At 61.9% G+C, this 115,343-nt stretch carries 95 protein-coding genes and 2 tRNA genes (2 of these 97 running past the window's edge); 46 read left to right on the forward strand and 51 right to left on the reverse strand.

Features of this window, described 5'->3' with window-relative positions:
* From AC1D10_RS10660 to AC1D10_RS10690, 7 genes are all read right to left on the reverse strand, one after another.
* Positions 1–322 carry the beginning of a substrate-binding domain-containing protein gene (locus AC1D10_RS10660; RefSeq protein ID WP_477271347.1) on the reverse strand. It extends 626 nt beyond the left edge of the window, so 322 of the gene's 948 nt are visible here — the first part of the coding sequence; its start codon is at positions 320–322; its stop codon lies beyond the left edge, outside the window.
* 83 nt (positions 323–405) lie between these two features.
* Positions 406–1,401, reverse strand: coding sequence for an ABC transporter permease (locus AC1D10_RS10665; RefSeq protein WP_436251445.1), 996 nt, complete (start codon positions 1,399–1,401; stop codon positions 406–408).
* On the reverse strand, positions 1,389–2,231 hold the full coding sequence (locus AC1D10_RS10670; protein ID WP_477271350.1) for a Cof-type HAD-IIB family hydrolase: 843 nt from the start codon (positions 2,229–2,231) through the stop codon (positions 1,389–1,391). The genes AC1D10_RS10665 and AC1D10_RS10670 overlap by 13 nt, the downstream gene beginning before the upstream one ends.
* A gap of 8 nt (positions 2,232–2,239) precedes the next feature.
* Positions 2,240–3,709 (reverse strand): aldehyde dehydrogenase family protein, encoded by a 1,470-nt coding sequence (locus tag AC1D10_RS10675; RefSeq protein WP_477271352.1) that lies wholly within the window; start codon positions 3,707–3,709, stop codon positions 2,240–2,242.
* Between the two features lie 8 nt (positions 3,710–3,717).
* Positions 3,718–5,211 (reverse strand): sugar ABC transporter ATP-binding protein, encoded by a 1,494-nt coding sequence (locus AC1D10_RS10680; RefSeq protein ID WP_477271354.1) that lies wholly within the window; start codon positions 5,209–5,211, stop codon positions 3,718–3,720.
* Between the two features lie 51 nt (positions 5,212–5,262).
* A complete protein-coding gene (locus AC1D10_RS10685) occupies positions 5,263–6,093 on the reverse strand; it encodes a 3-ketoacyl-ACP reductase (RefSeq protein WP_477271356.1) in 831 nt (276 codons plus the stop codon).
* On the reverse strand, positions 6,093–7,310 hold the full coding sequence (locus AC1D10_RS10690; protein ID WP_477271358.1) for a CaiB/BaiF CoA transferase family protein: 1,218 nt from the start codon (positions 7,308–7,310) through the stop codon (positions 6,093–6,095). Before AC1D10_RS10690 ends, AC1D10_RS10685 begins: the two co-directional genes overlap by 1 nt.
* Here AC1D10_RS10690 and AC1D10_RS10695 point away from each other — a divergent pair.
* Positions 7,297–8,511, forward strand: a complete 1,215-nt coding sequence (locus AC1D10_RS10695) for a LacI family DNA-binding transcriptional regulator (RefSeq protein WP_477271360.1) — start codon at positions 7,297–7,299, stop codon at positions 8,509–8,511. The two genes, AC1D10_RS10690 and AC1D10_RS10695, sit on opposite strands and share 14 nt — an antisense overlap.
* A gap of 209 nt (positions 8,512–8,720) precedes the next feature.
* Here the strand turns inward: AC1D10_RS10695 and AC1D10_RS10700 are convergent, their stop codons facing one another.
* Positions 8,721–9,689: a LysR family transcriptional regulator gene (locus tag AC1D10_RS10700; RefSeq protein ID WP_477271362.1), complete on the reverse strand. Its 969-nt coding sequence runs from the start codon at positions 9,687–9,689 to the stop codon at positions 8,721–8,723.
* Positions 9,690–9,820: 131 nt separating this feature from the next.
* Between AC1D10_RS10700 and AC1D10_RS10705 the strand changes: the two genes are divergently transcribed.
* The 8 genes from AC1D10_RS10705 (at position 9,821) to AC1D10_RS10740 (ending at position 18,903) form a co-directional block, all read left to right on the forward strand.
* Positions 9,821–11,254, forward strand: coding sequence for an amidase (locus tag AC1D10_RS10705; RefSeq protein WP_477271364.1), 1,434 nt, complete (start codon positions 9,821–9,823; stop codon positions 11,252–11,254).
* Between the two features lie 54 nt (positions 11,255–11,308).
* Positions 11,309–12,607 carry an ABC transporter substrate-binding protein gene (locus tag AC1D10_RS10710; RefSeq protein WP_477271366.1) on the forward strand — a complete coding sequence of 433 codons (1,299 nt, stop codon included), beginning with the start codon at positions 11,309–11,311 and terminating at the stop codon, positions 12,605–12,607.
* A gap of 68 nt (positions 12,608–12,675) precedes the next feature.
* Positions 12,676–13,494 (forward strand): ABC transporter ATP-binding protein, encoded by an 819-nt coding sequence (locus AC1D10_RS10715; protein WP_477271368.1) that lies wholly within the window; start codon positions 12,676–12,678, stop codon positions 13,492–13,494.
* Complete coding sequence (locus AC1D10_RS10720; protein ID WP_477271370.1) at positions 13,491–14,213, forward strand: ABC transporter ATP-binding protein; 723 nt, start codon at positions 13,491–13,493, stop codon at positions 14,211–14,213. The genes AC1D10_RS10715 and AC1D10_RS10720 overlap by 4 nt, the downstream gene beginning before the upstream one ends.
* A 4-nt stretch (positions 14,214–14,217) precedes the next feature.
* Positions 14,218–15,105 (forward strand): branched-chain amino acid ABC transporter permease, encoded by an 888-nt coding sequence (locus AC1D10_RS10725; protein ID WP_477271372.1) that lies wholly within the window; start codon positions 14,218–14,220, stop codon positions 15,103–15,105.
* A 26-nt stretch (positions 15,106–15,131) separates the two neighbouring features.
* The gene (locus AC1D10_RS10730) at positions 15,132–16,199 is read left to right on the forward strand and encodes a branched-chain amino acid ABC transporter permease (RefSeq protein ID WP_477271374.1); all 1,068 of its coding nucleotides are present in this window, start codon (positions 15,132–15,134) and stop codon (positions 16,197–16,199) included.
* A gap of 11 nt (positions 16,200–16,210) precedes the next feature.
* A complete protein-coding gene (locus AC1D10_RS10735) occupies positions 16,211–17,794 on the forward strand; it encodes a GMC family oxidoreductase (protein WP_477271376.1) in 1,584 nt (527 codons plus the stop codon).
* 8 nt (positions 17,795–17,802) lie between these two features.
* Positions 17,803–18,903, forward strand: a complete 1,101-nt coding sequence (locus AC1D10_RS10740; RefSeq protein ID WP_477271378.1) for a class II histone deacetylase — start codon at positions 17,803–17,805, stop codon at positions 18,901–18,903.
* Between the two features lie 180 nt (positions 18,904–19,083).
* Here AC1D10_RS10740 and AC1D10_RS10745 read toward each other — a convergent pair whose 3' ends face one another.
* The 4 genes from AC1D10_RS10745 to AC1D10_RS10760 form a co-directional block, all read right to left on the reverse strand.
* A complete protein-coding gene (locus tag AC1D10_RS10745; protein ID WP_477271380.1) occupies positions 19,084–19,230 on the reverse strand; it encodes a hypothetical protein in 147 nt (48 codons plus the stop codon).
* A 94-nt stretch (positions 19,231–19,324) separates the two neighbouring features.
* Entirely contained in the window at positions 19,325–20,572 is a 1,248-nt protein-coding gene (locus AC1D10_RS10750; RefSeq protein ID WP_477271382.1) for an integrase, read from the reverse strand.
* Positions 20,573–20,805: 233 nt separating this feature from the next.
* Positions 20,806–20,882 (reverse strand) — tRNA-His (locus AC1D10_RS10755).
* A gap of 347 nt (positions 20,883–21,229) precedes the next feature.
* Positions 21,230–21,688, reverse strand: a complete 459-nt coding sequence (locus AC1D10_RS10760) for a phasin (protein ID WP_477271384.1) — start codon at positions 21,686–21,688, stop codon at positions 21,230–21,232.
* 249 nt (positions 21,689–21,937) lie between these two features.
* On the opposite strand from AC1D10_RS10760, the gene AC1D10_RS10765 reads away from it, so the two are divergent.
* Positions 21,938–25,816 carry a PAS domain S-box protein gene (locus tag AC1D10_RS10765; protein WP_477271386.1) on the forward strand — a complete coding sequence of 1,293 codons (3,879 nt, stop codon included), beginning with the start codon at positions 21,938–21,940 and terminating at the stop codon, positions 25,814–25,816.
* Between the two features lie 367 nt (positions 25,817–26,183).
* On the opposite strand, the gene AC1D10_RS10770 is transcribed toward AC1D10_RS10765, so the two are convergent.
* Positions 26,184–28,142 (reverse strand): acetoacetate--CoA ligase, encoded by a 1,959-nt coding sequence (locus AC1D10_RS10770; protein WP_477271388.1) that lies wholly within the window; start codon positions 28,140–28,142, stop codon positions 26,184–26,186.
* Between the two features lie 200 nt (positions 28,143–28,342).
* Here AC1D10_RS10770 and AC1D10_RS10775 point away from each other — a divergent pair, with 200 nt between their 5' ends.
* A complete protein-coding gene (locus tag AC1D10_RS10775; RefSeq protein WP_477271390.1) occupies positions 28,343–30,196 on the forward strand; it encodes an AsmA family protein in 1,854 nt (617 codons plus the stop codon).
* 76 nt (positions 30,197–30,272) lie between these two features.
* Here AC1D10_RS10775 and AC1D10_RS10780 read toward each other — a convergent pair whose 3' ends face one another.
* From AC1D10_RS10780 to AC1D10_RS10805, 6 genes are all read right to left on the reverse strand, one after another.
* Entirely contained in the window at positions 30,273–31,091 is an 819-nt protein-coding gene (locus AC1D10_RS10780) for an ABC transporter permease (RefSeq protein WP_477271392.1), read from the reverse strand.
* Positions 31,088–32,059: an ABC transporter permease subunit gene (locus tag AC1D10_RS10785; protein WP_477271394.1), complete on the reverse strand. Its 972-nt coding sequence runs from the start codon at positions 32,057–32,059 to the stop codon at positions 31,088–31,090. The genes AC1D10_RS10780 and AC1D10_RS10785 overlap by 4 nt, the downstream gene beginning before the upstream one ends.
* Before the next feature lie 9 nt (positions 32,060–32,068).
* Positions 32,069–33,208 (reverse strand): ABC transporter ATP-binding protein, encoded by a 1,140-nt coding sequence (locus tag AC1D10_RS10790; protein WP_477271396.1) that lies wholly within the window; start codon positions 33,206–33,208, stop codon positions 32,069–32,071.
* A gap of 81 nt (positions 33,209–33,289) precedes the next feature.
* Complete coding sequence (locus AC1D10_RS10795; protein WP_477271398.1) at positions 33,290–34,387, reverse strand: polyamine ABC transporter substrate-binding protein; 1,098 nt, start codon at positions 34,385–34,387, stop codon at positions 33,290–33,292.
* Between the two features lie 350 nt (positions 34,388–34,737).
* Entirely contained in the window at positions 34,738–35,691 is a 954-nt protein-coding gene (locus tag AC1D10_RS10800) for a DMT family transporter (RefSeq protein WP_477271400.1), read from the reverse strand.
* A gap of 150 nt (positions 35,692–35,841) precedes the next feature.
* On the reverse strand, positions 35,842–37,284 hold the full coding sequence (locus AC1D10_RS10805) for a helix-turn-helix domain-containing protein (RefSeq protein ID WP_477271402.1): 1,443 nt from the start codon (positions 37,282–37,284) through the stop codon (positions 35,842–35,844).
* Between the two features lie 236 nt (positions 37,285–37,520).
* On the opposite strand from AC1D10_RS10805, the gene aceA reads away from it, so the two are divergent.
* The 3 genes from aceA (at position 37,521) to AC1D10_RS10820 (ending at position 39,798) form a co-directional block, all read left to right on the forward strand.
* The gene (gene aceA, locus AC1D10_RS10810; protein WP_477271404.1) at positions 37,521–38,810 is read left to right on the forward strand and encodes an isocitrate lyase; all 1,290 of its coding nucleotides are present in this window, start codon (positions 37,521–37,523) and stop codon (positions 38,808–38,810) included.
* Between the two features lie 58 nt (positions 38,811–38,868).
* Complete coding sequence (locus AC1D10_RS10815) at positions 38,869–39,114, forward strand: SMc00767 family acetate metabolism repressor (RefSeq protein WP_477271406.1); 246 nt, start codon at positions 38,869–38,871, stop codon at positions 39,112–39,114.
* Between the two features lie 276 nt (positions 39,115–39,390).
* Complete coding sequence (locus tag AC1D10_RS10820) at positions 39,391–39,798, forward strand: response regulator (protein ID WP_477271408.1); 408 nt, start codon at positions 39,391–39,393, stop codon at positions 39,796–39,798.
* Positions 39,799–39,827: 29 nt separating this feature from the next.
* Here AC1D10_RS10820 and AC1D10_RS10825 read toward each other — a convergent pair whose 3' ends face one another.
* The gene (locus AC1D10_RS10825) at positions 39,828–40,544 is read right to left on the reverse strand and encodes an HAD family hydrolase (protein ID WP_477271410.1); all 717 of its coding nucleotides are present in this window, start codon (positions 40,542–40,544) and stop codon (positions 39,828–39,830) included.
* Between the two features lie 162 nt (positions 40,545–40,706).
* Between AC1D10_RS10825 and AC1D10_RS10830 the strand changes: the two genes are divergently transcribed.
* The 3 genes from AC1D10_RS10830 to AC1D10_RS10840 all read left to right on the forward strand — a co-directional run bounded on the left by AC1D10_RS10830 (position 40,707) and on the right by AC1D10_RS10840 (position 44,781).
* Positions 40,707–42,143 carry a glutamine synthetase family protein gene (locus AC1D10_RS10830; protein WP_477271412.1) on the forward strand — a complete coding sequence of 479 codons (1,437 nt, stop codon included), beginning with the start codon at positions 40,707–40,709 and terminating at the stop codon, positions 42,141–42,143.
* A 113-nt stretch (positions 42,144–42,256) separates the two neighbouring features.
* On the forward strand, positions 42,257–43,543 hold the full coding sequence (locus tag AC1D10_RS10835; RefSeq protein ID WP_477271414.1) for an NAD(P)/FAD-dependent oxidoreductase: 1,287 nt from the start codon (positions 42,257–42,259) through the stop codon (positions 43,541–43,543).
* A 419-nt stretch (positions 43,544–43,962) separates the two neighbouring features.
* Complete coding sequence (locus AC1D10_RS10840) at positions 43,963–44,781, forward strand: SH3 domain-containing protein (protein WP_477271416.1); 819 nt, start codon at positions 43,963–43,965, stop codon at positions 44,779–44,781.
* Between the two features lie 107 nt (positions 44,782–44,888).
* Here AC1D10_RS10840 and AC1D10_RS10845 read toward each other — a convergent pair whose 3' ends face one another.
* The gene (locus AC1D10_RS10845) at positions 44,889–45,635 is read right to left on the reverse strand and encodes an SDR family oxidoreductase (protein ID WP_477271418.1); all 747 of its coding nucleotides are present in this window, start codon (positions 45,633–45,635) and stop codon (positions 44,889–44,891) included.
* Positions 45,636–45,943: 308 nt separating this feature from the next.
* On the opposite strand from AC1D10_RS10845, the gene zwf reads away from it, so the two are divergent.
* The 3 genes from zwf (at position 45,944) to edd (ending at position 50,008) form a co-directional block, all read left to right on the forward strand.
* Positions 45,944–47,413 (forward strand): glucose-6-phosphate dehydrogenase, encoded by a 1,470-nt coding sequence (zwf, locus tag AC1D10_RS10850; RefSeq protein ID WP_477271420.1) that lies wholly within the window; start codon positions 45,944–45,946, stop codon positions 47,411–47,413.
* Positions 47,395–48,111 (forward strand): 6-phosphogluconolactonase, encoded by a 717-nt coding sequence (pgl, locus tag AC1D10_RS10855; RefSeq protein ID WP_477271422.1) that lies wholly within the window; start codon positions 47,395–47,397, stop codon positions 48,109–48,111. Before zwf ends, pgl begins: the two co-directional genes overlap by 19 nt.
* A 73-nt stretch (positions 48,112–48,184) precedes the next feature.
* On the forward strand, positions 48,185–50,008 hold the full coding sequence (gene edd, locus AC1D10_RS10860) for a phosphogluconate dehydratase (protein WP_477271424.1): 1,824 nt from the start codon (positions 48,185–48,187) through the stop codon (positions 50,006–50,008).
* Between the two features lie 69 nt (positions 50,009–50,077).
* On the opposite strand, the gene AC1D10_RS10865 is transcribed toward edd, so the two are convergent.
* The 4 genes from AC1D10_RS10865 to AC1D10_RS10880 all read right to left on the reverse strand — a co-directional run bounded on the left by AC1D10_RS10865 (position 50,078) and on the right by AC1D10_RS10880 (position 56,699).
* Complete coding sequence (locus AC1D10_RS10865; protein ID WP_477271426.1) at positions 50,078–51,736, reverse strand: vWA domain-containing protein; 1,659 nt, start codon at positions 51,734–51,736, stop codon at positions 50,078–50,080.
* A 124-nt stretch (positions 51,737–51,860) separates the two neighbouring features.
* The gene (locus AC1D10_RS10870; RefSeq protein WP_013530232.1) at positions 51,861–52,823 is read right to left on the reverse strand and encodes a GlxA family transcriptional regulator; all 963 of its coding nucleotides are present in this window, start codon (positions 52,821–52,823) and stop codon (positions 51,861–51,863) included.
* 56 nt (positions 52,824–52,879) lie between these two features.
* The gene (gene folD / locus AC1D10_RS10875) at positions 52,880–53,779 is read right to left on the reverse strand and encodes a bifunctional methylenetetrahydrofolate dehydrogenase/methenyltetrahydrofolate cyclohydrolase FolD (protein ID WP_477271428.1); all 900 of its coding nucleotides are present in this window, start codon (positions 53,777–53,779) and stop codon (positions 52,880–52,882) included.
* Positions 53,780–54,029: 250 nt separating this feature from the next.
* On the reverse strand, positions 54,030–56,699 hold the full coding sequence (locus AC1D10_RS10880; RefSeq protein WP_477271429.1) for a GumC family protein: 2,670 nt from the start codon (positions 56,697–56,699) through the stop codon (positions 54,030–54,032).
* A 199-nt stretch (positions 56,700–56,898) separates the two neighbouring features.
* Between AC1D10_RS10880 and AC1D10_RS10885 the strand changes: the two genes are divergently transcribed.
* A complete protein-coding gene (locus tag AC1D10_RS10885; protein WP_477271431.1) occupies positions 56,899–58,194 on the forward strand; it encodes a lipopolysaccharide biosynthesis protein in 1,296 nt (431 codons plus the stop codon).
* A 23-nt stretch (positions 58,195–58,217) separates the two neighbouring features.
* Here AC1D10_RS10885 and AC1D10_RS10890 read toward each other — a convergent pair whose 3' ends face one another.
* Genes AC1D10_RS10890 through AC1D10_RS10900 form a run of 3 tightly spaced genes read right to left on the reverse strand, consistent with a single transcriptional unit; the run spans position 58,218 to position 61,101 of the window.
* Complete coding sequence (locus AC1D10_RS10890) at positions 58,218–59,141, reverse strand: DUF6492 family protein (RefSeq protein WP_477271433.1); 924 nt, start codon at positions 59,139–59,141, stop codon at positions 58,218–58,220.
* Positions 59,138–59,932, reverse strand: coding sequence for a WecB/TagA/CpsF family glycosyltransferase (locus AC1D10_RS10895; protein ID WP_477271435.1), 795 nt, complete (start codon positions 59,930–59,932; stop codon positions 59,138–59,140). Before AC1D10_RS10895 ends, AC1D10_RS10890 begins: the two co-directional genes overlap by 4 nt.
* Complete coding sequence (locus AC1D10_RS10900) at positions 59,929–61,101, reverse strand: glycosyltransferase family 4 protein (RefSeq protein ID WP_477271437.1); 1,173 nt, start codon at positions 61,099–61,101, stop codon at positions 59,929–59,931. Before AC1D10_RS10900 ends, AC1D10_RS10895 begins: the two co-directional genes overlap by 4 nt.
* 172 nt (positions 61,102–61,273) lie before the next feature.
* On the opposite strand from AC1D10_RS10900, the gene AC1D10_RS10905 reads away from it, so the two are divergent.
* The 3 genes from AC1D10_RS10905 (at position 61,274) to proC (ending at position 64,516) form a co-directional block, all read left to right on the forward strand.
* Positions 61,274–62,272, forward strand: coding sequence for a glycosyltransferase family 2 protein (locus AC1D10_RS10905; protein ID WP_477271439.1), 999 nt, complete (start codon positions 61,274–61,276; stop codon positions 62,270–62,272).
* Positions 62,241–63,569, forward strand: coding sequence for an O-antigen ligase family protein (locus tag AC1D10_RS10910; protein ID WP_477271441.1), 1,329 nt, complete (start codon positions 62,241–62,243; stop codon positions 63,567–63,569). Before AC1D10_RS10905 ends, AC1D10_RS10910 begins: the two co-directional genes overlap by 32 nt.
* Before the next feature lie 131 nt (positions 63,570–63,700).
* Positions 63,701–64,516, forward strand: coding sequence for a pyrroline-5-carboxylate reductase (proC, locus tag AC1D10_RS10915; RefSeq protein WP_477271443.1), 816 nt, complete (start codon positions 63,701–63,703; stop codon positions 64,514–64,516).
* A 4-nt stretch (positions 64,517–64,520) separates the two neighbouring features.
* On the opposite strand, the gene AC1D10_RS10920 is transcribed toward proC, so the two are convergent.
* From AC1D10_RS10920 to metH, 3 genes are all read right to left on the reverse strand, one after another.
* Entirely contained in the window at positions 64,521–65,837 is a 1,317-nt protein-coding gene (locus AC1D10_RS10920; RefSeq protein ID WP_477271445.1) for an NAD(P)H-dependent oxidoreductase, read from the reverse strand.
* Between the two features lie 152 nt (positions 65,838–65,989).
* Positions 65,990–67,384, reverse strand: coding sequence for a multicopper oxidase family protein (locus AC1D10_RS10925; protein WP_477271448.1), 1,395 nt, complete (start codon positions 67,382–67,384; stop codon positions 65,990–65,992).
* Positions 67,385–67,562: 178 nt separating this feature from the next.
* Positions 67,563–71,372, reverse strand: a complete 3,810-nt coding sequence (metH, locus tag AC1D10_RS10930) for a methionine synthase (protein ID WP_477271450.1) — start codon at positions 71,370–71,372, stop codon at positions 67,563–67,565.
* Positions 71,373–71,650: 278 nt separating this feature from the next.
* Here metH and AC1D10_RS10935 point away from each other — a divergent pair, with 278 nt between their 5' ends.
* Positions 71,651–72,424, forward strand: a complete 774-nt coding sequence (locus AC1D10_RS10935) for an SDR family NAD(P)-dependent oxidoreductase (RefSeq protein WP_477271453.1) — start codon at positions 71,651–71,653, stop codon at positions 72,422–72,424.
* 166 nt (positions 72,425–72,590) lie between these two features.
* Here the strand turns inward: AC1D10_RS10935 and AC1D10_RS10940 are convergent, their stop codons facing one another.
* The 11 genes from AC1D10_RS10940 to AC1D10_RS10990 form a co-directional block, all read right to left on the reverse strand.
* Complete coding sequence (locus AC1D10_RS10940; protein ID WP_477271455.1) at positions 72,591–74,462, reverse strand: D-apionate lactonase family protein; 1,872 nt, start codon at positions 74,460–74,462, stop codon at positions 72,591–72,593.
* Entirely contained in the window at positions 74,459–74,833 is a 375-nt protein-coding gene (locus AC1D10_RS10945; protein ID WP_477271457.1) for a putative quinol monooxygenase, read from the reverse strand. Before AC1D10_RS10945 ends, AC1D10_RS10940 begins: the two co-directional genes overlap by 4 nt.
* Positions 74,830–75,909 (reverse strand): Gfo/Idh/MocA family protein, encoded by a 1,080-nt coding sequence (locus tag AC1D10_RS10950; RefSeq protein WP_477271459.1) that lies wholly within the window; start codon positions 75,907–75,909, stop codon positions 74,830–74,832. Before AC1D10_RS10950 ends, AC1D10_RS10945 begins: the two co-directional genes overlap by 4 nt.
* 3 nt (positions 75,910–75,912) lie before the next feature.
* Complete coding sequence (locus AC1D10_RS10955; protein ID WP_477271461.1) at positions 75,913–76,767, reverse strand: fumarylacetoacetate hydrolase family protein; 855 nt, start codon at positions 76,765–76,767, stop codon at positions 75,913–75,915.
* The gene (locus AC1D10_RS10960; RefSeq protein ID WP_477271463.1) at positions 76,768–77,784 is read right to left on the reverse strand and encodes a zinc-binding alcohol dehydrogenase family protein; all 1,017 of its coding nucleotides are present in this window, start codon (positions 77,782–77,784) and stop codon (positions 76,768–76,770) included. It lies immediately after the preceding gene.
* Between the two features lie 4 nt (positions 77,785–77,788).
* Complete coding sequence (locus AC1D10_RS10965; RefSeq protein ID WP_477271465.1) at positions 77,789–78,604, reverse strand: MBL fold metallo-hydrolase; 816 nt, start codon at positions 78,602–78,604, stop codon at positions 77,789–77,791.
* Between the two features lie 2 nt (positions 78,605–78,606).
* On the reverse strand, positions 78,607–79,803 hold the full coding sequence (locus AC1D10_RS10970) for a cytochrome P450 (protein WP_477271467.1): 1,197 nt from the start codon (positions 79,801–79,803) through the stop codon (positions 78,607–78,609).
* Between the two features lie 129 nt (positions 79,804–79,932).
* Positions 79,933–80,952, reverse strand: a complete 1,020-nt coding sequence (locus AC1D10_RS10975) for a substrate-binding domain-containing protein (protein ID WP_184872170.1) — start codon at positions 80,950–80,952, stop codon at positions 79,933–79,935.
* An 86-nt stretch (positions 80,953–81,038) separates the two neighbouring features.
* On the reverse strand, positions 81,039–82,055 hold the full coding sequence (locus AC1D10_RS10980; RefSeq protein ID WP_379093582.1) for an ABC transporter permease: 1,017 nt from the start codon (positions 82,053–82,055) through the stop codon (positions 81,039–81,041).
* On the reverse strand, positions 82,052–83,584 hold the full coding sequence (locus tag AC1D10_RS10985) for a sugar ABC transporter ATP-binding protein (protein WP_477271470.1): 1,533 nt from the start codon (positions 83,582–83,584) through the stop codon (positions 82,052–82,054). Before AC1D10_RS10985 ends, AC1D10_RS10980 begins: the two co-directional genes overlap by 4 nt.
* A gap of 4 nt (positions 83,585–83,588) precedes the next feature.
* Positions 83,589–84,527 (reverse strand): ketopantoate reductase family protein, encoded by a 939-nt coding sequence (locus AC1D10_RS10990; RefSeq protein WP_477271472.1) that lies wholly within the window; start codon positions 84,525–84,527, stop codon positions 83,589–83,591.
* Between the two features lie 201 nt (positions 84,528–84,728).
* On the opposite strand from AC1D10_RS10990, the gene AC1D10_RS10995 reads away from it, so the two are divergent.
* From AC1D10_RS10995 to otnC, 3 genes are read left to right on the forward strand one after another with little or no spacing between them, the layout of a single operon-like run.
* Entirely contained in the window at positions 84,729–85,451 is a 723-nt protein-coding gene (locus AC1D10_RS10995) for an FCD domain-containing protein (RefSeq protein ID WP_477271474.1), read from the forward strand.
* Positions 85,448–86,701 (forward strand): 3-oxo-tetronate kinase, encoded by a 1,254-nt coding sequence (otnK, locus tag AC1D10_RS11000; RefSeq protein WP_477271476.1) that lies wholly within the window; start codon positions 85,448–85,450, stop codon positions 86,699–86,701. Before AC1D10_RS10995 ends, otnK begins: the two co-directional genes overlap by 4 nt.
* Entirely contained in the window at positions 86,698–87,336 is a 639-nt protein-coding gene (gene otnC, locus AC1D10_RS11005) for a 3-oxo-tetronate 4-phosphate decarboxylase (RefSeq protein WP_477271478.1), read from the forward strand. The genes otnK and otnC overlap by 4 nt, the downstream gene beginning before the upstream one ends.
* 85 nt (positions 87,337–87,421) lie before the next feature.
* Here the strand turns inward: otnC and AC1D10_RS11010 are convergent, their stop codons facing one another.
* On the reverse strand, positions 87,422–88,828 hold the full coding sequence (locus AC1D10_RS11010) for a pyridoxal phosphate-dependent decarboxylase family protein (protein ID WP_477272080.1): 1,407 nt from the start codon (positions 88,826–88,828) through the stop codon (positions 87,422–87,424).
* Positions 88,829–89,094: 266 nt separating this feature from the next.
* Here AC1D10_RS11010 and AC1D10_RS11015 point away from each other — a divergent pair, with 266 nt between their 5' ends.
* Positions 89,095–90,129 carry a LysR family transcriptional regulator gene (locus AC1D10_RS11015; protein WP_477271480.1) on the forward strand — a complete coding sequence of 345 codons (1,035 nt, stop codon included), beginning with the start codon at positions 89,095–89,097 and terminating at the stop codon, positions 90,127–90,129.
* A 106-nt stretch (positions 90,130–90,235) separates the two neighbouring features.
* On the opposite strand, the gene AC1D10_RS11020 is transcribed toward AC1D10_RS11015, so the two are convergent.
* The 3 genes from AC1D10_RS11020 to AC1D10_RS11030 form a co-directional block, all read right to left on the reverse strand.
* Positions 90,236–90,529, reverse strand: coding sequence for a GYD domain-containing protein (locus tag AC1D10_RS11020; protein ID WP_477271482.1), 294 nt, complete (start codon positions 90,527–90,529; stop codon positions 90,236–90,238).
* Positions 90,530–90,775: 246 nt separating this feature from the next.
* The gene (locus tag AC1D10_RS11025) at positions 90,776–92,998 is read right to left on the reverse strand and encodes an alpha/beta fold hydrolase (protein WP_477271484.1); all 2,223 of its coding nucleotides are present in this window, start codon (positions 92,996–92,998) and stop codon (positions 90,776–90,778) included.
* Between the two features lie 1,460 nt (positions 92,999–94,458).
* Positions 94,459–94,533: transfer RNA gene (locus tag AC1D10_RS11030), tRNA-Thr, on the reverse strand.
* 510 nt (positions 94,534–95,043) lie between these two features.
* Here AC1D10_RS11030 and AC1D10_RS11035 point away from each other — a divergent pair.
* The 4 genes from AC1D10_RS11035 to AC1D10_RS11050 all read left to right on the forward strand — a co-directional run bounded on the left by AC1D10_RS11035 (position 95,044) and on the right by AC1D10_RS11050 (position 97,021).
* Positions 95,044–95,310: a hypothetical protein gene (locus tag AC1D10_RS11035; protein WP_477271486.1), complete on the forward strand. Its 267-nt coding sequence runs from the start codon at positions 95,044–95,046 to the stop codon at positions 95,308–95,310.
* Positions 95,311–95,334: 24 nt separating this feature from the next.
* Positions 95,335–95,508, forward strand: a complete 174-nt coding sequence (locus AC1D10_RS11040) for a hypothetical protein (RefSeq protein WP_477271488.1) — start codon at positions 95,335–95,337, stop codon at positions 95,506–95,508.
* Between the two features lie 60 nt (positions 95,509–95,568).
* Positions 95,569–96,504 carry a DUF72 domain-containing protein gene (locus AC1D10_RS11045; RefSeq protein WP_477271490.1) on the forward strand — a complete coding sequence of 312 codons (936 nt, stop codon included), beginning with the start codon at positions 95,569–95,571 and terminating at the stop codon, positions 96,502–96,504.
* A gap of 265 nt (positions 96,505–96,769) precedes the next feature.
* A complete protein-coding gene (locus AC1D10_RS11050) occupies positions 96,770–97,021 on the forward strand; it encodes a hypothetical protein (protein WP_477271492.1) in 252 nt (83 codons plus the stop codon).
* 4 nt (positions 97,022–97,025) lie between these two features.
* On the opposite strand, the gene AC1D10_RS11055 is transcribed toward AC1D10_RS11050, so the two are convergent.
* Positions 97,026–97,247: a DUF768 domain-containing protein gene (locus tag AC1D10_RS11055; protein WP_477271494.1), complete on the reverse strand. Its 222-nt coding sequence runs from the start codon at positions 97,245–97,247 to the stop codon at positions 97,026–97,028.
* A gap of 483 nt (positions 97,248–97,730) precedes the next feature.
* Here AC1D10_RS11055 and AC1D10_RS11060 point away from each other — a divergent pair, with 483 nt between their 5' ends.
* A complete protein-coding gene (locus tag AC1D10_RS11060) occupies positions 97,731–98,063 on the forward strand; it encodes a hypothetical protein (RefSeq protein WP_477271496.1) in 333 nt (110 codons plus the stop codon).
* A gap of 50 nt (positions 98,064–98,113) precedes the next feature.
* On the opposite strand, the gene AC1D10_RS11065 is transcribed toward AC1D10_RS11060, so the two are convergent.
* The 3 genes from AC1D10_RS11065 to AC1D10_RS11075 form a co-directional block, all read right to left on the reverse strand.
* Complete coding sequence (locus AC1D10_RS11065) at positions 98,114–98,281, reverse strand: hypothetical protein (RefSeq protein WP_477271498.1); 168 nt, start codon at positions 98,279–98,281, stop codon at positions 98,114–98,116.
* Between the two features lie 1,010 nt (positions 98,282–99,291).
* Positions 99,292–100,092: a COG4705 family protein gene (locus AC1D10_RS11070; protein ID WP_477271500.1), complete on the reverse strand. Its 801-nt coding sequence runs from the start codon at positions 100,090–100,092 to the stop codon at positions 99,292–99,294.
* 30 nt (positions 100,093–100,122) lie between these two features.
* On the reverse strand, positions 100,123–100,377 hold the full coding sequence (locus AC1D10_RS11075) for a hypothetical protein (RefSeq protein ID WP_477271502.1): 255 nt from the start codon (positions 100,375–100,377) through the stop codon (positions 100,123–100,125).
* Between the two features lie 285 nt (positions 100,378–100,662).
* Here AC1D10_RS11075 and AC1D10_RS11080 point away from each other — a divergent pair, with 285 nt between their 5' ends.
* The 5 genes from AC1D10_RS11080 (at position 100,663) to AC1D10_RS11100 (ending at position 105,847) form a co-directional block, all read left to right on the forward strand.
* Positions 100,663–101,289: a BA14K family protein gene (locus AC1D10_RS11080; RefSeq protein ID WP_477271504.1), complete on the forward strand. Its 627-nt coding sequence runs from the start codon at positions 100,663–100,665 to the stop codon at positions 101,287–101,289.
* 310 nt (positions 101,290–101,599) lie between these two features.
* Positions 101,600–103,111 (forward strand): sensor histidine kinase, encoded by a 1,512-nt coding sequence (locus AC1D10_RS11085; protein WP_477271507.1) that lies wholly within the window; start codon positions 101,600–101,602, stop codon positions 103,109–103,111.
* Positions 103,108–103,554 carry a response regulator gene (locus AC1D10_RS11090; RefSeq protein WP_477271509.1) on the forward strand — a complete coding sequence of 149 codons (447 nt, stop codon included), beginning with the start codon at positions 103,108–103,110 and terminating at the stop codon, positions 103,552–103,554. Before AC1D10_RS11085 ends, AC1D10_RS11090 begins: the two co-directional genes overlap by 4 nt.
* A 5-nt stretch (positions 103,555–103,559) precedes the next feature.
* Positions 103,560–104,597, forward strand: a complete 1,038-nt coding sequence (locus AC1D10_RS11095) for a sensor histidine kinase (RefSeq protein ID WP_477271511.1) — start codon at positions 103,560–103,562, stop codon at positions 104,595–104,597.
* 98 nt (positions 104,598–104,695) lie between these two features.
* The gene (locus AC1D10_RS11100; protein WP_477271512.1) at positions 104,696–105,847 is read left to right on the forward strand and encodes a sugar ABC transporter substrate-binding protein; all 1,152 of its coding nucleotides are present in this window, start codon (positions 104,696–104,698) and stop codon (positions 105,845–105,847) included.
* Positions 105,848–105,982: 135 nt separating this feature from the next.
* Here AC1D10_RS11100 and AC1D10_RS11105 read toward each other — a convergent pair whose 3' ends face one another.
* Positions 105,983–106,846: a PRC-barrel domain-containing protein gene (locus tag AC1D10_RS11105; RefSeq protein ID WP_477271513.1), complete on the reverse strand. Its 864-nt coding sequence runs from the start codon at positions 106,844–106,846 to the stop codon at positions 105,983–105,985.
* Positions 106,847–107,199: 353 nt separating this feature from the next.
* On the opposite strand from AC1D10_RS11105, the gene AC1D10_RS11110 reads away from it, so the two are divergent.
* From AC1D10_RS11110 to AC1D10_RS11140, 7 genes are all read left to right on the forward strand, one after another.
* The gene (locus AC1D10_RS11110) at positions 107,200–107,451 is read left to right on the forward strand and encodes a GlsB/YeaQ/YmgE family stress response membrane protein (RefSeq protein WP_477272082.1); all 252 of its coding nucleotides are present in this window, start codon (positions 107,200–107,202) and stop codon (positions 107,449–107,451) included.
* Positions 107,452–107,615: 164 nt separating this feature from the next.
* Entirely contained in the window at positions 107,616–108,257 is a 642-nt protein-coding gene (locus tag AC1D10_RS11115; protein WP_477271514.1) for a LolA family protein, read from the forward strand.
* Positions 108,258–109,528: 1,271 nt separating this feature from the next.
* Positions 109,529–109,792 (forward strand): YMGG-like glycine zipper-containing protein, encoded by a 264-nt coding sequence (locus AC1D10_RS11120; RefSeq protein WP_477271515.1) that lies wholly within the window; start codon positions 109,529–109,531, stop codon positions 109,790–109,792.
* A 302-nt stretch (positions 109,793–110,094) separates the two neighbouring features.
* Positions 110,095–110,802, forward strand: a complete 708-nt coding sequence (locus AC1D10_RS11125) for a phosphatase PAP2 family protein (RefSeq protein WP_477271517.1) — start codon at positions 110,095–110,097, stop codon at positions 110,800–110,802.
* Between the two features lie 228 nt (positions 110,803–111,030).
* Complete coding sequence (locus tag AC1D10_RS11130) at positions 111,031–111,195, forward strand: hypothetical protein (RefSeq protein WP_477271519.1); 165 nt, start codon at positions 111,031–111,033, stop codon at positions 111,193–111,195.
* A gap of 114 nt (positions 111,196–111,309) precedes the next feature.
* Positions 111,310–112,380 carry a YihY/virulence factor BrkB family protein gene (locus tag AC1D10_RS11135; protein ID WP_477271521.1) on the forward strand — a complete coding sequence of 357 codons (1,071 nt, stop codon included), beginning with the start codon at positions 111,310–111,312 and terminating at the stop codon, positions 112,378–112,380.
* Positions 112,381–112,539: 159 nt separating this feature from the next.
* On the forward strand, positions 112,540–115,343 hold the 5' portion of the coding sequence (locus AC1D10_RS11140) for a GAF domain-containing hybrid sensor histidine kinase/response regulator (protein ID WP_477272084.1). Its footprint extends 1,264 nt past the window's final position; 2,804 of the gene's 4,068 nt are visible here — the first part of the coding sequence; its start codon is at positions 112,540–112,542; its stop codon lies off the right edge, out of view.

Consider the following 115,343-nt stretch of genomic DNA (forward strand, 5'->3'; position numbering starts at 1 on the left):
CGACCGGCGTCAGTGCCTGCTCCGTCAGCGGAGAGATCATCAGTACTTTGATGCCTTGCGCGATCAGGCTTTCGACGTCTGCCACCTGCTTGGAAGCATCGTTGTTGCCGTCAGTCACGATAAGATCGACATCCGGATAATGCTCGGCCGCGTACTTCTTGTTGCCCTCAACCATGGCGACGCGCCAAGGATGGTTCATGGTGCCTTGGCTGAAGCCGATCTTGATCTTGTCCTGAGCCAAGACCGCACCCGGCATCATGACGCCCAGTACCAGGGTGGCGGCAAGGGCAGTGGTGCGTAGGAAATGTCTGCGACTGGTCATTTTTTCACTCCTCCATTGTTTTTCATTTCAGGCTCCAAAGCGCGATGGCCTGCCCGTCTGGTAAGTGCCGCCGCGCATGGATGTCAGGACCGTCTTTTGTGACGGTAGACCTCGAACATCACTGCAGCGATGATGATGGCGCCCTTCACGATCTGCTGCGTGAATGGCGATATACCTAGCAAATTCAATATATTAGCCATGACGGCAATGATTGCGGCGCCGATCACGGTGCCGATGACGCCACCTTCGCCGCCAAACAGGCTGGTGCCGCCGATGACGACGATCGAGATGGCCTCGAGTTCGAGATTGGTGCCAGCGGTGGGCTCACCAACGGTCAGCCGCGAGACAAAAACCAGGGCGGTCAGCGCCGACAGCACTCCTGAGATGGCGTAGACCGACATCAGCACGCGCGGCACGTTGATGCCGGCAAGCCGCGCCGCCTCGGTGTTTGAACCGACCGCGTAGATCTGGCGACCGAAAGGCGTGTGTCGCAGGACGACGAAAGCCGCGGCGGCTATGGCAACGAAGATCCAGATCGGTACGGGAATGCCGAAGAGAAAACCGCTGCCCAGATAGGAGAAAGCATCCGAAGCATCGCCAAGCGTCTTCGGCTCGCCGTTGGCGATGGTCATGGCAATGCCGCGCCCCATCACCAGCGTGCCGAGGGTCATGATGAAGGGCGGCATGCCGAAGAAAACGACGCCAGCTCCGTTGATGGCGCCGAACACGGCTCCCATCCCCAGCGCCGCGATCATCGCCAACGGGATTGGAACGCCAGATGAGAGCATCAGCGCTGTGGCAACCGCGACGACGCCGACGATGGATCCAACGGAGAGATCGATGCCGCGTGTCAGTATGACGAAGGTCATGCCGACGCTGACGATGCCAAACAGCGCCACCTGGCGGCCGACATTCAACATGTTGCCGGTCTGGATGAAGCTCGGCGACAGATACACCGCGAAAGCGCACAACACGATCAGGACCCAGAGCAGGCCAAGGCTTTGCGCCCAGCCTCGCAACCGACCCACCGACCCCGGCCGGATCGACGCCAATCCTTGTCCCGTTGTCATCTCAGCCATTCCTTCCTCCCGTCTGCCATTGCGAGGGTCGATTGCCGTTGCAGCAGCCAGGCCACCGCATCGGCCAGCCCGCCCTCGTCGCAGGACGGTCCAACGAAATGCGCGAGCCGCTTGGCTTCCGGGACCGCGTTTTCGACCGTGACCGCCGTTCCGGCCCAGGCCAGCATCTCGAGATCATTCTCGGCGTCGCCGGCGGCGGCGCAGTCCTGCGCGGCCATTCCGAGCTCAGCCGCAACGGTCGCGATGGCGGTCTTTTTGGAGATGCCGAGCGGACCGATCTCGAGCAGACGTGGATGCGATCCCGATACCGACAGGCACCCGGCAAGCTGCACGCGGAGAGCTCCAAAGGCTTCACGGTCTGTGGGCTGCGCGGCGACACACATGATCTTGCCCGGTTCCCCCGGCAGGTCTTCCAGCGCCTTCGCCACGATCAAAGGCGCGTTGGTCACGCCGGCTTCGCGTACGATGATCGGGTCTTCGGCAAGTGCGTAAATGGCGTGGCCGGTAAACCACATTGGCCGAACGCCCGCCGCTTGCGCCGTGGCCATGGTCTGAAGCGCATCGGTGCGGCCAATCCGCTGCTCGGACAGCGCAACGCCGGTCGAGACATTACCGATCCAGCCACCGTTGAAGCAGATAGCGAGGCCCGCAATCCCAAGGTTCTCCGCATAGGGCTTTAGCCCGAGCGGTGAGCGCGCCGTTGCCAGAACAATCATGATGCCGGCCGCTCGTGCCACGTGCAGAGCGTCGGCGACACGCTGCGGAAGCACATGGTCGTGCGTCAGCAAGGTGCGGTCGACATCGGTGACGATAAGGCGCGGAATGGTCATGACCCGCCTCAGACCGGAAACACCGGAGCGCGCGCCCCGGTCTGAATGAGAAGCGTCTTGAGTTGGGTGAACTCTTCAAAGCCGGCCTGGCCCATCTCGTAGCCGAAACCCGATCCCTTCACCCCGGTGAGCGGCAGCTGCGGGGCGCCGTCGATGATTGTGTTGGCCTGCACCCAGCCGCTTTTCAACCGCTTGGCGACGGTCAGGACCGTGTCGATATTCTTCGACCAGATGTAGTTGGACAGGCCATAGGCAGTGTCATTGGCCAACCGCACCGCGTCATCCACCGTATCGAACCGTGTGATGCTGAGCACCGGGCCGAAGATCTCTTCGCGGAAGATGGTCATATGCGGCTCGACCCGGTCGAAAATGGTCGCTTCGTGAAAATGACCGACCGCTCCTGCCGCTACATCGCCGCCGAGTACCAGTTGGGCACCTTCCTCGATCCCGCTTTTGACAAAGCCGGTCACCTTGGCCAGATGATTGTGGTCGATCAGCGCGCCGACATCCGTGTCGTCGTCGAACGGATCGCCGACCTTCATCTTGCGGGAGCGCGCCACCACCTTGGCGATGAAATCGTCAGCGATGGACGACTGTACGAACAGCCGTGACCCCGAAACGCAGCACTCGCCATTGTTGAAGAACACGCCCATCAACGAGCCATCCGCCGCGGCTTCCAGATCCGCATCGGCAAAGACGATATTGGCCGACTTGCCGCCCAGTTCGACCGAGGATTTGACCAGATGACGGGACGTGTTGCCGACGACACGGCTGCCGGTGCGCGTCGAACCGGTGAAGGAAACGAAGTCGATGCCCGGATGCCCGGTCAGGTGGTCGCCGGCGGTGGCGCCATAGCCGCTAACGACATTGAAGGCGCCAGCCGGCACGCCCGCTTCCGCCGCAAGCGCGGCGATCTCGAAGGCTGAGCCTGACGTGAACTCCGATGGCTTCAGCACCACAGTGCAGCCGGCAGCGAGAGCAAACGGGACTTTCTGCGACAGGATCAGCGCCGGGAAATTCCATGGCGTGACCAGCGCCACGACGCCCACTGCTTCGCGGCTGATCAGCGCCGTCTTGCCATCGCCGATGTTCGTGTAGGTCAGGCCCGCCATTTGCATGGCTAGCGAAGCTGCATAGCGTGTCAGGTCGGCTGCACCGTCAATATCGCCGCGTGCAAAACGAACTGGCTTGCCGACTTCCTCGACCTCAATACTGACCAGCCGATCGCGGTTGGTGCGGATCAAATCGGCAAGACGGTTCAGGACCTCGGCGCGCTCCATGCCGCTCATACGCGGCCACGGCCCTTCCTCAAATGCGATGCGCGCCGCCTCGACGGCAAGATCGACATCTTCGGGCGTGCCATCGCAATAGCGGGCGACCAGGTCACCTGTGGCCGGCGACCGGCGCTCGATTGAGCCGGGGCCTGAACCGTCGACAAACCGCCCGCCGATGAATTGTTGATAGCTGCGCGTGCTCATGTCGTTCCTCACTGCCAAACCGCATGCGCCATGATTGTTTCCTCGGTCGCGCCCTCGCCCTCGAGAACCGCCGAAATGGCCCCTTCGCGCATGACGATGATGCGATTGCAGAGGCCAAGGATTTCCGGCAATTCCGACGAGACCATCACGACACTTGCACCGCGCTTCGATGTCAGTTCGGCGAGCAGGTCGTAGATTTCGCGCTTGGCTGCCACGTCGACGCCGCGCGTCGGTTCGTCGACCAGAAGGATTTCCGTCCCCGCATGCAGTTGACGGGCGATGCCGCATTTCTGCTGATTGCCGCCCGACAGCGTGCGGACCCTGGTGCTGGGGCTCGGCGTCTTGATGCGCATCTGTTGGATGAACCGGGAGACAGCCTCGTGTTCGCGCCAGCCACTGATCAGGCCGCCGCGGGTCAACGGCGCCATCTGGGATACGGTGACGTTGAATGCGACCGACTGGTCGAGGAAGAGCCCCTCGGTCTTGCGATCCTCCGGCAGCAGGCCGACGCCGTGCGCAAGTGCGCGACGCGGTCCGTCGATGGCGACCAATTGGCCGTCGATCCTGATTTCGCCGCCCTCGAGCGCATCGGCGCCGGCGATGGCGCGCAACACCTCGGTCCGGCCCGCACCGGCAAGGCCGCAAATGCCGACAATCTCGCCGCGCCTGACATTGAAGGAGATATCCTTCAGCACGCCGGCCCGCGACAGGTTGCGTACGTCTAAACGAATCTCGTCGCCGGGCAGGGAGCGCGGTGGAAACACGTCTTTGAGTTCGCGCCCAACCATATGCCGGATGAGATCGGCTGTGGTCGTCTGGCCAAGCGGCATCGAGGCGACGACCTGGCCGTCCCGCAGCACGGTGACCTCGTCACAGATTTCATAGAGTTCCTTCAGGCGATGGGTGATGTAGATGAACGAAACGCCGTGCTCGCTGCTCAGCCGCCTGATCGTCTTGAAAAGATGCTCAAGCTCGGCGTCGCCCAGAACAGCGGACGGCTCATCGAGCACCACGATGCGAGCCTCGCGGGCAATCGCCTTGGCGATCTCCACCATCTGGCGCTGCGCGACGCTGATCGTGTCTATGCGCGCTGCCGGATCGACACGGAAGCCAAGCCTGTCGAGCACATCCTGAGCTGCATCTTTCGCCCGGCGCCAGTCGATCGTGCCCAGACGCGTTTTCGGCAGGCGACCGATAAAGATGTTTTCAGCCACTGTGAGATGCGGAGCCTGGGCGAGTTCCTGATAGATGACCGCGATTCCGAGCTCGAGCATCCGCTCAGGCGTAGGCGCAGCCACCACATCTCCGTCGATGGCCACTTCACCCTCGTTGGCCAGGAACGCGCCAGACAGGACGCGCATCAATGTCGACTTGCCCGCGCCGTTTTCACCGATGACGCCGTGCACGCTTCCCTTGCGGACGGCGAAGCTGACATTGTTCAGCGCATAGACACCCGGAAAGCGCTTGTGGATGCCGCGCATTTCGAGAACTGGGTCCTTCATCACGTCGTCTCCCAAGCCGAGAAATCGTTTTCTCGGCTCCTCAAAAAAAGCTCACAGGCGATGCATCTGCATGCCGCCGCCGATGTGGTAGATATCTCCGGTGCTGAATGGCATCCCGCCGACGGCCAGCGTCGCCACCCCGCGGGCGATGTCTTCCGGCTGCCCCCACCGCCTGATCGCCGAGACCTGTCCGGCCTCGACCTGCCCCGAATACTTATCGTAGACGTCGGCGGTCATATCGGTCTGGATCAGGCCTGGGCGAATCTCGTGGACCCGGATGCCTGCATCCGCCAGACGAATGGCGAATTGCTGGGAAGCCATCGACAGTCCGGCCTTGGATATGCAGTACGGCCCCTTTTCCGGAGAGACTAACCCCGCGTTGGCAGAGGTGATCGTCACCACCGACCGTTCGAGCCGGGCTTGGGGCCGGGAAATCATCGCGCGAGCTACGGCCTGGGTGAAGAAGAACGTGCCGCGCAGATTGATGCCGACGAGCCGGTCGAAACTCTCCTCGGTAACATCGAGAAGATCGCCGCGCACGGAAACCTGGACGCCGGCGTTGTTGACCAGGCAAGTGGTCCCCCCCAGATCGGCTTCGATGCGCTCTATGAACGCCGCATTGTCCGAGGTCTTGGATATGTCCTTGCGATAAAAGGCGGCATTTCGTCCGTGCGTGCGGGCAAGGTTGACGGTCTCGCTGGCATTCTCATCGTCGACTATGTCGACTACAGCGATATCGAAACCCGCCTGCGCGAGTTCACAACAGATGGCCCGCCCGATGCCGCGACGGCCGCCCGTCACAATGGCAAGTCCGCGGTTGAGGGATGCCGGCTTTTCAGGCATCCCGGAGGCGCTTGCTGTGGAAGAGGCTTGGTCCAGCATCACGACGCCTTCCTTGCCATGCCATCACCCTTTTCACGCGAAGCGACCACGGCCTTTGACGCCAGCAGGCGCTGCACCTCGTCATCGGCATAGCCAAGCTCGTCCAGGATCTCGTGCGTGTGCTCGCCGATCTCCAAAGCGAGGTATCGCAGCGCCGGCACCTCGCCGTCGTAGCGGTTGGGATGGTTGACCAGGTGGATCGTTCGGCCACGCACGTTCACCTGCCGGAACACTTGCGCGTGGCTGAGCTGCGCGTCGCCCAGCAGATCGTCATAGTAATTGATGGGCGCCCACCAGATGCCATGGCGGTCAAAGCGCTCGGCGAGTTCGGCCACCGCGAACCGGGCCGTGGCACTGGCCAGCCGGCGAGCATAGTCGTCGCGTTCGACGTATCGGTCGACACCGACTACCTCGCGCAGACCGTCGCTGTCGAGCGCTTCGGCCAGCACGGAAGAATCGCAAAGCGACACCACCACATGGCCGTCTGAGGCAGGATAGACACCGTAGGGCGCGGCATGGAACCACGTCGCCAGATTCGCCTCGCGGTTCAGCACCTCGCGGCTGAAGCCGCCGGCGAAGTAATTGACCAGCGCCTCGCCCTGCAGGTCGATTGCCGAGTTGATAAGGCTTGCCTCAACGCGAGTCCCCTTGCCATCCCGCAAGCGGCGCACCAATGCACCCAGAATGCCCATCGCCAGAAGTGCACCGCCATGTTGGTCGACGATCGCCGCACCGACCGGCGTGGGGCCACGTTCTGGAGTTCCCGTGACACTCATCAGACCCGAGCGCGCCTGGGCGAGGAGATCCTGGCCGGGGTTCATCGCCATCGGCCCGGTTGCGCCAAAACCGCTCGCCGAAGCGAAAATCAGATTGGGGTTGATGTCGCGGAGCGTTTCCTCGTCAAAGCCAAGTTTGGTGAATACACCCGGCCGGAAATTCTCCATCACCACATCGGCGCCGGCGATCAGGCGCCGGGCGACTTGCTTGCCTTCGGTGCTCTTCAGATCAATTCCGATGGAGCGCTTGTTGCGGTTGGCGCAGAGATAGAAGCCGCTGATCCCTTCCACATAGACGTCCGCCCCCGACCAGCGGCGTTCATGAGCGCCATCGATGGGTTCAACCTTGATGACATCCGCACCCATATCCGCAAGATATTGGGCACCGGCAGGACCCTGCAGAAAATGGCAGAAGCTGACAACTTTGATGCCGCTGAGCATTTCTCTTCCCTTGGCGCTGCGCTATGAGTTGCGCATTTGTGAAATCGTTTTCACGGCTTTTCTCATAGCTGTCAAGCCTAATTTGAAAGGCTTTGTCAAAAAGAGATGGTGTAGCCTTCTGAAAAAAAATGTGTCATCTGGAAAACGGTTTCTCGGAAACCGTCGGATTCGAGGCTCAATGGATATCGAGGATGGCGGCGCAAAGTTGATTGACGTGGCCAGGCTTGCGAACTGTTCGCCGGCCACCGTCTCCCGCGTGCTCAATGGCAACCCCAACGTGAACGAGGTCGTGCGGGATCGTGTTGTCCGAGCGGCGCGCGATCTCGGCTATGTGCCAAATGGTTCCGCCAGGGCGCTGCGGTCGACCCGAACAAGGTTGGTCGGCGCGATCATCCCCACATTGGACCACGCTATCTATGCCACGATGGTCGATGGACTTCAGGCGCGGCTTTCCGAAAAAGACGTTTCGCTCATCATCAACACCTCCGGCTACGACATCGATCATGAATACGAGCAGGCACGTCTGCTGGTCGAGCGCGGGGTCGAATCTGTGGTGCTTGTCGGCTCAACGCACCGGCCAGCAACGCTGGCCATGTTCGAGCAGAAGCGCATCAATTACGTTTATACCTACACGTCGAAAGCGACCGAGGCGGGTGCGGCGGTGGGGTTCGACAACGAAAAGGCAGGGCGAACGGCCGCACGTTACCTGCTCGACCTCGGCCACACAAAATTCGGGATGATCGCCGGCATCACTCAGGACAATGATCGCGCGGCAGGCCGACGCGACGGCTTCTTGAATGAACTTGAACGGTCAGGCATCGACCGTGGCATCGTTCCGGTTGTCGAGGGAGCCTACCGACTGGACGACGGCCGCACCTGCATGAAACGCCTGATGGATACCACAGCGAGACCCACGGCTGTATTTTGCGGCAGCGATATCCTGGCCGCCGGTGCGATAAAATATTGCCATACCGCAGGTGTCGCTGTGCCCGAAGAGGTTTCGATATTCGGTTTCGACAATCTGGAGATCGCTGAGCTGACCTCACCCGAACTGACAACGCTGGAAGTACCTGCACGCGATATGGGGCGCATTGCTGCCGACTATATCCTCGCTTCACCCTCGCAGCGACTGCATCTTAGACAACGCGAGCTCGCCATCAGACTGATTGTCAGGGAAAGCACTGCCGTCGTCAGACGCTAATATGATCGCTTAAGACCGTCTGGAACATGATGCGAAAGCACTGCGGAGACTGCCCGTTTCCATCGACAGCAACTCATGGACGGTAGACCACGATCCGAGTTCACTGGTCGGAGAGTCGATAGTTCGGTCGAAGAGCAAAATAGCGGCTTTGAAAAATGAGCGCTAAGGTTGCAACGCTAGCCCTGTAACGTTCGCAACACCAGGGCCGCTCAGCCATCCTCCCTGGCGACCAGCAGAAAAGGTTCGCGCTCCGGCGTCGTCACCGAAAAGCCCGACGGTCCCACCACGCTGAAAAAGCGATGGAACATGTCGATGAAGACACGCACGAAGAGTGGCTTTGCCGAACCGTACATGTCGGCGACGATCAGCGTCGGTGGCGGCAGCTCATCGAGGATTGGTCTTCGAACGATCTCCTCGCCATCGGCGGTGGCGCGACCGATCGGCCGCATGTTGAGGACGGCCATGCCGAAGCCGGATGCGACGGCCGAGCGCACCGTTTCGTAAGAGCGGGTACGAAAGCGCACCTCCGGCCGTTTCGCCAGCACGTCGAACAGGGTCAGGAGATAAGTCGCCGTGTGCGGCAGGTCGAGCAGCACCAGCGGCCGTGCCGCCAGTTCCGCCAGCCAGATGCCGTCGCGCGCGGCAAGGGGATCGTCCGCATTGAGCACGGCATGCGCCGGTACCCTGCAGATGCGGGTGACGCTGTCGATGCCAATTGGACCGATGTCGTAGAGAATGGCCAGATCGATCTGGCCGGCGACAAGCCGTTCCTGCAACTGGACCTGGTCGGCCTCGACAAGGTCGATCTCGACATCGCCGACGCTGTCGAGGTAGCTGCGCAGCATCTCCGGCATGAACAGCGCGCCGAACGGCTCGAAGCAGCCGATGCGCAGGACCTTCGGCACGCGCCCGTTGAGGTCGCCGATCGACCGGTTGAACTCCGTTTCCGCCGCCAGCATGATGCGGGCGGCGGCGACGAAGCGTTGGCCGGCCGGCGTGATGGAGACACCGCGCGCCGGCCGCCTGTCGAAAATGCGTGCCCCCATCCCGGCCTCGGCCAGAGTGATCGCCGCGAGGATGGAGGATTGCGAGATGTACAGCGATCTGGAGGCCGCCAGCACGCTGCCAAGGCTGGCGACTTCGCAGACATAGCGCAACTGCCGGATGGTCAGGTTCATGGCTCTTTGTTACATTAAATAGCGAATATTCCCCACAACAATACATTTTATGGTGATGAAAAAACCCGCCAGATTGCCCGGGCTGACAAGGCTGCCGGAAGAGCGGCCATGGAGTGAGGGGTTCGAACTGTATGCCGAATGGGCTGTCTCCCATTGCCGACGCCGATGAGCTGTGCCGCCTGGGTGCTGCGGAGCTTAACGCCGCCTACCGCGCTGGATCGCTGTCGCCCGTCGAGGTGACGCTGGCGGCGCTGGCTCGCGCCGAAGCGATCAATCCGCTTTTCAACGCTTTCACCATGATCGACCGCAAGGGTGCGCTCGCGGCCGCAGGTGCTTCCGAGAAACGCTGGCGGGCAGGCGAGCCGCTGTCGGCGGCCGACGGCATACCGACGACGCTGAAGGACATCGTCTGGGCCGAGGGCTGGAGCGTGCGTTACGGCAGCAGGACGACGACTTCCGCCGCCTATGACAAGGATGCCCCCGCCGTTGCCCTGCTGCGCAGAGCGGGCGCAGCGTTCATCGGGCAGACGACGACGCCCGAATTCGGCTGGAAGGCGATCACCGACAGCGGCCTCTGCGGCATCACGCGCAATCCCTGGAATGCGCAAAAGACGCCCGGCGGTTCCTCCGGCGGAGCGGCGGTGGCCGCCGCCACCGGCGCTGGCGTCTTCCATCTCGGCACCGATGGCGGCGGCTCGATCCGCATCCCGGCCTCGTTCACCGGCATCGCCGGATTGAAGCCGACCTTCGGCCGCGTGCCGGCCTATCCGTCCAGCGCGTTCGGAACCGTCGCCCATATCGGACCGATGGCGCGGACAGCGCCCGATCTTTCCGTCATGGCCGACGCCATGTCCGGCCGCGATATCAGCGACTGGCAGCAGGGCGTGGGAACGCTGGCGCCGCTTGGCCGGATCGAAGACACTTTGCAGGGCGCCCGGATCGGCTACTGGTCGAAGCCGCCGTCAGGAGCGCTGGATTCCGGGATCGCCGCCGCCGTCTCTCATGCCTTGACGTATCTCGATGCGTTCGGCGCGACGGTCGAGCCGATTGATCTTCCGGGTGGCGATCTTCTCGATCTTTTCCAGCATCATTGGTTCACCGGCGCCGCGGCGCGGCTGGCGCTGGTTCCGCCGAGCGAACGGGCGGGCATCGATCCGGGCTTCCTGGAGATCGCGCAGGCGGGGGCGGCGTTCGACGTCCAGACGCTCGTCGCCGCACAGTTGGAGCGCGCCGAATTCGGCGCCGCCATGGACCGGCTCCTGGATGACTATGATTTCATCGTTTCGCCGGGGACATCGATTCCAGCCTTCGACGTTGGCCTTGAAGTGCCCCCGGGCAGCGGCCTCTCGCGATGGATCGAATGGGCGGCGTTCAGCTACCCGATCAATCTCAGCCAGCAACCGGCCTGCGTCATCCCTTGCGGCATGACCGAGGCGGGCCTGCCCGTTGGCTTCCAGATCATCGGCGCGCGCGGCGACGATGCCCGCGTGCTTTCGGCGGCAGCCGACCTGGAAGCCGCTTTCGTGCCCATGACCCACGCGTTTCGCCAGAAAGATCTGGTGTGAAAGATTTCGCATGAAGAAAAGACTCTAACCAACGCCAAAAAGGGGAACTTTGCCATGATGAACAGACGTGCAATGCTGCAGGGCGTGGTCGGCGCGGGTGCGGCCGGTGCCGCGCTTCTTGCCGACATGAACACTGCGGCGATCGCCCAGGACGCCAAGCCCATCCCGGTCGGCTCGGCCCTGCCGATGTCCGGCATCGCCGCGGCCGACGGCATCGAGTTCAAGAACGGTCTCGAACTTGCCGCCGGGGAGATCAATGCGGCGGGCGGCATTCTCGGCCGGCCTGTCGAGATCCACATCGAAGACACCAAGGAAATGGGCGCCGACCTCGTCAGCCAGTCGATGCAGCGCCTGATCGACCGCTTCGAGGCGCCGGTCATCATCAATGGCTACAATCTCGGCACCAACATGATCGAGATGGACGTCGCCGCCGACAACGACGTCATCATGATGCACTACAACACGCTGATTTCGCACAATGAGAAGTTCAAGACCGACCCTGCCCGCTATTACAGCTCCTTCCAGGGCGATCCGCCGGAGTTCTGGTATGGACCGGGCTGCCTGAACTTCCTCAAGACGCTTGCCGCGGACGGCAAATGGAAGGCGCCCAACAAGAAGATCGCCATCATCCCCTCGGCCAACGAATATTCGATCGTCATCGCCAACGCGATCCGCGACAAGGCCGCCGAATACGGCTTCGAGGTTAGCCTGTTCGAAACCGTTCCGTTCCCGACCAACCAGTGGGGACCGACGCTGGCGAAACTCCGCCAGGACCCGCCGGCGGCGATCCTGGTCACGCACTTCCTGCCGCAGGACCTGGCGCAGTTCATGGTCCAGTTCCTCGCCGAGCCGATAAACAGCCTGATCTACATGCAGTACGGACCATCGCTGCCGGCTTTCCGCGAGATCGGCGGCGAGGCGGTCAACGGCGTCGTCTATTCGACGGTGATCGGCTGCCTGCCGGACGATTTCTCCAAGCCGTTTCGCGAGAGCTACCGGGCCAAATTCGGTCCGAACTCGGCCTACATCACGGGATCGCAGACCTATGACGGCCTGTGGATGTGGGCGCTTGCCGCGGCAATCGCCGGTGGTCCAGGCGAACCGATGAACAAGGAGCAGACCACAAAGGTGGCCAATGCGATGAAGCGCCTGGTCTATCGCGGGGTCAACGGCACCTATCGGGCCGATCCGGCGGGCCAATCGGCCTTCTGCTATCCGACGCAGGTGGCCGATCCGTCGCTTGGCATGCCGCACCAGTTCCTGCAGCATCAGGATTACAAGACCGATCCGAAGCTGATCGCGCCGGCGCTCTATGCCACGGACAGCTTCATCCTGCCGCCATGGATCAAGTGACCGGACGCGAAAAAGAAACCAACGACACCGGCCGGGCCCTGTGCCCGACCGGCCATTGGGTGAGAAATATGACTGAGGCCGCTGGTCCGATGCTGGTTTGTGACGGTGTGGTCAAACGGTTCGGCTCGCTGGCCGCCGTCGACGGCGTGTCGATGGTGGTCAATGCGGGCGAGATCGTCGGCATTGGCGGGCCAAACGGCGCCGGCAAGACGACCTTCTTCGACGTGGTGACCGGGATCACGCCGGCCAGTGGCGGCCGGGTGCATTTCGGCGACACCGACATTTCGGCACTTCCGGCCGACCGCATCTGCCAACTCGGCATGGCCCGCACCTTCCAGCTCAATGCCGCCTTCGACAGCTTGACCGTTCGCGAAAACATCGAGATCGCCGCCTATTTCGGCCGGCAGCGGCGAAGGCTGGCCGGCTTCCGCCTCGGCGAGGATGTCCGGCAGGCAACGATCGAGGCGCTGGACTTCGTCGGGCTTGCGGCCAAGGCCGACGAGACCGTGGCGCGGCTGCCGGTGCTCGACCGCAAGCTGCTGATGATTGCCGGCGCCATCGCCACCCGGCCGAAAATGCTCTTCCTCGACGAGCCGGTCGGCGGGCTCAACGTCGCAGAGATCGACCAGATCATGGCGATGGTGCTGAAGCTGCGCGACCAGGGACTGACCATCGTCCTGATCGAGCATGTCATGCGCTTTCTCCTGGCGCTCTCCAGCCGCGTGATCATCATGCACCATGGCAAGGTGATCTTCGAAGGCCGGCCGGACAAAGTCGCCGAGGACCAGACCGTCGTCGAAACCTATCTCGGCCAGGGCACGCAGAAACGGCTGAAGAAATTCTTCGACGACAAGGCCGCAACGAATCCGGTCGAGGGGGCGCAATGACGGCCGCAAAACCGCCCGTCCTGCAGCTCGACGGCATCGTGTCGGGCTATGACGGGCTCGACGTGCTCAAGGGCATTTCGCTGACCGTCCGTGCCGGTGAATTCGTCACCGTCGTCGGCCCGAACGGCCATGGCAAATCGACATTGCTCAAGACCATCTCCGGCCTGGTGCCGCTGCGCGGCGGGCAAATCAGCATTGACGGCCAGCGCCTCTTGGGCAAGCCGCATGAGACCGCGATGCTGGGCGTCGCCCACGTGCCGCAGGGCGACATGCTGTTCGCGCAGATGAGCGTGCTCGAAAACCTTTTGATGGGCGCCTATCTGGCGCCGGACAAGGCCGAGATCGCGCGCCGTCTGGACGAGGTCTACGCGCTTCTGCCGAAGCTTGCCGACCGTCGCAACCAGATCGCCTCGAGCTTGTCGGGCGGCGAACGGCGCATGGTCGGCATCGGCCGCGGCCTGATGATGGGCGGGCGCATCCTTTTGATCGACGAGCCGTCGCTCGGCCTCGCGCCACTTATCATCGATCAGGTCTACGGCGTCATTTCGCAACTGAGCAAGGCTGGACGCACGATCCTGCTGGTGGAGGAGAACCCGGCCCGGGTCGAGGATCTCGCCGACCGCCTGCATCTGCTCGACGACGGCGCCATCGTCTGGTCGGGCAAGCCCGCCGAACTGATGGCGCGCGACGAACTCCTCGCAACCTATCTCGGAGGCTGACGCCATGACCGACGTTCTCATGGCCATTCTCGTCGCCGGCTTCACCTCGGGCGCGCTCTATGCGCTGGCGACGGTCGGGCTGTCGCTGGTCTGGGGGTCGATGGGCATGCTCAACATGGCCCATGCGGCGATGCTGACGCTTGGCGGCTATGTCGCCTTCACGGTGATCACCTCGCTCGGCCTGCCGATCGCGATCGGCTTCGCCGGCGCCATCGTCGCGGGTGCTTTGGCCGGCGCCATCCTCTATTTCGCGATCGTTCGCAATCTCCTGCAGAACGACAAATCGACATTCGAAGCCAACGTCATGATCGCCACGGTCGGCATCGGCATCGCCCTCGAGAATGCCATCCTCCTGACCTATGGCGGGCAGCCGCTGAAGCAGCCGGTTTCGATTGCCGGCGCCTTGCGCCTGGGGCCGCTGACGCTGCCCTGGCAAAACCTTCTGATCATCGCGGTGGTGGTCGTCATGATGGTGGTCGTCTCGGCGGCGCTCGGCCGCACGCGGATGGGCCGCGCGATTCGGGCGACGGCGCAAAACCGCGACGCGGCGCAGCTCATGGGCGTCGCCGTCAACCGCGTCTACCTGCAGGTGCTGATGCTGTCGGGCGCGCTCGCCGGCATCTGTGGCGTCATGGTCTCGTCGATGACGCAACTGTCGCCGCCACTCGGGAACGACCCGATGCTGAAGGCCTTCATCATGTGCGTGGTCGCCGGTCTTGGCAATCTGCCGGGCGCCATAGCAGCAGCACTTGGGCTGGCGTTGCTCGAATCCTTCGTCCAGTACGCCTTGGGCGCCAGGTGGGGCTTTCCATCGCTGCTGTTCGTCGTCATTGCCGTGCTGATCTGGCGGCCGTCCGGCTTTTTCGGCCACGCCGAAATCCGGCGCATGTGAGCGGCATCATGACAGAGACACGTCCCATGTCCCGTTCCTCCATGTCCCGCGCGGCCAGGACTGATCTTGCCATCAGCCTGATGCTGATCGCGGCGGCGATCGCGCTGCCGTTCATGGTCGACAGCCGCTACATCCTCGGCCAGATCGTGCTGGCGCTGTTCTATGCGACGATCGCCTCGCAGTGGAACCTCCTGTTCGGCTTCTCCGGCATCTTCTCGCTGGCACAAATGGCGATCTTCGCCTTCGGCGGCTATGCGACGGCGATGCTCTGCTTCTATTTCGGCTGGAACGTCTGGGCCGCCCTTGTGCCCGGCGCGCTCGGCGCGGTGCTGTTCTCGCTGGTCGTCGGCCTCGCCTGCTTGCGCCTGACTGGCGTCTATGTGGCGCTGCTGACGCTGGCGATCGCCCAGACGATGTATCTGCTGATCGTCACCGACACCGACTGCTTCGTCATGGTCGGCTCCGTCTGCCGCCAGTTCACCGGCGGCGCCGTCGGCTTTGCCCGCTTCGGCGATCTCGGCACCAGGGCCTTGCTCAGGGCGCAGTGGCTGGTCGGCAATTACGCCATCATCGCGGTGCTGTTCGCGCTGACGATGGTCTTCACCTACGCGATCGTCAAAAGCCCGATCGGCCTTGCCTTCCGGGCGCTGAAGGACAATCCGGGCTATGCGGTGGCGCGCGGCGTTAACCGCTTCCAGGCGCAGCTTCTGGTGTTCGGCATCTCCGCCTTCTTCACCGGACTGGCCGGCGGTTTCTATGCCGCGCATTTCCAGGCGATCGGCCCCGGTGTGCTGTCGATGTCGCAACTTATGTTCATTATCGCCATCGTCGTGGTCGGCGGCGTCGGCACGTTCTGGGGACCGCTGGTCGGGACGGTGGTGCTAGTGCTGGCCGACGAACTGATGCGCGAGAGCGGCGAGTTCCGCACGCTCGGCCTTGGCCTGATCATTGCGCTGTCGGTGGTGCTGATGCCCAAGGGGCTGGTCGGCCGTTTTGGCGATCTCGTCCACTGGCTCGCGCGCCGTCGCGCCAGCCCAGACAGCAAGCCAGCAGTGAGCAACATTGTGCAAAGCCCGGCCCCGGCCGGAAAGTGAGAGACTTAACGATGTTCGATACGATCATAGTGGGTGCCGGCTCGGCCGGCTGCGTGCTGGCAAATCGCCTCAGTGCCGATCCTGCCCGCAAGGTGTTGCTGCTGGAGGCAGGACGCGAGGCGCCGCTCGCCTCGGACGTGCCCTCGGACTGGCCGACCATGTTCAACACAGCCGTGGATTGGGGCTACTATACCGAGCCGCAGGCCGGTTGCCGCGGCAGGCGGGTGTTCTGGCCGCGCGGCAAGATGATCGGCGGTTCCGGCGCACTGAATGCCATGATCTATATTCGCGGCCTGCCGTCCGACTACGATGGCTGGGCCGCCATGGGCTGCCCCGGCTGGGCCTGGGAAGACGTGCTGCCCGTGTTCAAGGCCAGCGAAAGCAATGCCGAACTCGGCAACGACCCGCTGCACGGCGCCAACGGGCCGCTACATATCGGCAATGTCGCGCATGTCGATGCCAACGAGCTTGCCTGGATCGAGGCCTGCAAGGCCGCCGGCTACAAACACAACCGCGATTTCAACGGCGTCGAGCAGGAAGGTGTCGGCCTCTTCCAATTCACCATCAAGAACGGCGAGCGCTGGGGCACCGGCAAGGCCTATCTGCGCCCGGCGCGGGAACGCCCCAACCTGGTGATCAGGACCGGTGTGCTGGCGACCGGCCTGATCGTCGAGAAGGGCCGGGTCAAGGGCATCCGCTATCTCGTCAATGGCGAACCGGAGACCGCCTACGCCGACACAGAGGTGGTGCTGTCTTCGGGCTCGATCGGCACCTGCCAGTTGCTGCTGCTTTCGGGCATCGGCCCGGCCGACGAACTCACGCGCGTCGGCGTAGCGCCCGTCCACGACCTGCCCGGCGTCGGCAAGGACCTGCAGGACCACATCAACATTCCGATCACCTTCTATACCAAGGACAGGATCGGCGTCGGTGCCTGGACCGACGAGACGCTACAGCGCGACTTCGAGGAATGGCAGACGTCGCGCAGCGGTCCGCGCTCCTCGCCCTGGGTGGCGGCGGGAGGGTTTGTCAAGAGCCGGCCCGATATCGAGCCGGACCTGCAGCTTTACGGCGCCATCAGCCCGCATCGCGATTATGTTCGGTTCCTTTCGTCCAGGCCCGGCATCACGCTGCACACCACGCTGCAGCGGCCAGACAGCCGCGGCGAGATCCGCCTGCGCTCAGCCAATCCGATCGAGTATCCGGCGATCGACCCGCGTTACTTCATCAGCGACGAGGATGGTTCGGACATCGCCACGCTGGTCGAAGGCATCCGCATCAGCCGCCGCATCGCGGCGCAATCGCCGCTTGCCGAAATGCTCGTCGGCGAAATCACGCCGAGCGCCGAATGCGAGAGCGACGCCGAGATCGCCGACTACATTCGCGGCCACTGCACGACACTCTATCACCCGACCAGCACCTGCCGCATGGGCACCGATCCGATGGCCGTCGTCGATCCCGCGTCGATGAAGGTTCATGGGTTGGACGGGCTTTGCATCGCCGACGCCTCGGTCTTTCCGAAAATGGTCTCGGGCAACACCAACGCGCCGACGATCATGATCGCCGAACGCGCCGCGTCGATGATCCTGGCGGGATGAGGCACGAGATGACGACGGGATGGAATTTTCACGAGCTGTATCTCTGGCACGAGACCGGCAACGCCGCGCAGTTCTTTCAGCCGAGCCTGACCATCGAGCCGGGCGAGCATGCGGAGAATGCCGACACGAAACGCCGCTTCCGCAATCTGATGGAGGTTTCAGGCCTGACCGAAAAACTGTCAAGGATCGCCTCCGTCGCGGTGAACGAGGACGACCTCGCCCTGTTTCACGACCGCGACTACATCAGCCGCATCAAGCTGCTCAGTGATGGGCGCGGCGGCGATGCGAGCTATCTCACCCCCTTCGGCCATGGCAGCTACGAGATCGCCTGTCTGGCCGCCGGTGGCACGGCGGCGGTGATGGATGCGGTGTTGAGCCGCGATGTCGACAATGGCTATGCGCTGGTACGGCCGCCGGGCCATCATGCCGAGCGCGCGCAAGGCATGGGCTTTTGCCTGTTCGGCAACGTTCCGGTCGCTATCCTGAAGAACCGTGCCAAACATGGCTTCGAGCGGGTCGCCAGCGTCGACTGGGATGTTCATCACGGCAACGGCACCCAGTCCGCATTCTATTCGGACCCGTCGGTGCTGACCATCTCGATCCATCAGGACGGGCTCTATCCGCATGACAGCGGTCTTCACAAGGAGCGCGGCGAGGGCAAGGGCGAAGGCTACAACATCAACGTGCCGCTGCCGGCGGGCTGCGGCCACGGCGCATATATGTCCGTCTTCGAACGCGTCGTGCTACCGGCGCTCAATCGCTACAAGCCTGATCTCATCGTCGTGCCGTCGGGCTTCGATGCCTCGGCGGCCGATCCGCTGGGGCGCATGATGCTGCATAGCGGCAGCTACCGCGACATGACGCGGATGCTGATGCAGGCGGCGGACGACCTCTGCGGCGGGCGCCTGATGATGTCGCATGAAGGCGGCTATTCGGCCTCCTCCGTTCCCTATTGCGGCCTGGCGGTGATGGAGCAACTGTCCGGAATCAGGACGCATATCGACGACCCGTTCCTGCCGGTCTTCGAAAGCTACGCCGGCCAGCCCTTACAGCCGCATCAGGCGGCCGCTGTTTCCAGGGCGGAGGAACTTTTGGGCGGCATCGCCTAGAATTCTGATTAGGACGATCTGCCAATGAGACGATCTCAAGACCCACCGGCGCCCAATCTCACACATGCGCTCTCCCGCTACCAACCCCCGACGAGCAAAGAGTGTTTCCCATATTCAGGTCGCAGCCGCAGATTACAGCCCGAGCCGAACGCAGGCCTTCACTGCACCAGGAAAGTCCGCCTACGCATAAGGCATGCTGCATTCATGGCCTTGCGGAAAGGCGAAGCCGTGAGGCGATACTCGCCCACGCCTCGACCAGTCACAGCACAGCGGATAGAGCGAGCGCTCGACCGCGTCGCCGAGATCATCGTGGCGCGAGGCGACCATGGTGAGGCATGGCTCCCGCTATACGACCACTTGGAACGCGCCCTGCAGGATCATCGAGCGAAGGAAGAACGCCTCGCCGCAGTGCGCCAACGTGTCATACAATCCCAGGATCGAACGGCAACACGATCTTCATAAGTTCCTCTTGCCACATCTTCATGTCACCGCCCTCGCCGTATTTCGGACGATCGATCGTGTGGCCCATCAGCATGCGCCGAAGCTCCTCGTCCAGCCTACCGTTCTTCATGCGGTCTTCGAATGAATGGCGCAGCGAATAGACGGTGTGATTATCAGTCGGGAACAAATTGTAGCTCTTGAAGTGCTTGTTGAGCAGGGCTGACAGCGACGCCTCGCGATCCTTGTACCGTGGGAAGCCGCTAGGATGCTTTTTGAACACCTCAAGCGCCACGCCGACCAGCGGCACCTTGCGCACCGACGAGGCGGTCTTGATCTCTCGTGGATCGTCCGGATCGTCGCGCGGCTCGACTGAAATGTGCGGCACCTCGTGGTCAACATGGATGACACCGGCATGCAGGTTCGCGAGCACGCTCGGCCGGGCTCCTGTCTCAGCGAAGGCAAGCACGATTCCCCGCGCCTCATCATTGAGTGTCGCAAGCGCGCCAGGCGCAAATATCTTGTCGCGAATCCAATCGGTCGGGAACGGCGGCCGACTGCGCTTCGACTTGTCCGTGAATGACAGATCGGCGAACGGGTTTTTCTGTTCGGGGAAACCGAGATGGCGAAAGTAGTCGGCGTAGAGGGTTCGAAGGTTGCCCATGTTTCGGTTGCCTGTCGATGCCGAACGGTCCGCTCGCCCTTTTTCGGGCGCAACTCGGTCCAGCCAATACTTGTGCACCGCTCGCGCGTCGTCGCGCGTGATCTCGCTCATCGGCTTATCGGCGATCAGACCAATGAAGACATCGACGCTCATTTCGCGCTTTGACTTCCAGCGCTTCTTTTGGTCAGGGCTTTTGGTGCGGATTTCGTCGCGAGCAATCTCGTTGAAATACAGCTTCAGCGCTTCCGATATCTTGTCGTCAGGGCGGGCGACTGCGCCGCCGACCGCGTCGACAGATGTTGATTTGGCAGGCTCCCCTATTGTGCTCTCGACCCGTTGCAGGATCGTATCGAGCGGCTCGGCGACCAGGATCTCAGCGAGTGGCCGATAGATGAATCCCACCGACTCGGCGCGCTTGATGGCTTGGCGGTATCGGACACGCGCCGCCTGTGGATTTTCACCCAGCATCAACGAAGCCCACAAAGCATTGTCAGCAGCCTCGTGGAAATCTCGGGCGGTGCGCGCCTTGATGCGGTCAGTAGTGTCGAGGGCGCGACGCACGAACACGCCACGCTCGTCGAGGTCCCTGACCTCTCTGGGCACCCGCCGGTAGTAGTGGAAAATGATCGCCCCTCAGTTGCAGGAAGCGGTCAGGATCATGCTCTTCGCGTCGTCTTCCCACGTCTCTAAAGCCACCATTTGTATCACAATAGGTAACACAAAATAGGAATCACTCGCAAGATCGCCTATTGGCAATTCAAAATTCTATAACAAATTCAATGCTTTATAGGAAAAGACGATGGTACCGTTGGCTGGGATCGAACCAGCGACCTCCGGATCCACAATCCGGCGCTCTAACCATCTGAGCTACAACGGCACGTTTACCGAGCCGGACCAAGTGGAAAGTTCTCTCTCCATGGCCAGCTCTGTCGTTCGGCGATGCGTCCTTACGGGCTAATGGATCTTAATTCAAGACTTTTGCTGGGCAAAGGTCGCTTCCCCACAACGGCATCGACTTTTCACCGGGCAAAGAAAAAGGCCGGCGGGAGGAGGTGCCGGCCTTTTCCTGTTACGAGCCAGCGGGAGGAGGTGCTGGCTGGTCACCCCGGGGAGCAGAGGGAGGAGGTTCCGCCCACCGGGTATTCCTTGATGGCTACCATCATACGCCTGATCGTTTTTAAGAAAATGCGACCTTTTGTTGCATCCTCAGATCATGCGTAAATGTTAGGCAACCTTGATTTCCTTCATCGCCTTCTCAAAGGCGGTCTTGATCGGCTTGGAGACGTCCTCGGCTGCCTTGGAGGCGACGGCCTGGAAGTCCTTGGCCTGCTCGACGGTCGTCTCGACGCGCTTGCGCAGGAAAGAAGTCTGCAGTTCGATGACTTCCGACAGCGACTTGGCGCCGATCAGGGCTTCGAGATGCGAGAAGCCGGCCTCGGCATTGGCGCGGAGAGCGGAAATGGTCTTGAGCGACAGGTCGCTGGAAACGGTCTTGGCGGTCTCGTAGGTCGACTCCAGAGCCTTCTGGGTCTCCTCGGCACCGGTCTTCAGCTTGGCATAGGCTTCCTTCGACTGCTCGACGCCCTTTTCGGCGAAAGCGCGCATCTGGTCGGTGGCCTTGGAAGCGTCGAAGCTCGGGAACTCAACGTTTTCGATCGTGTCGGCAGTTTTGGTCCTGGACATTTTCCATCCTTTTCAGCGTCAGCGGCTTTGACAGAAAGCCGTCTCGTTCATGTATGATGGCAATATAAAGGCAAATTTTGTGCATTGCAACATCTTTGTTGCGGTGCACCATAAATTTCTTTTGGGCCGTTAACCAAGAGCTCAAAATCCAGCCTTTGCACGTTCTGGCTTGTGGACCTTCGCGCCGCCGGCTTTTATTAACAAAGCGTTAACTGCAAATTCGCCGCTCCGTGAGGGTTCGCCAAGCGCATGCCGTCCGAATATTCCTTCCTCGACGTCGCCGTGCTCGACGCAGTCCGCCAGCGCTTTGCCGCCGGCGACGCGATCGCGATCCTGTCGGCGGATCTGGAGCAGGTGATCTGGGCCAATGGGCCGGGAGCCGCCGCGTTCGGTTATCCCGACATCGAGGCCATCATCGGCGCTTCGGCGCAACTGCCCTTGATCGCCAGACGCCAGATCATGGCGACCAGCGGTTTTCCCGAGATCGGCCGCGACCGCGCCATAACGGTGCGGCTGGCAACCGGCATGACCAGCCGCGCCGTCGGCTTCCTGGCAAGTGCCGTGAGCATGCCGGACGCAGAAAAAGCCATCATGCTGGCAGTTCCAGCGGCGCAGACGGGCTCGCGCAGTGCCGGCGAAATCGCCGCTCGCGCCATCAGCGGCCTTACCGAAGACGGCCATTTCATCGCCTTTGTCGATGCCAGCGGTAACATCGAGGCGGCCTCGGAAGGATTCTCGGCACTGGGCATCTTGCCGGAGACGCTGGCCGCGCTGGTCGCCGACGTGGCAGCCGAGAGCGACCGCATCGTCAAGCGCCTCGTCCCCGGCGGCACAGCCTCCTATCCGGCAGGGCTGGCAAGATTGACCGAGGAACGGCATCTGCTGGTGGTGATCGACGAGGACCAACTCGACGACTCGGCCCCTGCCGATGACAGAGTCGCGGAAGCGCAGGCGCCGGCAAGGGTAGAAACGGCAGCTGCGGAAAGCATGATTGCCCAGCCGGAACCGGACCAGGACAACAGACCGGCAAACGACATCGAACTCCCGGCCGTGGACGAACCGAGCGTTGCGGAAGCCGCCGAGACCATTTCGATGCCGGCGGCGCCTGAGAGTGCCGACACAGCCGGGCAGCCCGCGGAGACGGCGGATAGCGACCCGGGGACTACAGGCGGTACGCTGGCGCAGCACGATCACTGGTACTTCCACGCCGGCGAGGAGGATGCGGCGGAAGATCCGACGCAGCACGATAGCAAGGCCGCCGTCCCCGTCGACCACCCGGTCGCGCGATCGATCGACCGCACGGCGGCGCCACTGCGCTTCGTCTGGCGCACCGATGCCGAGGGCAAGTTCAGCGCGCTGTCCCCGGAATTTGCCGACATCGTCGGCAAGCCGGCCGCCGATGTGATCGGCCGGCGCTTCAGGGATGTCGCGGCCACCTTCGGCCTCGACCCCTCCGGCGAGATCGCAGGCCTGCTGGAGCGGCGCGACACATGGTCCGGCCGCTCCGTGCTGTGGCCGATCGCCGGCACCGATCTGAAGACACCTGTCGACCTGGCGGCATTACCGGTCTATGGCCGCAGCCGCGCCTTTGAAGGCTTCCGTGGCTTTGGCGTTGCCCGCGCCAGTGATGCGGTCGTCGATCCGGAAGCGATCGGCATGGCGCTGGTGCCCAACGGCGAGGCGCCAGCGGTGCAGGAGCCGCAAGCCATCGAACCCGCGCCCGAACAGTCGAAGGCCGAAGAATCCAATCCCGAGGAACCGAAGGCGTCGGACCCGTTCCAGGGCGAGGTGCCGGCGCTGACCATCGTGCCGAAACCGGAGCGGCGCTTTGCCGACAAGGTGATCCGGCTGGCTGAACATCGCCAGCCAGCCAACGACAAGGGCCTGTCGACGCTGGAGCGCAGCGCGTTCCGTGAGATCGGCGAGCGGCTGAAGAAGGACAGTTCCCCGGCCGAGCCGCCGGAGGCCGAGAAGCCCAGGAAACAGGCGACGGAGACACCTGCTGAAGCTGTGGCGGAGGTGCCTACCACGCAGGTCCCGGCAGTCGGCAAGATTCCGTCAGCACCCGTTGCTGCCGCGCACGGGGAGCCGACGCCTGCTGGCGAAATCCCCGCGGCAGAGCCGGAGACCGAAACGGCGTTGGCCGAGCCATCCGAGACCGATGCCGAGGACGAGGCGGATCTGGCGCGACTTGACGGCGGTCACCCGGGCGACGCGGCTCATGGGGAGCCCTCCGATGCACTGCCTAATGCGAAAGGCTCGTTGCTCGCCTATGCCGATCGCGATGACGAACGCGGCCCGGTCGCGGACAACAGTGACCAGGCGCCGGTTTCCGAATCGGTAGCCACGGAACCAGAAGGCACCGAGCCCGTCGCCGCTGATACGACACATGACACCGTCGATCACGACAGCATGACATCGGCCGATTTTCGCGATGCCGAGGAAAGCGAAGATTGGGCGCAGCCCGACGAGGAAGCCGCCGGACCTGACGAGCAGGCGGTTGCGTCCGCCGAGCAACCCGCCAGCACAACCGACGCCGCCGGGACACGCGTCGAGCGCCAACGCCTGCAAGTGCCGCCACTCAAGGCCGAAGGATTTGTGCCGTCGGCCTTTTCGGCCGGCGATGAGCACAAGGCTCCCGATACCTCGCTTCTCAGCAAGCTGCCGGTGCCGCTGCTCATCCATTCCGGCGACCAGTTGCATTATGCGAACGAGGAATTCCTCAACCTGACCGGCTATGAGGCGCTCGACGACCTGGCGGATGCCGGCGGCCTCGGCGCGCTGTTTGCCGATCCCTACGCCGACGACGGCGCCTCCGACGGCACCGATCATGCGTTGCGGCTGAAGACGCATGATGGACAGGAATTTCCGATCGAGGCCATTTTGCGCTCTGTCCCCTGGCGCGACGGCAAGGCGCTGATGCTGGTCGTGCGCCGCGCCGGCGAGGATGAGGCGCCGGCGGCCGTGCATATGGTTGGCGACGACCAGACGCAGCCCGACATTCCCGAGCTCAAGGCACGCATCGCCGAGATGCGCACCATCATCGACACCGCCACCGACGGCGTCGTGCTGATCGGCCGTGACGGCACCATCCGCTCGATCAGCCGGCCGGCCGAAGCGCTGTTCGGCTTCGACAGCGACGAAGTGACCGGCAAGCCGTTCGCCTCGTTGTTTGCGATCGAAAGCCAGCGCGCGGCGCGCGACTATCTCAACGGACTGTCCGAGCCCGGCGTGGCGAGCGTCATGAATGACGGCCGCGAAGTGATCGGGCGCGAGGCGCAGGGGCGCTTCATCCCGTTGTTCATGACCATCGGCCGGCTTCCCAATGACAGCGGCTTCTGTGCCGTCGTGCGCGACATCACACAGTGGAAGCGGGCCGAAGAGGACCTCACCCAGGCGCGCGCGGTGGCAGAGCGCGCGTCCTCGCAGAAGACCGATTTCCTCGCCCGCATCAGCCACGAAATCCGCACGCCGCTCAATGCCATCATCGGCTTTTCCGAACTGATGGTCGACGAGAAATTCGGGCCGGTGGCCAATGACCGCTACCGCGACTATCTGCGCGACATCAACCGCTCGGGCAACCATGTGCTCGACCTCGTCAACGACCTGCTCGACATCTCGAAAATCGAGGCCGGCCAGCAGGAGATGGCCTACGAGGCGGTGTCGCTCAACGACACGCTGGCCGAGACCGTGGCGATGATGCAGCCGCAGGCCAACCGCGAACGCGTCATCATCCGCTCGAGTTTCGCTTCGCGGCTGCCGGAAGTGGTGGCCGACCTGCGCAGCGTGCGCCAGATCGCGCTCAACATCTTGTCGAATGCCGTTCGCTACACCCAGGCCGGCGGCCAGGTGATCGTCTCGACCGCCTATGAGACATCGGGCGACGTCGTCATGCGGGTGCGCGACACCGGCATCGGCATGAGCCAGACCGAGATCGAACAGGCGCTGAAGCCGTTCAAGCAGATCAACGCGCTGAAGCGCGGACGTGGCGACGGCACGGGCCTTGGACTGCCGTTGACCAAGGCGATGGTGGAGGCTAACCGCGCCCGGTTCACCATCAACTCGACACCGGGAGAAGGAACTCTGGTCGAGGTCGCTTTTCCGTCGACCCGCGTGCTCGCGGAATAGAGCAATTCCAGGAAAGCTCGAGCGGGCAAAGAAAAAAGGCGCCCAAAAGGACGCCTTAAGAGATGGGATTGCTGTCACAACGGGGCTTGAGCGAATTCAGATCCTCGGGGGCTGAGGAACGGGATTTCTCCCTCAAGTTACGTGCGACTATCGACGCCGGGCCTTAACAACTCCTTACCGAGCTGCCAAAAAATTTACGAATGTGTACCACTCATGAAATCTAGGTAAATTCTCGCGACATATTTGGTTAACCATGCGGCCCAAGCTGGTCGCGTTGAACCCACTTCATGCGACGCGCTTTAGGTCTTTGTTTTTGTGCATGTCGTTGTCCCAAAACCGGGGCCACTTTTGGGCGACATGCGTTGGGTCACTCGGCCAGTTGCGGCAGGTTCTTGAACAGCTCCAGCGCCTCGGGGTTGGCGAGCGCCTCCTTGTTCTTGATGGCGCGGCCGTGGACGACGTCGCGCACCGCAAGCTCGGTGATCTTGCCGGACTTGGTGCGCGGGATATCGGTGACAGCGACTATCTTTGCCGGCACATGCCGCGGGCTCGCCCCGCTGCGGATTTTCGCCCGTATGCGCTTTTCGAGATCCTCGCCGAGCTGCACGCCTGCGGCCAGCCGCACGAACAGCACGACGCGCACGTCATTGTCGAAATCCTGGCCGATGCACAGCGCCTCCAGGATTTCCGGCATCTGTTCGACCTGGTTGTAGATCTCCGCCGTACCGATTCGCACACCGCCCGGATTGAGCGTCGCGTCGGAACGGCCATGGATGATCATGCCGCCATGCATGGTCCATTCGGCGAAATCGCCATGACACCAGATATTGTCGAAGCGCTCGAAATAGGCTGCCTGGTACTTCTTGCCGTCGAGATCATTCCAGAAGCCGATCGGCATCGCTGGAAACGCCTTTGTGCAGACCAGTTCGCCCTTCTCCTGCCGAACCGGTCTGCCATCGTCGTTCCAGACATCGACGGCGAGGCCGAGGCCGGGGCCCTGGATCTCGCCGGTCCAGACCGGTTCAATCGGCACGCCGAGCACGAAGCAGGAGACGATATCGGTGCCGCCGGAGACCGAGGCCAGATGGACATCCTTTTTGATGCCGTCATAGACAAAGCGAAAGTCCTCCGGCGACAGCGGCGACCCAGTGGACGAGATCGCCCGCACGCTCGACAGATCATGGCTGCGGATCGGCTTGAGACCGGCTTTGCGCACGGAATCGATGAATTTGGCCGAGGTGCCGAAAAAATTCATCCTCTCGGCATCGGCGAAATCGAACAGGACATTGCCATCGGGGTAGAAGGGCGAGCCGTCATAAAGCAGCAGCGTCGCACCTGAAGCGAGCCCCGAAACCAGCCAGTTCCACATCATCCAGCCGCAGGTGGTGAAGTAGAAGAAGCGGTCGCCGTCGGTGAGACCGGCATGCAGCCGATGTTCCTTGACATGCTGGATCAGCGTACCGCCGGCCGAATGGACGATGCATTTGGGAATGCCGGTCGTTCCCGACGAGAACAGGATGTAGAGCGGATGCGAAAACGGCACCCGCTCGAAGCTGACGGGCTTGACGGCGAAAGGCGCCAGCGCCTCCTCCAGCGCCACCGCGGTGTCGATAGTGTCAGCGACATCGCTCGAGGTGCCGAGATAGTCGACGACCAGAACCTTGCGGACAGTGCCAAGCTTGGCCGCAACCGCCGCGATCTTGTCGGCGACCTCGATCGCCTTGCCATTGTACCAGTAGCCATCGGGCGCGATGAAGACGACCGGCTCGATCTGGCCGAAACGGTCGAGCACGCCCTGCTCACCGAAATCGGGAGAGCAGGACGACCAGACCGCACCGATCGAGGCGGCAGCCAGCATGGCGGCAACGGTCTCCGGCATGTTGGGCATCATGGCCGCGATGCGGTCGCCCTTTTTGACCTTGAGCGACAGGAAGAGCTGCTGTAGGCGCGAAGTCAGCGCATGCAATTGGTTCCACGACAGCCGGCGCTCGACCTTGTCCTCGCCGCGAAACACGATGGCCTCGCCAGAGCCGGTCTTCCTCAGAAGATTCTCGGCGAAGTTCAGCGTCGCTTCGGGGAAGAAGGAGGCGCCTGGCATCTTGTCGCCATCGACAAGCACGGGTCCGCCCTTGTCGCCGACGATGCCACAGAAATCCCAGACCAGGCTCCAGAACCCCTCGCGGTCCTCGACAGACCAGCGATGAAGCTCCGAATACGAAGAAACCGCACCGTCGGCTTTCACTGCCGCGGCCCTCATGAAAGCGGTCAAGGGTGCTGCATCAATCTGGTCTTGTGTCGGGGTCCAGAGCGGTACTTCGGCAGCCATGATCGTTCCTCCACGGTCGCCACCGCTTATGCATATCGCAGCGCAGCAGAGCAAGATTTTGTTCGGTCGATGCGACCAGATGTGCGCAAATGCCATCGCCGGGCCATAAAGACTTGAAATGCGTCAGCCCTAAGTCGTAGTGACGAATGGAGTTACACCCGTCGGGCGATTTTTGTCGGAATGGAAACACACGGAGCGATATGCCATCATCTTTGATCCGGCGCGGGATATGGGCGATCGGCGCTGCCGTGATCGTCATCGCGCTGGTCGTTGCCGCCCTGCCCCTGATCGCCTCCACCCGCATCGTGCGCGACCGCATCGCCTGGGAAATGAGCGCGTGGAGCGGCTTCCGGGTTGCCATCGACGGCTCGCCGCGCATCGAGGTCTGGCCGAAATTCCGGGCGATCCTGACCGATGTGACGCTTTCGCAATGGACCGACACCGAGGCGCCGCCGGTGGTCGAGGCCGAACGGGTCGAGGTCGATCTGTCCGCCATGGCGGCCTTGCGCGGCGACGTGGAGTTTTCGACGGCGCGGCTGGTGCGGCCGACGATCCGGGTTCAGCGCACCGCGACCGGCTTTTTCCTGCCCGCCGTCCCGACCGGCGGGCGCATCACGCGTTCCATCGACACGGCCCGCGGCGTGGTCAATGCCGACCCCGCCAAGCCCGATCTCGACAAGCTGCCGGCCGACACCTTCGGCACCGTGGAGTTCCGTGATGGCCGCATGGTGGCGTCCATCGACGGCAAGGACGTCGAGATCCTGAGCAGCATGTCCGGCCAGGCGACCTGGGCGGCGATGAACAGCAATGCGACGCTGTCGGCAACAGGGATCTGGCGCGGCGAAAGCGTTGCGCTGGACGTCGCCTCGCCGAAACCGCTTGTGCTGTTTGCCGGCGGTACGGCGCCGCTCACGCTGTCCTTCAAGGCGGCACCCGCCACCTTCTCGTTCGACGGCACGGCCAGCATGTCCGAAAACGCTTATTTCGACGGCCAGGCGAAGTTCTCGGCACCTTCGCTGCGGCGCGTCCTGGAATGGTCGCAGGCCGGTGTCGCTCCAGGTGCCGCGATCGGCTCTGTCAGCATTTCGAGCAAGATCACGGCGACGGCCGGGCGCGTCAAGTTCGACAACACCGCACTTGCCTTGGACAACAATCCGGGAATGGGCGCGCTGGACCTTACGCTTGGCGAGGCACAGCCGGTGATCTCCGGCACGCTCGCCTTTGACACACTCGACCTCAGATCGTTTCTGTCGGCCTTCACGCCGCTGGCGCCGACCGGAGGGGCGGGACCCGGCGACATCGACACAAGTTTCGCCGACAGGATCAACCTCGATCTCAGGCTGTCGGCAGCGCACGCCACGGCGGGGCCTATCCAGCTCGCCGACGTCGCCGCCACGGCCCAGGTCAAGGATGGCCTTTCCGTCTTCGATATCTCCGATGCCTCGGCTTTTGGCGGCAACATCCAGAGCAGCCTTCGCTTCGACCGCAAGCCGGAAGGCTCGCAGGTCGAGATCCGACTGCTGGCGTCCGACATCGACGGCGGTGCTTTCGGCACGGCGGCAGGGATGACCCGGCTGGTGCCGGTCGGCACGGGGACCGTCTCGGTGATCCTCAAGGGACCAGGCCGAACCTGGGATTCCATCTTCGACAATGCCGACGGCTCGGTCTCCGCGACCTTCGGACCGGGTGCGTTGAGCAAGCTCAACCTGCCGGCCTTCCTCAAGCGTACCGAACAGGGCGGCTTCTTCGCGCTCGACGACGTTTCCGACGGAACGCTGCCGATCGACGGTGCCGAGATCAAGGCCAGCATTTCGAAAGGCGTGGCGCGGATCGACAAGGCCGAAGCCAATTCGGCGAAGTACAAGATCTGGCTATCCGGTATCGCGTCCTACGCCGGGCGAGGACTGGCCTTGTCCGGCGGTGTCATTCAGGCGGACCAGACAGCGGCGCAGACCAATGGCCAGCAAGGCCCCAACCAGTCATCGTTCTTTGTCGGCGGGACATGGACCACGCCGTTCATTTCCCCGATTAGCCGCGGCGTTTCGGGGGAATAGACCTTAGGGCGGCTCAACGTTTCACGGAAACGCCGAACCGCTCCATCCCTTTGCCTTGGGGCAATTTCGGACTGCTCTACCCGCGATGTGCGGCCTGCTCGTCGAGCTGGCGCTGCACCTCACGCCGCTTGTTGGCAAGTGACGCGATGATGACGCCAACCGCAACAACCGCGATCAGGATGGTACAGGCGGCGTTGATCTCCGGCGTCACGCCGAGGCGAACCTGGCTGTAGATCTTCATCGGCAGCGTGGTGGCGCCAGGCCCGGAGGTGAAACTGGCGATGACCAGATCGTCGAGCGAAAGCGTAAAGGCCAGCATCCAGCCGGACACGATTGCCGGCATGATGACCGGCAGCGTGATCTGGAAGAAGGTCTTCACCGGCGTCGCGCCAAGATCCATCGCAGCTTCTTCCAGCGACCGGTCGAAGCTGACCAGACGCGACTGCACGACAACGGCGACGAAGCACATGGTGAGCGTGATGTGCGCAAGCGTGACGGTCAGGAAGCCGCGGTCGAGACCGATGGCGACAAAGAGCAGCAGCAGCGACAGGCCGGTAATGACTTCCGGCATGACCAGCGGCGCGAAGACCATGCCTGAAAACAGCAACCTGCCCCTGAACCGCGTGTAACGGGTCAAGGTGAGCGCCGCCAGCGTGCCGAGCACGGTCGCCACCGTGGCCGAAATGACGCCGACGCGGGCCGTGACCCAGGTGGCGTCCATCAGGCCCTGATTGTGGAACAGCGAAACGTACCATTTGGTCGAGAAACCGCCCCAGACGGTAACCAGTTTCGACTCGTTGAAGGAGAAGACAATGAGCAGGACGATCGGCAGATACAGGAAGGCAAAGCCCAGCACGATCGAGGTGACGTTGAAGCGGCTCCAGGTGGCGTTCATCTGTCTTGCTCCTGGGCGCGCGCCTGGGCCTGCTGGAAGAACATGATCGGCACGGTCAGCAGCAGCAGAAGGATGACGGCCACGGCCGACGACACCGGCCAGTCACGATTGGCGAAGAACTCGTTCCACAGCGTCTTGCCGATCATCAGCGTCTGCGATCCACCGAGCAGGTCGGGAATGACGAACTCGCCAACCGCGGGGATGAACACCAGCAGACAGCCGGCGATGACGCCGGGCAGCGACAGTGGAAAGGTGATCTTCCAGAACGCGCTGGTTGGCGGGCAGCCAAGATCCTTGGCCGCCTCGATCAGCGAATAGTCCATCTTTTCCAGCGACGAATAGAGCGGCAGCACCATGAACGGCAGGTAGGAATAGACGATGCCGATGAAGATTGCCGTGTAGGTGTTGAGGATGATCAGCGGCTGGCTGATGACACCAGTCGCAAGCAACAGCTGATTGAGCAGCCCCTCGGGCTTGAGAATGCCGATCCAGGCGTAAACCCGGATCAGGAACGAAGTCCAGAACGGCAGGATCACCAGCATCAGCAATGTCGGGCGGATCGTTGCTGGCGCCCGCGCCATGCCATAGGCGATCGGGTAGCCGACGATCAGCGTCAGCACTGTCGAGATAGCTGCAACGATGACGCTGGTGACATAGGCGTTGAAGTAGAGGGCATCCTGCGTCAACCAAGCGTAGTTGTCGAAATTGAGCGCGCCAAAGCCGGCAAAGAACCCGGAGATGCCGTCTTTGAAGCCTAGCACCGGCGTGTAAGGCGGCATGGCAATTGCTGTCTGCGACAGCGAAATCTTGAAGACGATGATGAAGGGAACGAGGAAGAAAAAAAGCAGCCAGACATAGGGAATGATGATGACCAAACGGCCAACGAAAGCCGCTCCCAGCCTGGCCAGGATGGTCTTGTCGGCATTTGTTGCCGGGGTTGATGCGGCGGTGACGGCAGCGTTCGACATGACCGCCCCTTACCGCGTCAGCACGACGCCGGCGTCGGGCCGGAAGGAAACCCAGGCGCGGTCGTTCCAGCTGAGCGGATCCTCGGTGATACGGGCCGCGTTCATGGTGCTAGCCCGCACAACCTGGCCGTCGTCGAGCTTGACGTGGTAGACCGTCATGTCGCCGAGATAGGCGATGTCATAGACTTCGCCTTCGATGGCATTGACGGCCTCGGCCGGCTTCCTCGACGACACCTTGATCTTTTCCGGCCTGATGGCGAAGGTGACGGCCGTTCCCGCACTCGCAGCCCCGGCATTGTCGGTGCGGATTGTGATGCCGTTGCCGGCATCGATGCTGGCGGCACCGGCCTCGCCGCGCGCGATCTTGCCCTCGAACATGTTCACATTGCCGACGAAACCGGCGACGAAGCGCGATCCCGGCGCCTCGTAGACTTCGGCCGGCGTCGCCACCTGCATCACCTCACCCTTGTCGATGATGGCGATACGGTCGGCCATGGTCATCGCTTCTTCCTGATCGTGCGTGACGACGACGAAGGTCAGGCCGAGGTTCTGCTGCAGGTCCATCAGTTCGAACTGCGTCTCCTCGCGCAGCTTCTTGTCCAGCGCGCCGAGTGGCTCGTCGAGCAGCAGCACCTTCGGCCGCTTGGCGACCGAGCGGGCGAGCGCGACGCGCTGGCGCTGGCCACCCGACAATTGATGCGGCTTGCGCTTGGCGAACTGTTCGAGCTTGACCAGCTTCAGCATCTCGGCGACGCGTGACGCGATCTCGAGCTTCGGCATGCCGTCCTGCTTGAGGCCGAAGGCGATGTTGTTCTCGACCGTCATATGCGGGAACAGGGCATAGGACTGGAACATCATGTTGACCGGGCGGCGATAGGGCGGAATGCCGCGCAAATCCTGGCCGTCGAGCAGGATGCGCCCGGCCGTCGGCTCCTCGAAACCGGCGAGCATCCTGAGCAGTGTCGATTTTCCGCAGCCCGAGGCGCCGAGCAGGGCAAAGAACTCGCGCTCGAAGATGGTCAGGGACAGATTGTTGACGGCGGTGAAGTCGCCGAACTTCTTGGTGACGTTGTCGAACTGGATGTATGGCTTGGCGTTCGGGTCGTTCCATGGCGCGAAATCCCTGCGGATGCTGCCAAGCGATTTCATGTCCCACTCCGTCCTGTTTCTTGCTTCTTGCCCCAGAAAGAATTGGTCCCGGCAGGTGGCTGCCGGGACCGATCAGATTGCTTATTGGCCGGTGACGATCTTGGTCCAGCTGCGTGTGATCAGGCGCTGAGTCTTGGGATCGTAGGGAGCGACCGTGTAGAGCTTCTTTATCGTCTCGGCATCGGGATAGACGGAAGGATCATCCAACAGGGCCTTGTCGACGAACTGCTGCGAAGCCTTGTTGCCGTTGGCGTAGAGCACATAGTTCGACGATTTGGCGATCACTTCCGGCTTCATCATGTAGTTGAGGAACTCGAGCGCCTCGGCGACATGCGGCGCATCCGCGGGGATCGCCATCTGGTCGAACCACATCTGCGCGCCTTCCTTCGGTACGGAATAGCCGATTTCCACGCCCTGCTTGGCCTCGACCGCGCGGTTGCGGGCCTGGAACACGTCACCCGACCAGCCCACGGCCAGGCAGATGTCGCCATTGGCGAGTGCGTTGATGTATTCGGAGGAGTGGAACTTCCTGATATAAGGCCGGACCTTGAGCAGGGCCTCCTCGGCCTTGGCGATCTCGTCCGGCGAGGTGCTGTTCGGGTCGAGGCCGAGATATTTCAGCGCCGCCGGAATGATGTCGGCCGGTGAATCCAGCACATAGACGCCACAATCCTTCAACTTGGCCAGGCTGTCCGGATTGAAGAACACATCCCAGCTGTCAATCTTGTCTGTGCCGAGTGCCGCCTGAACTTTCTTGATGTTGTAGCCGATACCAACCGTGCCCCACATGTAGTTGATCGAATATTCGTTGCCGGGGTCGTATTTGGCGGTTCGCTCCGTCACCGTGTCCCACATGTTGGAAATGTTCGGCAGCTTCGACTTGTCGAGCTTCTGGAACACGCCGGCCTGGATCTGGCGGGCGAGGAAGTTGCCGCTGGGCACGACGACGTCATAGCCGCTACCACCGGCAAGCAGCTTGGTTTCCAGGATTTCGTTGGAATCGAAGGTGTCATAGACGACCTTGATGCCGGTTTGCTTGGTGAAATCATCGATGATCGAACTGTCGATATAGTCCGACCAGTTGAAGACGTTGACGACGCGATCCTCGGCGTGGCCGCCGGCGGTGAAAAGCGTCAGAAATACCGAGGTCGCCGAAAGCCATAGCGCTTTGCGGATCATGCTATTCTCCTTTGGTGAGTGTTCCTTCGCCGGCTCGTCGCGGACCCCGCGCGGCCGGGCATTTCTTTCAGACTATTGAGCTTTCCAGGGGGCGACAAGCGCGAACTGTCGACGCCGTGGGGATGGTTCGATGAGCGGCAGCTGATGGCTCTGTGTCTCTTCCGAGACCTGGGAGGCGTGCCTGTGCCGTCAGAGGCTTTCGCCGTGGCGCGGGCAGAGATACGACGATGTGGTCCGGTCTCGATCTGACCGGCAGGGAGACTTGGCAAGATACGCCTGTCTTGTTGTTGCCGTAGTCTCAGCCTGCCCGCGCGGCAGCGAATTTGTCAATGGCAAAGCTTGGCGCCGCATCAATTAGGCGATGGCACCCCGGTAACCCCTGCGCGCTCAGGCCGTGTCTGGCGCTTGAATTCGAGCCCGATATGGACGAGCAGTGCCGTGACCACCACCGCGCCACCTACAATGGTGCGTCCCGACGGCACCTCGGAATGGACGAGCCAGACCCATATAGGCCCCAGGATCGGCTCGAACGTGCCGAGCAGTGCCGCGACGGCCGCCGGGATCAGCCGCGCGCCAGTGGCGAAGAAGGCAAGGCCGAGGCCGAGATTGACCACGCCGAAAGCGAAGAGAAAGCCCATGTCACTGGCCGACACGGCGAATGTCGATGCCTGCGAGGCGGCAAAGCCCGCCGCAAGCATGGTGCCGAGGCAGGTTGCCGGCGTCATGCGCACGCCGGAAAACCGCCGAGTGATGACAGTGGCGATCGAGAACATGACCGCAATCAAGAGCGCCAGCCCGTCGCCTATCGGCGAGACGGCGCCATCAAGCGATTCCGACACCATGATGGCGACGCCGGTGATGACGGCGGCAATCGCCAGCCAGGTCGCGACGGTCACCCGTTCGCGAAACAACGCCCAGGCAAACAGCGCCGCCAGAAGCGGCACGCCTGCCTGCATCAACAAGATGTTGGCGACGGTGGTGTAGGCAAGCGCGACGACGAACGCTGTCGATGCAGTAGCAAAGCAGGCCCCGACGGCAAGGCCGGGCAGCCCCATGTCGCGGAACATTTTCAGCATGCCGCGCCAGCCGTCGCGCCAGACCATGAAGCCGATCAGGAAGGCCGCAGCCCAGACGGAGCGCCAGAAAATAACCGTCCAGCTGTCGCCGACGGTGATGAAGCGGGCAATGGTGCCGCCGAAACTCCACATCAGCGCCGAAAGGAACACCAAGAGCATGCCGACGCGTTCCTCGCGCGGCGAGATGGTCGATAAAACAACGCTCGGCGATGATGCTGTGTCGATCATGGGCGCGACTGTCGGGCTTTTGTGGACGGGACGATGCGCAAGGGACGACAAAAAGATACTCCGTTCGCGTAGCGCAAAGGCGAAGGCCGGGGGTGAGCCAGAGACCGACGACAATTGTGGCACCGTGCCCGTCGTCACGGGGGCACGGCGTCACTGGAAATCGAAGGCGCTCAGGCCCGTCACCATCTCGTCGAGGCCTAGCGGACGCGTCACTGGCGGCTCGGCGCGCGCCAGACAGCCGGCGCGTTCGCAAAGCCGGCAGGCAGGCCCGACCGGCGTCGCCGTGACGGTGCCGGCCTTCGTGGCGGTTGCCGCGCCCGGAAGGGCCGCGCCATAGACGATGTCGTCGCGAAAGCCGATGTCGCAACCAAGCAGCAGCGCCGTGCGGCGCGGACGCTCCGAGAAGGCGCCTTGCGGTCCTTCCAGCGTGCGGGCGATACACAGGAACTCGGCGCCGTCGGGCATTTCCACCGCTTCGACGAAGATCTGGCCGGGCTGGGAGAAGGCGACATGCACGGGCAGCTTGGGGCAGCCGCCGCCAAAGCGGCTTTGCGGAAAGCCCTGGCTGCCGGCCTTGCGGAAGCGGTTGCCGGCATTGTCGACCTCCAGCATGAAAAACGGCACGCCGAGTGCGCCCTGCCGCTGCAGCATGGTCAGCCGGTTCGCCGCCTGTTCGAAAGAGACGCCGAAGCGCGAACGCAGAACGTCGATATCATAGCGTGCGCGCGCGGCGGCCGCATGAAAGGCCTGGTAGGGCATCATCAGCGCATGCGCGGCATAGCGGCCGAGTTCGAAACGGGCGAGACGGCGGGCCTCGTCCGTGGTCAATTTGAGCGCCTGGATCTCGCCAGCGACCGCGACTGTCATGCGGATCAGGCAAGCCTCCATCGCCACTTCGCGCAACTGGTCGAACGGCGACAGCCGTTCCGACAGGAACAGGCGCTGCGAGTGGCGATCATAACGGCGGCGCCAGTTCGGCATGGTGGCGACCGGCAGCACCTTGACCACAATGCCGTATTCGCGCTTCAGCCAGGCCTTCAACGCGCCGAACAGATCGTCGCCGGGATCGAGCACAGAGGTGAACGCCGCGGCCTCGTCCTCGAGCGCAGCGAAATGGTTCGGCCTGCGCTCGAATATCTCATGCACCTCGTCGATCGGCAGGCGGGCGCCGGAAAGCGCGGTCGCCCGACCTTCGCGCGCCAGGAGCTCGTTGAGGTCGGAAAGGCGCTCGGCCTGCTCGCGATAGGCGCGGAACAGCTTTATCACCGCCGCGGACGCGTTGGGCGCCGCCTCGGCAAGCTCGATCAGTTCCTGATCTCCCGGCAACTCGCCGACCAAGAGAGGATCGGTGAACACTTCCTTCAAGGCAGCGACCGACCCCCTTGCCTCGCCCTGCAATTCGTGCGGATCGACCTTGTAGACGGATGCCAGCTTGAGGATCAGCTGCACCGTCAGCGGCCGCTGGTTGCGCTCGATCAGGTTGAGATAGGACGGCGAGATACCCAGCCCCTCGGCCATCGCCGTCTGGGTCAGGCCCTTGGCGTTGCGGATGCGGCGGATGCGCGGCCCGGCAAAAATCTTCTGGTCAGCCATCGACTATCCTTGACAAGAATTTACATAATTTTCTCGGCAATCGCTCCGAATCAATTTTTACAATCGTGACAAATTTACAATGACCTCCTGTCAAACGCAACACAGGTTTTCCCTTATTTTCGGCCAATTACCTTGATTCTTCTGGCTCATTTCGCACCGCAATGTAAATTCAGTCATATTCCGGCGTACAGATGAACGGCACCGGGCACAGTTCAGCAATCCCTTCGGAGTGACCAATGACTGATTTTTACAACCTCGTCCCATCGGCGCCGGAAGGCCGCTTCGACGGCATCGACCGGCCCTACTCTCCGGAGGATGTGAAGCGGCTGCGCGGTTCGGTGCAGATCCGCCAGAGCCTCGCCGAAATGGGCGCCAACCGGTTGTGGAAGCTCATCCATGAGGAGGACTTCGTCAACGCGCTCGGCGCCATGTCCGGCAACCAGGCGATGCAGCAAGTGCGCGCCGGGCTGAAGGCGATCTACCTGTCGGGCTGGCAGGTTGCCGCCGACGCCAACACCGCTGGCGCGATGTATCCGGACCAGTCTCTTTATCCGGCCAATGCGGCGCCCGAACTGGTCAAGCGCATCAACCGCACGCTGCAGCGTGCCGACCAGATCGAGACATCCGAAGGCAACGGGCTTTCGGTCGAGACCTGGTTCGCGCCGATCGTCGCCGATGCGGAAGCCGGCTTCGGCGGCCCGCTCAACGCCTTCGAGATCATGAAGGCCTTCATCGAAGCGGGGGCCGCCGGCGTCCACTACGAGGATCAGCTGGCGTCGGAAAAGAAGTGCGGCCATCTCGGCGGCAAGGTGCTGATCCCGACCGCGGCGCACATCCGCAACCTCAACGCCGCGCGCCTGGCGGCGGACGTGATGGGCACGTCGACCCTGGTCGTCGCACGCACCGATGCGGAAGCGGCAAAGCTGCTGACCTCCGATATCGACGAACGCGACCAGCCTTTCGTCGACTACGGCGCCGGGCGCACCGTGGAGGGCTTCTATCACGTCAGGAACGGCATCGAGCCCTGCATCGCCCGCGCCATCGCCTATGCGCCTTACGCGGATCTGATCTGGTGCGAGACCTCGAAGCCGGATCTGGCGCAGGCCAAGAAATTCGCCGAGGGCGTGCGCAAGCATCACCCCGGCAAGCTGCTCGCCTACAATTGTTCGCCATCGTTCAACTGGAGGAAGAACCTCGACGACGCAACGATCGCGAGGTTCCAGAAGGAACTCGGTGCCATGGGCTACAAGTTCCAGTTCATCACGCTCGCCGGCTTCCACCAGCTCAACTATGGCATGTTCGAACTGGCTCGCGGCTACAAGGCACGGCAGATGGCGGCCTATTCCGAGTTGCAGGAGGCGGAGTTCGCAGCCGAGGCCAATGGCTACACCGCGACCAAGCACCAGCGTGAGGTCGGCACCGGCTATTTCGATGCCGTGTCAATGGCGATCACCGGCGGCAAGTCGTCGACCACCGCCATGCATGAATCGACCGAGCATGCGCAATTCAAGCCGGCCGCCGAATAGCAAACCGAAGAATACAGAGGAAACGCCCAACCGGGCTTGAGACACAAGGAGAAGACCAATGGCATCGATAAGCCGTGTCAAGGAACGCGCCGAAGAACAGTCCACGACGATGACCGTCGACCAGCAAGCGACGATCCGCATGCTGGCCAACGATCTGCACCGCCTCAACCAGTCGGTGATGAAGGCGGTCGAGGCCGGTGTCTCGGTGGAACTCGTGCGCTCGGCACGACATCACGGCGGCGACGGCAACTGGGGCGATCTGCTGATCCCGGTGATCGTCACGCAGCAACAGAGCCACGGCTGATCGAAATCCGCTCAACCGACCCTTCACCTGCGCAGTCTCTGCGCAGGTGAATTTTCTTTTTATGAAACGCGCCCATGGACAGCTCAGTACAGTAGCGTTGCTTGAAATTCACTGCTCCCGGGGATGATTTCGGGGCGTTTTATTTCAACTTGACATGGGCGACGATCTCACGCCAATTGCCCCCGAGATTCAACTCTGCATTGAAATAGGGGCGAGCTTCTTGGCCGACTTGTGTGCCCAGTGAACCGTGAAGGCGCGACTCCAAGATATCTGAATATGGTGACCCGCGACTCGCGCGCCGAGACGATCCGCGATCCTTCGCAAGTGCTCGTCGTCGGGAGATCGCCGATCAATCGCGTGGTGATTTCGAAAATCGTCGAGCGATCCGGGCTCAAGCCAATCTCGGAATCTCCCGATACGGCGGCAAAGATCTTGCGGTCCCTCATTCCCGGTGCCGTTGTCCTTGACGGTGGCGCCGACAACAAGGACTGCGACAATCTGATGTCCAGCATCGACGCGTTGCGGCGGGCCTCGGGCAAATCGCTACCGCCGGTGATCCTGCTTTCAACCAAGAATGGCACGCGGGAAAGCCTGGGCCTGTCGAGCATCATCGACGTGGTGGTCGCCAAGCCGATCACACCCGAACGGCTGCAACCGGTGATCGATCGTCTGATCAACCGCTGAGCCCGCGATCTCAACCGCTGAGTCTGCGATCAGGCTGGGTTGGTGATGCTTTCGATCAGTTCGGGCAGCTGTCCGAGATCGGATATCTGGCGGAACCGCGACTCGGCTACCGGAGCCTCGACATGCTCCAGCACCCAGGTCAGTTCATGCAGCACATGGACACCCCAACCGCCAGCCTCGATGGCCGGCACCACGTCCGACTTCAGCGAATTGCCGACCATCATGCTTTTCGCCGGACCGTCGCCGTGGCGGCTGAACAGGCGGGCATAGGTGGCGGCATTCTTGTCGCTGACGATCTCGACCGCGTCGAAAAGATCCCCGAGGCCTGACTCTGCCAGTTTGCGCTCCTGGTCGAAGAGATCGCCCTTGGTGATCAGCACAAGGCGGAATGCGCCGGCAAGCTTCTCGACAGTCTCGCGCGCATGCGGCAGGGTCTCGATCGGATGGCTCAGCATCTCGCGGCCGGCATCGAGAATCTCTGATATGACCGAGGCCGGCACGCGGCCTTGCGTGACCTCGATCGCCGTTTCGATCATCGACAACGTAAATCCCTTGATGCCGAAGCCATAGACGGCAAGGTTGCGTCTTTCGGCCTCCAGCAATCGTGCCGAGATGTGCTCGGCTTGGCCATGATCGGCAAGCATGGCGGCAAAGCGCTTCTCCGTCAGGCGGAAGAACTGCTCGTTCTGCCAAAGCGTGTCGTCGGCATCGAAGCCGATCGTCGTCAGTTTGCTATCGTGCCGCATTCAATGTCTCGACTATGGTTGGGTCTCGATTGGGATTGGGGCCGCCGAAACTAAGCCGATTGGCCTGATTTTCAACTGTGTCGGCCAATGCCCGATGTGGCTCCCCTTCCCTTCCACAGTGGGGCACGGCTATACTCCACAATCCGTAACCCAATCTGGTGAATGATGCCGCCTGCAAAAAAGGAAGTCCGTCCGTCGAGCCGCGGAGGACGGGCGCGCACGCCTGCCTTCGTGAAAAACCAACGTGGCGTCAAGAACTGGAAAGAAGTCAGCGCCTGGCTGGAATGGCGCGGCATCGAGGACATCGAGTGCATCACGCCCGATCAGGCCGGTGTCGCGCGCGGCAAGATGATGCCGTCGAAGAAATTCACCTCCAACACCTCGCTGGCGCTGCCGTCGGCTGTCTTCATGACGACGATTTCCGGCGGCTATCCCGAGGATGGCAACGGCTTCCACTATCCCGAAGACGACGGCGACCTCAAACTGATGCCGGATTTATCGACGCTGACGGTGGTGCCGTGGGAAGAAGACCCGACGGCCGCGGTCATCTGCGACCTCGTCCACCAGGACGGACGTTCGGTCGAGTTCACGCCGCGCAATGTGTTGAAGCGCGTCGTGGCCGCCTATGACAAGCTCGGCCTGAAGCCGGTGGTGGCGCCCGAGATCGAATTCTATCTGGTGCGCAAGAATCCCGATCCGGACTATCCGCTGACGCCGCCCGTCGGCCGTTCGGGACGCGCGATCGGGGGAGGCGCTGGCTATTCGATCGCCGGCGTCAATGAATTCGACGAACTGATCGACGACATCTACCATTTCTCCGAGAGCCAGGGTCTGGAGATCGATACGCTGATCCACGAGGAAGGCGCTGGCCAGCTCGAAATCAATCTGCGCCACGGCGACCCGATCGAACTGGCCGACCAGGTGTTCATGTTCAAACGTACCATTCGCGAGGCGGCGCTGAAGCATGAGATCTACGCCACCTTCATGGCCAAGCCCATCCAGGGGCAGCCGGGCTCGGCCATGCATATCCATCAATCGATCATCGACAAGAAGACCGGACAGAACATCTTTTCGGCTGCTGACGGCTCGGAAACCGAAGCCTTCTTCCATTTCATCGGCGGCATGCAGAAGCATGTGCCGAATGCGCTGGTGATGTTCGCGCCCTATGTCAATTCCTACCGCCGGCTGACACAAGCGGCGTCGGCTCCGGTCAACAACAAGTGGGGCTACGACAACCGCACCACGGCGTTCCGCGTGCCACGCTCGGATCCGGCGGCACGGCGCGTCGAAAACCGCATCCCGTCCTCGGACGCCAACCCTTATCTGGCGCTGGCGGCATCGCTTGCATGCGGGCTGATCGGCATCACCAACAAGGTCAAGGCCGAGCCGCCGGTCCTGACCACAGCCAACGCCGACGAGATCGACCTGCCGCGCGGCCTGCTCGAAGCCGTCGACCTGTTCGAGGGCGATGAGGAACTCTGCACGCATCTGGGCAAGTCCTTCGCCGCCACCTATGCGGCGATCAAGCGAGCGGAATTCGAGACGTTCATGGAAGTGATCAGTCCTTGGGAGCGGGAATATCTGCTGCTGAATGTGTGACGTCAGGAGCGAATAGCGAATAGCGAGCAATACCAGCCGCCTCCCTATTCCCCACTACTCCCTACTCGCTATTCGCTTTCTCCTCTCCAAATCCCCGAGTCTTTTGCTCCACCATGCCCTACCAATCCCCAATCTCTCCCGGCCGTTCCTGGTATGAGGACACTGCCGGCCCACGGCCGGAGTATCCGGCAATGGACGGTGACCGGACATGCGATGTCGTTATCATCGGCGGCGGTTTCACCGGCCTGTCGGCCGCTGCTCACCTTGCCAAGGCAGGGACCAATGTTATTTTGATCGAGGCGCATCGCTTCGGTGACGGCGCCTCAGGGCGCAATGGCGGCCAGCTCGGCACCGGCCAACGCGCCTGGGTCGAGGACCTCGAAGCGGAGTGCGGCTTCTCCCGCGCCAAGGCGCTGTTCGACCTTGCCGAGGAGGCAAAGGCGCATCTCCTTGAATTCGCCGCCGCCAACCGGATCGATATCGATTACATGCCGGGCCAGCTCTCGGTGGCGCACAAGCCGCGCTATGTCGACGACTACAAGGCCCATGCCGAGATCATGGCGAGCCGTTTTTCCTATCCGCATATTTCCTTCATGGATGCCAAGGAGACGGCGGAGCGGCTGGGCTCGACCGCCTATTTCGGCGGCACCCGCGACACCGGCACCGGCCACATCCACCCGATGAAGCTGGTGATCGGCACGGCGCGGGTGGCGGCACAGGCGGGCGCGCTACTGTTCGAAGAGACGCCATCGACCGGCATCATTTCCAGTGGCGGCAAGGTCAAGGTTTCGACACCGAGAGGCACGGTGACAGCGCAGAAATGCCTGATCGCGGTAAACGCCTATGGCGGCACGCTCGAGCCGGTGAGTGCCGCGCACATCATGCCGATCGGTTCGTTCATCGGCGCAACGGTGCCGCTGGGCGCGGACTCAACCGTGCTGCCGGGAGGTGAAGCGGTCGACGATTCCCGCTTCGTCGTGCGCTATTTCCGCAGATCGAAGGACGGGCGACTGCTGTTCGGCGGACGCGAAGTCTATGGCGTCAACGATCCAAAGGACATCCACATCCACATCCGCCGGCAGATCGCAGAACTCTATCCGGCACTCAGGGATGTCGAGATCACGCATGGCTGGGGCGGCTATGTCGGCATCACCGTGCCGAGAAAGCCGTTCGTACGCGAAGTGATGCCCAATGTGATCTCAGCCGGCGGTTATTCCGGCCACGGCGTCATGCTGTCGAACTTCTTTGGTAAGCTCTATGCCGAAACCGTCGCCGGCAACCGCGACCGGCTGAAGCTGATCGAGGACCTGAAAATCCCGGCGTTCCCCGGCGGCCGGCGCTTTCGCGCGCCGCTGCTGTTCCTGGCGCTCAACTGGTTTGCGCTGCGGGACAGGATCTAGTCTAGAAACTGCTTCGTCGCGATGGAATCGGGACGGGATCGATCTGTTTTTTAGAGCATGATCTCCAGCGAAAACCGGCCGCCACTTTCGGGATCGTGCTCCAGACGGAGAGGATCGCTCTCATCTATGTAATATTGTTGTAATATTTGTTGCCGTCACGGCACATTGCAGAATCCCCCGCAAAGGAGCAGAATCCCTCGCAAGGGCGTAGTGATGCCACAATTACCGATATAAAGATGCCGGTTGTGGGTGACTGACGGGGAATTCTGCGGGCTTGCCCGCTTTGGTTTCTTGGGACCGATGCAGATCTGGGGCCAGGTTTCTTGGCATTCGATCGAAAGAACATCGGCCCGCTTATGGAGGTGGCAAGAGTGAGAGAGCCCTTCAGTTTCGGTACACCGGAACGTCGGCGCTTTGCCATGCAGTTCGGATATGACATGCGGCCGTCCTTCTGGCAGGAAGTCCGCTCGAATTCGCATCTGGTGATCGCCGCGATCGGCACCGCCGCACTGCTTGGTGTCGCCGCGGTGGCGCTGTGGCTGGCATTGCCGGCCAATGACAGGCAAGCGGCAGCGAGCCCCGAGCAGACCATTCCAACCATTCCGGTGAAGACGACGAAAATCGCCCCGGTGGGAGCGGTTGTGGCTGCAGCAGCAGTGCCGCAGGCGGCGCGCAAATCGGACAAGATTTCACCGACCGTGGCGGCCGCGGAAGCCACCATACCGGCACTGCCAGCCAATGATCCCCGCTGGACCAGTTCGCAGACGAAAGCCGCATCCGCTGCCGGCACGCCTGCTCCCAGCCAGGGGACGAACCAGGTTGAACAAGCGCCGGACAAAGCCGCGGTGGCATTCGCGCAGCCGGCAGCCGATACCGATGCCGCCACCGAACTTGCCAAGGTTGCCGCACCCACTCCGCCGGCGGGCGACCATCCCGATGGCGCGAAAACCGCCGCCATCCCGGCGGGGCAGCCACAAGTGTCATCAGAGCAGCCCGAAGCGGCGGAAGGCGACGGCAGCCAGGCCAAGGCGAAACCAGGCAAAGTCGCGGCCGCCGGAACCGGACGGATCCTGCGGGCCGTGACCATGCGCAGCGGCCCCAAGAAAAATGCGGCCGCCATCGCCACGGTGCCAGCCAAAACCTCGGTGCAGGTGATGAGCTGCAAGAAGTGGTGCCAGATCACCTACAACGGCAAGACCGGCTGGATCTACAAGACCTACATCAAGACCGGCGCCTGACGCCAGTCACGACCCGCCGCCGAAATGCCGCCGCCTTCGGGCACTTGTTTTGCGCATGATCCTTTCCGAAAATCGGTACCGATTTTCGCGGTCATGCGTTGGCGCTTTCAGATGCAGCGTCCGCCGTCCACTTCCAGTGCCACACCGGTGATGAAGGCGGCTTCGTCCGATGCCAGCCAGAGTGCGGCGTTGGCGATATCGAGTGGTGTCGAAAGCCGGCCAAGCGGGATCGAAGCGCGGAACTTCTCGCGGATTTCGGGCGTGTCGGCTCCCATGAACTTCTCCAGCATGCCGGTCTCGCCGGCGACCGGGCAGAGGCAGTTGACGCGGATGTTCTTCGGCGCCAGTTCGACCGCCATCGATTTGGTGGCGGTGATCGCCCAGCCCTTCGACGCATTGTACCAGGTGAGGCCAGGCCGTGGCCGCAGACCCGCGGTGGAGGCGGTGGTCAGGATGACGCCGCCGCCCTGCCGATCCATGATCGGCACCACGGCGCGTGCGGCGTGATAGATCGCCTTCATGTTGACGGCGGTTATCAGGTCGAAGGTTTCCTCGTCGACGTTGAGCATGTCGCCGTTGCGATGTGTGTAACCGGCATTGTTGACCATGATGTCGATGCGGCCGAAGGCGCTCTTCGCGGCGTAGACCATCTCGTCGAATTCGGAGCGCAGTGAAACATCGGTCTGGGTCCAGATCGCCGCCTTGCCGATTTCGCCGGCGACACGCTCGGCGCCCTTGGCGTTGAGGTCGGCGACGACGACCCTGGCGCCTTCCTGCGCAAAGCGCCTGGCGATGCCCTCGCCAAAGCCCGCCGCCGCACCAGTGATGACGGCAACCTTGTTTTCCAGACGCATGCTTTTCCCGCTCATGATTGGTGACGGTCGGCCGGTGTGCCTGCGGCACATGCAAAGCCACGACTTCCAACCGGGTTGGTCGAAAGATGTGCGGTCATCGCCGATTTCTCCTTTGGCTTTCGCTTCGATCCCGCTCTATGCTGCAACTGCGAAGGCTTCCGGAGCCGCGCCTGTCGACAAGCCTCCGAGGTATCGGGCTGTCAAGAGGCAGGCGCAACACTCAGATGTGACACCATGGCACTGGAAAATTTAAATCGATTAGATTATATCAGCCGCGTCACAGCGACCGGCGTCAGAGCGGACAGACCATGACCAGCCAGATCATCCCCGTCGATCCTTTCGACTTCATCATTTTCGGTGGCACCGGCGATCTGTCGGAACGCAAGCTTCTGCCGTCGCTCTACTATCGCCAGCGCGACCATCAATTCTCCGAGCCGACGCGCATCATCGGCACGTCGCGCTCGAAGATGACCGACGAGGAATTCCAAGCCTTCGCCAAACAGGCGATCTCCGACCACGTCAAGGCTGCGGATATCGACGCCAAGGAACTGAAGACCTTCCTTGCCCGCCTTTCGTATGTCTCGGCCGATGCCACGACCGGCGCCGGCTTCGACAAGCTGAAAAAGGCGATCGGCGACAGCGACCGCATCCGCGCTTTCTACCTGGCAGTAGCGCCGGCGCTGTTCGGCGATATCTCGCACAAGCTGAAAGAGCACAAGCTGATCACGCCGAACTCGCGCATCGTGCTGGAGAAGCCGATCGGCCGCGACCTTGCCTCGGCGCGAGCACTCAACGACCTGGTCGGCGACGATTTCCACGAAAGCCAGATCTTCCGCATCGACCACTATCTCGGCAAGGAGACAGTGCAGAACCTGATGGCGCTGCGCTTCGCCAACGCGCTCTACGAGCCGCTGTGGAACTCCGCCCATATCGACCATGTGCAGATCACCGTGGCCGAGACCGTGGGACTGGAGGACCGCGTCACCTATTACGACAAGGCCGGTGCGCTGCGCGACATGGTGCAGAACCATATGCTGCAGTTGTTGTGCCTCGTCGCCATGGAAGCACCGTCGTCGATGGACGCCGACGCGGTGCGCGACGAGAAGCTGAAGGTGCTGCGAGCACTGAAGCGCATCAACGGCAACGAAGCACCGAAACATACGGTGCGCGGACAATACCGTGCCGGCGCCTCGGCCAGCGGAGCTGTAAAGGGGTATGTCGAGGAGCTTGCCCACGACAGCAACACCGAGACCTTCGTCGCCATCAAGGCCGAGATCGGCACCTGGCGCTGGGCAGGCGTTCCGTTCTACCTCAGAACCGGCAAGCGGCTGGCAACGCGGGTTTCGGAAATCGTCATCGAATTCAAGCCGATCCCGCATTCGATCTTCGGCGACAGCGCCGGACCGATCTTCGCCAACCAGCTGGTCATCCGGCTGCAGCCGGACGAAGGCGTCAAGCAATACATCATGATCAAGGATCCGGGTCCGGGCGGCATGCGGCTGCGCCAGATCTCGCTCGACATGAGCTTCGCGCAATCCTTCGACGGCCGAGCGCCGGACGCCTACGAACGGCTGATCATGGATGTCATCCGTGGCAACCAGACCCTGTTCATGCGCCGCGACGAAGTCGAGGCGGCGTGGAAATGGATCGACCCGATCCAGAACGCCTGGGAGAGCGCCAGGCAGGAAGCGCAGGGCTACACTGCGGGCACCTGGGGACCTTCGGCCTCCATTGCATTGATCGAACGTGACGGGCGGACATGGCACGAGAGCAACTGAACAGCGCCGCCTACAGCTGGAATAGCTTCGCCGGTCGCCAGGAATTGGCGGCCGCCCTTGCCGGTCATGTCGCCGACCGCCTGACAAAGGCTATCGCCGAGCGCGGCATAGGGCTTCTCGCCGTCTCCGGTGGAACCACCCCGGCAAAATTCTTCGCCGCCCTTTCGGCGTTACCCATCGCCTGGGACAAGGTGATTGTGACGCTGGTCGACGAGCGCTTCGTGCCGGCCTCCTCGCCGCGCTCCAACGCCGGGCTGGTGGCCGCCAATCTCTTGCAGAACGCAGCCAGCGCGGCACGCTTCGTGCCGCTCTATCACGAAGCCGTCGACATCCAGGATGCCGCGGCGTCCGACAACGCGGCGCTCCAGTCATTGCCCTGGCCGCTTGATGTCGTCGTGCTCGGCATGGGGCCGGATGGCCACACCGCCTCGTTCTTTCCCGATGCCGACGACCTGGCAAAGCTGCTCGACCCGTCCTCCGACAGGATCGTGCTGCCGGTTCACGCGGTCAGTGCCGGCGAGCCTCGGCTGACCCTGTCGCTGGCGCGCATCGTCGATGCCGGTTTCATCGCGCTGCACATCGAAGGCGAAGACAAGCGCACCGCCTTCGACAGCGCGGTTGCACCTGGACCGAGAAAGCCAATCCGCGCCGTGCTCGACGCCGCACCGAAGCCCGTAGAGGTTTTCTGGGCGCCCTGATCTGTGAACGTGCCGAGGGTCCCGGCAGACAGCCGGAGGGTGTTCCGGGACCTCGCCTGAAAGGACCGACACCATGACCGCCAGACGCGATATCGAAGCCATCACCGAACGCATCCGCCAGCGTTCCAGACCGGGCCGCGAGCGCTATCTCGGCCGTATCGCCGAGGCGTCGAACCGTACCGCCAACCGGGCCGTGCTGTCGTGCGGCAACCTCGCGCACGGCTTTGCGGTGTGCAGCCCCTCGGAAAAGCTGGCGCTGGGTGCAGACAAGGTGCCGAACCTCGGCATCATCACCTCCTACAACGACATGCTGTCGGCGCATCAGCCGTTCGAGACCTTTCCGGCGCTGATCAAGGACGCGGCGCACGAGGCTGGCGGCATCGCCCAGGTGGCCGGTGGCGTACCGGCAATGTGCGATGGCGTCACGCAAGGCCAGCCCGGCATGGAGCTGTCGCTGTTTTCACGCGATGTGATCGCCATGGCCGCCGCGATCGGCCTGTCGCACAACATGTTCGACGCCGCCGTCTATCTCGGCGTCTGCGACAAGATCGTGCCGGGACTGGTGATCGCCGCACTGACCTTCGGCCATCTGCCGGCGGTGTTCATTCCGGCCGGGCCGATGACCACCGGCCTGCCCAACGACGAAAAGGCCAAGGTCCGCCAGCTTTATGCCGAGGGCAAGGCCGGACGCGCCGAACTGCTCGAGGCTGAATCCAAATCCTATCACGGGCCGGGAACCTGCACCTTCTACGGCACAGCGAACTCCAACCAGATGCTGATGGAGATCATGGGCCTGCACACGCCCGGCGCTTCCTTCGTCAATCCGGGCACGCCGCTGCGCGAGGCCTTGACCCGCGAGGCGACGAAACGGGCGCTGGCGATCACCGCGCTCGGCAATGCCTATACGCCGGTCGGCCGAATGATCGACGAGCGGTCGATCGTCAACGGTGTCGTCGGCCTGCACGCCACCGGCGGCTCGACCAATCACACCATCCACCTGATCGCCATGGCGGCGGCGGCCGGCATCGCCATCACCTGGCAGGACATTTCCGACCTTTCGGAAGCGGTGCCGCTGCTGGCGCGGGTCTATCCGAACGGCCTCGCCGACGTGAACCACTTCCACGCGGCTGGCGGGCTCGGCTTCCTGATCCGCGAGTTGCTCGACGAAGGCATCCTGCACGAGGATGTGCAGACGGTGTGGGGCGAAGGATTGCGCCCTTACGCGGTCGAGGCAAAGCTTGGCGCCGATGGCGGCGTGGTGCGCGAGGCCTCGCCGCGCAAAAGCGGCGACGAGAAGGTGCTGGCACCGTTCAACAAGGCGTTCCAGGCAACCGGCGGTCTGAAAGTGCTCTCGGGCAATCTCGGCCATGCTGTCATCAAGACCTCGGCGGTGAAGCCGGAGCGGCGCCTCATCGAGGCGCCGGCCAAGGTCTTCGACAGCCAGCAAGGATTGAACGAGGCGTTCAAGGCAGGCACGCTGACCGGTGATTTCATCGCCGTCATCCGCTTCCAGGGACCGAAGGCCAACGGCATGCCGGAACTGCACAAGCTGACCACCGTGCTCGGCATCCTGCAGGACCGTGGCCAGCGCGTTGCGCTGGTCACCGATGGCCGCATGTCGGGTGCCTCTGGCAAGGTGCCGGCGGCAATCCATGTCACGCCGGAAGCAGTCGAGGACGGGCCGATCGCCAGGATCCATGATGGCGACATCATCCGGCTCGACGCCGAAGCCGGAACGCTGGAAGTGCTGGTGCCGGCCGGGGACTTCGCACTGCGCCGGACGGCCGACGCCGACCTCATCGGCAACGAGTTCGGTTTCGGCCGCGAGCTTTTTGCTGGCTTCCGGCAACTGGTCGGCCGTGCCGACCATGGCGCCAGCGCGTTTGGAACGGCGTGACGGCAGTTCTGCGTCGTTCGAGAGAAAGGGTGGTCCATGGCCCACCCTTCCGCGGTCGTGCATTCGATCCTATTGCACAGTCAGCTCAGCTCGCTCGCCGGCCTTGACCGTCACGGAGCCTTCCTTCGAGCTGTTGTCCGATTTCTCCGAGACGACGGCGTAGTCGCCTGCCGGGATCGCCGCCTGATACTTCTGGTCGAATGCATAGCCAAGCGACTTGCGGTTGCCGTTGATGTCCTTTTTGGTCTCGAAAATCTCGATCTTCGAGGCCCCGGGCGCGGTGATCGCCAGCACGCCGGCATTCATTGCGATCTTCAGATCCTGAAATTCGCCGGCCCTGACGGTGAACGGCTGCTCGACGACGGCAAGATCAACCGTTGCAATCAACACATAGTCGTCGGGCGGCAGATCGAACTTGCTGTCGGGTCCGTAGGCATAGGTCACCTCGTCCCTTGTTCCGTCGATCTTCTTTTTCGCCTTGAGCACCTTGAAGCCGATGCCTGAACCGTCCGCCTTGTCGCCGCCGGCAGCATAATAGGCATTGGCAACGACATGGCCCACGCCGGCAATCATGTCCTTTTCCACGGTCTTGCCGGCAGCCAGCGGAATCGTCTCGGCAACCACGCCCTGCCCGATCGTGACAGTCACTTTCTCGTCGCCGGCCGGCAACACGGCTTTCGTGGTCCCATAAAAGGTGGCGGGCATGTCAGCACCGGGATAGTCGATGACGACAGCCGCGCCATCGACGACATCTGCCCCCTCGCTCGGTCGCGGATGGATGATGAGCGTGCCGGCATTCAAGTTGAAGAGAGGCTTGTAGACCTGGCCTGCCTCAATCTTGATCTTCTGCTCAGTCTTGGCCTGGCCGTCACTTGCCACGACGATATAATCGCCCGGTTCCAGATTGCCCTTGTAGGCGCCGTATTCGGTGCTGATGTAGTCACCGCGCGTACCGTCGGATTTCGCCTTGTAAATTTCCCAGGCGTTGCCGTCGGTGACGGGGTCGCCGCCTTCGGCAAGCACCGCTGTCGGCAGCAAATTGAATTCCGGTTTCGCGGGTTCGGGCGCAGGCGTCGGGGCGGGAGCGGGTTCCGGAGCCGGCGCTGGCGCCGCCACGGTCTCGACAAGCGCCTCCTGCAACGCCTTCTCGTCGGAAGCCTGGATGTATTTGCCGCCGGTGTTGTCGGCAAGGCAGGCGATCTGCCTGCCCTCGTCGGCGGTCAGGCCGAAGCCGACGACGTCGGCGGTGAAATCGACGCCGGACGCTTCGAGCTCCTTACCTAGCGCGCAAGGATCGCCGCTGCAGGTTTCGAGCCCGTCGGTGATGAGGACGACGGTCGCCTTGTCCTCGGTGTATTTCAACGCCTCGGCCGCCTGCTTGACGGCGGCGGTCAGCGGCGTCTTGCCGAGGAATTTCAGGCTGTCGGCGACGGCCGAGATGGCGCTTGCCGAGCCTGCCTGTGGCGGCACGATCAACTGGATGTCGTCGCAGCTGCCTTTTTCGCGATGGCCATAGGCCATGAAGCCGATTTCCTCATCGGCGGGGACCGATTGAAGCACGGTTCTCAGCGATTCCCGGGCGATTTCGAGCTTGGGCTTGCCGTCGATCTGCGCCCACATCGAGCCGGAGGCATCGAGAATGATGATGACCTTGTTTGCGGCAAAGCCGAATGTGGTCATCGACAAAAGGAGGATCGCCGCAGCGACGCTCCGTGCTAGTCCCGCCATCGAAATCTCCTCAAGTCCGCCCCGGTCCGGGCGGGAAAGCTATTTGACGCGACGCCACGACACAAGTCCGGGTGCGGGTGTGGGGCGGCGGAATGTCAAACTTCTGAGCGGAAGCGAAATCCGCTCAGTAGGTCGTGCGCCGCTCTTCAGAAGGCGGCCGGCCGAACTGCAGCCGGTAGCTCTGGGCAAAATAGGAATGCGAGGTGAAGCCCGTGGCGATCGCAACATCGAGGATCGGCATGTTGGTCTGGCGCAGCAATTCGCGCGCCCGCTCCAGCCGCAGCCGCATGTAATAGCGGCCAGGCGTGACGCTGAGATGGCGCAGGAACAGGCGCTCGACCTGACGCACCGACAGGCCGGCGGATTTGGCCAACTGCACCGCCGACAGCGGCTCATCGAGGTGGTCGGCCATCAGCTCGACGATGCGCCGGAGCTTCTCCGACTTGCCGGTGAGGTCGCGTTCAGGTCCGACACGCTGGCGGTCGCCGGCTGAGCGGATGCGTTCGTGCTGGAACTGGTTGGCGACGCCATTGGCGAGGTTGGAGCCGAAATCGCCGCGCACGATCTCCAGCATCAGGTCGATCGAGGTGGTGCCACCGGCGCATGTGTAGCGCTTGCGATCTATCTCGAAGACGTTGCCGGTGCAGTTGATGTCGGGGAACCGTTCGACGAAGCCGGCGCGGTTTTCCCAATGGATGGTGCAGCGATAGCCTTCGAGCTGGCCGGCCTCGGCAAGCAGGTAGGACCCGACCGACAGCGCGCCGAGCGCGTTGCCGCGCCGGCCCCAGCTGCGCAGCGCCGCCAGCACCTTGCTCTTGCCGGGAAATTCCGTCGTCAGTCCGACCGAGACGAAGAGGATGTCGACCGGCGGCAGGTCGGCAACGGCATAGTCGATCTTGAGCGGCAGGCCATTGGAGGCCATCACCGGATCGCCATCGGCCGACACCGTCGTCCAGCCGTAGAAGTCGCGGCCAAGCAACCGGTTCGCCGACCGGAACGTGTCGATCGCAGCGGCCAGCGAGAACATGGAGAACTTGTCGACCAGCAGAAAAGCGAACTGCCGGCCACCTTGAACGGGGTCAGTCATGACCGGCCGTTCTACAGGAACAGTTGGGTTCGGCAAAGCTGCGGCTTTCTGGTGGGTCAGAAGGACGGCCGTTTGAATCCGGCCGCAAGGTAGGCTGAGGCTAACGTATTGGCCATCAGCATGGCAATGGTCATTGGGCCGACGCCCCCGGGAACCGGGGTTATGGCGCCAGCGGCCTTGGCCGCTTCGGCATAGGCGACATCGCCGACGAGGCGCGACTTGCCTTCGCCCTTTTCCGGCGCCGGGATGCGGTTGATGCCGACATCAATGACGGTGGCGCCGGGCTTCACCCAATCACCCCTGATCATCTCCGGCCGGCCGACGGCCGCGACAAGAATATCGGCGGTGCGGGCGAGCGCCGGCAGGTCCCTGGTGCGGCTGTGGGCGATGGTGACGGTGCAGTTGGCGGCAAGCAGGAGGTTGGCCATCGGCTTGCCGACGATGTTGGAGCGGCCGACGACGACCGCGTTGAGACCGGACAGGTCCTTGCCGCGCACGCGTTCGATCAGAAGCATCGAGCCGGCCGGCGTGCAAGGCACGAAGGCGGTCTCGAGTTCGCCGGTGCCGAGCTTGCCGACATTGATGAAATGGAAGCCGTCGACATCCTTTTCCGGCGCGATGGTCTGGATGATCTTGCCAGCATCGATATGGGCAGGCAGCGGAAGCTGCACCAGGATGCCGTTGATGGCCGGATCGGCATTGAGGTCGCCGATGATCTTCAGCAATGCCGGTTCGGAAGTTTCAGCCGGCAGCGTGTGCTGGACGGAATGAAAGCCGCATTCCTTGGCGGTGCGAGACTTGGAAGCGACATAGACCTGGCTGGCCGGATCCTCGCCGACGATGACCACCGCAAGACCGGGCTTGGCGTTGCCTTTCGCGACCAGTTCCGCCGTCAGGGTCTTGACCGTCCGCACCACGTCTTCGGCGACGCTCTTACCATCAATCACTTCGGCCATGGACCACCCTTCAACACCGTTCCGCCCAAGGCGGCCGCATCCGAAAACATGAATGCGTCGCCTTGAATCCTTGTCTGACACCTGCCGCGAAATCCGCACACCCGGATCAAGCCCGAGAGCGTGCATTCGACAACATGCAGCGCGGCATTTTCACGAAAATTCCAACACGCAATCCCGCCAAAGCGCCGTCCCATGCCGTTTACGCGAAACCGGCATGTTTTTGTTCGGCACCGGGGAGTAATTTTGTGGCTCAGAAGTAACGGCGGCGCGCGCGGGTCTCGGTGAGTTCGCGGACCGCTTCGCGGAATTCGCGCAGGCTGGCGCGGATTTCGTCGATCGGAGCCTGCTGTTCGACATCGCCCGGGGCGCGCGGCGCCTCCGCCGATGGCGGCTCATAGGGCTGCACTGACTGCTGCGGCGAGGTGGGCTGCTGCGGATAGACCGGAGAAGCGGGCAGAGGCGGATAAGGCATCTGTCCGGCATGGGGCGCGGGCTGCGGATAGGGATAGCCCGGCTGCTGGGACACCTGCCAGGGCTGCGCCTGCGGATAGCCCATCGGCTGCGCGTAGGGATAGGCCTGTGGGCCCGAATACGGCCGCTGCGGCACCATGTGAGGAGGCAATGGCGGCTGCGCCATCGGTTGCGGATAGGGGCCATGGGCGCCCGGCTGGAAAGGCGGCGGCGGATAGGCTGCCGCAGCCGGCTGCCGAGGCGCAAAGGCGGCCGCCGACTGGGAATAGACGGAGCGCGAATCTTCCGTTGATCTCACGTCAGCGAGGGGTGAAACCCACTCACCGGTATCGGCAGTGTCCTCCGGGGACGGCTTGCGGGACATGGCCTTGCGCAGCATCGACAGCAGCGCACTGATCCGACCGGGGCCTTCGTCCTGCGTGATCTCAGCCTGCTGAACAGGCGGGGGTGATGCCGGCGGTGGCGGCGCAGGGGGTGGCGGTGCCGCCGGCTGCGGTGCCGGTGGTTGTGGTGCCGGCGGGGGTGCTGCCTGAAATGCCTTGTCTTCATAAGGCACCCGGCGTTCGTCCGTACTGGGGTCGCGGCGCGAGCGCGAAGTCGCGGTCTCACGCAAACTCTCATAGGCGCCACGCATGACACCGAGGCCAATACCGGAGGCAAAGCCCAGCAACAGCCCGGCAAGCGCCACCACGACCCGCGACGGTCCGTTCGGCTCAAGCGGCGCGAAGGCCTTCGAGATCACATTGATGTTGGCGGTGTTGATGTCCTTCTGCTCGCCGGTCTCCTTGGCGCGCAGCAGATATTGTTCATAGACGGACCTCTTGGCCGCAGCCTCGCGCTCCAGTTCGCGCATCGACACCAGATCGCTGTTGACGTCGCCGCTGCGCACCTTCAGTTGCGCCAGACGAGAGGCGAGATCTTGTTCGAGCTGGACCGCGCGCTTGAGGTCGACCTGCAGCGACGAGCCGATGCGGTGCAGCTCCCCGGCGATGCGGTCGCGTGCACCGGCAAGCTGGGCATTGAGCGCCTGGAGTTCGGGGTGACGCGGTCCAAACCGGATGGCGGCGCGGTCAGCCTCCTGCTTGAGCGATGCATATTGCGAACGCAGATCGCTCATCGTGTTGGAGTTGATCTCCTCGGGTAAGGTACCGGTGAGAACCGAGTTGACGTCGACCGAACGCGCCGAGGCCGCCCGGGCATTGAGCTCCAGGGTGCGGGCGCGGGCAACCGACAGTTGCTCGTTGAGTTTCAACATCTCGTCGTCGCTGATGAGGTGGCCCTGCGCGTCGACGAGGTCGTGCGTGGCCCTGAAATCCTCGACCTTGCGCTCAGCCGCCTCGACGCCCTTGCGCAGTTCATCCAGCCGGGCCGTCAGTTCGTCGGTCGCGCGGCCGGCGGTATCGGACTGGATCTGGCCGAAGGTCTGCAGGAAGACATCCGTCATCGTGTTGGCGATGAGAGCCGATTTCTCGCCATTCTGCGTGGTGGCGCTGACGGTGATGACGAAGGTCTTGCCGCCGCGCTCGACCGAAAGGCTTTCGGCCAGGTTGCCGACAGCGAGTGCACGGCGGCGGGTGTCGTCGACACCGCCCGGCCCGTCGTGCCGCGACAGGATTGAGCGGACGAGCGACATGACGCCGAGGCCGCCGCTGCCTTGCCCATTGAATTCCGGGTCGTTGACGAGATTGAGCTTGTCGACGACCTTGTTCAGAACAGTACCGGACGTCAGCACCCGGACCTGATTTTCGACGATGGCCAGCGTGGCGTCGGAGGCGACGACCGACTGGGTGAGGTCGCGATCGGTGAGCTTCAGGTCGCGCGGATCGACGATCAGTTCGGTGGTGGCCTCGTATTTCTTCGGCGTCGACAGCGCGATGGCGATGCCGAGTCCGGCACCCAGTATCGTCGTCGTCACGATCAACAGCTTCGACCTGGCAACACCGCGGACGACCTGCATCGGATCGATCAGCGGCTTCCATTGCTGGCTGTCCACGCCGTGGTTGTGGGGCGCCCGCGCATCGCCTGAACGGTAAGGTTCGGATGTGCGATCGGGGCGATAGGTGCCTGCGGGCTCGGCGGCAACAGACGTGGTTTGCGCGTAGCCCGATGATGCCGATCTGGTTGCTGAATTATCGTCGGCGGATGAACCGCGCTGCGGCGGCACCTGCGCAGAAGCAGGACCATGGCCAGCCTGATAACCGTCCGTTCCGACCGCATCCGACGGCTTCAGGTTCGACAGCGCCTCGCGCTGCGAAGGGTTCGGCCGCGGCTCGCGCCGTGACCGGGCGAGACGATGGCGCGCGGCGGCATCCTCGCGCCACGACCGGTCTGCCCGATCCCCGATCGAGACCAGCGACGCGTCGGGTTCGTCGTCGCCGCGCACAGCCTGGCCGAGCGCCAGCAGCGAACGCTCGCGCTTCCAGTCTTCACGGTTTTCCCTGTCGACCATCGTCTGGAGCTTTACCCTTGGCGGCCTGCAAACGGCGCTTCGCCATTCGTTAAGCCACGCTAAACAGGCATGGAAAACAAAAGGTTAATTTTCACACGCCGAAGCCGCGGTTTCCCTCTCTGCTGGCAGCTATTTTTCGACCCACCCTCAAGCCTCAGAACGGCACGTTAAGTTTTCCGACCTAAGTTTCCCCAGAGACATGACGCAAGCCAGTGACATATCGCAAAGGCGGCCCTTCGCCCGGATCGGCACTTTTTTGGCCGAACGACGGGGGCTGCTGCGCGACTATTTCTCGGCGATCAGCGGCGCCGGCGGACGACTGGTGTTTTCACTCGCCTATTTCATCGCGCTGGCCAACACGCTGTCCATTTCCGAGTTCGGCATGTTCGCCACCGCATCGGCGGCCGGCGTCATGCTGTCGCGCATCCTCGCCTTCGGTTTCATCTCGGCGCTCTATCGCACGGCCACCATCCGCCCCAATCTGATCGGCACCTTCACCGCTGGCTTCCTGCTGCTCGGCGTGCTGTCGCTGCCGCTGCTGGCCGCGGCCTCGTTCGGCGTCTACCAGATCTTCTTCGCCGACACCGTGCCGCTGTCGGTGTTTGCGGCAATCGTCTTTGCCGAGGCGCTGTTGTGGCGGCCTGTGGAGGTGGCGCTGATCGTCAACAACGGTCTGGGCAAGTTCGGCCGCGCAGCCCTGCTTGCCATCATGGCGACGGCGCTGCGGGCGCTTGGGGCGGTGCTGTTCATGTTCTGGGCGCAACATAGCGTCTGGATATGGTCGTGGTTCTATATCGGCGCCAATGCCGCCTCGCTGCTGATTGCATTCGGCTTTTTCTACCCGCGCCAGCGGTTGCGGCTGCGCATCGAGCTTTATCTGCGGCGGCTGGCCGACTCCATCTACGTGGCCGGCGCCGAGGTGCTGTTCTACCTGCAGATGGAGTTCGACAAGCTACTCGTGCTGGCGATCGGCGGGCCGCATCTGGCCGGTATCTACGCCATCATCATGCGGCTGGTCGACCTGACGGCCATTCCGATCCGCACCTTCTCGATGATGCTGGTGCAGCGCATGATGCGGGCCCCCGAACTGCTGTCACGGCTGGCGGTCAAGAGCGGCATCGAGGGCGGCGTGTTCGTGGTCTCGACGCTTGCGCTGCTGACGCTTGGCATCGTGCTGCATTTCTTCCCCAACGCGCTCGGCAAGAACGTCGCCGAGGCCGCCCCGCTGGTGGCGCTGGCGATCTGCGTTCCGGGACTGCGCAATCTGGTCGAATACCAGGCCGAGCTGCTGTTCGCACGTGGCCAGACGCTGGTGCGGGCGCTCAATCTCGGGCTGCTCGCCGGGCTGAAGGCGGTGTTGCTGACCTATGTGCTGACGACCATCCTCGACACGCCGAACCTGGTGCTGTCGCTCAACGTCGTCTTCCTGCTTCTGTATCTCGCCTCGACGCTGCTCACCTATTCGGCGATGCGCAAGCCGGCGAAGCCAGTTTAGAGCTTCCACTTTTGGGACTATGCTTAGCTAAGCCCGATCAGGCGGCGGATGCGGCCGATATCGGTGCCGATGAACGACTGCATGCCGATCGCCACCTGCTCCGGCGCCATGGCGCCAAGGAAGCGGCGAAACTCGTCGTCCGACAGCGCTTCGCCGGTCCAGTGGACGCGACAGAACTCGTCCGAACCGTGGAAATGGCCGGCGCCCTCCAGCAGATCGTCGACGTAGCGGCCGTAGATCATGCACTCGGAGAATTTGCGCGCCGAGCCGACGACCTCGACCCAGCCGCGTGCATGGACTTTCTCGATTTCGTCGCACATGGCCCGCACGGTGTCTCGCCGCCACGCGATCAGCGTCGAGATATAGTCATGGATCGATGTCCGGGACGGGTCGATGCCGAGTGCCGCACCCGCGTTGCGCGACCAGATGCGATGCTCGTCATGACCTTCGTCTGCAAGCACCCCATCGCGGCGGAACAGCCGCGCCTTGCCGTCGCGCCAGAAGGCGCCGCAGTCGAATGGTTTGACGAAGGCGACGTCGGAATCGCAGAAGATCAGCACGTCTTCCCGGGCATGCGCGGCAATCGCGATACGGCGCAGCTGCTGTACGTGCCAGCCGCGCAGCGGCTGGGTCTTCAGGCTGAGCCAGACGCGCCGGCGAAACAGGCTGAGCGGATCATCGAAGGCATGCAGCCAGCGCGGCAGCAATTCCCGCTCGTCGACGACGCTACGATGGCCGGTTTCCAACTGACGGAAAAGGTTGATATCGCGATGTTCGACCAGGATGTAGTGGTGCGCCGCGCCTGAGACGTGGCGGTCGAGCGTTTCGCACAGCAGGCGGCAGCGTTCGAAATCGGGCGCATAGCTTGCCGTCACTATTGCCGCCGTCGGTATCTGCCGAAGCGGGCTTGGCTGGACAGCGGCACCCGGAACGAACCGGCTGTTCAATGGATGTCTCCGGCAGCTTCGGATGCGCGCGAGAATCTCTGCCTGACGACGCGCAGCAGGAACAGTGGATTGCCGACGACGTAGCGACGCCACAGGCGGCCCGGTTCGACAGCCAATCGAAACAGCCATTCCAGGCGCAGCTGGCGCATCCACAAGGGCGCCCGCGGCACCGCGCCGCTCAGGAAATCGAGCAATGCACCAACGGCGATCGGCAGCGTGCAGTGGCGCGCGTCGATGTGGCGCGCGATCCACAATTCCTGGCGCGGCACGCCCATGGCGACGAGCAGCACGTCCGGCCGCAGGGTTGCAATCCGTTCGACGATCTCCGGCTCCTGCGCGGCGGAGAAAAAGCCGTCGTGGATGACTACGAACCTATGCTGGACGGCAATCGCCGCCAGTTTCTTCGACGCCGCTTCGGCATTGACGCGCGTGGCCCCGAGCAGAGCCACGGTCAGCGGTCGGGTCGAGGCCTGCAGGAAGGCAGGCACGAAATCGGTACCATTGAGATTGTCCGGAAAAGGCGAGCCGTAGAGAACTTTCGCCGCGAGATCGACACCGATGCCATCAGGTAGGATGAGAAAGTCATCCAGCGCCTCGGCGAAGACCGGATCCGTGCAGGCCATGTTGGCATTGTGGGCGTTGAGGAAAGTGACCTTGGTAAAACGGCGCTCTCTGGTCAACCGCGTCAGCAGGGCCATGGCCTCGTCCCAACGGATCGCGAGCACCGGGATGCCGAGGATCGTTCTCAAGGTGTCGCGCCCCGAAGCGGCGCGGGTGGAGTGCATGTTCATGCAAACGCCTCCTGCCTGACCGGTCCGAGTTTTTCCAGGCCGAGCCGGATAGCGGCATCGAGCGCCTTGAGCTGCGAACGACGGAATGCGCTGCCGTCAACATCCCGAATGTCGGCCGCCGATGCCTCAAGGGCGCTGGCGAAGGCGGCGGGATCGTCGGTGACGATGCAATTGGCCGGGCGATGGTCGATGCCGCGCAGCGAGCGGCTGGTGGCGACGGACGGCAGACCGAGCTCGAAGGTTTCGATGGTCTTCAACTGGACGCCGCTGCCGGCGGTGCTGATCAGCGGGATGACGGCTGCACTGCGCACAAAGGCCTGGGCATCGGGCACACGGCCGACAAATTCGACGCCCGGATGCTTGGAGGTGATGCCCGAAGGCATGCTGCCGGCGATGCGGATGCGGAAACCGGGCCGCAGATGCGGCACCACCTTGCCCAGGAACCAGTCGAGGCCGATGCGGTTCGGCTGCCAGGTCCAGGTGCCGACCAGCGCCGCGTCGCAGTCGATGCGGCGCTGGCCTTTGGGTTCGGACGCCTGGGCGCCGGTCACCAATGGCAGCACCGCCGAGCGGTCGTTGGAGGCGACACCGAGTGCCCAGCGGTCCTCCTCTGCCAGGGTGAAGACGAAGCGTGCCCGACGGCAGAGACGCTCTTCCATGGTCCTGAGCAACCGTGCCTCGCGGCGGAACAACAGGCGCTGGAAGAGGCTGCCGGCGGCAGCCGCGTTCTCCTGCGCCGAAAGATGTTCGACATTGTGAGCGACGAAGATCGAAGGCCGCTCAGCGAACAGCTTTTCGAAGGCGCCGGCGAACTGCACGGAATTCATCACATAGCCGTCGACCGGACCGACGCCTTTGACAGCAGCGAGAACATCGCTGTCGGAGACGGCGCGCAACTTGACCGACGCGAAGGTGAGGCCCGATGGCAGCGCCTTGCCGACCCAGGCCAGCTTTTGCCGCGCAGAGGCATTGTCCGTGCGCACATCGATCGCGCCCAGCACCACCGTGTTTTCGGGATCGGCCGCGGGTTTTCCCGGCCAGGTGAAGCCGATGACGGTGACGCGCGCGCCGGCACGCCGCAAGGCAGCGATGATTGCAGCGTTGGCGATCTCATAGCCCGAGGCGAGAGCGCCGTCGGGCACGATCGATGTGGCAAACAGCAGATGCATCTCACCTATCCTGTGGGTGTAGCCGGTAGCAAAGTGCGGTGAACCCTTGATTAAGCGAGCACAGTCAACGAGCGAAAACCCGCGCCTGGCCGGCTTCTCCGTGCAAGGTGATTAACGAAACCTTATCACCGTGGTGCTACCAGAGCCCAACTCACCATGTGGCTGGACACGGATGATCCCTTTGCCATCGGACAGTTCGGTATCGATCGCGGGACGCTCGCCCCGGCTTGCGGCAGAGGCTGTCGAAGCGGTCGTCACCTTGCCGACCTTCAAGCGGCCCGAGCAGGTGCTGGAAACGCTGGCGTCGCTGCGCGCCCAGCAAACCGCCAGGTGCTTTGCCGTCATCGTCATGGAGAATGAAGCCGAGGCGCGTGCCGGCGCCAAGGCGGCGCTGCCGCTGTTCGAGCGCGGCGAGATGTCCGGCATAGTCATCATCGCGCATGAGCGTGGCAATTGCAGCGCCTACAACGCCGGCTGGCAGACGGCCATCCTGCAATTCCCGAATTTCAGGCATCTGCTGGTCATCGATGATGACGAGATCGCCGATCCGCAGTGGCTGGAACGGATGTGCGGGGCAGCCGAAACGCTCGGCGCCGATATCGTCGGCGGCCCCCAGGTGCCTGACTTTGCCGACCCGGCCCATGCGAGGTGGGCCGAACATCCGGTGTTCGCGCCGCCCTACCGGGAGACCGGGCGCGTGCCGGCGCTCTATTCGTCCGGCAATCTTCTGGTCGGACGCAACGTCCTTATCGCCATGGGGCCGCCCTTTCTCGATCTGAAATTCAATTTCATGGGCGGCGGTGATTCCGACTTTCTCAGCCGGTCCGCGCAGAGGGGCTTTGTGCTTGGCTGGTGCGCCGAGGGACAAGTGCATGAGACCGTCCCAGCCCGGCGCGTCGAGGCCGACTGGATCCGTGCCCGCAGCCTGCGCAACGGCGTGATCTCGACACTTGTCGAAAAGAAGAAGCGCGCCGGCACGCCGCTGGCCGGCGCCATGGTGTTGCTGAAGAGCCTGGCGCTGCTTGCCGCCTCACCGTTTCGCGGCATGATCCGGCTGGCGCGGACAGGATCGCCGGCGATCGCCATCTACCCCGTCCATGTGGCGCTGGGCCGCGTGCTTGCCGAATTCGGATATGCCAATGAGCAGTACCGCCAGCCTGAGAAAAACTGAGCGCGCGCCGCTAAGCGCCGCGTTCACGCGCGAAGGCGTGGCGACCGCGATCGCGGCACTGCTTTTCACCATCATCATGGTCTCCTTTCGCCCGTTCCAGCCGGCCGGCGCCGAACTGACCGGCGCAGGCGGCGACATCGTCAACCAGCTTGGCTTCAGCTCGCTCGGCGCCATGTCGATCTTCTCACTGATGGCTTTCGCCGATCCGCGCATCGTGCGCTCGCTGCTTAGCCCGTCCTGGGTCCTGATGCTGGGCTTCTTTTTCCTGTCGGTGGTGATGGCAACCGACCCGCCCTCGGCGATGCGCGCCGCCTCCTTCACGCTGATCGGCATTTTGACGATGGCGACGATCCTGGTCTTGCCGCGCGACGCCGAAGCCTTCTCAAGGGTCATCATCTTAACTGCCGTCGTGGTCATGGGCCTTTCCTATTTCGGCCTCATCGTCTTTCCGCACGAGGCGATGCACACCGCAGACTCACAGGAGCCCGAACATGCCGGCCTGTGGCGCGGCGTGTTCACCCACAAAAACATCGCCGGGCCAATCATGGCCTGTTTCAGTTTCGCTGGCCTCTACCTCTACCGGCGCGGGCAGCGGCTTTGGGGAGCGGGGATATTCTGCGCGGCGATGATCTTCATGCTGCACACCGGCTCCAAGACGACGGCCGGCCTGGTGCCGTTCTCGATCCTGATCGTCGTGCTGCCGAGCCTGATGGGCATGCGGCTCGGCACGCCGATCCTGTTTGCGCTGGCAATCATCGCCACGGCAGTCGGCACGCTGGGCATCGTCTTCCTGCCGCCGGTGAAACATCTGGCGGCGATCTACTTTCCCGACATGACCTATACCGGGCGCACGACGCTGTGGGAGTTCGCCGGCAGCATGCTGGCGAAGAAGCCATGGACCGGTTACGGCTATGAAAGCTTCTGGGGAACGCCACTGCTGCTCAACCAGGATCAGCCGTTCGACCGGCCCTGGGACATCAGAACCATCGTGCACGGCCATGACGGCTATCTCGACATCGCCGTGCTGATGGGCATTCCGGCACTCTGCGTCGCGGTCTACACCTTCCTCATCGCGCCGTTGCGCGACTACATGCGCATCCCGCTGCGCAAGGAAAACATCTACCTCGGCGACTTCTTCATGATGGTGGTGCTGTTCACCGCGCTGAACGCCCTCCTCGAAAGCTTCTTCTTCCATCGCGGCGACCCGGTCTGGCTGTTCTTCGTGCTCGGCGTGCTCGGCCTGAGGCAAGTATCGCTGCGGCCGATGGCGGTGCGCGATCCCGATCATGATGCGTGATCCCGATCACAGTGCGTGATCCGATCGCGGTGTGCGATCCCAATCGCGGTCGCGATCTTCCGGTCCGTCCTGACGGGGCTTCCCCACTGAACCGCGAGCGTCTATGTGAAGGCCTTCCTGCGGAGGGTTCCATGACGATCAGGCTTGTTCTCGCCGGCTGCGGCAATATGGGTTACGCCATGCTCTCGGGCTGGCTGAAATCCGGCAAGCTTCACCCATCGGCGGTTTTCGTGGTTGAGCCCAATGCCGACCTGCGCAATCGAGCCGCGGCGCTGGGCTGCGGCACAGCTGCGGATGCTAGCGATATTCCGGCCGACGCCGTGCCGGATCTCGTCGTCATCGCGGTAAAGCCGCAGGTGATCCGTGATGTGACAGCCGCTTACAAGCGCTTCGGCGACGGCCGTACCACCTTCGTCAGCATCGCAGCCGGGACACCGGCCGCCACCTTCGAGGCGATCCTGGGCAGTCGCGCACCGGTCGTACGCTGCATGCCCAACACGCCGGCTGCCATCGGCAAGGGCATGATGGTGGTGTTTTCCAACAAGCTGGTCTCGGATGAGACCAAGCGTTTCGTCGCCGACCTTTTGTCGGCGAGCGGTGAAGTGGCAACCATCGATGACGAAGGCCTGATGGATGCGGTGACCGCCGTGTCCGGTTCGGGGCCGGCCTACATCTTCCATTTCATCGAAGCACTGACCGTGGCAGCCGAGAAAGCCGGCTTGCCGACGGCGACCGCCAAGCTGCTCGCCATGCAGACTGTCTACGGTGCTGCCTCGCTCGCCGCCGAAAGCGGCGAGGAGCCGGGCGTGCTGCGCCAGCAGGTGACCAGCCCCAACGGCACGACGGCAGCGGCCCTTGGCGTGCTGATGGGCGAAGACCGGCTGACCAATCTGCTTACCCAGGCGGTGGAGGCGGCGCGGCTGCGGTCGATCGAACTGGGGAAGTAAGACCTCAGTTCGTCCCGTACAGCATCTCGTCCTGAAGCCGGCGCAAGGCGAACAGCCTTGTCGTCTGGTCGGGCGCGGCATTGGCGGCGGTCAGCAGTTCGCCTTTCCGGACCGGTTTCAACACCTTGCCGCCCTCGAGCAGGCCGACCGGCACCGCGCCCTGGGCGCGGGCTTCGCCGACGGTCATGGTCCAGGAGCGGTAGCAGGTCTCGCCGATCGCATCGAAGGTCTCGCCGGCGGCGAGATCGCGCTTGGCAACGGCGCACACCTCGGCCACTGGCCGCGGCAGCGGCACCATGTCGGGCTTGCCGAAAAGCACGATGCGGGCGGCGGTCAGCGGCACTTCCAGCGAGGTCAGATGATAGGGCCGGAACAGGCTGTAATAGGGGCCGTGGCCGATATGCAGATCGTCCATGCGCTCGATAATGCGCGGGTGCGTCGCCTCGACGATGACGAAGACACCGGGGGCGACGCCCTTGCCGACCGTGTAGTCGACGACGCCTTTCTTCAACAAGAGCCCACCATCCTCGCGCGGAATAAGCACTTTGACGAGGTCGTCGCGGTCGGCCTTGGGGCCGTGCATGCCGGGCACGTCGGGCACCAGCCCGGTGGCGTTGGCGATGGCGCACATCTCGACCATGGTTTTCGAACCGTCGACGAACTCGACCAGCATGCGCGGGTTCATGTTGCGGCGGATCGCTTCCGCGCGATAGTCGTCGGGCACGGCTTCGTGGTTGAGCGGGTTGTTCTTGCCCTTGCCGGCCGAGACGATGGTTAGCCCGAGCGCCGACGCAAACTCGATCAGTTCCATGCAGCTTGACGGCTCGTCACCTGCGCCGACCGAATAAACGACGCCAAGCCGGTCCGCCTGCTGCTTGAGGTAGCAGCCGATGGTGACGTCGGCCTCGACGTTCATCATCACCAGATGCTTGCCGTGCTCCATCGCCATCAGGTCGAAATCGGCGGCGACACCAGGCTTGCCGGTGGCGTCGATGACGACGTCGATCAGCGGGTTGCTCACCAGCATCTCGTTGGAGGTGATGGCGATCTTGCCGCCCTCGATGGCGCGGGTGACTTTCGAGGCGGTATCGGCTTCGACCGCCATGGCTTCATCGCCATAGGCGATGCGGATTGCCTCGCGCGCGGTGTGCGGGCGGCGTGTCGAGATGGCGCAAACCGAAATGCCCGGCATCAGCATGCCTTGCGTGACCAGATCGGTGCCCATCTCGCCCGAGCCGATGACGCCGATGCGCACCGGGCGACCTTCGGCGGCACGGCTGGCAAGATCGCGGGCAAGCCCGGTCAGGGCAACATTGGTCATGCAGGGTTGTCCCATGATTTCCGAATTGGAGGCGGCAATAGCAGGGAAGCACCCCCTTTTGCCAACGAAACCGCAAGCCGGCGGCAATTTCTCGTCGGTCAAAGCTGGCATGACGATGGGGAACAGAGGAAGACACGTCGATCGACGCGGCTTCAGACTACCCTGACATAGCTCGTCATTCCCGATTTCTGGTGCTCGATGATGTGGCAGTGCAGCAGCCAGTCGCCTGGATTGTCGGCGACGAAGCCCAGGCTCACTTTTTCGTTGGGCTGGATGAGATAGGTGTCCGAAATCAGAGGCTGAACCTGGCGCGTCGATGACGACAACACCTTGAAGCTCATGCCGTGCAGATGCATCGGATGGGATTGCGGCGTCAGGTTTTCCATGTCGATGACATAGCTTCTGCCGAGTTTCAGTTCGGCCAGTGGCGCTGTCGGATCGGGCGTGTCGCCTGGCCACGGCACCTTGTTGATTGCCCAGAAACTGTAGCCAAGCGAACCGCAGATGCCATCGCTCGGGATGCTTTCCGCCGTGGCGCTGAGCGACAGGGAAATGTGCTGGGCGCTGGTCAGATCCACCTCCGCCACCGGATTGGCCTCGAGGGGTGCAACATCACGCATGTCCCGCTTGAGCGAGCTTCCAGTCGCGCGCAGGGTCGCCAGGATTTTGGGCTTGGTGCCCCTGACGTCCCGCAGGCTGACAATCGTACCTTCGTCGTCGGGCATGCGGATGGCGAGTTCCATGCGCTGGCCGGGTCCAAGCAGCAGGGCATCGGGTGAAAAACGCTGCGGCACCGGATTACCGTCCAGCGCCATGACGATCGCTTCGGCGCCGTCGACGCGAAAGGCATAGATTCGCGTGACGTCGGTAATGGCGATGCGCAACCGCACCAGCCCGCCGGCCGGCGCGTCATATTGCGGCTGATCGAGCCAGTTGGCGGTGCGCACGGTGCCGTATGTGCCGGTTCTTGCGGCATCGCGTGGCCGAAACAGGCTGATGAACTGGCCGTCGTCGCCGAGGCGCCAGTCGCGCAGATTGATGACCATTTCGGCATCGAATTTCGGATCGCCGGGGTTTTCGACCACGATCACGCCTGTCATGCCGTGGCCCATCTGCTCCAGCGTGTTGCAATGCGGGTGGTACCAGAAGGTGCCGGCGTCGGGCGGCGTGAAGGCGTAATCGAAATGATCGCCGGTATAGACGTAGGGCTGGACCAGAAACGGCACGCCGTCCATCTTGTTCGGCACGCGAATGCCGTGCCAGTGGATCGTTGTCGGATCGTCGATGGCGTTGATGAGACGCGCGGCGAAGGGCTCGCCTTTTCTCATTCTGAGCACCGGCGGCATTCCGGCATCACCATAGGTCAGCACATCCCTGGTCCGGCCGACATCCATCAGCTTCGCCTCGATCTTGGCCGTCTGCAGCACCACAGGCTCTGACTTGGCGGCGGCCCAGCCGCCGAACCTGCCCAGGGCTGACAGCCCAACCCCGCTGGCGCCGGCGATCGCTGCCGTTTTCAAAAGCCTGCGGCGGGTGAGTACGGTCATTGGCGCTCCAACTGGAAAGACGACTGCCCGAAGGTGTACCCGTCAGGCCATGGATCACAAGTCGGCAAACCGCGCAAATTCTGTTGATGGCATGGTGTGAACCACGGTCAAAACACCTGCGCCTCAGTCCCGTTCAAGCGGCACTGTCAGAACGAAAAGACGACAGGGCTTGCTGCCGCTATTCGGCCGCCTCGGCATGGGGCACGGGAACATAATTGAGAATTGGTCCGAGCCAGCGCTCGACCTCGGCGAGCGGCATCGCCTTGCGGCGTGCATAATCCTCGACCTGGTCGCGCTCGACCTTGGCGACGCCAAAATAATAGCTTTCGGGATGCGACAAATAGATACCGGAAACCGACGAGCCCGGCCACATCGCATAGCTTTCGGTCAGGCTGACCCCCGCATTGCCCTCGCCGTCGAGCAGCCGGAACAGTGTCGCCTTCTCGGTATGGTCGGGCTGGGCGGGATAGCCGGGCGCCGGGCGGATGCCACGATAGGGTTCGCCGATCAGTTCGTCTGGCGCCAGCGCTTCGTCGGGCGCGTAGCCCCAGAATTCCTTGCGCACCTTCTCATGCATGCGCTCGGCAAAAGCCTCGGCGAAACGGTCGGCCAGCGCCTTGACCATGATCGACGAATAATCGTCGTTCGCCCGCTCGAAGCGCTCGGCGATCGCCACCTCCTCGATGCCGGCGGTGACGATGAAGCCGCCGACATAATCGGGCTTGCCGCCGTCCGACGGGGCGACGAAATCCGACAGCGCGACATTGGCCTTGCCGTCGCGCTTGGTCAGTTGCTGGCGCAAGGTGAAGAACGTCGCCAATTCCTGCGATCGCGCCTCGTCCGTAAACAGCCTGATATCGTCACCGACGGCATTGGCCGGCCAGAAGCCGATGACGCCGCGTGGCGCGAACCATTTCTCGGCGATGATTTTCTTCAGCATCGCCTGCGCATCCTCGAACAGTTGGCGCGCCGCTGGTCCCTGCGCCTCATCTTCGAGGATTTTTGGATAACGCCCCTTCAGCTCCCAGGTCTGGAAGAACGGCGTCCAGTCGATGTAGCGCGCGAGTTCCGTGAGGTCCCAGTTTTCGAAGACCTTCACGCCGGTGAAAGACGGCCCCGGCGGTTGGTAGGCAGACCAGTCGATCCGATGCGCGTTGGCCCTCGCCTTGGCCAACGGCAGCCGCTGCTTGTCGGCTTCGGAGCGGGCATGCGCGTCGGCGACCTTCTTGTACTCGACCCGCACGGCGTCGACATAGCCGTCCCTGGTCTCGTTCGACAGCAGGGAGGAGACAACGCCGACCGCGCGGCTGGCGTCGTTAACATAGACGGTCTGGCCCCTGGTGTAGCGCGGATGGATCTTTACCGCCGTGTGCACGCGGCTGGTCGTCGCGCCGCCGATCAACAGCGGAATGTCGAAGCCTTCGCGCTCCATCTCGGCGGCCATGTGCGCCATCTCGTCGAGCGACGGCGTGATCAGGCCGGACAGGCCAATGATGTCAACCTTCCGTTCGCGCGCCGTCTGCAGGATCTTGGCCGCCGGCACCATGACGCCGAGATCGATGATCTCGTAATTGTTGCAGGCGAGCACGACACCGACGATGTTCTTGCCGATGTCGTGGACATCGCCCTTCACCGTCGCCATCAGGATCTTGCCGGCCGTCTGGCGTTCGCCATTGTCGATGCCGTTGGCGGCGTTCGCCACCTTCTCGGCCTCCATGTGCGGCAACAATCCCGCCACCGCCTGCTTCATCACACGGGCCGACTTCACCACTTGCGGCAGGAACATCTTTCCCGCGCCGAACAGGTCGCCGACGACATTCATGCCGGCCATCAGCGGGCCTTCGATGACATGCAGCGGGCGCTCAGCCGCCAGCCGGGCTTCCTCGGTATCGGCGTCGATGAATTCGGTGATGCCGTTGACCAGCGCGTGGCTGATCCGCTGTTCGACCGGCAATTCGCGCCAGGCGAGATCGCGCTCCCTGGCCTCCTGGCCGGCCGTGCCTTTGAAGCGTTCGGCGATCTCCAGCATGCGTTCGGTGGCGGTACCGCCGGCCTTGGGCACGCGGTTGAGCACGACGTCCTCGCAGGCCTCGCGCAGTTCCGGCTCGATCGTGTCGTAAACCGCAAGCTGGCCGGCATTGACGATGCCCATGTCCATACCGCGCTGGATGGCGTGGTAGAGGAACACGGCATGCATGGCCTCGCGCACCGGCTCGTTGCCGCGGAACGAGAAGGACAGGTTCGACACGCCGCCTGAGATATGGACATGCGGCAGTGTCGCGGTGATCTCACCCGTCGCCTCGATGAAGTCGACGCCGTAATTGTCGTGCTCCTCGATCCCGGTGGCGATGGCGAAGACGTTGGGGTCGAAGACGATGTCTTCCGGCGGAAAGCCGGCTTGCTCGGTCAGGAGCTTGTAGGCGCGGGTGCAGATCGCGACCTTGCGCGCTTTGGTGTCGGCCTGGCCGTCCTCGTCGAAGGCCATGACGACCACGGCCGCGCCATAGGCACGCACCAGCCTCGCATGATGCAGGAACGCCTCCTCGCCCTCCTTCATCGAAATGGAGTTGACCAGCGGCTTGCCCTGCACGCATTTCAGGCCGGCCTCGATGATCTCCCATTTCGAGCTGTCGACCATCACCGGGACGCGGGCGATGTCCGGCTCGGCGGCGATCAGGTTGAGATACTCGACCATCGCCTTCTTCGAATCGATCAGCCCCTCATCCATGTTGATGTCGATGATCTGGGCGCCGTTGGCGACCTGATCACGCGCAACGTCGAGCGCTGAGACATAGTCGCCCGCCGTGATCAGTTTTCGGAACTTGGCCGATCCCGTGACATTGGTGCGCTCGCCGACATTGACGAAGGGGATCTCGTCGGTCAGCGTGAACGGCTCCAGCCCGGACAGGCGCATCTTCGGCTCGATGTCCGGAATGGCGCGCGGCGGATATTTCCGCACCGCCTCGGCAATCGCCCGAATGTGATCCGGCGTCGAGCCGCAGCAGCCGCCGACGACATTGACCAGCCCTTCGCGGGCGAAATCCTCGATCTGCGCGGCCATGAACTCCGGGCTCTCGTCATACTGGCCGAATTCATTGGGCAGGCCGGCATTCGGATAGGCGCAGGTGAAAGTGTTGGCGACGCTTGAAATCTCGTCCAGATGCGCGCGCATGGCCTTGGCGCCGAGCGCGCAATTGAGGCCGATGGTGAACGGGCTGGCATGGCGCACCGAGTGCCAGAAGGCGGTCGGCGTCTGGCCCGACAGCGTGCGGCCGGACAGATCGGTGATGGTGCCGGAGATCATCACCGGCAGGTGCACGCCTTTCTCGATGAAGATCTCGTTGCAGGCGAAGATCGCCGCCTTGGCGTTCAGCGTGTCGAAGATGGTCTCGATCAGGATGATGTCGGCGCCGCCATCGATCAATCCGCGCAACTGCTCGCCATAGGCGAGGCGCAGATCGTCGAAGGTCACGGCGCGGTAACCGGGATTGTTGACGTCGGGCGACATCGACGCGGTGCGGTTGGTCGGCCCAAGTGCGCCGGCGACGAAACGGCGTTTGCCGTCCTGTTGCTGCGCCCTCACTGCGGCGCGCCGTACCAGCCGCGCGCCGTCGCGGTTCAGCGCATAGACGGCATCCTCCATGCCGTAATCGGCCTGGGCGATCGAGGTCGAGGAGAAGGTGTTGGTCTCGAGGATATCCGCGCCTGCCATGGCGTACTGATAGTGGATCTCCTCGATCGCCCCGGGCTGGGTCAGGATCAAAAGGTCGTTGTTGCCTTGCTGGTGGCAGGCGCAGCCGGCAAAGGCCTCGCCGCGAAACTGGCCCTCGTCGAAACCGAGGCCCTGGATCTGCGTGCCCATGGCGCCGTCGAGGATGAGAATGCGCTCGCGCGCCGCCGCGGTTAGCGCCGCAAGCACTTCCGAACCGTCGGGCTTTGCCGCGACGGGGCCGAACAATGCGTCCAGCGATGCAGAATTCTGCAACATTTTTTATCCCTTTGGCGACAAGCCTATTCATGTCACATAAGGATATCTTTATGTCAATATACGCCAAGCGATCGACCGTGTCACGTGTCTGGCTGACAGTCGACTCGTGAGCCCAGATGCCGGCTGGCTTTCAGGCGGCGACCGGATAGTGTTCGGCAAAGAGGCCCGTCACCATCCGCGATGGTTTCGGCCTGGAGCATGATCCCGAAAAGTGGAATCCGGTTTTCGGAAAAGATCATGCTCAAACACTGAGATTGAGCGTTTCAGGGGAGATTGCGATGACAACGGAATTCACGCCGAAATTCGATCTGGCCGGCAAGGTGGTGCTGGTCACCGGCGCCTCGCGCGGCATTGGCCGGGCTTGCGCGCTGGCCTGTGCCGGCTCCGGCGCCGACATGATCGTTGGCGTGCGCGGCAAGGCCGACGGGGCGGAGCTTGTCGCCGAGATGGAACGCATGGGCCGGCGGGCGTTGGCCGTGCAGATGGATTTGACCGATCTCGCAACGGTGCGGGCCGCTGTCGCCGAGGCGCACGCCGCCTGCGGCCGCATCGACGTGCTGGTCAACAATGTCGGGCTCGGGCCGGAAAACCTGGCCGAAAACGTCACCGAGGAAGATTTCGACCTGACGGTGAACGTCAATCTCAAGGGCACGTTCTTCACCACCCAGGCGGTAGGGCGATTGATGATCGCCCAGAAATCCGGGCGCATCATCAACATCAGCTCGCAGGCCGGGACGGTGACGCTGAAGGGTGAGGCGATCTACTGCATGAGCAAGGCGGCGATCAACCATCTGACACGCTGCCTGGCGGCCGAATGGGCGCAGCACAAGATCGCCGTCAACAGCGTGGCACCGACCTTCATCTGGACCGACGGCACGCGGCCCTCCCTCGCAGAGCCCGACTTTCACGCCCATGTGCTCGGCCACATCCCGCTCGGCCGCATCGGCGACCCGATCGACGTTGCCGGAACCGTGGTGTTCCTGGCCTCGCCGGCGGCGTCGATGATCACGGGGGCGAACATACTGGTCGATGGCGGGTGGTCGGTGGCGTAGCGAGCGTCGTGCCATTCAAAATCTGGGAGATTGGACTGGTGCTGCGAGAGCGGATTGAACTCTGGACGATGTTAATAATTTCAATGGCTTACTGATCATTCTGTGACATTGTGATGCCCGGCGGAATGAGCGAAGAAGCCGTCGCCGAATAGGCCTGTTCAGCCAGCTACGTTGCCTTACCGGTTGGTTGGCATTGGACCACCACGGACCGGTATGGTTCCAATGTTGGTCGGTTATGAAGTGGCTTCGTCAGGTTCGCATTCTTGTCAATGACGCCAACCAACTGGGTCCCGGGCGGGACCGAAACGTTGACAGCTACCGGTGTGAGATTTGCAACCATGATGCGGATGTATTCACCGAAACGATATGCAATGGCGGCAATACCCGGATGATCGACCAAAACCTCGTAGCGCTCGGCGCCAGCCGCTGTCGCAAGCTCGGCGTGGACCGCCTGGAGAGGAAGACGAATTCCGGCTGGGCCGAGCAAGCCGAACGAACCGGTTGGGGACGCGATTATGAGACGATCAACACTCGCTGCAGCAGCCTGTGCCGCGACGCCGACCGTGAAAGCCGCCCCGAACAATGCGCCATGTCGGGGGTCCTCGCTTGCGGCGGGTATTCGCGCTCGGACAGGATTTGCTGCCACACTCTGCCCGTAGGGATTGTGGCGCATGCCGATCGTGCATGGTCCAAGCCAGATCGGTTTTTGTGGACTTAACCGTCGCGCCGTGGCGATAACGGACGGATAGACGCTCAACGTTTCCATTACCGATAGATCGTCGGCCGCATGAACGATGGCGGCGTTGCCGAAGAAGACGAAATCTGCATCACCTGCCGGCGGGTTGCGATTGAATTCCGTGAAGAAGGAAGGCGTCCCGGCTCCGATGGCAGCCTCGGTAGCCGTGTCCTTAAGCGCAGCCACCACATCGCCGACCGGCCGTTCGCCTGTAGGCACCATGTTTGACGCCCGTGTCTTGAATTCGCGCCTTGGTGAAACCAGGATGGCGCTCGGATCGACACCGGACAAACGGATTGCATTGACGACGGACTTCGCCTCGGCTCCAGGGTCGATGGTATCAAAGACCGCCTCGATTCCCAGCCGCGCACCTATCGAAGCGGAAAAGCCGGCCGCTTTGCGCAGCATGTGCTCATCATGCCCGCGCCCGCTGTCAAAGCGGACAATGACTGCCTGTGCCGGGCCAAGCTGGGATGCTGCGGCCACGGCTGCGGGCAGATCATCTGGGTCAAGAAACAGTGCCATGGACGGCATCCGTCCAGCAGGTCCACCTAGCGTCAGTGTTGCCCTGTCGGCGACTCGGGGTCGAGACGCCGATGACTTGGCCTCGATGGAGACAACGACCCGCTGGATGTCCTTCGAACCCTTGGCGATAACATAAGGGCGGGGTTTCGACAGCGGGCGGACATATGTCTTGAACGAGGCGTCGGTCCAGTTGCGCTGGTCCTCCATCTCGAAAGCGTCGCCTTCCATGGCGACGGTGCAGATCATTCCAGGCTCCGGCTCGTGGGTCAGCGCGGATATGTCAAAGGCCGGCTGGTCCGGGCTGATCGTCTCCGGGAATCTCGTCTCCTCGATCTCGCCGCCGCTGTGTCGGATGGTCAGCGGTGCGCCTGCAGCTTGCGATGGATGCAGGACGACGAATCCGGTGCGATTGGTCGGGAAGTCGGTGAGGGCAACGCCTTCCGCCTCAAGGATCAGCATGCCTGTGGCTTTGCCGACAATTTTCATCCGGTAAGAAAAGCTCACCTGTGGACCAACGCAAAGTCCTTCATAGCTGACCTCGAACTCAGCCTCGCCTTCCACGGTCAGAAGGTTTGAAAGCTCGGCCTTGTAGGTTCCCCAGGACGCGTCGCGCACCAGATAGTTGATCGCGCGCACCGCTTCCACACCGGCGAAGCAGATAGTGCGCAGGTTGCCGTCTTCGAGGATGGCTGACAGTGGTCCCGCGGTGAGGATCCGGCGCTCGGCAACGGGCTGGTCCGTGCCGAACAGATCGAAATCGCTGCCGCTGCCGGTCAAGTTGATTCCCGAATCTTCGCGTTCTCTTGGACCGCATAGGCGAGAACCGTCTTGCTGATGACAAGGTCGCGCGAGCGTTGGTCGAACTGACGGAAATGCTCCGAGGCGAGGTGCAGGTCGAAGGCAGCGCGATCTGTGTAGATCTCATAGAGGAAGACATGAGTGGCAGTTGCCGGGTCCGCCGGCGTCAGCACGTCGAAGCGAAGGCAATCCGCCTCGAGTTTGACGGAGAGCGCCGCGTTCTCAGCAACCAGCCGGTGGAATTCCGGAAATGCGCCCTCAAGAAGTTCGAATGCCACTGTGATCGCAAAGGCGGCGCCCGCCCCTCCCTTCCCCCGTCCTCCTGGCGTCTTTTCCCGCCCCGTCGTCATTGCGCCCTCCGGCCCTTTGAGGCGACGCTGAGACTTCCCTCCCACAGCGTCGGAACGAACGCCCGGTGTTCCTTCGCCGCGCAGTATGCGGCGTCCACCAGAGCGTAAGTCCTGAGGTTGTCGCTTCCCGACGTCTCGGCGGGAACGCCGCGCTTGAGACAATCGAGAAAATGGCGGCAGGCAATGAACGCGCCCTCTTGCGCGACGTGCCAGCGATCGCTGGTCCACGAGCGCAGCGGTGAGCCAATGCCTTCCTCGGTCGTCGTCCCATTGCTGGTAACCCGCATGCGCGAGCCCGGGAGAACAATGATTGACCCGCTGTCGCCCTCGATCTCGACCAGCGTTTCGGGGAACGGATCGGGGTCGCGTCGCGCCTCGTATGTGCATTCGACGACGCTGGCGGCGCCGCTGCGATGGCGCAGGAGCATCGTCGCAGTGTCCTCGGCTCGCACCTTGGGATTGCGACGCTGGGTTTCACAAAAGATGCGCTCGACCTCGCCCAGGAAGAAGCGTGCGAGGTCGAGCACGTGGATGCCGACATCGGCGATCGCCAAGCGCTCCTCGTCATAGAAATAGGGCTGCGTGCGATAGACATCGAAGCCGGTGCGAAACATTATCCGAGCCCAGCTCGGCGTGCCGATGGCGCCGCTGTCGATGACGCGACGCACATGCCGCATCGGCGTCTGGAAGCGAAAGTTCTCGTGAACCGCTAGCCAAACGCCTGCCTTGCCGGCTGCCTCGACGATGGCAACGCAGTCTTCCCAGGTCGGAGCGAACGGTTTTTGCACGATGGTGGCGACGCCTTTCGCTATCGCCAGTTCGCAGAGCGCCCTGTGCGTGTCGTGGCGGGTGACGATATCGACCGCATCAAGCCTCTCGACCGCAAGCAAAGCGGCGGCGTCCGTGTAAAACGGAACGTCGAAAGCACGGCCGGCTGCTTCGGCCTTGCCAGCATCGACATCGCAGACGGCGGCAAGCACTGCGCCTTCGCTCGCAAGATCCTTCCACGCATGCAGATGGTTCTGCGCGTAGAAGCCACAGCCGATCACTCCAATGCGGATCGCCCCCGACGCCATTTCTTACCCCGCAACGATCGGGGTTCTGAGGATGCCGATGCCCTCGGCTTCGATCTCGACGACATCGCCAGCCTTCATGAAGATCGGCGGCTTCTGGAAGATTCCGACACCGGCCGGGGTTCCCGTCGATACGATGTCGCCGGGTTCGAGCGGAATATATTGCGACAGGAAGGAAATCAGCAGCGGCAGTGAAAACAGCCAGTCCGAGGTGCTGCCGTCCTGAAGCGTCTTGCCATTTAGCCGCGTCTTCAGTGCGACATTGTCGGGATGCGGCATCGCGTCAGCCGTCACGATGCAGGGACCGATCGGAGAGAAGCCGGCAAAGTTCTTGCCGATGGTGATCTGATTGTCCTTGAACTGCACATCGCGCGCCGAAATGTCGTTGAGCAGCGTGTAGCCGAAGATCGCCGGCATCACGTCGGCTTCCCCAGCCTTGTGCAGCTTTCGTCCGATGACTGCGGAGAACTCCACCTCGTAGTCCATCTGCTCGGTCCTGACCGGCTTTTCGACCGGCACGTCGGGCCCGACTACCGAGGTCGGCAGCTTGGTGAAAAAGAATGGCTCGGTCGGCATCTTCGCGTTGGGGTTTTCCTCGGCGTGGCCCTTGTAGTTGATGCCGGAGCAGAGAACCTTGCTCGGCCGGATCGGCGCTTCGATCGTGACCTCGGTCAACGCATAGCGCGGCGCCTTGGCAACGCCACCACGGATTTGTTCCAGCATCTTTTTGCCGCCCAGCACGATCTCCATCACGCTGCCGGCGATGCCGGCCTCTGTCAGGCACGCGACCTGATCGCCGTCGAGCACGCCGGCATGATGGACATGGCCTCCCTTGCGATGGGAGAAAGTAACGAGCTTCATCTAGTCCTCCGGAATGAATACGGCCTTGTGCAGGGCCATTGGATTTTCTGCGAGTTTCTGGAAGACGTCGGGCGCTTCGCCGAGTGCGAAAGAACTTGCGATCTTCGGGTAATGGATCTTGCCGGAGGCGAGCAGGGCCAAGGCCTCGGGAAAACAGTCGACCGATGCACGCGAGCCGAGGATCGTCACTTCCTTGCGGGTGAAGTCCAGGCCGGGCAAGGTGATCCCCTGACCCTTCTTGACCAGGCCGAGGATGACGATGCGTCCACCGGCGGCGACGAGATCGATGGTCTGTTCCATCGCCGGCGCGGCTCCCGTCGCTTCCATCACCACCGGCATTCCCTCGCCATTGGTGATTTCGTGCACACGTTCCAGAAGGCCGGCGCCACCGGCGACCGGTATGGCGCCGAGGTCGGCGGCAGTGGACAAGCGCTCGGCCGAGAGATCGGTGGCGTAGACCTTTGCGCCTGCGGCGCGAGCCACTTCGACGATCGCTAGCCCGATCGGCCCGGCGCCAAGCACCAGCAAGTTATCTTCAGCGGTGACCGTGCCGCGGCGACAGCCCTGGACGCCGATGGCCACCGGTTCTGCGAAAGCCGCCTCGAAGTCGGTGAGCGTCTCCGGCACAAGGTTGAGGTTCTGCGCCGGCGCCGTCACGAAATCGGCGAAGCCGCCCTCGCGATGAACGCCGACAATGGTGAGGTTGGCGCAGCAGTTGCGTTTGCCGATCCTGCATGGGTAACAATGCCCGCAGCCGATGAACGGATCGACGACGACACGTGTGCCGATTGCTGGGCCGGTGGTATCGGGACCATAGGCTTCGACGACGCCGGCGATCTCGTGACAGCCGATACGGGGATAGGTCACGTAGGGGTTCTTGCCGGTGTAGATGTAGAGGTCGCCGGCGCACAGGCCGGCAGCTTTGATGCGAACCAGCACCTCTCCCATTCGTGGCTCCGGCTTCGGTGCTTCGGCCATGCGGATCGAAAGGGGTGCGTCGAAGATCGCCGCGCGCATGTCGTCAGGCCGCCTTGGCTGGTCGCACGACCTTGCCGTCGCGGTCGAATTCGATCCAGTCGCCGGCATGCAGCAAATAGGGGTCGGCAATCGCTTCGCCGCGCGCCTTGGCTTCGCGATGGTGCCTCATATATTCGGCGACGTCCTTGTCGCCATCGAGTTTGATGTAGTGACAGGGCAGCACCGTCTCGAGGCCAAGCCATTGCGTGGCAAGCACGCCTTCATACGGGCTCATCTCGCCGGTCAGCATTTCGCCCGGCATCGGGTTGAGATGCAGGATCTCCTGTGGATTGGCGATGCCGATGCAGCCGACATTCGGCTTGTAGAGCTCGGCCTGGAGCTTGAGGTCGGAGAAGATGGCGGTGTCGCCATAGTGGTAGAAGCGCAGATTGTCGTCGGCATAGACAATGAAGGCCATTGGCACGCCCGAAATGAAGGAGTTGTCCTTCAGCCTGATCTGCGACCAATGATGGCATTCGAGCGGCTGGATCTCGATGCCCGCCACCTTGACCCGGATGCCCCAGGTGGTGGCGCGGATCTGGTTGGCCGGAATGCCCCGGTCCATCAGCCAGGCCTTCACTTCGCCTCCGCAGACGACCGGACAGCCATATTTGGCGGCGATCTTGTCGGTATCGCCAAGATGGTCGAAGGCGGCATGACTGACGATGACGAGATCGACACGATCGAATTCGGTGGACTTTGTTGCCGCGCCCGGATTCTGATCCAGGAACGGATCGCACAAGATGCGCAATCCGTCGCGCGTCAGGATTTCGTAAGCCGCAACGCCGTGAAAACGCATGCGAGTGGTGGGGAAAGCCATGGTCAATGCGCCTTCTTTCTATCAATGAGCAAGGGCAGGTTAGCAAAACCGCGCCGATCGCCTCTGGTCTTCCAGCGTGGCGCTACCGCAGGATCGAGGGCAAGGCGAATTCCGGCCTTTATCAGAGCCTCCAGCGTCACCGCGAATTCCATGCGAGCGACGCCGGCGCCGGCGCAGAGATGTGGCCCTGCGCCAAAGGTGAGATGCCTGTTCGGCTTTCGATCCAGGCGCAATTCGTCTGGCCCCTCGAATACGGTCGGATCGCGGTTGGCTGAGCCGAAGCCCAGTGCGACGATGTCGCCGGCCCGCAGCCGGCGTTCATGCACAAACAGATCACGCGCGGCGTTGCGGCCGAAAATCTGGATTGGCGAGGAAAAACGCAGGAATTCCTCGACTGCCGTCGGTACTAGTGCCGGATCGGCGGCAAGCCGCGCCAGATCGGCCGGGTGTTCGGCGAGCCAGTGCAGCATCACCGAGAGCCCGTCGGCGGTGGTCTCGAAACCGGCGCCGAAAACCACCGTCATGAAGGATCGTATCTGGCCGTCGTCGAGACTTTCGCCCTCGATCTCGGCGGCCATCAGCATGCTGATGAAGTCGCCCGTCGGAGCGGCCCGGCGCGCCGCTATCAGCCCGTCAATATAGGCAACGAGATCGCGGCTCGCAGCCGCGCCGGCGACGGGATCGCTGACGTCGAACATTTTGGTGATCCAGCCGACCCAACTTTCGGAATCAGCCAGCGGCACGTCGGTGAAGGCGGCAAGCGAAGCGATCGCGACCGGCACGCAGAATTCAGCCACGGCATCGGCGCTTTCTTTCTCCGCCATGCGTTCGAGCATCGAGGCAGCGAGCTTTGCGATACGCGGCGTGATTTCCGCGACCCGTTCCGGCGTGAACACCGGATTGACGAGGGCGCGGTAGCGAGAATGACGCGGCGGATCGATCTCGATCGGCAGCATCGGTTCGGTGCGCGGGGTGATGACCGGAATAGCGGTAACGCCTGCGACGCTCGACGTATAGTCGCGCCAGTTGATGGCGCCGGCCCGCACATCCTCGTAGCGGGTCATAAGCCAGAAGCCGCCATGCTTGTTGGAGCGGGCGATCGGACACTCCAGGCGCAGCCGGTCATATGCGGTGAACGGGTCGCGGACGAACGCCGGATCGTGGATGTCCACATCCTCCGGAATCTGAGGTTCGCTCATTGCTGCGGTGTTCGACATGGTTTCGGTCTTGCCAGATGACGTTTGAATTGGCCGTCCGGCGGCGGGGAGATAACGCCGCCGGACGCTGCTTGAGCCTTGATCCAAGACTCCGCGATGTCTGCGTTCAGCCTACTTCACATTCAGAGCGGTCAGCACCTTGTCGACATTGTCCTTGGTGATCAGGATGACGCCCGTATCGAGCGAGTCCGGGATCGGACGGCCGCCGTCTTTCGACGAGAGGCCGGCCGACTTCAACGTATTGGTGTTGTAGTCGTGCAGCAGCTTGACCGCGTAGTAGATGAAGAGCTCGCGATTCTGCACGACGATGCCGTCGACCCAGCCTTCCTTTGCCGATTTGAAGAAGTCCGGCGTCTGCTCCATCGCGGTCACCTTGATGTCACCGGGATTCTTGCCGGCTTCACGCAGTGCCGTGACGATGCCGGCACCAGATTCGGAATCAAAACCGGCGAGGCCGGCGATGTCTGGATGGGCAGCCAGAATCGCCGCCGTCACCTGCGCCGCCTTCTGCGCGTCGCCACCGTCATCCTCATTGGCGACGATCGTGTATTTGCCACCGCCATTGGCCTCGACATAGGCTTTGAAGCCGGCCACCGCTTCGCGCATGTTGCCGGCGTTGATGATCGACATCGAGGCGACCTTGCCACCCTTCGGCAGCATTTCCATCAGCTTCTTGGCCTGGGCGACACCGACCTGCGTCCAGTTCGTGCCGATATAGGCGAGACGGCCGGAGTCCGGCAGATCGCCGTCATCGACGACCGTCGGCACGCCTTGCTCCATGCATTTCTTGACCGATTCGGTCAGCGACGGATCCCAGCCGCCGACGACGGAGACGCCGCTCGGCTTCTGCGCGCAGACCTGGTCGACAGCAGAGATGAAGCCTGGCACGTCGAAATCGGTCGGCCCGGCGACGATCACCTTGACGCCGAGCTCTTCGGCGATCCGCTTCATGCCAACATAGTCATACTGCACGAACAGCGGCAGGTTGGCCTTGTTGGAGATCCAGTAATAGGTCTCCTTCGCGTCGGCCGGCCCGAAGGATGATTCCTGTGCGCTGGCCGGAAAGGTGTAGAGCAATGCGGTGGCAGCAAGCGCTGCGCCGGAAAGTATCGTTCTCACTATCGATTTCATGCCCGTTTCCTCCTGATGTTTTTTGTATTTTCAGTTCCTGTATGTCATCCGGTTGTCCGAATGCCTCCTCCCGTCCTCGCCTGAAATCAGGCGCGGCTGCTGGTCTTGAAACGATCAAGCGAGACGGCGAACAGCAGGACCAGACCCACCACCAGCCCTTGCCAGAACACGCCGATCGCATTGATGATCATGGCGTTCTCGATCAATGCGATGAAAAGCACGCCGAGAATGCCGCCGAGGATCGTGCCTTCGCCGCCTTTCAGGCTCGCGCCTCCGAGCACGGTGGCGGTGATGACCTTGAGTTCGATGCCGACGCCGGCGTTGACGACCGCACTGTTGAGACGCGCCGCGCCCAGCACGCCGGCAAGACCCGCCAGCGCTCCCATGATGACGAAGCCGATCAGGATGAGCCGGTCGACGCGAATGCCCGAAAGCTGGGCTGCGCGAGGATTGCCGCCGATGAAATAAAACTGCCGGAAGAAGCGCGTCCGGGCCACCAGCCAGCCGCCGACAAGCACGAGCACCAGCATCGCCCAGAACGGCGACTGGATCCTGAGCAACGGGTCGGCGGCGCGGCCATATTCGGCGAAAGCGTCGGTGATCGGCGTGACGCCAGTGCCCGCGGTGACGTAGGTCAGGCTGCGATAGATGGTGAGTGTGCCTAGGGTTGCGATCAGCGCGTTGATGCCGATGCGGGTGACGATCAAACCGTTGACCAGACCGCACAGTGCGCCAACCAGGATGCCGACCAGAACAGCAACCTCCGCCGGCCAGCCCCACCATCCGGCGACGACCGCGGCCCAGACGCCGGAGAAGGCGAGAGTCGAGCCGACCGACAGATCGAACGTGCCGCCGATCATCAGCAGCATCATGCCGCAGACAAGAATGCCGACCGGTGCGAGATTGAGCAGCACGGCCCTCATGTTGGAGGCGGTGGGGAAATTGTTCGGATAGACGATGCTCATCGCCAGCGCGAGCGCGATAACGAGCACGAAGAGCGTCAATTCCCTCGAATCGGCGAGGCGCCGCACGATACGCACGAAAAGGTTTTCGCGCCGGTGCTCGGCATTCTCGGCCATCGGTTGCGTGATCTGCATCGTCATGCCTCTGCCATTCCTGCTTCCTTGCGGACTTCAGCAACCGAAGCCGTGTATCTGGTAGCCAGCCGCAGCACCTGTTCCTCGCTTGCCCCGTCGCCTGGCAATTCGCCAACCGTCCTGCCTTCCGCCATCACGACAATGCGGTCGGCAAGCGCCAGCACCTCCGGCAGGTCCGAGGACACAACGAGCAGCGCGACGCCCTTGTCGGCGAGCGCCCGCAGAAGCCGGTAAATTTCCGATCGTGCCCCGACGTCGACGCCGCGTGTCGGTTCGTCGACGATCAGCAGGCGCGGCTCCATCGCCAGCCATTTGGCCAGAAGCACTTTCTGCTGATTACCGCCGGAGAGATTACCGACGATCTGGCGCACGCTCGGCGTCGCGATGCGCAGCTCGTTGACAAAATTCTTGGCCAGAGCCTCGGCCTTGCGGTTGGAGAAATTGGCGCCCGAGGAAACCTTGGAAAGAACCGTCGCGGCAACATTGTTGACGATGTCCATGCCGAGGAACAGACCCGCCGCCTTGCGGTCTTCCGGAACCATGCCGATGCCGGCGTGCTTGCCGTCCCACGGACCTCTCGGATCGATAGGCTTGCCGCCAATCCAGATCGAGCCGCCACGCCGTCGGCGTGCGCCAAAGATCGCCTCGCAGAATTCGCTGCGACCGGACCCGATAAGCCCGGCAAGGCAGACGACCTCGCCAGCGCGCACGGTGATCGATGCCGAGCGCACCAGAGGCGGCGCGTCGACGCTTTCGGCCTTGAGCACGATGTCACCGATCTTGCGCCCTGCCGCCGCACGCGAAAAATGCACGTCGCGTCCGACCATCAGACGGATCAGTTCGTCGGTCGAGGTCTCGCTGACCTTGCGTGTTCCGGCAAGCCTGCCATCCTTGAGCACGGTCACCGAATGGCAAAGCGCGAAAATCTCGGCAAGGCGGTGCGAAACGTAGATCACCGAAACGCCGTTGCTCGCCAGCCGGCGCACCACATCGAACAGTTTCTCGGTTTCGGTAAGGGTCAATGCGGCGGTCGGCTCGTCGAGGATCAAAATCCTGAGGTCGCGAGACAGCGCCTTGGCGATCTCGACGATCTGGGCCTGCGCCGGCGAAAGGGTCGACACCTTCAGTGCCGGATCGATGGCGACGCCAAGCTGTGCGATAAGCACCCTTGCACGATCGCGCATGGCTCGGACATCCACCTGGCCCAGCCATTGCGTCGGCTGCCGGCCGGCGAAGATGTTCTCGGCAACAGAAAGCTGCGGAACGAGCGAGCCTTCCTGATGCACGATGCCGATGCCGAGATCGCCCGCCGCTTTCTCGTCGAAGTCGGCGATTTCGGCGCCATCGACAAGGATGCTGCCCTGGTTGCGTGAATAGACACCGGCGACGATCTTGCCGAGGGTCGACTTGCCGGCGCCGTTTTCGCCGAGCAATGCACGGATCTCACCGCCCTCGACGCTCATCGATACGTCGTCCAGCGCCCGCACACCGGGGAAGAACTTGGAAAGGCCTTTGATTTCGAGCCGCGGCGCCATGGCCCTATTGAGCCTTAACCTGGAGGTAGTGGGCCTGCTTGGCCTGGATCATCCAGACCATCGTTTCGTTGACAGGCGTGGCCACACCGGTCCGCTTGCCTGCATCGACAATGGCACCGTTGATGACCTCGATTTCAGTCTGCCGTTTGGCTTCGACATCCTGCAGCATCGAAGCCTTGCCGCCGATCGCCTTCTCGAGCAGGCCGGTGATCGCAGCCCAGCGTTCGGCATAGTCGAGCGCGATGCCCTGGGCGTTTGCTACCGCCACGACCTCTTTGAGGATAGCGGCCATCAGGAGTTTGGCGCCATCGAAGGCGACGAGTTCGTGCGACATCAAATGCAACAGCCCGGCGACCGGCAGTGTGCAGGCATTCAGCGCCAGTTTCTTCCAGACCTCGTCCAGGATCCTGTCGGATTGTGTCGTCTCGATCTGCGCCGCACGGAAAGTCTCGATCACCCTGCCGAGGCGCTCGGTCGGCTTGCCGGTAAGCTCGCCGATATAGGTCATGCCGGAGCCGGGATGCTTGACGCGGCCGGGCGCCAGCAACGTGCCGCCATGGTAGGTCAGGCCAACCAGCACGCGGTCTTCGCCGACGATCGACGCAATGCGTGGTGCATTGCCCCAGCCATTCTGCAGGCTGAGCACGGCGGTATCCCTGGCGATCATCGGTGCTGCAGCCCGAACGGCGGCTTCGGTATGATAACATTTGACGAAATTGATGATCAGATCGACCGGCCCGACGCTTGCCGGATTGTCGCTTGCAGGCACCTTTATCACTGGCTGCGAGCCATCCTTCTCCTCGATGGTCAGCCCGATGTCGTTGATCGCCGTCACCGCCGCCTTGGAGACGTCGATCAGCGTGACGTCATTGCCGGCGCGGGCCAGATATCCACCGAATATCCCGCCCATAGCTCCGCCGCCGCCTAGAATGGCGATTTTCATGCATCTTCCTCCCTTGGCGATCGCAATCGCCGCCTCAAAAGCAAGTTGATTTGCAGGGGGCGGAGCTGCCTTGAGGGCGCCCAAACCGGTGCTAGCCGATGCTCATGGAGCCCGGCCTTGTCTTCCCGCTTTTTTTCAATCTTGTGTTTTCAGCATTGCAAGCTGTTGCATGGTTGTCAAGCATGATGGTATGAAAGGTCTATGGTCGACCCTCTTGTCATAGAACGAAAGAAACTCTTCGAGCATGTGGCAACACATCTCGAGGGACAGATCCTCTCCGGCAAACTCAAGCCCGGAGACCAGTTGCCACCCGAGCGCGACCTGCAGTCGCGCTTCGGCGTCGGCCGCCCGGCCATTCGTGAAGCACTGATCTCGCTGCAGAAGGCCGGCCTCGTCGAACTCACCAATGGTGCTCGCGCCAAAGTCTTGATGCCGACCGCCAGCCATATTTTCACCGGCATGGCACCTGCAGTCAGGCAGATGCTGTCGACGGAATTGGGCCAGCGTTCCTTTCAGGGCGCGCGCATGTTCTTCGAGGTTGGCCTCGCCCGGGAAGCCGCCCGGACGGCGACGTCAGAAGATCTGGCCTCGTTGCGTGATGCGCTCGAAGCCAATCGGCTGGCGATCGGTGACCGTGACCGTTTCACCAGCACCGACATCGCCTTTCACTTCGAACTCGCCCGTATTGCCCGCAACCTCGTCTTCGTCGCCCTGCACGACCAGATTTCCGAATGGCTCAAGGAACAGCGCATTGTAACGCTGGCCGCCGACGGTCAGGAGCAGACGGCGTACGAGGCGCATCGCGCCATTTACGATGGGATCGTCGCGCGCGATCCCGATCGTGCCGAACAGGCGATGCGGGAGCATCTGGATCAGCTGACGACGATGTTCTGGCGCCAGCGGGCAAGCGACCACGCCGAATGAAGATCGGCGTCATCGGCGACGATTTCACCGGTTCCGGTGACATCGCCAACACGCTCGCCAAGGCCGGCGCTCGGACTGTCCAGTATGTCGGCACACCGATCGGACAGCTTGCGGACGAGATCGACGCCGCGGTCATTGCATTGAAGACGCGTTCTATCGAGGCCGGCGATGCGGTAGCGCAGTCGCTGGCGGCCTGCCGCTGGCTGGTTGCCAACGGCGCCGAGCAGATCGTCTTCAAATATTGCTCGACCTTCGATTCCACACCGCAAGGCAACATAGGTCCGGTTGCTCAAGCCCTGCTGGAGGAACTGGACGCGCCGCTGGCACTGGTTTGCCCTGCCTTTCCCGCCAACCGCCGCACGCTCTACAACGGCCACCTCTTCGTCGGCGACCACCTGCTCAGCGAGTCCGGCATGGAAAACCATCCGCTGACGCCGATGACCGACCCCGATATAAGGCGGTGGCTATCGCGCCAGACGCGACTCAAGGTCGGCCATCTTCCGCTGGAAAGTTTGCGTTCGGGCGGTGCTGAAGCCGCCTTTAATCTTGCAAAACGCAACGGCGAAAGACTTATCGTCGCCGACGCGATCACAGACGACGATCTCATCGCGCTGGGCAAGATAGCCAAGACCCATCGACTGGTCACCGGCGGCTCGGGTATCGCCATGGGCCTGCCCAGCAATTTTGGTATCCACCCGGTGAGCGGCGATCGGCAGCGGTTCGCGGGGAACAACAGGCCTGGCTTCATCCTCTCCGGCAGCTGCTCTTCTGCGACACGCCGGCAGATTGCCGCCTATCGGAACGGGCATCCTTCGATGCAACTCGATGCCGCCGATGTGCTCGATCCGGACGCTGCCATCGCAAGCGGACTGGATTTTCTGGTCAGCCACAAGGATGCCGGCCCGCTCGTCTATTCGACTGCGGAGCCTTCCGAAGTGTCCGCGGCACAGAGCCGACATGGCCGCGAACGGTTGGCAGGATTGTTCGAGACAGTTTTCGCCGAACTCGCCGCCAAGGCGGTGGCTGCCGGCTTTCAGCGGCTCGTGGTTGCGGGTGGCGAAACCTCCGGCGCGGTCGCCTCTGCTTTCGGCGCGTCGGCGCTTGAAGTCGGTCCGGAAATCGACACCGGCGTGCCGGTGCTCGTCCTCGACGGCGAGCCGAGGCTGGCCTTGGCGCTGAAATCGGGCAATTTCGGCGCCGACGATTTTTTCGAACGTGCGCTCAATATGCTGAAAGGTGGCGCCCCATGACACTTGAAGAACAGCAGCTTCGCGAAGAATTTTGCCGCTGGGGCGAGTCCCTGTTCATGCGCGGCTACACCGCCGGCTCGTCCGGCAATCTGTCGGCTCGGCTTGCCGATGGTTTCCTTGTCACGCCGACCAATTCCTGCCTGGGTTATCTCGAACCCAGCAGACTGTCGAAGCTGGACACCCAAGGCGTGGCCGTGTCCGGTGATCCCCCGACCAAGGAGATACCCCTCCACATGGCGTTTTATGAAGCGCGGCCACAGGCGGCGGCTGTCGTGCATCTTCACTCGACTTATGCCACGGCATTGTCCTGCCTTGAAGACACAGACCCCGACGACGCAATCCCGCCGATCACGCCTTATGTGGTGATGCGCGTCGGTCGCGTGCCCCTCCTGCCCTACACTCATCCGGGGTCGGCCGACGTCAGGCCGCTGGTGCTCGCCAAGGCGCATGACCATGCGGCCGTCCTTCTGGCCAATCACGGTCCGGTGGTTTCCGGACGCAGTTTCCGCGACGCCGTCTTTGCCGCGGAGGAACTGGAGGAAACAGCGAAGCTGGCGCTTCTGACCAAACATCTGCCTGTCAGGCGACTGGATGGGCGGACAGTCGCCGAGTTGGAGCAACGTCGACAAAAGTGAATGTCAACGGTGGCCCTTATTCGAAGCTGTCAGGCCCGGTCATATCAGCATTTCCTCGAATACAGAGCCAGCCGACAGCCCTCGCCTACCTTATCGCCCGCCACGCCGCGATCATGGCGTCGGCGGCAATTTCGCCTTGCATGTCGTCAATCGACCAGGAAATCACCGACACCCGCATGACCTGGCGGCCGTGCCATTTGGCGCCGCCGGCAAAACAGATGCCGTCGGCCTGCAGTCGGGCAATCGTCTGCAGCGTCAGCCGGTCGGCCTCCTCGTCCGGGCGGTCGGCGCCGAAACGCACGACGAACTGATTCAGCACCACGTCGTTGGGCACGGCAATGGCGTTGTCAGCGCGCAGCCTTTCCGCCATCGCTTCCGCCACTTTGCAATGGCGAGCGACCATCGCGGCAATGCCGTCACGGCCGAGATGCTTGATCATCGCCCAGGTGGCGAAGCCGCGCGCCCGTCGTGACAGTTCGGGCACGTAATGGCTCGGGTCGCGCTCGTCCTCGAAAGTTGGCGGCAGATAGCTAGCCGCGATCGTCATGGCACGGCGATGGGCCTGTTCGTCGCGCACGATGGCGTAGCCGCAATCATAGGGTGTCTGCAGCCATTTGTGGCCGTCGCATGCCCATGAGTCTGCGGCATCCGCGCCCTCGGCCAGATGGCTGCGTTCGGGGCAGGCACGCGCCCAGAGACCAAAGGCACCGTCGACATGCACCCAGGCACCGATCCGCCGGGCGATGGGAACGATGCCAGCAAAATCGTCGAAGGCGCCGGTGTTGATCTGCCCGGCCTGCAGGATGACGATGCAAGGGCCGGAGACTTGGGCGGCTGCCACGGCAAAATCGGCCACCACAATGCGACCATTGTCGTCTGTCTTCACACGCACGACGCGGTCATGGCCAAGGCCCAGGAACTGCAGCGCCGAGAACACCGTGGCATGGGCGTCGTCGCCAATCAGCACCGTGATCGGCGGCGCGCCGAACAGCCCCTGCGCCTCGACATCCCAGCCGATCTGCCGCAGGACTGCGCCGCGCGCCGCTGCCAGGCAGACGAAATTGGCCATAGTCGCCCCGGTAACGAAGCCGATGGAGCTTTCGCGCGGCAGGTCGAGCAGCTCGAGCAGCCAGCCGCCGGCGATCGTCTCGACGGCCGAGGCCGACGGCGTGGCGTGGTGATTGCCGGTATTCTGACCCCAAGTGCTGGTCAGCCAATCGGCACAAACGCCGACCGAATGGGAATTGCCGCAGACCCAGGCGAAGAAGCGCGGACCTGTCATCTTGTGCAGGCCGGGCTCAGCCTTCGCGACAAGCTCGTCAACCACACCGAGCCCAGCGCTGCCCCCTTCGGGAAGCGGCTCGCGGAAACTGTCCAAGGCCTGCCGATAAGACACCAGCGGCCGTTGCGGCCCCGAGGCGATGGCGTCGCGAAAGCGGGTGGCGTGATCGGCTGCCCGCTGGAAGAGCTCGCCTGTGGAAGCCTCGCCCATGCCGCCATTCTCCATTGCGGAGGGCCGCCGGCTCTCCAGGGCCTGCAACATCGGGTCGACGATCAGGGCGTCCAGTGTCATGAGGATATCTCCTATAGCCAGTCGATGTTTGTATTTGCGCGACACGGGCGCGTAGGTGCATCGACACGCCCACGGATCCAGAAAACCTTTGAGACGCCAGTATCGTGCTTGGGCTCTGATGAATCCAATGATATCAATTCATCATCATGCTGAATGAAATCGACCTATCGCGCGCCGATCTCAATTTGCTGAAACTGTTCGAGGTGGTACTCCAGGAGCGCCATGTCGGACGGGCTGGCGATCGCCTTAGGCTGTCGCCGTCGGCGATCAGCCACGGGCTGCGCCGGCTCCGCAAGCTGCTCAACGATCCGCTCTTCCTGAAGACGCCGAAGGGGGTCGTGCCGACGCCGCGCGCGCTGCAGGTGGCCGAGCCTATCGCCAATATCTTGGCGCAGGTGCGGCGAATGGTGGTGGCGATCGAGCCGTTCCACCCCGAGACATCGAACCGGCGCTTTACCATCAGCGCCGCCGACGCGCTTTCGGCGGTGTTCCTGCCGCCACTTGTCGAGAAGCTGGCCACGGCCGCGCCCAATATCGACCTCGCGGTGCTGCAAATGCTGCCCTATCGCAAGGGTGGGCCCATCGAGCGGACCTGGCGGCCGGTTCTTGCCGAGATCGACGCCGGCCTGGTGGATATCGCCGTCGCGCCTCTGGACGACGTGCCGGCGCGCTTCACCCGGCGCGCGATGCTCAAGGAGCGTTTCGTGGTCGTGATGCACGCCGGTCATCCCTTCGCCGAGCAACCGACGCTAGAACGCTACTGCACCATGCGCCATGTGGTGGTGTCGTTCACCGGCGACAGGAAGGGGCTGGTCGACGAAGCTCTGGAAGCGTGCGGCCTAGCGAGACGTGTGGTGCTGACGGTGCCCAATTACACCATGGCGCTGGCGGCGGTCGCCGAGTCCGACCTCATCGCCGCCGTGCCAGCCGTCCTGGCGGCGAGGCAGGGACCGCGCTTCGGCCTGGTCAGCGCCGACCTTCCGTTGAACACTGGCCACGTCCCGATCTGCGTTATCGCCCAGAAAGCGGTGATGACGGATGCCGGCCTGACATGGATGTTCGAGCAGGTTTGCGAGGCGGTGCAGACGCACTACGCCGATCCCCTCCCAACTGCCGAACTGGCGACTACGCATCTATCAAAAGCGCCACGGGTAAGCCACAAGACCGCAATTCTGGTAGCTGCTATGCAGCCGGCTACGATTGCGAATAGACCAGAATAGCTCGTTGAACGTTCCTCAAAAACCCCGGACTTGCCCCAGGGTTTTCGCTTCAACGCCGTTCCACTCGGTAGCCGGCTTCGATCGACCGCGCATGGCACAGTGGCGGTCAGGCCATTTTTGCCATTATCTTGGCCATGTCTGCCGCGTCGAACGCCCTCAATGTCTGAGTTCTGATGTTGCCTAGCGATGCTATTGATAAGGCTAGTGCGGTCGCAGCAATGTCGTCGTCGGCTTCGGCAATCGCCACAACATCATATTGACCAAGCGTCCACAACAGGGTGTGAACCTTGATGCCGCTTTTGCTGGCCGTCGCCTTGAAGGACTCAGCACGCTTCTGAGTATCCTTTATGCTCTTGATACCTTGATCTGTGAAACTCGACAGCAATACGTAATAAGCCATTGGTTCCTCCCACAGTGGGAGCGGGCGGGCACTCACGGCGCGTCCGCCGTCTCCCGAAACTACGATACCACGAGTCAGGTGCGCGAACCACTTGCGGCAAGGAGGCCATCGAGCGCCGTTGTCGTTTCAAATCAAACAAGACCAAAGTGGAATTCGTCGAGTTTCCCCGAGGCCGTGGGCACGATCTTTGATGCGCGAGTTCTATGCCTTGAGCGTGTGCCAGGCCGGCCATCGGGTCCATCGCCGTCAGGCTGGCCCACCAACGGAAAAAATCTGCAAGCTCCCTGCAAGCCCGGCAATTTCCGTGGCACCGCGCTCTTCAAACATCAGGCCGGAGCCAACCACGAGATCACGAACCGTCCGCGAGGCAATGATCTCGCCTGGGCGCGCATGATCGAGCAGCCGCGATGACAGCTCGATCGCGACGCCGGTGAAATCGTTACCGCGCACTTCACATTCGCCGGTATGAACTGCCGAGCGGACCTCAAGACCGGATTGTCTTAGCCGTTGACGGATCGCGATCGCGCACTGGATCGACCGGGTCGGCCGTTGGAAAACGGCGAGAAATCCGCTTGCGGAGCGCTTGATTTGTCTTCCTTCGGCAATGAGCAGTTCGCGGCGGATCGCTTCGGAGTGTCGCTCAATCAGATCTGCGCCGGCATCAGAATGCGGCCCGCCTATCTCCAGGGACAGCACCGATACCAGAACCCCCTCGCCCGGCGCTGCCGGCAAGGCGCCGGTGACGAATGCCTGGATCTCATCGACGAGGCGATCGGAATTCTCGCCCCAGATCACGTGATCCCGACCGGCAAGCTCAGTATATCTTGCGCCTTCAATATGCATTGCCAGGTAGCGTCCTTCTTCCCGCTTTACCCAGCGGTCGCCCGTCGCCTGCACGATCAGTGTCGGAACGTGAATGGCCGGCAGAATGTCGCGAACGTCGATTTCGGTCCCCCAGCGCCACAGTGCTATCGCGTCGGCGGGAGAGGCTGAATTCCTGAGGTATGCGGCGAACCATTCTCTCTCGAAACTGTCGCTCATCAGACTAGGCGCCGCGTTGCTCATGTCCGCCGGCTCTCCCCACTCCCTCTCGACGACGGCCAGATCTTCTTCCACCTGCACGCTTGTTTTCGCCCAGGGGTAATCCTTCGACCATCTGCCGCTGGCATAGGCTCCGTTGAGCACGAGTGCCGCCGTGCGCTCGGGATACGTCGCCGCGAACAGAATGCACATGGGGCCGCCCTCGGAACTGCCGAACAGGACCGTGCGTTTCGAGCCGACCGCATCCAGCACCGCCCGCACGTCTTCCATCCGCTCTTCCATCGTCGGCAGACCGACATTGCGGTCTGACAGCCCCGTGCCGCGCTTGTCCATGCGGATCAGGCGGCAAAAGCTGCCGAGGCGCCGGAGCACGTGCGCCAGCCGCGGTGACGACCAGGCAAGGTCAAGGTTGGAGACCCATCCAGGCACATATATCAGGTCGATCGGGCCGTCGCCGGTCACCTGATAAGCGATGTTGATCCCGGCCGATTTGACGTAGTGCGTTGAGGGCCTGACGGACTGATCTGAGAAATCCGGACGCTCATCGGCTAGGGATCGCGTCTGTGGCGAAGTTGAACCTCTGGGTTGTGGTAAAGCCGCATCCGACGTCATGCGTCGCGCTCGAAGGTCGTCATACAGCTTCCGGGTTTCGGGCTCGGGTCGCACGTCGAGCTGCCGCTGCAGGGCATCGCGGCAGCGCTCATATTGTTTCAGGGCCAGGTTGACGCGGCCCTGGGCTACATAGGCTCGCATCAGCGCGCGGTGGATGTCTTCCCGTAGCGGTTCTAAAGCCAACAGGCGCGTCGCCGCCCGAACGGATGATGCAAGATCGCCTGCTGCGGAATGATGGACGACCAGCTTCTCCAGCACCGCGACGACGATTGCCCTCAATCGCTCGCGCTCTAACCTCAGCCAGTCTTCGAACGGCTCCTCCTTCAGGCCGAAGCCTTCGAGGAGGTCGCCACGATAGACGTTCAGCGCCTGCTCGAGCTGCTCCGGGGCGGAACCAGCGGCCAACGCCTCGAACCGCGCGACATCGAAATCGAGATCGTCGAGATTGAGGCTGATGGTGTCGCCCTCGGTGAGGAACCTCCCGCCCCCGGATGCGTGCGTCGCCTTCCTGACGGCAGACAAGGCCTGCCGCAGGTTCGTCCGAGCCTGGGACTCACTGTTGCAACCCCACAAAAGGGAAGCGAGCTTCTCGCGCGATTGCGCGTGTCCGGACTGCAGGGCGAGGTAAGCCATCATGGCACGCGCCTTGCGGCTGAGGAGCGGACCCGTCGCTACATCGCTGGCAAAATCGAAACCACCGAGCAGACAGAGATGAAGGTGCGCCATCGAATCCGCCACAGCCATAGCTCCACCGGCAATCATTTCCCCTACCCGCCTTTGTTTCAACCGCGATTTTGCCGGCGTGACGCTTTTCACGAATCCATCACACCGGTTCCAACGCATTTCTCACGGGCGGTGGAGGAGATTGTCCGGATGAGGCAGCCCTTGTCTCAGGAGGATGCTATGCAACACCCCAACGAGTGGCCTATTTGGCATGATGATCCCGGGCAGAGCCCGCGGCCGCGCTACGCGGCTGCGCCGTTTCGCCACGATATCGCGCTCGCGCGCTACCTTGAGAAGCAGCGGGCCGGCCGAGAATCAACGGCGCGCTCGTTCGATCTCCGGACGAGAACGATCCGCACTTGTGTGCTGATAGCAGATGCCGGGAGAGATTTTCTCAGGCGCTTGGTCGCTCCCGTCGGAGCAGCCGAGAAATTGAAAGGTTGTCACCGTCGATAACCCGATCGCAGGAATGATCGGCTCGATTGTGCCTGCGGGAGGGCGTGGGCAGATGCAACGGAACAGCAGGCAGGTCGGCGGCAGTGGCTAGCGTTCGCCACTCCTGCGTTACGAGCCCCGTCATTTGCCGAAGACCCCGCGAAGACCTGGCATCGCTGTTGCTAGCCTGGGAATGGAAGCTGTCACTTGCCTCCACTGCACCATTGCCGTTCCTGACAGCCGACGATGGGAGGTATGCAAAAGGAGAGGCGCGTGAACTGGTTCTAGATCCCGCGAGTTGCCGGCTTGCAGTGCGCTTTCCATTAGCATATTCTAATTTATTTGATCGAGATTGCGACGCAACAAGTGGAGAGGGCTATGGGCAGGTATCTGTGGTTAGGGCTGGCGATAACATGCTCGGGAATACTTTTGGACACCGTCGCCGCCGAGGCAAAAGCCTTTAAAAACTTCCAGGGCAAAGAATGCAGACCCGACTACAAACGGCTTTGCCCAATGACACCGATCGGCAAATGTGATCTTCAAAGCATGATCGATCAGCTGTCACCTGCATGCAAAACTTTCGTCGAGAAGCACAAATAAAAGTTGCAACGAATCCGCTCGCTGACCGTATCCACACCTCTGTGTGACGCGACGACGTCACATCTGACGACGCTTGTGTCCCCCTGCAGAGCGTGCTGAGACACGCCTTGCGAGGGCGATTTGAAGATGGAACTCTCTCGTTTTCTGTTTTGACCGCAGCGCTGCTAGGAATTCTGGTGATCGCAGGCCAGCCTTGACGGTTCTTTCGGCGTCAGCCTGGACAAACTGTTTCGAGAAGTCGGGGCCATTCCCGACGACGTCGAGACTCCTAGTGTCGAAGAGCACCGGATGCGTAACAACCACCTGTCCGCTCGGTTAGCCATCTGCGCGTGAGAAATATCTCCGAGACGTCTCGTTTCAAAGGCTTCGGGAAGATGGCTGATTGCTGGAGCAGGAGGCCCCTGCCAGCGGCCGACAGCCTGACGGAGTATGTCGACTGACGGTCGGGGCCTGACCCGCTTGGGCGGGCAAGCCGGTCGTTGCGTGCCAACCACTTCAGCGATTTCAAGGGGATAGGCTGGTGCTGCGAGAGAGGATTGAACTCTCGACCTCTCCCTTACCAAGGGAGTGCTCTACCACTGAGCTACCGCAGCAACGGACGCCTCAATAGCCGCAGACGCCTTGAATTGCAAGGCGTTGAAGCCACCTTCAACACCCTGCGCGGTTTTGGCTCGATGTAACCAATGTGGCACCACACGGGCACGGAACATCGCCCAGTAGACACCGTGGGAGGGCGAGCTACACCGTTTTTGCAACCAGTTCGGTGCCAATCTGGATGCGAAGTGAAATAAAGCCCGTACCAGCGTTTTTGCACCCCAGCCTTCACGGAAGCCTGCGTGCGCGCCTGCCACCAACATTCCTTCAAGCCGGCTCGGACGCGATAGTCCTTGTCATAGCGGAACTGGGATGCCCAGGGATTGGGGACCGATGTGAATCCATGCCCACTGCTTAAGGGCAGTCGCTCGCGATACCCCAATAGCGGGGAACGCAATTGTTGACTCCGGGGGCGGCGAACATCCGCCTCGCGTCATGCCGGGAATCGCACAGGGCGGAACTTTTGCGAGCACGGGACCTTCTCTCTGTGACCCAAAGGGAGGAAACCAATGGCAAATCTGGGAAAACTTGCTGTCGCAATGCTCGGCGTTCTGGCCTACCAAAATCGCGACAAGATCGGCGACTTGATCCGCGGCGCGGGAAATCGCGATCCGAACAACCCGCAAGGCGGGCTCATGGATCAGCTGTCCAAGGGTGTATCTGGGACGGCGCTTGGGGACATCCTCGACCGCAGGAGTGGGATCGAAGGTAGATTCGTGGGTGGGGTACCGGAGCCAACGAGCCGATTGAACCGAAAGACGTGGAGGCGGCAATAGACGAGGACATTCACGTCTCTTTCGATGCAGACCGGTCTGTCGCGCGATGAGTTGATTGCCAGGATCACGAAAGATTTGCCCGAAACAGTCGACACACCAGACGGTGAGCTGCCGGCAGCCAATCCGACCCAACAGACTGATGAGACTACACTGCTCGATCCGCACCTCGTTGAACAGTGCCTGGATACGTCCACTTAGGCAGCTGTAATGGACCCATCCGGCCCTACGCCCCGCGTTAAGGCGGGAAGGGATAACTTCATGGATACGGAAGCAATCAAGCGGAAAGAACTTCGACCCGATGAGCGCCGTGAGCGGCGCAGGCTACGCAGAGAGAAGCAGCGAATTGAAAACGTTGGACGTGCCGAAAAAATGCATACGGCCCGTTTCGCCGGGGCAAAAGCAGAGCTCGGCGATACCGTGTCGTGTTTGGAGGCATCTGCCTATGTCGGCTGCTCGGGATGGTTTTACTGGAAATGGCGGGGACAGTTTTACCCTACGGATCTGCCAACAAACGAATGGTTTAGCCACTACTCAAAACGATTCGATACTGTCGAAATCAACGCATCCTTTTATTCATGGCCTACCGTCACAAATGTCAAAAGTTGGGTTCGGCAATCCGGTGACCGCAGTTTCGTCTATACAGTAAAGGTCTGTGAGCTGATTACTCACGTCAAGAGGTTTAAGGGCACCAAGACCCTCGTAAGGGATTTTGGAATGATCGCCGATATCCTCGGTGAGCGGATGGGCTGCTTTCTATTCCAGCTTCCGCCCAGTTACCATTTCACAAAAGCGCGCCTGAACGGCATTCTCGGCCAACTCGACCCGGCCCGGCGCAACGTGGTGGAGTTTCGTCACGCCAGTTGGTGGAACGAAACTGTTTACTCGGCCTTTCGTGAGACGGGCACAATTTTTTGCTCATGCAGCGGCCCTCGCCTTCCGGATGTCTTGGTGCGGACAGCCGATGATGTCTACTTGCGGCTCCACGGTCCAGAGCGCTGGTACCGGCACGACTACACCGGAGACGAGCTAACAGAATGGGCCTACAAAATCCGAGCTAGCGGCGCAAAGAGAGCCTGGGTTTATTTCAACAACGACTATGAGGGCTTTGCGCCAAAGAATGCCCTGGCAATGCGGAGCTTGCTAGAGGAACAACGCTCAGACTCCGCTTCCCGTTGCCAATATCCGGCGCCTTGAGTTATTGCAGTTGACAGCTTGCAAAAGCAGGCGTGGTCGCCCTTCGAACATCTCCATTCTAGGTTCCGACACTGCCTGCGTAACCCGCCATCATATGGCTGACAACTGTCATCCTCAGGTCGATACGGTCTCCGCAACAGTGACTGCCTCTGGACAGGGAAAGCCGGATCGATTATCGGAAAAACCATGACGCACCAGGCCCGCGCCTTCCTCTTTACCACCGGTCGCTGACACGCGCCCCCGTCGGCGCGCGCTGGCGGCCTGAATGAACCTCATTCAGAAACGGTCTGGTAAGATGCTCTCCCGAAAATCCAAAAAAGCCGAATACGACTATATGCGTTTCATCGAGAAGGTCGGTGAGCAACCCGGCTATTACTGGCCGTACATGCCCGCGATCCAGCGTGGTTTGAAGGCTGGCACGATCCGGCGCGTCCTTGGTCCCCATGCCGACCATTTCGAACTGACGGAAGCCGGTAGCAGGATCCTGGATAACATCAAGCGCGTCGAGGCGATGTAGGACCTCAGTCCGCCACGCCGGTGTCATGATGAACGATAGCGTCCAGAATCGCCTCGTAGACGCTGCCTGTGTCTTCCTCGATTTCGTTGCTGTTGACGCCGACCGCCTTGGCGTCGCCGAACAGCTTCTGGGTCAGCTCGGCGACCGAGATGACGTCCGCGCCGGCCGTGTCGGGAATATTGTTTGAAATCCACCTGTGAAGGAAATTGGTGCCCCGCGTGCTCATGAGGCCACAAGCTGCCGTCGGACATTAGGTTCCCTGCGGGAAACGGGTCACGGTGAGGCGGCGAACACAGTACATGAAAGCGTCGCCCGCATTTCGGAGTAATGAATTGATGACTCGCATTTCCATCGCCGAAGAGCTTGAGAGCGCGGCCGACCGCATCGCCGACATGTCGCGGGCGGATCTCTAGATCATTCTCAGCCGCGCTCCCTTGATGCTCCGGAATGTCTCTGGCGTCCCGCTGGAGCCGGCCACGGAAGATGCTCTCAACTCCATTGCCGCTGAGATGAAAATCGGCCGGCCGGACCTTATTCGAATTGTTGCGGGAATGGCTGGAACGAACACCTACCCGCCGGTGCGTCAGATCGAAGAGGATAGTGAGACGGACGGGAGCGCGTAGCGCCTGGCTGGCGGCTTGCTTGTGTGCCACCATTAGTTCGCGAGGCGATCCTTGCCGAAACGGACAGTCACTTTAGGGAGGAAGGCATGGTTGAGCAGCTGATTCTTCGAAGATGGTGCGGGACGGTGCGCACGCAGATGGCTGCCGAATATGCGCGCTACGTGGCAGGGACTGGTGGCGACGAGCTTGGCGCCACCAAAGGCAATCTCGGTCACCAGATCACGATGCGCGACCTTGGCGACGGCATTACAGAGATATGCGCATTGAGTTGGTGGACCGATATGGAAGCGGTAAAGGGCTACGCTGGTGAACAACCCGAGCGGGCCCACTACTATCCCAAGGACGATCAGTACCTGATCGACAAGCCAGAATTCGTCGAGCATCACGTCGTCGTCTACGGCGACCTCGTCAGCTCGTAGGCGTTCGTTTAGTCGCGCAGGGCGATGCGTCTGACCAGCGCTCGGTCTCTCTAGCGCCTCTTCGGCTTTGGCGTGATCTCCTCGACCCGCACCTTGTCGCCGATCTCCTTCGCCATTGCAAAGGCTTTGGCCTTGTCCTTGGTGGTCAGCACCGTGCGCCAACGCGTCAGTTCGAACACGATCACGACGTATGTTGTGGCCAGCCTTCGGTCACCCATCTCCGAGAGAGTTGTCCGCCATATTAATCATGGCTAATATAACAGTCGGAGGGGACCAAGGTGGAGAGGTTCTTGGCAAGCCAGTTGGCCGCGATGCTGGTGGCGTCGGCAGGAGAATGTTGGTCCGAGGAGGGCCTACCTTACAAGCCGATCTCCGAAGAAACTGTGAGAGTTGTTAGCACCCAGATGTACTCCGACATTTTGAGGCGAGCATGCTTGAAAGGTCGACGGTATCCGAGAAGCCAAATTGAGAGTGGTTTCAAAAGGCAGTTCCAGGAAACGAGAGAGAGGTTGCTGGAGCAGGGATACACCATCGTGCCCAATCTGACCGATGACAACTCATCGTGGTCTCTCTCGGAGATGGAATTTGACGCCAAACGGCGGCTTGATCTGTCACACCAATTCGGCTGTTTTCAAGCGTACTGGCTCGATGACAACCCGAATTGGTAGCGGCTATTGGGGCGCAGAACAGCGCCCGCCGTCGCGCGTTTCGGGCGCGGCACTGTCCTGGATGGTTGGTGAAGGCGAGAGTGGGCGCCCCTCACAGACCGCCAGCTCCGCCACCAGCCCAACTGACTATCTGGGAAAGATCGGCGATGTCGCCGCAAGGCGTTCATCAATGCCCCGCCATCTCTTTCAATCCTGTCGACGAGTTCGCGGGCACTGTCCGCGTGCGTGAAGGCCCGGAACAAGACTCGAAAGGTCTTTTCTTCAGATGGAACAATAGCAATAGACTCGCCGCCATCGTTGTCCCTCCTTGGCCAAACCTCTTTGCGCGCTTCCGCACGCTGGGTCCGCGCAGGTTCAGGATTGTCGCAATCTTGTCTGGACGAAGTAGCTCCGGATTTCTTGCGGCGAAGGCTGCGCCGAGCGATAGGCTTCCCTTCCACCAGTATGGAAGTTGTTGTTAATGTGGGGGCGGCCGCCGGCCTCAGATCCAAGGCCACCGCGCCCGAGACCATCCCAGATGGGGATGCGGCGTCGCCTTGTTCCCGGATTGCCCATGGCTGTCATTCCGGACCGATGACCTCGGGTTCCAGCTCCACGGCTCCAACCTCGCTTCGACCGCGCTGGATCGTTGTCCAGATAACGATAAGCACAATGGCCGCAAGGAACAGCAGGCTCGTGTAGGTCGTGCCAAGACCGAGCCCACCATATTCCGAGGGCTGGCTCAGCAGATCGCCGAAGCAAGCACCCAGAGGGCGGGTGAAGATGTAGGCCAGCCAGAACCCCAAAATGGCATTGAGGTTCAGCAGGTAATACCCAGCTGCAATGAGAGCAATCACCGCACCAAACAACAACCCCGTGGCCAGGTACCCAACGTCAAACCGTTCCGCTACAAGGTCGCCCGCCGCCGTGCCAAGTGCAAAGGTGAACAGGATCGCAAGCCAGTACAGGGCTTCGCGCCGTGTCGTGAAGATCGTATGGATCGAGAGCGTCTTCTCGAGCGCGTACCAAATCGCGAGTGTCGCCGCGAGGAGCGCGGTGAACAGAATGGTACTGGTTTCGAGGGGCACGCCGAAATTGTCGACGAGGTTGTCGGTGACCAGGGTGCCGACAATGCTGATCAGCACGACGGCCAGCCAATAGGCCCAAGGAACATAACGGCGCATATGAAACTGGATGATGAGTGCGATGCACAGTACCGCAGCCATCAGACCAGATGTGGCCGAAAGGCCGAGGCCCATATTAACTGCCAGGTAGTCGGCGGCGGTCTCGCCCATGGTGACCGCCATGAGTTTGATGACCCAGAATTCCACGGTTACTTCCGGCACCCGGTTGACTGTGGGTGGACCTTGAATCGCAAGCATTGAAATCGCTCCAGTTCTGGCCGGAGCCGGTTATTTGCCTTGCAGATCCATGGCCTGCTTGAAGAAATCGTCGGCGCGCTTGTCGTCATCAGCGTTGCAACGCTCGATGCCCTTCGCCTTCAGATCCTCGTAAGCGGTCTTATTCGCGGCGGATACGGGTGCCGAAGTCTCCTTGGCGCGCAATTCCTTGAGCGCTTCCTCGCAAGGGACATTGGCGGCGTGGGCCGCAGTCAGGCCCGTGGCAAGCATTATGGCGCAGAGCGTGGCAATAGTACGGGTTTTCATAATAAGATCCTCGGTTAAGCACCGTCTGTCTGCCGGCCACCCACCATGGGATTCTTCCTTTGCTAGCACCTTTCCCCCGCCATACAATTTGGTAAGACCGTTTCGGGGTCTCTTACGATTTGCTATGTTTTCGGCAAAGCTGGCGAACCCACCTAGGGACAACAATCCTATTTAGGCTGCTGGTGTAAAGCCGTTCACTCGGCACACTCCGCGCCAGTGCACTTCTTGGAACCAGATTCGTCGCCCCGCATTTCTCTTTGGATCGAAGGGGCAAAGGAGCGCAGCGTGAAGGCCTTGTTGGGAATAGCCGGAGGATTCTTGCTGACGCTTGCTGTCTTCACAAGCGGCCTTGCATTCGCTACATGGCTTCTCGCGGCCAAGCCCGTCCGGCAGGCAACACTCAGTATTAGTGTCGCGGATCTATGGACCAGGGACGCGCGGCCTGTGAAGGCGGTGGCACAGTCCTTCGAGCGCATTCCGGCTAAGCGGGGTGAGGTGCCCGACGCCTCCGCCATGGCGAAAGCGCCACCCGACCCGATCGTTACTTCAGCCGTCCAGCCGTCGACAGACCAAGAGCAGACCTCCGCCCAACTGCCAGCTGCTCATGTCGAGTGGTGCGCGAGCCGCTACCGATCGTACCATCCGAGCGACAACAGCTACATGTCCTATAGCGGGCAGCAGCGCCGTTGCATCTCGCCCTATGCCGACGTCGCCACCGCGCAGCCGCCAGAAGCCGTCAGCTACGTTGACGCAACCTACGCTTCGATGGATGGCTACGCCTCAACGGACGAGGTCCGTCCCCAGCTTTCGCCCGACCACGTTGACTATTGCTTCAGCCGCTACCGCTCGTATCGACCCGAAGACAACACCTACCAGCCCTATTCCGGCGGCCCACGTAGGCAGTGCCAATAGAGCTGTCTGAATAGCGAGCTTGACGAGCAAGCGCACGACGAGGCCTGAAATAATGGATCAGAATGCCATGCGAGATTACCACTAAGGCTGTCAGTTATCGCCCCACGTGCGGCAGCAGAAACAAGCTCGCGATTGGCGTCTCTTGCTCTGCCTGCCGTGCGTTGCCCAAGACCTGACTGACCTTCTCGGTGAACGGAATATCTGGCTATGTTGATCAAATTGACAAAATCGACAGCACCCGCGACTTAACGGTTGTCCTCTGCCTATCTCACCGTGAGGGCTTGTCATTTACTGGGGCGACACGTCACTTATGAACCCAAGCGAGAGCCCAACCGGCGGGGTAATCCTACGCGCGTCCAGCGCGCTGCTGTCGCTGGGCTTAATCGTGCTGATAGGCATCGTCGCTGCCACTTACGTGCTCGCCGAGCGCTCGCGCAACAGTTTCGATGAGGTGATTGCCGCGCGCGACACGCGAGCCACCGCCGTCGATGTCCGAAATTCACTGCTCGCTGCGGAATCCAGTCAGCGCGGTTTCGTCTACAACGGCAATGAAATCTATCTCGCGCCGTACGATACGGCGAAATCGCTTGCGCTGCGCCGGTTCGAAAAGCTGCAGCGGCTGCTTACCGAAGATCCTGGCGCGGCCACCTCGCTCGACCGGCTGAAGAATATCATCAGCGAAAAATTTGCCGAGATGGACAAAACGGTCGCTCTGAAGCGCCAGCGGAAGGACGACGCTGTGGCGGCGATCATCGGTTCCAACCGTGGCAAGGCCCTGATGGACGAGGCCAACGTCTTCTTCAACGGCATCATCCTCGCCGCTGACGACCGGCTGACCGCACGTGTGGCGGAGCAGCGGTCCTATTTCGCCTGGCTGCGATTGATCACCATCGCTGGCGGCATAGCGATCGTGATCGTTGTCGGCTTCGCCTGGGCTTCAGTCGTACGCCACACCCGCGAGCTCAGTTCGGCCCAGCGGGATCTCGAAGCCCTGAACAGCGGCCTGGAAGGCCGGGTCCGCGAGCGTACCGCGGACCTCGTGCGGGCCAATGAGGAGGTCCAGCGCTTCGCCTATATCGTCACCCATGACCTTCGCGCCCCTCTGGTCAACATCATGGGTTTCACCAGCGAACTTGAAGCGGGCGTCGCTAGCATGCAGACGCTCATCGAAAAGTCCGGCATCGGCTCAGACGCGTCCGATCCGGTTGTTGCCAATGCCAGGATGGCAGCCGCGGAGGACCTGCCGGAAGCCATCAGCTTCATCCGCTCTTCAACCCGCAAGATGGACGGGCTTATCAATGCCATCCTTCAGCTCTCCCGCGAGGGCCGCAGGCCGCTGCGGGCTGAAACCATCCAACTCGCCGAACTAATCGAAAGCAACACCTCCAGCTTCCAACATCAGGTCAAGGAAGCTGGCGGTGAGATCAATGTCGATCTCAGCGTCGCCAAGATCGAGACGGACCGCCTTTCGCTTGAGCAGGCCTTCGCCAACCTTCTCGACAACGCCATCAAATACCGCTCGCGTGAGCGGCCGCTTCGCATCAATGTCGGTGCCAAAATAATCCCCGGCAACCGCGTCGCCATCGAGTTCGAGGATAATGGCCGCGGCATCGCCGACCAGGACGCGGAGCGCATATTTGAGCTCTTCCGTCGATCAGGCCCGCAGGACCAGCCCGGCGAAGGCATCGGCCTAGCACATGTGCGATCCGTCGTGCGTAGGCTCGGCGGCGACATCAGCGTAAAATCAGCGCTCGACGTTGGCACGACTTTCAGGATAGAGCTCCCGCTCAGCGCCATTTTTACTGAAAGAGCGTTTGGATGAGAGAGGCTGGCAAGCCTATAACGATCGTCATGATCGAGGATGATGAGGGCCATGCCCGACTCATCGAAAAAAACATCCGCCGTGCCGGGGTGAACAACGATATCGAAGGTTTCGCCGACGGTTCCACGGCGCTGGCCTATCTGCTTGGACCCGACGGATCTGGCGAGGTAAGCGTCGGTCGGCATCTTCTCGTCCTACTGGACCTGAATCTTCCGGATATGACCGGCATCGATATCCTGCAGCGTATCAAGGCCAATACGCATCTTAAACGCATTCCGGTCGTGGTGCTGACCACTACGGACGATAGCCGCGAGATCCAGCGCTGCTACGACCTCGGTGCGAATGTATACATCACCAAACCGGTAAACTACGAAGGTTTCTCCAACGCCGTCCGTCAGCTTGGCCTTCTGTTCACTGTCATTCAGGTACCGGAAACAGCCTGAATGCGATGACAAAAGACGCATCGACCAGGGTCCTGTACATCGACGACGACGATGCGCTCGCGCGGCTGGTGCAGAAGCAGCTTGGCCGGCTGGGGTACGTCGTCGAGCATGCCTCCGGTTCTAACGAAGCGTTAGCCCGTCTTGACGAAGGAGGGTTCGACGTCCTGGCGCTCGACCATTATCTGGGAGCGGGTACCGGCCTCGAATTCCTGGCAAGGCTGGCCTCCCGCAGCGGCGCGCCCCCCACTGTCTATGTGACCGGTTCGTCCGAAATGAGTGTAGCCGTTGCCGCCCTCAAGGCCGGCGCCAGCGATTTCGTGCCGAAGACCATCGGAGACGACTTTATAACCCTACTAGCTTCCGCACTCGAACAAGCGGTGGTCAAGGCACGCCTGGTTGCCGAGAAGGAAGCGGCCGAGGCCGAGGTTCGGGTGGCGCGCGACCGCGCCGAACTCCTGCTTGCCGAGGTCAATCACCGCGTCGCCAACAGCCTTGCAATGGTCTCGTCGCTGGTGAGCCTGCAGGCCAATGTCTTGACAGACCGGGGCGCGAAGGATGCGCTTGCCGAAACTCAAGCGAGGATCTTCGCCATATCCTCGGTCCACAAGCGCCTCTATACCTCCCGCTCCGTAGGCGTCGTCGAGCTTGACGAATATCTTGGCGGCTTGCTGGAGAACCTTAGTGGATCGATGCGGGGACAGGGCCATGGTGCTACCCTGATCAGCGATCTGGCGCCTTTGACACTCGGCACCGATGCCACGATCAATCTCGGGGTCATTGTCACCGAGCTGGTCACCAACGCGTTCAAATATGCATATCCTGACAAATCTGGCGAGGTCCGTGTGCGGCTGCGCGAAGACGGCGAAGGGCGTGCGCTGCTTACCGTTGAGGACGACGGCGTGGGTAGCAGCGACAACACTGTCAAGGGCACCGGGTTGGGTACACGCATCGTCAAGGCTATGGCGAAAAGCATCAACGCCGATGTGGCTTATGAGGGACGCAATCCCGGAACGGCTGTGACGCTGACGTTCGCCCTGCAGTAAACTGCGACTGGCGATAGCCAGCGCCTTTATTAGCACTTTTGAATTTGGCCTCGAGCATGCAAGGATGCACCGCCGCCATTGAGGGCGGGGAGAGTTCAATGCATCCGCCAATCCGTGAGCTTGCCAAGCGGCACGTCGAGCCGCTTTTGATGATCGCGACGCTTTTAGCCTCAACGACCTGCGCCACCGGGGCGGATGGGTCGCAGGGCATCAACACGCCGAGGGTGTTCAAGTCGTATGATCCTGCCGCGCCGCGCTGCTCCAAACCTGCCGACCTCAAGCCCATTTTGGCTTTTGCCAAGGACAACGAGCGTGAGTTTATCGAGGGGATCGATCACGGATTGGCGCAGGCTGCAAAGGACAATGGCCTGGAGTATCGTGTCGCGCTCGCCGCCAATGACAGCGCCAAGATGATCGCCGACGTCGAAGTGCTGCGCGCCGCGCTAGTTGGCGGGATCGTCGTTTCTCCCGTCGACCCGGCTGCGCTGGCCGCAAGCCTGCAACGGGCGATTTGGTCTGGAACCTATGTCAGCACGGTGGTCGCTCCGCCAGCAACGTCGCTGCTCAACGCACCGCAATATCTTGCAGGCAAGGAACTGGGCGACGCGGCCGTCGCCTATATCCAGGAAAAACTCGGGGGCCGGGCCGATGTTGTGCTGCTGACCCAAGACAGCCTGCAATTTCTCACGCCGCGTTTCGTGGCCATCCGCGATGCGCTCGATACGTTACCGGACGTGCGCATCGTGGCGGACATCTCCCCCAGTCCTGTAAGCAAGGAGGGTGGTTTGGCGACTATGCGCACCGTTCTTCAAGCGCATCCGCATATCGACGTAGTGCTGGGCGCAGACGGGGTCGTGCTAGGCGCCTTGCAGGCGTTGCGGGAGGCCGGCAAGGACAGGCCGGACCAGTTTATCGGGGGGATTGACGGCGAGCCGGAGGCAATTGCCGAGATAAAGAAGGGCGGTCCTTACAAGACGACAATCAGCTTGAATTCACCAGTGTTCGGCTACGCGATGGGCCAGCATGCAGCGGACTGGCTCGAGGGAAAACAAATACCTCAGGCAATGGATATCCTGCCGCACATGATCAATGCGCAGAATCTTGGCGAATACCAGAATGATCTTACCGATCCAGGCGCAGTATACGCCGATCCGGCCCGCAGAGACGAATATCTACGGATGTATGGCAACATTTGCTACGATAGCCGCGACCAGTACGTGAACTTCCCTTGGTCGTCTGAGGCCAGATAATTCGAGGCAGGTCTTTCAAAATTCGGATGCAGCCAAGTCGTCGCTATCCGACAATCGGCAGAGCCCGAGAGGCCGGCGTTTCGGCACGCCGACGGGAGGGTGGCCCGCGCCGACCCGGCGGGGCCACCCTGGAGTTTACTGAGCAACAATTATCCGCTGTTTGTCGCGGTTCTGTGCATACGTGCCTTTGTCATAAGCGGTCTGCGCTTCAAGCTGGGCCTTGGTGAAATTCGTGTAGAGATACCGGTTCCCGTCCTTGTCGGCTAGGAACTTCAATTTTTCCAAGCCTACAGCAACCTCTTTTTCGCCCATGCCGAGGAACCCGCCGACGTCGACAACTACGGCATCCACCTTCTTGTCGCCGCCCAGGACCACGTCTCCAATCTCACCGACTTTTGCATCGTCCGCACCATAGACGGTGGTCCCGATGAAATCCTTGGTGCTAATTTTTTCCATCGGAATCTCGGTCAGTGAAGACTTGTCGATAGCAGCGGTTTGCGTCTTATCTGTCGTGGCCGGGGCTGGCTCGCTGGGCGCGGTGGCGGCGACCCCGTTGGTGTTCGATGCCGATGCGGTATCGTAGACTTTCAAGTCAAAATCGGGCTGCGCTTGCAGGTCTTCCTTGGTGGTCTTTGCCACCAGCCAGCGCTCACCCTTCTTCTCGACCCATTCGGCTTTGCCGAAATCATAGGCGACGTTTTTTTCGCCGATTCCCAAAAACCCTCCGACGCCGATGACGATGTACTTGGCTTTGCCGTCCTTGGAGAGCACTACGTCTCTTACATCGCCTATTTTCTGGGCATTGTCCGCGGCGCTGTCGTATACGTCGGCGCCGATGATTTTGGTGACGAGACTGCCGTCAGCAACGGCCGCCGGCGTTGCAGACGTCTGCAGAGCACTGGCAGGTTTGGTAGCATCTTCTGCCATAGCGCCGGTGACCCATAGTCCAGACGTCAGAAGCGTCGCTACTGCTGTGGTAGCCAAAAGTTTGCTGATCATGGTACGTTTCCTTGTGCGTTAGCGTTGATGCACGCCGCGTTTGGCTAAACCGTTGCAGGAGGCTGAACGCGGCATCTTTGCGACCTGACAACTTGCCGCATGATACGAAGTTCCCTTTTTAGGATCTTGCGTGGCGCCTGAGATAACAGTTCTGTTTGAGTTATTATGGGCTGTGATTGCTTTCCCCGTCAGCAGAGTTTTGCCAAGCTTCGCAACGCCGCGTGAGCCCGCTCGATCCACAGCGCAATCTCGCAATTCTTCCGGGCTGCACGGCACTTGATGTCACGGAACTTTGTTGGGTAGTGCGACGTTTCCCCGCCGAACCAATTGCGGTTCGAGAAAAGGGGAAAACTATGCAGACTGTTGGCGTGGGTTGGATTGCGGCGATCGTCATCGGCGGTATCGCCGGATGGCTCGCCGAGATGTTCATGAAAAGCAACATGGGGGTGCTCATGAACATTGTATTGGGCATTGTGGGCGCCATTGTCGCCAACATCATTCTCGGGCTCCTTGGCATATCGCTGAGCGGATGGCTTGGTTATCTGGTCGCCGGCTTTATCGGTGCGTGTATCTTGATCGCAGTCGCCCGACTAATAAAACGCTGAGTCGTGACCTTGAGCTTTCTCAAGCTGTTCCCTTCGCGCGGACGAAGGGTTCAGCGACGCAACGCTGCGGTGATCGGGCACGCCAGCGAAGTTGGCCAATGCAGGTATCGCGATCGTCATGGCCGCGTTTGCTTTCCAGGTGCCTCCATGGCTAGGACAATCACATGCTTTGTAAGCCCAAAAGTCTGCTTGGTGTCTGGTTCTTCCTTGTCGGCGCTGCCGCAACAAATCTCGCATTTTCGCCCGCGCTTTCGGCCGCACCTGCAACAGCGCAGACGATTGCCGACCATTTCTCGTCAGTAAAATCCATGTCCGGGGACTTCGTTCAGTCCGGCCCGAAGGCGGAACGGACAAGTGGAAGGTTTTTTCTCCAGCGTCCGGGCAAGATCCGTTTCAATTATGCCGGCCCATCGGGAGTCTGCGTAATTGCAGACGGCAAATCATTGGTCGTTTACAACAAGAAGCTTAAGACGTCCCGGCTTTATTCGCTCTCGAAGACGCCGCTGAAGCTCCTACTCGACAGCAAAGTCGACTTCTCCGGCAGCCGCCTCAAAAGCATGCGAGAAGAAGGCGATCTAATAATTATTAAGCTTGCAGACAAATCGGCCTTCGGTAATTCGAATATATCGATGATTTTTGATAGCAAATCTCTTGATTTACGCAAATGGAGCCTTACTGACGAGAGGGGCCTAACGACGACGGTTGCTATCTTCAACGTGAAGCAGGGTGGTCGCATTGCAGAGGGAACCTTCACTATCGATTACGCCGCAAACCGACAGTACAACACCAATACCAAGTCGCGTTGATGGTGAAGCGCTGAAAAAGGCGGAATGACCAGCCAGAGCATCACGCGGCCGGATCGCCACTTCAACAAGGATCGGGTTCTGCTAGTGGCGGCCGGCGCTATCTTCTAGTTGTCGCTGGCGCTATTCCCAGCGCTGGCGGCCTTCCGGCCAGGGGCTATCCGGGCAGCACCTCACCAGCACAGCTAGAATGGCCATCAACAGGCAGGCGGGCCATGCCAATCACATCGCGCGGCCGGAAGCGCTAGATCGCATCGCCCCAGCCGGTGCCGGGGCGATCAGCGGCTCACGTATCCCTTTGCGGCGAGCTGTTCTATGGCTTCCCGAGAGGCTGCACCTCCCCCGCCTCAAATTCCGGCAGCCGCAGAGTTTTGACGAGTTTTGCCAGCGCCTTGGCGCAAAGCGGGAAGCCGGCGAGCGTTTGCATCCCGCATCCTTATTTTCTTTGTTGTGTTGAGTTGCTGCTTAGCAATGCAGCCCGGGACCTTCAAAGCTCCCCTATGTTTCATCGACTATCTCGCAGGCTGCATTGGCGAGAGCAGGCGCTCTCGCACAAGGAGACAACAATTGTATCAGGGTCAGCGCTGCGCGCCTTCTATCCATCAGTGTCAGCAATGACGATATTTTCGATCTGTTGGGCGTGCTGTGTAGCGATTTTCAGTAGAACTGCAGCCGTTTCGTGTGGTGTCCACCCCTGCGCTTCTGAGGCGGTCACCAAGGCTGCGAATGCGGTTTCCAACGCAACTTCACAGTTGACCTCCCGATCTGGGGAACCCTCTGGCAAAATTGGCGGCTCAACGGTCTGGGACATGGCCACTGCGGTCTACCTCCTGAGGCCAAAAAAACTCAACACTGCAAGGACAACAACGACGAGTCCTACGAGGTAGATAATGCTGTGCATGGGAATTCTCCTTTGATTGGCAGACCAACCTATCGTCGTCGAGGATTAGGTGCCGGAGGCACTTGTGGAACCCTCGCTTCGAACTGAACACTCGGGATGATCTAATGTTCCAACGATGATGCCCCTTTTCGTGCCGACCCTTCACGGAAATGCTGCAGCGTAAAGGTTTCGTCTAGGCTGCCACGGCTAGATGCCGGACCACCGACAGCATTGAAATCAATCGCCCGTCATTTCGCCGCTCGCGCGTGCTTCGCCTTCTTGTTGTCACCGAACCGCACTCCATAACAGTTGGCTAATTTAGAAACTCGATGGATCAAAAAAACAGATCGCGCATTTATCCCCTGGCTCAATGTCGGGCCGCTGGAGAAAACTCATGAAAAAAACACTGCTCATATTGGCCCTTCTAGTTCCCCTTGCTGCTTGTTCGCGCACGGAACAGGGGGCCGCAGTTGGTGGACTCGGCGGAGCGGCAATCGGCGCTGCCGTGGCTGGCGATCCCGTACAAGGTGCTATCGTTGGCGGTGCCGCCGGCGCTATTGCAGGCGCTGTGATTGGACATGCGAGCGAAGCCGGTCAGTGTCGCTACAGAGATCGCCATGGGCGGGTCTATGTCGCGCGGTGCCCCGACGGTTATTGAAAAGCCAGACCGCGTGATCTTAATGTGGGTTACGCGGTCGCCACATCATTCCCCGCACCTGTTTTGCGAAAACAATGAGCCAGCGACGTGATGATCGTGCAGTTGGCTAATTTTCGGCCTCTGGTCGTCGACTCTTTGACCGGCATCCCGAGAAACAAGTCCGCAACTTGGGTCAGGCTGTGACCTCCAAGTTTCCCCCAGCTCGGCATCTTTCCACGATGTGCCGAGGGCGCGATTGGTTCCGACACTTGGACCTAGTCGTCGCGGTTGTGACCGCTTCAGAATAGGTCGATCATAGCGCCATGAAGATCCAGTCATCCCCTTCGACCGGCGGCGTTCTCCGAAGCTTTCACAGCGATGCCATGTGGTTGATCGTCTCTCTGCTTGTAGCAGGCGGTCTGGTCCTCGGCTTCGGCCTTCTCGCAGAGGAAGTCGTAGAGGGCGACACGAGGGGTTTCGACCGGGCCGTGCTTATGGCGTTTCGCAGCTCCGGTGATCCAACGAACCCTGTGGGCCCGCCTTGGCTCGAGGAAATAGGTCGCGACGTTACATCACTTGGCAGCTTTGCTTTCCTCGGCTTCGTTTCGGTGGCCTCAGTGGGCTATTTGCTGATTGTGGGAAAGCGAAGATATGCTGCGCTTGTTGCGAGCGCCGTAGCTGGCGGGGAGGTCATTGGCACGCTTCTGAAGATTGCCTTCGATCGTCCGAGGCCCGATCTCATGCACACGACAAGGGTCTTTACTGCGAGCTTCCCGAGCGGGCATGCGATGCTTTCCGCCGTCACTTTCCTGACCCTGGGAGCATTGCTGGCCAAGGCGAACTCCGATCCCCGGATCAAGGCGTATTTTGTTTCGCTCGCAGTTTTTCTGACGGTCATGGTCGGATTGAGCCGGGTCTATCTCGGCGTCCATTACCCCACCGACGTTCTTGCAGGTTGGTGCGTCGGTTCCGCTTGGGCCATTCTGTGCTGGTCCGCGGTCCAGCGGATTGAACAGAGCCGAGGGAGGTAGTTGTCGCTTGCGGGCTTGTGCTGCCGCATCACACCCCCATTCGCAATATCTTCCCGCCCTCGTCCTTCTGCTTGACGTGCAAGGCGCCTAGCAGTTTGCATTTGATCACGGCAAGAGCGTGCGGAGATGGGGCATCGTGCAGATCAAGGCTGTAGGTCATCCCTGTCCCTTGCGAGGGGAACCGACCTGCGAGTTTCTTGTTGTCCCTCACACAGCGGAGATAGAAGCATGCCAAAGGACCAGACCAAATCCCGGGTTATAGACCGAGAGGCGATGCACCTTGCTGAGACGACTGACGTGTCGCCGAAGCAGGCGAAGGACCTGTTGCGCGAGCATGGCGGCGACAAGAAGAAAGCCACCGAAAAAGCAAAGAATTTCAAGGCTGAGGGATAGCGGTGCAGGGGCGCTGGACGGCAAAGCAACGCCAGATACGGCGATAGGGGCTTTTGCTGCACTGCGACGCACCCGGCACCCTGGTTGAACGCGGGTTTGAGTGAGGCGCGCCCAGTGGCTTCGAAGGCGGAAGGGAATCAGCAGCCGACCGGAACGCGGTCCTCACTCATCGACGGAGAAGCTGCCAGCCGTGCTGCAGCAACGACAGAAGGCAGCAAAGCGAGCCTGCGGTCGGAGCATGGAGGGCGCGGACGCGACGCTGCCTGGCCATCAGAGATTCCGGCGCTGGGCTGGAAGGATATCTTCTGGCGGCTATGGGAAGAATTCAACAAGGACCGGGTTCTGCTGGTGGCGGCCGGCGCCACCTTCTATCTGCTGCTGGCGCTTTTCCCGGCACTGGCGGCCTTCATTTCGATCTATGGTTTTGTCTCGGATCCAGTGACAGTCGCGGATCATGTCGCGTATCTCGGCGGATTGCTTCCGTCGGGTGGGCTCGATCTCATTCGCGACCAACTGCAGGCCCTGGCCAAACAGAAACCGAGCTCTCTCGGAACCGGCTTCTTCATCGGCCTTGGCATCGCGCTGTGGAGCGCCAACAGCGGCATGAAGGCGCTCTTCGACGCCATGAACATTGCGTATGAAGAACGCGAAAAACGCAGTTTCATCACCCTCAACCTGATGTCGATCCTGTTTACGGTCGGAGCCTTGCTGATCGGCATCGTACTGTTGCTGACCGTAGGCGTCGTACCTGCCTTGCTACGCTATTTCTACCTCGATGCCTGGACGGAAACGCTTGTTGGCGTGTCCCGATGGCCGATCCTGGTGTGCACCATGCTGACCGGCATTTCCCTGCTCTATCGCTTCGGGCCAAGTCGGGAACACGCCAAGTGGCGATGGCTGAGTCGGGGAGCCTTGATCGCGACCACTGTCTGGATCGGGGCATCGTGGCTCTTCTCGTTCTATCTCCAGCATTTCGCCAACTACAACGCCACATACGGATCGCTGGGCGCGGTGGTCGGCTTGATGATGTGGACATGGATATCGGTCATCATCCTCATCGCTGGCGCCGCCATCAACGCGGAGATGGAACATCAGACGGCCATCGACTCGACCACGGGCCCGGCGCGGCCAATGGGCAAGCGCGGGGCAGTCGTCGCCGACACATTGGGCAAGATTGCAGATTGATGCCTCGGCGGCGGGTTGGCTGCGCTGGCTGCAAAAAGCTCGCATGGTGCCGGTCCCCCGCAGTCTATCCCTGTAATCTCAAGAAACACGCTCCTACAACCCAGGCCGATCCTCGGCGATGCAACCAAAACCGAGTTCCGTCGTTTTGTCCGCTTCGATATGGGGGCTGTTTTGGCGGGATCGAAACAGGATAGGACAAGTGGTGCTGCATTTCGCGGCGCGGGTGAGATGGCTGACCGTATCCGGTCGTTCGCCTGGGGCGAAACTTCGCTCGGGTCGGTGTCATCATGGCCGGTGGCGCTCCAGACACTCGTTGATCTGATTGTAAGCTCGGCGCAGCCGATGTTTGTTGTCTGGGGCGCGGAACGGATCTGGCTTTACAACGACGCCTTCATTCCAATCCTGGGGCGAAAGCATCCTGCTTCCCTCGGTTTGCCCAGCCAGCAGGTGTGGGCTGAAGCCTGGGACATGATCGGCCCCATGTTTGACAGCGTCTTCCGGGGCCAGTCCGTGCACATGGACGACCTCGAGATCCGGATAGACAAGCGCGGCGCGCCTGAGGAGGCGCACTTTGCATTTTCATACAATCCCGTAATTGAACCGGACAGCGGCGGGATTGGCGGGCTGTTTGGCGTTTGCACGGAAACAACTGACCGGTTTCTTGCAGAAAGGCGCGAGCGCCTTGCCGCTGAACGTCAGATCAATCTGTTCGAACAGGCACCCGGCTTCATCATTATCATGCGGGGTTCCGACCACATCGTTGAGTTTGTGAATGATGCCCATCGTCTGGTGTTCAACAGCGGCGAATGGCTGGGCAGGAGCATCCGGGATGCATTTCCCAGCCTGGAAGGACAAGGCTTCTACGAGCGCCTGGACGAAGTGTTCAGCAGCGGTAAGACGTTCGAGGCGCAGGGTGTCCCAGTTCGCTTTCGCCGTTCGCCGGAGAGCCCCGAAGAGAGCCGCTACCTGACGTTCATCTACGCGCCGCTCTACGACGGCAACAACACGGTGACCGGAATATTCTGCGAGGGGTTCGACGTCACCGAAACATATCGCGCGAGAAAGCGAAGCGCTGCGGTCGCCGAGCTCGCAGAGGTTGTTCGGTTAATTGAAGATCCAGATGACCTAGCCTATGCCGCGGCCGAAATCATTGGTCGGGAACTTGAAGTGAGCCGGGCCGGATATGGCACGATCGACCTTGCGAAAGAGACCATTTCAATCGAGCGCGACTGGAATGCTCCCGGCATCAAGAGTCTGGCCGGCGTGCTGCATTTTCGCGACTACGGCACATATATCGAGGACCTTAAACGCGGGATCACCGTTGTCTTCGAGGACGCGGAGAAGGATCCGCGTACAAGCCACAATGCAGAGGCGCTGAAAGCAATCAGTGCTCAATCCTTGATCAACATGCCCGTGACTGAAAAGGGCGGCTTTGTGGCACTGCTCTACCTCAACCACGACAGGCCCCGCTCCTGGTCGGAGGAAGAGATCAAGTTTGTTCGCGAGATGGCCGAGCGAACCCGTACAGCCGTTGAACGACGCCGCGCGCAGGCGGAACTGCGCCAAAATGAAAGCCGTCTGCGATTCCTTGATGCGCTTGGAAAAGAGACTGCCAAGAGCGCCGACGCGGACGCCATCCTGGAAATCACCACCAGGATGCTTGGTGAGCATCTTGGTGTGGCGATCTGCGCCTATGCCGACATGGAGGCCGATCAGGATCACTTTACGATCCGGGGCGATTGGCACAGGAACGGCTCATCGAGCATCGTGGGCTACTACAGTCTTAAAGACTTTGGCCAGCTTGCCGTTCTGAGGCTCCATCAGGGCCTACCGTTGAGCATCAATGACAATCGCGTCGAGCTGCCACCGGAAGAAGCCGCAACGTTCCAGAACATCGGCATTGCCGCGACCATCTGCATGCCTTTCGTCAAGGAGGGGCGTTTGACCGCGCTGATGGCGATCCACGACAGCGCACCCCGGATATGGACACAAAATGAGCTCGCGCTTCTGACCGAGGTGACCGAAAGGTCCTGGGCCCACATCGAACGAGTAAGATCGGATCAAAGCGCGGCCGAGACAGCCGAACGACTGAGCCTGGCAACCCGGGCAGCCGCGATTGGGACCTGGGACTACGATCCTGTCGCTAACCGGTTGCAATGGGACGCACAATGCCGGGCATTGTTCGGCATCAAATCAGACGGCGACGTATCCTACGAAGGCTCCTTTATCGCCGGGCTGCATCCAGACGATCGGAGTCGGGCGGATGAGGCTGTCAGGCTGGCAATCGCTCCAGACAGTCCCGAACCTTTCAACATCGAGTATCGAACGATTGGTCTGGAGGACGGCATTGAGCGTTGGGTGGCGGCAAGCGGTCACGCCATGTTCGATGACGGGAACGCAGTCCGGTTCATCGGCACCGCGATCGACATTTCCGATCGCAAGAAGGTTGAACGCCATCTCAAGATTATGAATGACACCGGCGCGGCTGTCGCGGCCGAGTTCAATCTCGACAAGATCGTCCAGATTACCACCGATGCCGGCGTCCAGCTGTCCGGAGCACAGTTCGGCGCGTTCTTCTACAACGTGCTCAATGATCAGGGTGGCAGCTACCTGCTCTATGCCCTCTCCGGTGCCCCGCGTTCGGCCTTCGAAAACTACCCGATGCCACGTGCAACGGCGGTGTTCGAGCCCACATTCCTTGGAACAGCTGTGGTCCGTTCGGACGATATCGTGACAGATCCGCGCTACGGCAGGAATACGCCATGCAAAGGCATGCCGGAAGGACACCTGCCCGTTCGTTCGTATTTGGCAGTGCCTGTCGTTTCGAACTCCGGTGAGGTTCTGGGTGGGCTCTTCTTCGGCCATGCCGAAACCGGGAAGTTTCTACCTGAACACGAGAGTGCCCTCTTGGGTATTGCCGGCCACGCCGCTACCGCGATCGACAACGCCCGTCTGTTCCAGGC

This window comes from Mesorhizobium sp. P2_A8, from assembly GCF_056404935.1.

Excerpts from the sequence above, each read along its gene's own strand:
- AC1D10_RS10665 (WP_436251445.1), bottom strand. The coding sequence starts at position 1,401 with ATGGCTGAGATGACAACGGGACAAGGATTGGCGTCGATCCGGCCGGGG.
- AC1D10_RS10670 (WP_477271350.1), bottom strand. The coding sequence starts at position 2,231 with ATGACCATTCCGCGCCTTATCGTCACCGATGTCGACCGCACCTTGCTG.
- AC1D10_RS10675 (WP_477271352.1), bottom strand. The coding sequence starts at position 3,709 with ATGAGCACGCGCAGCTATCAACAATTCATCGGCGGGCGGTTTGTCGAC.
- AC1D10_RS10680 (WP_477271354.1), bottom strand. The coding sequence starts at position 5,211 with ATGAAGGACCCAGTTCTCGAAATGCGCGGCATCCACAAGCGCTTTCCG.
- AC1D10_RS10685 (WP_477271356.1), bottom strand. The coding sequence starts at position 6,093 with ATGCTGGACCAAGCCTCTTCCACAGCAAGCGCCTCCGGGATGCCTGAA.
- AC1D10_RS10695 (WP_477271360.1), top strand. The coding sequence starts at position 7,297 with ATGCCGCTGAGCATTTCTCTTCCCTTGGCGCTGCGCTATGAGTTGCGC.
- AC1D10_RS10690 (WP_477271358.1), bottom strand. The coding sequence starts at position 7,310 with ATGCTCAGCGGCATCAAAGTTGTCAGCTTCTGCCATTTTCTGCAGGGT.
- AC1D10_RS10700 (WP_477271362.1), bottom strand. The coding sequence starts at position 9,689 with ATGAACCTGACCATCCGGCAGTTGCGCTATGTCTGCGAAGTCGCCAGC.
- AC1D10_RS10705 (WP_477271364.1), top strand. The coding sequence starts at position 9,821 with ATGCCGAATGGGCTGTCTCCCATTGCCGACGCCGATGAGCTGTGCCGC.
- AC1D10_RS10710 (WP_477271366.1), top strand. The coding sequence starts at position 11,309 with ATGATGAACAGACGTGCAATGCTGCAGGGCGTGGTCGGCGCGGGTGCG.
- AC1D10_RS10715 (WP_477271368.1), top strand. The coding sequence starts at position 12,676 with ATGACTGAGGCCGCTGGTCCGATGCTGGTTTGTGACGGTGTGGTCAAA.
- AC1D10_RS10720 (WP_477271370.1), top strand. The coding sequence starts at position 13,491 with ATGACGGCCGCAAAACCGCCCGTCCTGCAGCTCGACGGCATCGTGTCG.
- AC1D10_RS10725 (WP_477271372.1), top strand. The coding sequence starts at position 14,218 with ATGACCGACGTTCTCATGGCCATTCTCGTCGCCGGCTTCACCTCGGGC.
- AC1D10_RS10730 (WP_477271374.1), top strand. The coding sequence starts at position 15,132 with ATGTCCCGTTCCTCCATGTCCCGCGCGGCCAGGACTGATCTTGCCATC.
- AC1D10_RS10735 (WP_477271376.1), top strand. The coding sequence starts at position 16,211 with ATGTTCGATACGATCATAGTGGGTGCCGGCTCGGCCGGCTGCGTGCTG.
- AC1D10_RS10740 (WP_477271378.1), top strand. The coding sequence starts at position 17,803 with ATGACGACGGGATGGAATTTTCACGAGCTGTATCTCTGGCACGAGACC.
- AC1D10_RS10745 (WP_477271380.1), bottom strand. The coding sequence starts at position 19,230 with ATGGTCGCCTCGCGCCACGATGATCTCGGCGACGCGGTCGAGCGCTCG.
- AC1D10_RS10760 (WP_477271384.1), bottom strand. The coding sequence starts at position 21,688 with ATGTCCAGGACCAAAACTGCCGACACGATCGAAAACGTTGAGTTCCCG.
- AC1D10_RS10765 (WP_477271386.1), top strand. The coding sequence starts at position 21,938 with ATGCCGTCCGAATATTCCTTCCTCGACGTCGCCGTGCTCGACGCAGTC.
- AC1D10_RS10770 (WP_477271388.1), bottom strand. The coding sequence starts at position 28,142 with ATGGCTGCCGAAGTACCGCTCTGGACCCCGACACAAGACCAGATTGAT.
- AC1D10_RS10775 (WP_477271390.1), top strand. The coding sequence starts at position 28,343 with ATGCCATCATCTTTGATCCGGCGCGGGATATGGGCGATCGGCGCTGCC.
- AC1D10_RS10780 (WP_477271392.1), bottom strand. The coding sequence starts at position 31,091 with ATGAACGCCACCTGGAGCCGCTTCAACGTCACCTCGATCGTGCTGGGC.
- AC1D10_RS10785 (WP_477271394.1), bottom strand. The coding sequence starts at position 32,059 with ATGTCGAACGCTGCCGTCACCGCCGCATCAACCCCGGCAACAAATGCC.
- AC1D10_RS10790 (WP_477271396.1), bottom strand. The coding sequence starts at position 33,208 with ATGAAATCGCTTGGCAGCATCCGCAGGGATTTCGCGCCATGGAACGAC.
- AC1D10_RS10795 (WP_477271398.1), bottom strand. The coding sequence starts at position 34,387 with ATGATCCGCAAAGCGCTATGGCTTTCGGCGACCTCGGTATTTCTGACG.
- AC1D10_RS10800 (WP_477271400.1), bottom strand. The coding sequence starts at position 35,691 with ATGATCGACACAGCATCATCGCCGAGCGTTGTTTTATCGACCATCTCG.
- AC1D10_RS10805 (WP_477271402.1), bottom strand. The coding sequence starts at position 37,284 with ATGGCTGACCAGAAGATTTTTGCCGGGCCGCGCATCCGCCGCATCCGC.
- aceA (WP_477271404.1), top strand. The coding sequence starts at position 37,521 with ATGACTGATTTTTACAACCTCGTCCCATCGGCGCCGGAAGGCCGCTTC.
- AC1D10_RS10815 (WP_477271406.1), top strand. The coding sequence starts at position 38,869 with ATGGCATCGATAAGCCGTGTCAAGGAACGCGCCGAAGAACAGTCCACG.
- AC1D10_RS10820 (WP_477271408.1), top strand. The coding sequence starts at position 39,391 with ATGGTGACCCGCGACTCGCGCGCCGAGACGATCCGCGATCCTTCGCAA.
- AC1D10_RS10825 (WP_477271410.1), bottom strand. The coding sequence starts at position 40,544 with ATGCGGCACGATAGCAAACTGACGACGATCGGCTTCGATGCCGACGAC.
- AC1D10_RS10830 (WP_477271412.1), top strand. The coding sequence starts at position 40,707 with ATGATGCCGCCTGCAAAAAAGGAAGTCCGTCCGTCGAGCCGCGGAGGA.
- AC1D10_RS10835 (WP_477271414.1), top strand. The coding sequence starts at position 42,257 with ATGCCCTACCAATCCCCAATCTCTCCCGGCCGTTCCTGGTATGAGGAC.
- AC1D10_RS10840 (WP_477271416.1), top strand. The coding sequence starts at position 43,963 with ATGCAGTTCGGATATGACATGCGGCCGTCCTTCTGGCAGGAAGTCCGC.
- AC1D10_RS10845 (WP_477271418.1), bottom strand. The coding sequence starts at position 45,635 with ATGCGTCTGGAAAACAAGGTTGCCGTCATCACTGGTGCGGCGGCGGGC.
- zwf (WP_477271420.1), top strand. The coding sequence starts at position 45,944 with ATGACCAGCCAGATCATCCCCGTCGATCCTTTCGACTTCATCATTTTC.
- pgl (WP_477271422.1), top strand. The coding sequence starts at position 47,395 with ATGGCACGAGAGCAACTGAACAGCGCCGCCTACAGCTGGAATAGCTTC.
- edd (WP_477271424.1), top strand. The coding sequence starts at position 48,185 with ATGACCGCCAGACGCGATATCGAAGCCATCACCGAACGCATCCGCCAG.
- AC1D10_RS10865 (WP_477271426.1), bottom strand. The coding sequence starts at position 51,736 with ATGGCGGGACTAGCACGGAGCGTCGCTGCGGCGATCCTCCTTTTGTCG.
- AC1D10_RS10870 (WP_013530232.1), bottom strand. The coding sequence starts at position 52,823 with ATGACTGACCCCGTTCAAGGTGGCCGGCAGTTCGCTTTTCTGCTGGTC.
- folD (WP_477271428.1), bottom strand. The coding sequence starts at position 53,779 with ATGGCCGAAGTGATTGATGGTAAGAGCGTCGCCGAAGACGTGGTGCGG.
- AC1D10_RS10880 (WP_477271429.1), bottom strand. The coding sequence starts at position 56,699 with ATGGTCGACAGGGAAAACCGTGAAGACTGGAAGCGCGAGCGTTCGCTG.
- AC1D10_RS10885 (WP_477271431.1), top strand. The coding sequence starts at position 56,899 with ATGACGCAAGCCAGTGACATATCGCAAAGGCGGCCCTTCGCCCGGATC.
- AC1D10_RS10895 (WP_477271435.1), bottom strand. The coding sequence starts at position 59,932 with ATGAACATGCACTCCACCCGCGCCGCTTCGGGGCGCGACACCTTGAGA.
- AC1D10_RS10900 (WP_477271437.1), bottom strand. The coding sequence starts at position 61,101 with ATGCATCTGCTGTTTGCCACATCGATCGTGCCCGACGGCGCTCTCGCC.
- AC1D10_RS10905 (WP_477271439.1), top strand. The coding sequence starts at position 61,274 with ATGATCCCTTTGCCATCGGACAGTTCGGTATCGATCGCGGGACGCTCG.
- AC1D10_RS10910 (WP_477271441.1), top strand. The coding sequence starts at position 62,241 with ATGAGCAGTACCGCCAGCCTGAGAAAAACTGAGCGCGCGCCGCTAAGC.
- proC (WP_477271443.1), top strand. The coding sequence starts at position 63,701 with ATGACGATCAGGCTTGTTCTCGCCGGCTGCGGCAATATGGGTTACGCC.
- AC1D10_RS10920 (WP_477271445.1), bottom strand. The coding sequence starts at position 65,837 with ATGACCAATGTTGCCCTGACCGGGCTTGCCCGCGATCTTGCCAGCCGT.
- AC1D10_RS10925 (WP_477271448.1), bottom strand. The coding sequence starts at position 67,384 with ATGACCGTACTCACCCGCCGCAGGCTTTTGAAAACGGCAGCGATCGCC.
- metH (WP_477271450.1), bottom strand. The coding sequence starts at position 71,372 with ATGTTGCAGAATTCTGCATCGCTGGACGCATTGTTCGGCCCCGTCGCG.
- AC1D10_RS10935 (WP_477271453.1), top strand. The coding sequence starts at position 71,651 with ATGACAACGGAATTCACGCCGAAATTCGATCTGGCCGGCAAGGTGGTG.
- AC1D10_RS10945 (WP_477271457.1), bottom strand. The coding sequence starts at position 74,833 with ATGACGACGGGGCGGGAAAAGACGCCAGGAGGACGGGGGAAGGGAGGG.
- AC1D10_RS10950 (WP_477271459.1), bottom strand. The coding sequence starts at position 75,909 with ATGGCGTCGGGGGCGATCCGCATTGGAGTGATCGGCTGTGGCTTCTAC.
- AC1D10_RS10955 (WP_477271461.1), bottom strand. The coding sequence starts at position 76,767 with ATGAAGCTCGTTACTTTCTCCCATCGCAAGGGAGGCCATGTCCATCAT.
- AC1D10_RS10960 (WP_477271463.1), bottom strand. The coding sequence starts at position 77,784 with ATGCGCGCGGCGATCTTCGACGCACCCCTTTCGATCCGCATGGCCGAA.
- AC1D10_RS10965 (WP_477271465.1), bottom strand. The coding sequence starts at position 78,604 with ATGGCTTTCCCCACCACTCGCATGCGTTTTCACGGCGTTGCGGCTTAC.
- AC1D10_RS10970 (WP_477271467.1), bottom strand. The coding sequence starts at position 79,803 with ATGAGCGAACCTCAGATTCCGGAGGATGTGGACATCCACGATCCGGCG.
- AC1D10_RS10975 (WP_184872170.1), bottom strand. The coding sequence starts at position 80,952 with ATGAAATCGATAGTGAGAACGATACTTTCCGGCGCAGCGCTTGCTGCC.
- AC1D10_RS10980 (WP_379093582.1), bottom strand. The coding sequence starts at position 82,055 with ATGACGATGCAGATCACGCAACCGATGGCCGAGAATGCCGAGCACCGG.
- AC1D10_RS10985 (WP_477271470.1), bottom strand. The coding sequence starts at position 83,584 with ATGGCGCCGCGGCTCGAAATCAAAGGCCTTTCCAAGTTCTTCCCCGGT.
- AC1D10_RS10990 (WP_477271472.1), bottom strand. The coding sequence starts at position 84,527 with ATGAAAATCGCCATTCTAGGCGGCGGCGGAGCTATGGGCGGGATATTC.
- AC1D10_RS10995 (WP_477271474.1), top strand. The coding sequence starts at position 84,729 with ATGGTCGACCCTCTTGTCATAGAACGAAAGAAACTCTTCGAGCATGTG.
- otnK (WP_477271476.1), top strand. The coding sequence starts at position 85,448 with ATGAAGATCGGCGTCATCGGCGACGATTTCACCGGTTCCGGTGACATC.
- otnC (WP_477271478.1), top strand. The coding sequence starts at position 86,698 with ATGACACTTGAAGAACAGCAGCTTCGCGAAGAATTTTGCCGCTGGGGC.
- AC1D10_RS11010 (WP_477272080.1), bottom strand. The coding sequence starts at position 88,828 with ATGGGCGAGGCTTCCACAGGCGAGCTCTTCCAGCGGGCAGCCGATCAC.
- AC1D10_RS11020 (WP_477271482.1), bottom strand. The coding sequence starts at position 90,529 with ATGGCTTATTACGTATTGCTGTCGAGTTTCACAGATCAAGGTATCAAG.
- AC1D10_RS11035 (WP_477271486.1), top strand. The coding sequence starts at position 95,044 with ATGGCAAATCTGGGAAAACTTGCTGTCGCAATGCTCGGCGTTCTGGCC.
- AC1D10_RS11040 (WP_477271488.1), top strand. The coding sequence starts at position 95,335 with ATGCAGACCGGTCTGTCGCGCGATGAGTTGATTGCCAGGATCACGAAA.
- AC1D10_RS11045 (WP_477271490.1), top strand. The coding sequence starts at position 95,569 with ATGGATACGGAAGCAATCAAGCGGAAAGAACTTCGACCCGATGAGCGC.
- AC1D10_RS11050 (WP_477271492.1), top strand. The coding sequence starts at position 96,770 with ATGAACCTCATTCAGAAACGGTCTGGTAAGATGCTCTCCCGAAAATCC.
- AC1D10_RS11055 (WP_477271494.1), bottom strand. The coding sequence starts at position 97,247 with ATGAGCACGCGGGGCACCAATTTCCTTCACAGGTGGATTTCAAACAAT.
- AC1D10_RS11060 (WP_477271496.1), top strand. The coding sequence starts at position 97,731 with ATGGTTGAGCAGCTGATTCTTCGAAGATGGTGCGGGACGGTGCGCACG.
- AC1D10_RS11065 (WP_477271498.1), bottom strand. The coding sequence starts at position 98,281 with ATGGGTGACCGAAGGCTGGCCACAACATACGTCGTGATCGTGTTCGAA.
- AC1D10_RS11070 (WP_477271500.1), bottom strand. The coding sequence starts at position 100,092 with ATGCTTGCGATTCAAGGTCCACCCACAGTCAACCGGGTGCCGGAAGTA.
- AC1D10_RS11075 (WP_477271502.1), bottom strand. The coding sequence starts at position 100,377 with ATGAAAACCCGTACTATTGCCACGCTCTGCGCCATAATGCTTGCCACG.
- AC1D10_RS11085 (WP_477271507.1), top strand. The coding sequence starts at position 101,600 with ATGAACCCAAGCGAGAGCCCAACCGGCGGGGTAATCCTACGCGCGTCC.
- AC1D10_RS11090 (WP_477271509.1), top strand. The coding sequence starts at position 103,108 with ATGAGAGAGGCTGGCAAGCCTATAACGATCGTCATGATCGAGGATGAT.
- AC1D10_RS11095 (WP_477271511.1), top strand. The coding sequence starts at position 103,560 with ATGACAAAAGACGCATCGACCAGGGTCCTGTACATCGACGACGACGAT.
- AC1D10_RS11100 (WP_477271512.1), top strand. The coding sequence starts at position 104,696 with ATGCATCCGCCAATCCGTGAGCTTGCCAAGCGGCACGTCGAGCCGCTT.
- AC1D10_RS11105 (WP_477271513.1), bottom strand. The coding sequence starts at position 106,846 with ATGATCAGCAAACTTTTGGCTACCACAGCAGTAGCGACGCTTCTGACG.
- AC1D10_RS11110 (WP_477272082.1), top strand. The coding sequence starts at position 107,200 with ATGCAGACTGTTGGCGTGGGTTGGATTGCGGCGATCGTCATCGGCGGT.
- AC1D10_RS11115 (WP_477271514.1), top strand. The coding sequence starts at position 107,616 with ATGCTTTGTAAGCCCAAAAGTCTGCTTGGTGTCTGGTTCTTCCTTGTC.
- AC1D10_RS11120 (WP_477271515.1), top strand. The coding sequence starts at position 109,529 with ATGAAAAAAACACTGCTCATATTGGCCCTTCTAGTTCCCCTTGCTGCT.
- AC1D10_RS11125 (WP_477271517.1), top strand. The coding sequence starts at position 110,095 with ATGAAGATCCAGTCATCCCCTTCGACCGGCGGCGTTCTCCGAAGCTTT.
- AC1D10_RS11130 (WP_477271519.1), top strand. The coding sequence starts at position 111,031 with ATGCCAAAGGACCAGACCAAATCCCGGGTTATAGACCGAGAGGCGATG.